Source organism: Enterobacter sp. BIDMC109 (genome assembly GCF_001037885.1).
In the GTDB taxonomy this organism is placed as follows: Bacteria; Pseudomonadota; Gammaproteobacteria; order Enterobacterales; family Enterobacteriaceae; genus Enterobacter; species Enterobacter hormaechei_C.
On record NZ_KQ090002.1, the window covers coordinates 2,852,092 to 2,967,434 of the forward strand.

General features: G+C 56.4%; 100 protein-coding genes and 1 pseudogene (1 of these 101 running past the window's edge). 43 read left to right on the forward strand and 58 right to left on the reverse strand.

The genetic code is table 11. The annotated features are described in order from the left end of the window. Window positions 1–551 precede the first annotated feature (551 nt). The 4 genes from poxB (at window position 552) to SK62_RS13530 (ending at window position 5,863) form a co-directional block, all read left to right on the forward strand. A complete protein-coding gene (gene poxB / locus SK62_RS13515; protein WP_017693711.1) occupies window positions 552–2,270 on the forward strand; it encodes a ubiquinone-dependent pyruvate dehydrogenase in 1,719 nt (572 codons plus the stop codon). A 38-nt stretch (window positions 2,271–2,308) separates the two neighbouring features. Then, window positions 2,309–3,310, forward strand: a complete 1,002-nt coding sequence (gene ltaE, locus SK62_RS13520) for a low-specificity L-threonine aldolase (RefSeq protein ID WP_023296208.1) — start codon at window positions 2,309–2,311, stop codon at window positions 3,308–3,310. Between the two features lie 10 nt (window positions 3,311–3,320). Continuing rightward, on the forward strand, window positions 3,321–4,757 hold the full coding sequence (locus SK62_RS13525) for an SDR family oxidoreductase (protein ID WP_023303382.1): 1,437 nt from the start codon (window positions 3,321–3,323) through the stop codon (window positions 4,755–4,757). Window positions 4,758–4,849: 92 nt separating this feature from the next. Beyond that, window positions 4,850–5,863 carry an NAD-dependent epimerase/dehydratase family protein gene (locus tag SK62_RS13530; RefSeq protein ID WP_047718780.1) on the forward strand — a complete coding sequence of 338 codons (1,014 nt, stop codon included), beginning with the start codon at window positions 4,850–4,852 and terminating at the stop codon, window positions 5,861–5,863. Window positions 5,864–6,009: 146 nt separating this feature from the next. Here the strand turns inward: SK62_RS13530 and SK62_RS13535 are convergent, their stop codons facing one another. The 15 genes from SK62_RS13535 to gspC all read right to left on the reverse strand — a co-directional run bounded on the left by SK62_RS13535 (window position 6,010) and on the right by gspC (window position 22,204). After that, entirely contained in the window at window positions 6,010–7,821 is a 1,812-nt protein-coding gene (locus SK62_RS13535; RefSeq protein WP_047718669.1) for a glycoside hydrolase family 19 protein, read from the reverse strand. A gap of 134 nt (window positions 7,822–7,955) precedes the next feature. Then, a complete protein-coding gene (iagB, locus tag SK62_RS13540; RefSeq protein ID WP_017384854.1) occupies window positions 7,956–8,396 on the reverse strand; it encodes a type III secretion system invasion protein IagB in 441 nt (146 codons plus the stop codon). A 102-nt stretch (window positions 8,397–8,498) separates the two neighbouring features. Then, the gene (locus tag SK62_RS13545) at window positions 8,499–11,201 is read right to left on the reverse strand and encodes a glycosyl hydrolase family 18 protein (protein WP_047718672.1); all 2,703 of its coding nucleotides are present in this window, start codon (window positions 11,199–11,201) and stop codon (window positions 8,499–8,501) included. Window positions 11,202–11,454: 253 nt separating this feature from the next. Continuing rightward, window positions 11,455–12,252, reverse strand: a complete 798-nt coding sequence (locus SK62_RS13550; RefSeq protein WP_047718675.1) for a prepilin peptidase — start codon at window positions 12,250–12,252, stop codon at window positions 11,455–11,457. After that, on the reverse strand, window positions 12,249–12,734 hold the full coding sequence (gspM, locus tag SK62_RS13555) for a type II secretion system protein GspM (RefSeq protein WP_047718677.1): 486 nt from the start codon (window positions 12,732–12,734) through the stop codon (window positions 12,249–12,251). The genes SK62_RS13550 and gspM overlap by 4 nt, the downstream gene beginning before the upstream one ends. Continuing rightward, window positions 12,731–13,864: a type II secretion system protein GspL gene (gspL, locus tag SK62_RS13560; protein ID WP_047051796.1), complete on the reverse strand. Its 1,134-nt coding sequence runs from the start codon at window positions 13,862–13,864 to the stop codon at window positions 12,731–12,733. The genes gspM and gspL overlap by 4 nt, the downstream gene beginning before the upstream one ends. A gap of 15 nt (window positions 13,865–13,879) precedes the next feature. Beyond that, window positions 13,880–14,890: a type II secretion system minor pseudopilin GspK gene (gene gspK, locus SK62_RS13565; RefSeq protein WP_047718679.1), complete on the reverse strand. Its 1,011-nt coding sequence runs from the start codon at window positions 14,888–14,890 to the stop codon at window positions 13,880–13,882. Continuing rightward, the gene (gene gspJ / locus SK62_RS13570; RefSeq protein ID WP_047718681.1) at window positions 14,887–15,534 is read right to left on the reverse strand and encodes a type II secretion system minor pseudopilin GspJ; all 648 of its coding nucleotides are present in this window, start codon (window positions 15,532–15,534) and stop codon (window positions 14,887–14,889) included. Before gspJ ends, gspK begins: the two co-directional genes overlap by 4 nt. Continuing rightward, on the reverse strand, window positions 15,531–15,911 hold the full coding sequence (gene gspI / locus SK62_RS13575) for a type II secretion system minor pseudopilin GspI (RefSeq protein WP_045348025.1): 381 nt from the start codon (window positions 15,909–15,911) through the stop codon (window positions 15,531–15,533). The genes gspJ and gspI overlap by 4 nt, the downstream gene beginning before the upstream one ends. Further along, window positions 15,904–16,389 (reverse strand): type II secretion system minor pseudopilin GspH, encoded by a 486-nt coding sequence (gene gspH, locus SK62_RS13580; protein ID WP_047718683.1) that lies wholly within the window; start codon window positions 16,387–16,389, stop codon window positions 15,904–15,906. Before gspH ends, gspI begins: the two co-directional genes overlap by 8 nt. Next, the gene (gspG, locus tag SK62_RS13585) at window positions 16,389–16,838 is read right to left on the reverse strand and encodes a type II secretion system major pseudopilin GspG (protein ID WP_045348023.1); all 450 of its coding nucleotides are present in this window, start codon (window positions 16,836–16,838) and stop codon (window positions 16,389–16,391) included. Before gspG ends, gspH begins: the two co-directional genes overlap by 1 nt. Before the next feature lie 3 nt (window positions 16,839–16,841). Further along, window positions 16,842–18,050: a type II secretion system inner membrane protein GspF gene (gspF, locus tag SK62_RS13590; RefSeq protein WP_047718684.1), complete on the reverse strand. Its 1,209-nt coding sequence runs from the start codon at window positions 18,048–18,050 to the stop codon at window positions 16,842–16,844. Next, entirely contained in the window at window positions 18,050–19,528 is a 1,479-nt protein-coding gene (gene gspE / locus SK62_RS13595) for a type II secretion system ATPase GspE (RefSeq protein WP_017693721.1), read from the reverse strand. Before gspE ends, gspF begins: the two co-directional genes overlap by 1 nt. A 14-nt stretch (window positions 19,529–19,542) precedes the next feature. Beyond that, a complete protein-coding gene (gene gspD / locus SK62_RS13600; RefSeq protein WP_047718686.1) occupies window positions 19,543–21,459 on the reverse strand; it encodes a type II secretion system secretin GspD in 1,917 nt (638 codons plus the stop codon). Between the two features lie 13 nt (window positions 21,460–21,472). Next, entirely contained in the window at window positions 21,473–22,204 is a 732-nt protein-coding gene (gspC, locus tag SK62_RS13605; RefSeq protein WP_017693723.1) for a type II secretion system protein GspC, read from the reverse strand. A gap of 300 nt (window positions 22,205–22,504) precedes the next feature. Here gspC and SK62_RS13610 point away from each other — a divergent pair, with 300 nt between their 5' ends. Beyond that, complete coding sequence (locus tag SK62_RS13610; RefSeq protein ID WP_047718690.1) at window positions 22,505–24,067, forward strand: ExeA family protein; 1,563 nt, start codon at window positions 22,505–22,507, stop codon at window positions 24,065–24,067. Beyond that, window positions 24,067–24,705 carry a hypothetical protein gene (locus tag SK62_RS13615; protein WP_047718692.1) on the forward strand — a complete coding sequence of 213 codons (639 nt, stop codon included), beginning with the start codon at window positions 24,067–24,069 and terminating at the stop codon, window positions 24,703–24,705. Before SK62_RS13610 ends, SK62_RS13615 begins: the two co-directional genes overlap by 1 nt. Here SK62_RS13615 and SK62_RS13620 read toward each other — a convergent pair. From SK62_RS13620 to SK62_RS13630, 3 genes are all read right to left on the reverse strand, one after another. Continuing rightward, window positions 24,702–25,325 carry a helix-turn-helix domain-containing protein gene (locus SK62_RS13620; RefSeq protein ID WP_017693726.1) on the reverse strand — a complete coding sequence of 208 codons (624 nt, stop codon included), beginning with the start codon at window positions 25,323–25,325 and terminating at the stop codon, window positions 24,702–24,704. The two genes, SK62_RS13615 and SK62_RS13620, sit on opposite strands and share 4 nt — an antisense overlap. Before the next feature lie 269 nt (window positions 25,326–25,594). Beyond that, a complete protein-coding gene (locus SK62_RS13625; protein WP_023296195.1) occupies window positions 25,595–26,425 on the reverse strand; it encodes an N-acetylmuramoyl-L-alanine amidase in 831 nt (276 codons plus the stop codon). After that, window positions 26,422–26,745: a heavy metal-binding domain-containing protein gene (locus tag SK62_RS13630; RefSeq protein ID WP_006174327.1), complete on the reverse strand. Its 324-nt coding sequence runs from the start codon at window positions 26,743–26,745 to the stop codon at window positions 26,422–26,424. Before SK62_RS13630 ends, SK62_RS13625 begins: the two co-directional genes overlap by 4 nt. 97 nt (window positions 26,746–26,842) lie before the next feature. On the opposite strand from SK62_RS13630, the gene SK62_RS13635 reads away from it, so the two are divergent. The 6 genes from SK62_RS13635 to artJ all read left to right on the forward strand — a co-directional run bounded on the left by SK62_RS13635 (window position 26,843) and on the right by artJ (window position 31,368). After that, window positions 26,843–27,361, forward strand: a complete 519-nt coding sequence (locus SK62_RS13635) for a lipoprotein (RefSeq protein ID WP_015571007.1) — start codon at window positions 26,843–26,845, stop codon at window positions 27,359–27,361. A gap of 226 nt (window positions 27,362–27,587) precedes the next feature. Further along, the gene (gene artP, locus SK62_RS13640) at window positions 27,588–28,316 is read left to right on the forward strand and encodes an arginine ABC transporter ATP-binding protein ArtP (RefSeq protein WP_006809439.1); all 729 of its coding nucleotides are present in this window, start codon (window positions 27,588–27,590) and stop codon (window positions 28,314–28,316) included. A gap of 18 nt (window positions 28,317–28,334) precedes the next feature. Beyond that, on the forward strand, window positions 28,335–29,066 hold the full coding sequence (gene artI, locus SK62_RS13645) for an arginine ABC transporter substrate-binding protein ArtI (protein ID WP_006174322.1): 732 nt from the start codon (window positions 28,335–28,337) through the stop codon (window positions 29,064–29,066). Window positions 29,067–29,072: 6 nt separating this feature from the next. Further along, the gene (gene artQ / locus SK62_RS13650; protein ID WP_003858367.1) at window positions 29,073–29,789 is read left to right on the forward strand and encodes an arginine ABC transporter permease ArtQ; all 717 of its coding nucleotides are present in this window, start codon (window positions 29,073–29,075) and stop codon (window positions 29,787–29,789) included. Beyond that, window positions 29,789–30,457 (forward strand): arginine ABC transporter permease ArtM, encoded by a 669-nt coding sequence (gene artM / locus SK62_RS13655; protein WP_048249618.1) that lies wholly within the window; start codon window positions 29,789–29,791, stop codon window positions 30,455–30,457. Before artQ ends, artM begins: the two co-directional genes overlap by 1 nt. 179 nt (window positions 30,458–30,636) lie before the next feature. Further along, window positions 30,637–31,368, forward strand: a complete 732-nt coding sequence (gene artJ, locus SK62_RS13660) for an arginine ABC transporter substrate-binding protein ArtJ (protein WP_015571008.1) — start codon at window positions 30,637–30,639, stop codon at window positions 31,366–31,368. Between the two features lie 76 nt (window positions 31,369–31,444). On the opposite strand, the gene SK62_RS13665 is transcribed toward artJ, so the two are convergent. The 11 genes from SK62_RS13665 to nfsA all read right to left on the reverse strand — a co-directional run bounded on the left by SK62_RS13665 (window position 31,445) and on the right by nfsA (window position 42,404). Next, complete coding sequence (locus tag SK62_RS13665; RefSeq protein WP_023296194.1) at window positions 31,445–32,914, reverse strand: sensor histidine kinase; 1,470 nt, start codon at window positions 32,912–32,914, stop codon at window positions 31,445–31,447. After that, entirely contained in the window at window positions 32,898–33,605 is a 708-nt protein-coding gene (locus SK62_RS13670; RefSeq protein WP_048249620.1) for a response regulator transcription factor, read from the reverse strand. The genes SK62_RS13665 and SK62_RS13670 overlap by 17 nt, the downstream gene beginning before the upstream one ends. A gap of 313 nt (window positions 33,606–33,918) precedes the next feature. Continuing rightward, window positions 33,919–35,049, reverse strand: coding sequence for a 23S rRNA (uracil(747)-C(5))-methyltransferase RlmC (gene rlmC, locus SK62_RS13680; protein ID WP_047718735.1), 1,131 nt, complete (start codon window positions 35,047–35,049; stop codon window positions 33,919–33,921). A 40-nt stretch (window positions 35,050–35,089) separates the two neighbouring features. Then, on the reverse strand, window positions 35,090–35,587 hold the full coding sequence (locus SK62_RS13685; RefSeq protein ID WP_085929694.1) for a YbjO family protein: 498 nt from the start codon (window positions 35,585–35,587) through the stop codon (window positions 35,090–35,092). Window positions 35,588–35,629: 42 nt separating this feature from the next. Beyond that, complete coding sequence (gene potI, locus SK62_RS13690; RefSeq protein WP_003858378.1) at window positions 35,630–36,475, reverse strand: putrescine ABC transporter permease PotI; 846 nt, start codon at window positions 36,473–36,475, stop codon at window positions 35,630–35,632. Next, the gene (gene potH / locus SK62_RS13695; protein WP_017693731.1) at window positions 36,472–37,425 is read right to left on the reverse strand and encodes a putrescine ABC transporter permease PotH; all 954 of its coding nucleotides are present in this window, start codon (window positions 37,423–37,425) and stop codon (window positions 36,472–36,474) included. Before potH ends, potI begins: the two co-directional genes overlap by 4 nt. 9 nt (window positions 37,426–37,434) lie before the next feature. Continuing rightward, window positions 37,435–38,568, reverse strand: a complete 1,134-nt coding sequence (gene potG / locus SK62_RS13700; protein WP_006809449.1) for a putrescine ABC transporter ATP-binding subunit PotG — start codon at window positions 38,566–38,568, stop codon at window positions 37,435–37,437. Between the two features lie 143 nt (window positions 38,569–38,711). Next, a complete protein-coding gene (potF, locus tag SK62_RS13705; RefSeq protein ID WP_045339540.1) occupies window positions 38,712–39,824 on the reverse strand; it encodes a spermidine/putrescine ABC transporter substrate-binding protein PotF in 1,113 nt (370 codons plus the stop codon). A gap of 350 nt (window positions 39,825–40,174) precedes the next feature. Then, entirely contained in the window at window positions 40,175–40,651 is a 477-nt protein-coding gene (locus SK62_RS13710; protein WP_003858385.1) for a YbjN domain-containing protein, read from the reverse strand. Between the two features lie 63 nt (window positions 40,652–40,714). Then, the gene (rimK, locus tag SK62_RS13715; protein WP_017693733.1) at window positions 40,715–41,617 is read right to left on the reverse strand and encodes a 30S ribosomal protein S6--L-glutamate ligase; all 903 of its coding nucleotides are present in this window, start codon (window positions 41,615–41,617) and stop codon (window positions 40,715–40,717) included. 64 nt (window positions 41,618–41,681) lie between these two features. After that, window positions 41,682–42,404 (reverse strand): nitroreductase NfsA, encoded by a 723-nt coding sequence (nfsA, locus tag SK62_RS13720; protein WP_048249621.1) that lies wholly within the window; start codon window positions 42,402–42,404, stop codon window positions 41,682–41,684. Window positions 42,405–42,589: 185 nt separating this feature from the next. Here nfsA and SK62_RS13725 point away from each other — a divergent pair, with 185 nt between their 5' ends. Further along, a complete protein-coding gene (locus tag SK62_RS13725) occupies window positions 42,590–42,859 on the forward strand; it encodes a GrxA family glutaredoxin (RefSeq protein ID WP_006809455.1) in 270 nt (89 codons plus the stop codon). A 30-nt stretch (window positions 42,860–42,889) separates the two neighbouring features. Here the strand turns inward: SK62_RS13725 and SK62_RS13730 are convergent, their stop codons facing one another. After that, window positions 42,890–43,264 carry an inner membrane protein YbjM gene (locus tag SK62_RS13730; RefSeq protein ID WP_017384878.1) on the reverse strand — a complete coding sequence of 125 codons (375 nt, stop codon included), beginning with the start codon at window positions 43,262–43,264 and terminating at the stop codon, window positions 42,890–42,892. 274 nt (window positions 43,265–43,538) lie between these two features. Between SK62_RS13730 and SK62_RS13735 the strand changes: the two genes are divergently transcribed. The 3 genes from SK62_RS13735 to SK62_RS13745 all read left to right on the forward strand — a co-directional run bounded on the left by SK62_RS13735 (window position 43,539) and on the right by SK62_RS13745 (window position 47,375). Next, window positions 43,539–45,224 (forward strand): aspartate:alanine antiporter, encoded by a 1,686-nt coding sequence (locus SK62_RS13735; protein ID WP_026080732.1) that lies wholly within the window; start codon window positions 43,539–43,541, stop codon window positions 45,222–45,224. 259 nt (window positions 45,225–45,483) lie between these two features. Next, the gene (locus tag SK62_RS13740; RefSeq protein WP_045308519.1) at window positions 45,484–46,302 is read left to right on the forward strand and encodes an abortive infection family protein; all 819 of its coding nucleotides are present in this window, start codon (window positions 45,484–45,486) and stop codon (window positions 46,300–46,302) included. 170 nt (window positions 46,303–46,472) lie between these two features. Then, window positions 46,473–47,375, forward strand: coding sequence for a hypothetical protein (locus tag SK62_RS13745; protein ID WP_047718738.1), 903 nt, complete (start codon window positions 46,473–46,475; stop codon window positions 47,373–47,375). A gap of 600 nt (window positions 47,376–47,975) precedes the next feature. Here the strand turns inward: SK62_RS13745 and SK62_RS13755 are convergent. Beyond that, a complete protein-coding gene (locus tag SK62_RS13755) occupies window positions 47,976–48,350 on the reverse strand; it encodes a hypothetical protein (protein ID WP_072250084.1) in 375 nt (124 codons plus the stop codon). A gap of 225 nt (window positions 48,351–48,575) precedes the next feature. Here SK62_RS13755 and SK62_RS22375 point away from each other — a divergent pair, with 225 nt between their 5' ends. The 5 genes from SK62_RS22375 to arsC all read left to right on the forward strand — a co-directional run bounded on the left by SK62_RS22375 (window position 48,576) and on the right by arsC (window position 52,047). Next, on the forward strand, window positions 48,576–49,097 hold the full coding sequence (locus SK62_RS22375) for a DUF2778 domain-containing protein (RefSeq protein ID WP_023303364.1): 522 nt from the start codon (window positions 48,576–48,578) through the stop codon (window positions 49,095–49,097). 254 nt (window positions 49,098–49,351) lie between these two features. Then, a complete protein-coding gene (locus SK62_RS13760; protein ID WP_017384881.1) occupies window positions 49,352–49,843 on the forward strand; it encodes an Hcp family type VI secretion system effector in 492 nt (163 codons plus the stop codon). Window positions 49,844–49,952: 109 nt separating this feature from the next. Beyond that, complete coding sequence (locus SK62_RS13765) at window positions 49,953–50,273, forward strand: metalloregulator ArsR/SmtB family transcription factor (protein WP_017693734.1); 321 nt, start codon at window positions 49,953–49,955, stop codon at window positions 50,271–50,273. A gap of 40 nt (window positions 50,274–50,313) precedes the next feature. Continuing rightward, window positions 50,314–51,603, forward strand: coding sequence for an arsenic transporter (locus SK62_RS13770; RefSeq protein ID WP_047718740.1), 1,290 nt, complete (start codon window positions 50,314–50,316; stop codon window positions 51,601–51,603). A gap of 12 nt (window positions 51,604–51,615) precedes the next feature. Next, window positions 51,616–52,047, forward strand: coding sequence for a glutaredoxin-dependent arsenate reductase (arsC, locus tag SK62_RS13775; protein ID WP_017693736.1), 432 nt, complete (start codon window positions 51,616–51,618; stop codon window positions 52,045–52,047). A gap of 21 nt (window positions 52,048–52,068) precedes the next feature. Here the strand turns inward: arsC and SK62_RS13780 are convergent, their stop codons facing one another. Beyond that, entirely contained in the window at window positions 52,069–52,620 is a 552-nt protein-coding gene (locus SK62_RS13780) for a TetR/AcrR family transcriptional regulator (protein WP_015571021.1), read from the reverse strand. A gap of 82 nt (window positions 52,621–52,702) precedes the next feature. Between SK62_RS13780 and SK62_RS13785 the strand changes: the two genes are divergently transcribed. Next, entirely contained in the window at window positions 52,703–53,917 is a 1,215-nt protein-coding gene (locus SK62_RS13785; protein WP_017693738.1) for an MFS transporter, read from the forward strand. Continuing rightward, window positions 53,907–54,719, forward strand: coding sequence for a Cof-type HAD-IIB family hydrolase (locus SK62_RS13790; protein WP_047718741.1), 813 nt, complete (start codon window positions 53,907–53,909; stop codon window positions 54,717–54,719). The genes SK62_RS13785 and SK62_RS13790 overlap by 11 nt, the downstream gene beginning before the upstream one ends. 524 nt (window positions 54,720–55,243) lie before the next feature. Here the strand turns inward: SK62_RS13790 and SK62_RS13795 are convergent. After that, window positions 55,244–56,476: an MFS transporter gene (locus SK62_RS13795; protein WP_017693739.1), complete on the reverse strand. Its 1,233-nt coding sequence runs from the start codon at window positions 56,474–56,476 to the stop codon at window positions 55,244–55,246. Window positions 56,477–56,643: 167 nt separating this feature from the next. Between SK62_RS13795 and SK62_RS13800 the strand changes: the two genes are divergently transcribed. The 3 genes from SK62_RS13800 to deoR all read left to right on the forward strand — a co-directional run bounded on the left by SK62_RS13800 (window position 56,644) and on the right by deoR (window position 58,814). Next, on the forward strand, window positions 56,644–57,372 hold the full coding sequence (locus tag SK62_RS13800) for a phosphatase PAP2 family protein (RefSeq protein ID WP_017693740.1): 729 nt from the start codon (window positions 56,644–56,646) through the stop codon (window positions 57,370–57,372). A 7-nt stretch (window positions 57,373–57,379) separates the two neighbouring features. Continuing rightward, a complete protein-coding gene (gene ybjG, locus SK62_RS13805) occupies window positions 57,380–57,988 on the forward strand; it encodes an undecaprenyl-diphosphate phosphatase (RefSeq protein WP_015571025.1) in 609 nt (202 codons plus the stop codon). Window positions 57,989–58,055: 67 nt separating this feature from the next. Beyond that, on the forward strand, window positions 58,056–58,814 hold the full coding sequence (deoR, locus tag SK62_RS13810; protein WP_017384886.1) for a DNA-binding transcriptional repressor DeoR: 759 nt from the start codon (window positions 58,056–58,058) through the stop codon (window positions 58,812–58,814). Between the two features lie 86 nt (window positions 58,815–58,900). On the opposite strand, the gene dacC is transcribed toward deoR, so the two are convergent. Then, window positions 58,901–60,106, reverse strand: coding sequence for a serine-type D-Ala-D-Ala carboxypeptidase (gene dacC, locus SK62_RS13815; protein ID WP_032667750.1), 1,206 nt, complete (start codon window positions 60,104–60,106; stop codon window positions 58,901–58,903). Between the two features lie 243 nt (window positions 60,107–60,349). Here dacC and SK62_RS13820 point away from each other — a divergent pair, with 243 nt between their 5' ends. Then, window positions 60,350–60,976: a glutathione S-transferase family protein gene (locus SK62_RS13820; RefSeq protein WP_045142268.1), complete on the forward strand. Its 627-nt coding sequence runs from the start codon at window positions 60,350–60,352 to the stop codon at window positions 60,974–60,976. On the opposite strand, the gene SK62_RS13825 is transcribed toward SK62_RS13820, so the two are convergent. After that, window positions 60,977–62,095: a PQQ-dependent sugar dehydrogenase gene (locus SK62_RS13825; protein WP_017384889.1), complete on the reverse strand. Its 1,119-nt coding sequence runs from the start codon at window positions 62,093–62,095 to the stop codon at window positions 60,977–60,979. Between the two features lie 106 nt (window positions 62,096–62,201). Next, window positions 62,202–62,585 carry a biofilm formation regulator BssR gene (gene bssR / locus SK62_RS13830; protein ID WP_032620009.1) on the reverse strand — a complete coding sequence of 128 codons (384 nt, stop codon included), beginning with the start codon at window positions 62,583–62,585 and terminating at the stop codon, window positions 62,202–62,204. Window positions 62,586–62,802: 217 nt separating this feature from the next. Between bssR and rimO the strand changes: the two genes are divergently transcribed. Then, window positions 62,803–64,128: a 30S ribosomal protein S12 methylthiotransferase RimO gene (gene rimO, locus SK62_RS13835; protein WP_047718743.1), complete on the forward strand. Its 1,326-nt coding sequence runs from the start codon at window positions 62,803–62,805 to the stop codon at window positions 64,126–64,128. Window positions 64,129–64,191: 63 nt separating this feature from the next. Here the strand turns inward: rimO and gsiD are convergent, their stop codons facing one another. The 5 genes from gsiD to iaaA are packed head-to-tail and all read right to left on the reverse strand — an operon-like array spanning window position 64,192 to window position 70,414. Continuing rightward, complete coding sequence (gene gsiD / locus SK62_RS13840; RefSeq protein WP_015571027.1) at window positions 64,192–65,103, reverse strand: glutathione ABC transporter permease GsiD; 912 nt, start codon at window positions 65,101–65,103, stop codon at window positions 64,192–64,194. Between the two features lies 1 nt (window position 65,104). Further along, window positions 65,105–66,025, reverse strand: a complete 921-nt coding sequence (gsiC, locus tag SK62_RS13845) for a glutathione ABC transporter permease GsiC (protein ID WP_006809475.1) — start codon at window positions 66,023–66,025, stop codon at window positions 65,105–65,107. 5 nt (window positions 66,026–66,030) lie between these two features. Continuing rightward, on the reverse strand, window positions 66,031–67,569 hold the full coding sequence (gsiB, locus tag SK62_RS13850) for a glutathione ABC transporter substrate-binding protein GsiB (RefSeq protein WP_032634035.1): 1,539 nt from the start codon (window positions 67,567–67,569) through the stop codon (window positions 66,031–66,033). A 23-nt stretch (window positions 67,570–67,592) separates the two neighbouring features. Continuing rightward, a complete protein-coding gene (gene gsiA / locus SK62_RS13855) occupies window positions 67,593–69,464 on the reverse strand; it encodes a glutathione ABC transporter ATP-binding protein GsiA (RefSeq protein ID WP_017693744.1) in 1,872 nt (623 codons plus the stop codon). Window positions 69,465–69,475: 11 nt separating this feature from the next. Then, window positions 69,476–70,414 carry a beta-aspartyl-peptidase gene (gene iaaA, locus SK62_RS13860; protein WP_015571030.1) on the reverse strand — a complete coding sequence of 313 codons (939 nt, stop codon included), beginning with the start codon at window positions 70,412–70,414 and terminating at the stop codon, window positions 69,476–69,478. Window positions 70,415–70,603: 189 nt separating this feature from the next. On the opposite strand from iaaA, the gene moeA reads away from it, so the two are divergent. Then, window positions 70,604–71,836, forward strand: coding sequence for a molybdopterin molybdotransferase MoeA (gene moeA, locus SK62_RS13865; RefSeq protein WP_022650670.1), 1,233 nt, complete (start codon window positions 70,604–70,606; stop codon window positions 71,834–71,836). Between the two features lies 1 nt (window position 71,837). Beyond that, complete coding sequence (moeB, locus tag SK62_RS13870) at window positions 71,838–72,590, forward strand: molybdopterin-synthase adenylyltransferase MoeB (RefSeq protein ID WP_047718746.1); 753 nt, start codon at window positions 71,838–71,840, stop codon at window positions 72,588–72,590. A gap of 206 nt (window positions 72,591–72,796) precedes the next feature. On the opposite strand, the gene fsa is transcribed toward moeB, so the two are convergent. Continuing rightward, window positions 72,797–73,459 (reverse strand): fructose-6-phosphate aldolase, encoded by a 663-nt coding sequence (fsa, locus tag SK62_RS13875; protein ID WP_023303353.1) that lies wholly within the window; start codon window positions 73,457–73,459, stop codon window positions 72,797–72,799. 127 nt (window positions 73,460–73,586) lie between these two features. Here fsa and SK62_RS13880 point away from each other — a divergent pair, with 127 nt between their 5' ends. The 4 genes from SK62_RS13880 to SK62_RS13895 all read left to right on the forward strand — a co-directional run bounded on the left by SK62_RS13880 (window position 73,587) and on the right by SK62_RS13895 (window position 79,313). Next, entirely contained in the window at window positions 73,587–74,486 is a 900-nt protein-coding gene (locus SK62_RS13880) for a glycyl-radical enzyme activating protein (RefSeq protein WP_047718747.1), read from the forward strand. A 4-nt stretch (window positions 74,487–74,490) separates the two neighbouring features. Then, the gene (locus SK62_RS13885) at window positions 74,491–76,923 is read left to right on the forward strand and encodes a formate C-acetyltransferase/glycerol dehydratase family glycyl radical enzyme (protein ID WP_047718748.1); all 2,433 of its coding nucleotides are present in this window, start codon (window positions 74,491–74,493) and stop codon (window positions 76,921–76,923) included. 166 nt (window positions 76,924–77,089) lie between these two features. After that, complete coding sequence (locus tag SK62_RS13890) at window positions 77,090–77,905, forward strand: Cof-type HAD-IIB family hydrolase (protein ID WP_039271253.1); 816 nt, start codon at window positions 77,090–77,092, stop codon at window positions 77,903–77,905. Between the two features lie 151 nt (window positions 77,906–78,056). Continuing rightward, the gene (locus SK62_RS13895; protein ID WP_017384899.1) at window positions 78,057–79,313 is read left to right on the forward strand and encodes a DUF1479 domain-containing protein; all 1,257 of its coding nucleotides are present in this window, start codon (window positions 78,057–78,059) and stop codon (window positions 79,311–79,313) included. On the opposite strand, the gene SK62_RS13900 is transcribed toward SK62_RS13895, so the two are convergent. After that, window positions 79,310–80,383: a LacI family DNA-binding transcriptional regulator gene (locus SK62_RS13900; protein WP_039271256.1), complete on the reverse strand. Its 1,074-nt coding sequence runs from the start codon at window positions 80,381–80,383 to the stop codon at window positions 79,310–79,312. The genes SK62_RS13895 and SK62_RS13900 overlap by 4 nt on opposite strands. Window positions 80,384–80,669: 286 nt before the next feature. On the opposite strand from SK62_RS13900, the gene SK62_RS13905 reads away from it, so the two are divergent. Together SK62_RS13905 and SK62_RS13910 are read left to right on the forward strand one after the other, a co-directional pair. Then, entirely contained in the window at window positions 80,670–81,971 is a 1,302-nt protein-coding gene (locus SK62_RS13905) for an MFS transporter (protein WP_047718749.1), read from the forward strand. A 17-nt stretch (window positions 81,972–81,988) separates the two neighbouring features. Then, window positions 81,989–84,352, forward strand: coding sequence for a glycoside hydrolase family 31 protein (locus SK62_RS13910; protein ID WP_047718751.1), 2,364 nt, complete (start codon window positions 81,989–81,991; stop codon window positions 84,350–84,352). A gap of 92 nt (window positions 84,353–84,444) precedes the next feature. Here SK62_RS13910 and SK62_RS13915 read toward each other — a convergent pair whose 3' ends face one another. Then, a complete protein-coding gene (locus tag SK62_RS13915) occupies window positions 84,445–86,040 on the reverse strand; it encodes an ABC-F family ATPase (RefSeq protein WP_047718752.1) in 1,596 nt (531 codons plus the stop codon). 222 nt (window positions 86,041–86,262) lie between these two features. On the opposite strand from SK62_RS13915, the gene ldtB reads away from it, so the two are divergent. Further along, window positions 86,263–87,183 (forward strand): L,D-transpeptidase, encoded by a 921-nt coding sequence (ldtB, locus tag SK62_RS13920; RefSeq protein ID WP_015571042.1) that lies wholly within the window; start codon window positions 86,263–86,265, stop codon window positions 87,181–87,183. Window positions 87,184–87,224: 41 nt separating this feature from the next. On the opposite strand, the gene SK62_RS13925 is transcribed toward ldtB, so the two are convergent. The 6 genes from SK62_RS13925 to SK62_RS13950 all read right to left on the reverse strand — a co-directional run bounded on the left by SK62_RS13925 (window position 87,225) and on the right by SK62_RS13950 (window position 95,389). Continuing rightward, window positions 87,225–87,941, reverse strand: coding sequence for a GntR family transcriptional regulator (locus SK62_RS13925; protein WP_015571043.1), 717 nt, complete (start codon window positions 87,939–87,941; stop codon window positions 87,225–87,227). Window positions 87,942–87,955: 14 nt separating this feature from the next. Beyond that, window positions 87,956–89,278, reverse strand: coding sequence for a PTS sugar transporter subunit IIC (locus SK62_RS13930; RefSeq protein WP_023296170.1), 1,323 nt, complete (start codon window positions 89,276–89,278; stop codon window positions 87,956–87,958). Between the two features lie 51 nt (window positions 89,279–89,329). Continuing rightward, window positions 89,330–90,706, reverse strand: coding sequence for a glycoside hydrolase family 1 protein (locus SK62_RS13935; protein WP_047718755.1), 1,377 nt, complete (start codon window positions 90,704–90,706; stop codon window positions 89,330–89,332). 184 nt (window positions 90,707–90,890) lie between these two features. Further along, on the reverse strand, window positions 90,891–92,261 hold the full coding sequence (locus SK62_RS13940) for a macrolide efflux RND transporter outer membrane subunit EtsC (protein ID WP_032620024.1): 1,371 nt from the start codon (window positions 92,259–92,261) through the stop codon (window positions 90,891–90,893). Between the two features lie 3 nt (window positions 92,262–92,264). Further along, complete coding sequence (locus SK62_RS13945) at window positions 92,265–94,205, reverse strand: MacB family efflux pump subunit (protein ID WP_023296167.1); 1,941 nt, start codon at window positions 94,203–94,205, stop codon at window positions 92,265–92,267. Next, the gene (locus tag SK62_RS13950) at window positions 94,202–95,389 is read right to left on the reverse strand and encodes a macrolide efflux RND transporter periplasmic adaptor subunit EtsA (RefSeq protein WP_047718756.1); all 1,188 of its coding nucleotides are present in this window, start codon (window positions 95,387–95,389) and stop codon (window positions 94,202–94,204) included. Before SK62_RS13950 ends, SK62_RS13945 begins: the two co-directional genes overlap by 4 nt. Window positions 95,390–96,059: 670 nt before the next feature. Here SK62_RS13950 and iroB point away from each other — a divergent pair. The 4 genes and pseudogenes from iroB (at window position 96,060) to SK62_RS13970 (ending at window position 103,347) form a co-directional block, all read left to right on the forward strand. Continuing rightward, window positions 96,060–97,175: pseudogene (gene iroB, locus SK62_RS13955) on the forward strand (salmochelin biosynthesis C-glycosyltransferase IroB). 141 nt (window positions 97,176–97,316) lie between these two features. Next, window positions 97,317–100,976 (forward strand): salmochelin/enterobactin export ABC transporter IroC, encoded by a 3,660-nt coding sequence (gene iroC / locus SK62_RS13960; protein WP_047718757.1) that lies wholly within the window; start codon window positions 97,317–97,319, stop codon window positions 100,974–100,976. 101 nt (window positions 100,977–101,077) lie between these two features. Next, a complete protein-coding gene (locus SK62_RS13965) occupies window positions 101,078–102,307 on the forward strand; it encodes an esterase family protein (protein ID WP_045615134.1) in 1,230 nt (409 codons plus the stop codon). A gap of 83 nt (window positions 102,308–102,390) precedes the next feature. Continuing rightward, the gene (locus SK62_RS13970; RefSeq protein ID WP_047718759.1) at window positions 102,391–103,347 is read left to right on the forward strand and encodes an alpha/beta hydrolase; all 957 of its coding nucleotides are present in this window, start codon (window positions 102,391–102,393) and stop codon (window positions 103,345–103,347) included. Window positions 103,348–103,391: 44 nt separating this feature from the next. On the opposite strand, the gene iroN is transcribed toward SK62_RS13970, so the two are convergent. The 7 genes from iroN to mntR all read right to left on the reverse strand — a co-directional run bounded on the left by iroN (window position 103,392) and on the right by mntR (window position 112,922). After that, window positions 103,392–105,566, reverse strand: coding sequence for a siderophore salmochelin receptor IroN (iroN, locus tag SK62_RS13975; RefSeq protein WP_139152744.1), 2,175 nt, complete (start codon window positions 105,564–105,566; stop codon window positions 103,392–103,394). Between the two features lie 346 nt (window positions 105,567–105,912). Further along, a complete protein-coding gene (locus SK62_RS13980; RefSeq protein ID WP_015571054.1) occupies window positions 105,913–106,953 on the reverse strand; it encodes an aldo/keto reductase in 1,041 nt (346 codons plus the stop codon). A 102-nt stretch (window positions 106,954–107,055) separates the two neighbouring features. Further along, the gene (locus SK62_RS13985) at window positions 107,056–108,579 is read right to left on the reverse strand and encodes an efflux transporter outer membrane subunit (RefSeq protein WP_048249637.1); all 1,524 of its coding nucleotides are present in this window, start codon (window positions 108,577–108,579) and stop codon (window positions 107,056–107,058) included. Beyond that, the gene (locus tag SK62_RS13990; protein ID WP_015571056.1) at window positions 108,579–110,150 is read right to left on the reverse strand and encodes a DHA2 family efflux MFS transporter permease subunit; all 1,572 of its coding nucleotides are present in this window, start codon (window positions 110,148–110,150) and stop codon (window positions 108,579–108,581) included. The genes SK62_RS13985 and SK62_RS13990 overlap by 1 nt, the downstream gene beginning before the upstream one ends. Continuing rightward, window positions 110,147–111,241, reverse strand: coding sequence for an HlyD family secretion protein (locus tag SK62_RS13995; protein ID WP_015571057.1), 1,095 nt, complete (start codon window positions 111,239–111,241; stop codon window positions 110,147–110,149). The genes SK62_RS13990 and SK62_RS13995 overlap by 4 nt, the downstream gene beginning before the upstream one ends. Window positions 111,242–111,342: 101 nt before the next feature. Further along, window positions 111,343–112,452, reverse strand: coding sequence for an anion transporter (locus SK62_RS14000; RefSeq protein ID WP_045142368.1), 1,110 nt, complete (start codon window positions 112,450–112,452; stop codon window positions 111,343–111,345). Next, window positions 112,449–112,922 (reverse strand): manganese-binding transcriptional regulator MntR, encoded by a 474-nt coding sequence (gene mntR, locus SK62_RS14005; protein WP_015571059.1) that lies wholly within the window; start codon window positions 112,920–112,922, stop codon window positions 112,449–112,451. Before mntR ends, SK62_RS14000 begins: the two co-directional genes overlap by 4 nt. 183 nt (window positions 112,923–113,105) lie before the next feature. Here mntR and mntS point away from each other — a divergent pair, with 183 nt between their 5' ends. Together mntS and SK62_RS14015 are read left to right on the forward strand one after the other, a co-directional pair. Beyond that, on the forward strand, window positions 113,106–113,234 hold the full coding sequence (mntS, locus tag SK62_RS14010) for a manganase accumulation protein MntS (RefSeq protein ID WP_017384915.1): 129 nt from the start codon (window positions 113,106–113,108) through the stop codon (window positions 113,232–113,234). Window positions 113,235–113,503: 269 nt separating this feature from the next. Beyond that, window positions 113,504–115,087: a phosphoethanolamine transferase gene (locus SK62_RS14015; RefSeq protein WP_047718763.1), complete on the forward strand. Its 1,584-nt coding sequence runs from the start codon at window positions 113,504–113,506 to the stop codon at window positions 115,085–115,087. 114 nt (window positions 115,088–115,201) lie between these two features. Here SK62_RS14015 and ompX read toward each other — a convergent pair whose 3' ends face one another. Continuing rightward, window positions 115,202–115,343, reverse strand: partial view of an outer membrane protein OmpX gene (ompX, locus tag SK62_RS14020; RefSeq protein ID WP_003858450.1) — the 3' portion only. 377 nt of this gene lie beyond the right edge of the window; the window shows 142 of its 519 coding nt (coding positions 378–519); the start codon falls outside the window, past its right edge; the stop codon is at window positions 115,202–115,204.

Here is a 115,343-nt window from a genome sequence, read left to right on the forward strand (position 1 = left end):
CAGCGCCACCGGGCTTTTTGCCCATGCAGGCCAGCGCATTTGCCTTTGGAACCTCTGTAGGCCCGGTAAGCGTCAGCGCCACCGGGCTTTTTGCCGGGTGGCACTACGTTTACCCGGCCTACATTGTGCCTACGGCCTGTACGGCAGTGAACCGTGGCTAAAGGCATGAGCAAATCAGGCAAGATTTCTAAGCTGCCTGCCCGGCAGTGAACAAAACACGCTGGCGCGTGTCGGTGTCGCCGTATTTCTAAGCTGCCTGCCCGGCAGTGAACTGAAGCAATCTACATCTATCCCTTTGTCTGATAAACCAATACCTCAAAAACTCCCTCCAACCCCTTTTTTATTCCCCTTCAGCCTAACCATATAAAATCAACAACTTATGCACCATCAGGAAAAAAGGGTCTGCAAACCCGCTTCCTCCCGCCCCAACCTCAGCCCGCTGGCGGCGCGTCGCGCAGAAAAACCACCTGTACTTAAGGAATACTGAGCAGGCAATACAGCGACTTTCTTCTAAGCTTGTAAGCGATATCACAAAAAGGAGACGGACAACCATGAAACAAACTGTGGCTGCATACATAGCGAAAACCCTTGAGCAGGCTGGCGTAAAGCGTATCTGGGGCGTCACTGGCGATTCTCTGAACGGACTCAGCGATAGCCTTAACAAGATGAAAACTATTGAGTGGATGCCCACCCGCCATGAAGAAGTCGCCGCCTTTGCCGCCGGTGCCGAAGCGCAGCTTACGGGTGAACTCGCCGTCTGTGCAGGTTCCTGCGGACCGGGAAACCTGCACCTCATCAACGGTCTGTTCGACTGTCACCGCAACCATGTTCCGGTGCTGGCGATTGCGGCTCACATTCCGTCATCTGAAATCGGTAGCGGCTATTTTCAGGAGACGCATCCGCAGGAGCTGTTCCGTGAATGCAGCCACTATTGCGAGCTGGTCTCATCGCCGGAGCAGATCCCACAGGTGCTGGCGATAGCCATGCGTAAGGCGATCCTGAATCGCGGGGTTTCGGTGGTTGTGCTGCCGGGGGACGTGGCGCTGAAGGCCGCACCTGAAACCGCCACCACCCACTGGTACTCTGCGCCCCAGCCAACCATTACCCCTGCCGAAGAAGAGCTGAAAAAGCTGGCACAGCTGCTGCGATACTCCAGCAATATCGCCCTGATGTGCGGCAGCGGCTGCGCCGGCGCGCATAAAGAGCTGGTGGAATTTGCCGGTAAGCTGAAGGCGCCAGTTGTGCACGCCCTGCGCGGGAAAGAGCACGTTGAATACGATAACCCGTACGATGTCGGCATGACCGGGCTGATCGGTTTTTCCAGCGGCTTCCACACCATGATGAACGCCGACACGCTGATCCTGCTCGGCACCCAGTTCCCGTACCGCGCGTTCTACCCGACGGATGCCAAAATTATCCAGATCGACATTAATCCCGGCAGCATCGGCGCGCACAGCAAGGTGGATATGGCGCTTATCGGCGATATCAAATCCACCCTCGCCGCCCTGCTGCCGCTGCTGGAAGAAAAAACGGACCGCAAATTCCTCGATAAAGCCCTGAGCGATTATCGCGATGCGCGCAAGGGGCTGGACGATCTCGCCAAACCGAGCGAAAAAGCGATCCACCCGCAGTATCTGGCGCAGCAGATCAGCCACTTCGCCGACGACGATGCCATCTTCACCTGCGACGTAGGAACGCCCACCGTCTGGGCCGCGCGCTATCTGAAAATGAACGGCAAACGTCGCCTGCTTGGGTCGTTCAACCATGGCTCAATGGCCAACGCCATGCCGCAGGCGCTGGGTGCAAAGGCGACGGCACCGGAACGTCAGGTGGTGGCGATGTGCGGCGACGGCGGGTTCAGTATGCTGATGGGGGATTTCCTGTCGGTGGCGCAGATGAAGCTTCCGCTCAAAATCGTGGTCTTTAACAACAGCGTTCTGGGCTTCGTGGCGATGGAGATGAAGGCCGGAGGCTACCTCACGGACGGCACCGAACTGCACGACACCAACTTCGCCCGCATCGCCGAAGCCTGCGGTATCACCGGTATTAGGGTGGAGAAAGCCTCAGAGGTGGACGACGCCCTGCAACGCGCCTTCGCCATCGACGGCCCGGTGCTGGTGGATGTGGTGGTCGCCAAAGAAGAGCTGGCGATCCCGCCTCAAATCAAGCTGGAACAGGCCAAAGGTTTTAGCCTCTACATGCTGCGCGCCATCATCAGCGGGCGCGGTGACGAAGTGATCGAACTAGCAAAAACCAACTGGCTCAGGTAAAACATTTCACAAGACCTCTTAAATTAAAGGGATGTGAAATGATTGATTTACGTAGTGATACCGTTACCCGTCCGGGCCGCGCCATGCTCGAAGAGATGATGGCCGCCCCGGTCGGGGACGACGTCTACGGCGATGACCCGACGGTCAACGAACTCCAGCGCTATGCGGCAGAGCTGAGCGGTAAAGAGGCTGCCCTGTTCCTGCCCACCGGCACGCAGGCTAACCTGGTGGCGCTGCTCAGCCACTGCGAGCGCGGCGAGGAGTATATCGTCGGCCAGGGGGCGCATAACTACCTGTACGAAGCCGGCGGTGCGGCGGTGCTTGGCAGCATCCAGCCGCAGCCGATCGATGCCGCACCCGACGGTACGCTGCCGCTGGACAAAGTCGCGGCGAAAATCAAAGCCGACGATATTCACTTCGCCCGCACTAAACTGCTGAGCCTCGAAAACACCCATAACGGTAAAGTCCTGCCGCGCGAATACCTGAAAGCGGCATGGGACTTTACCCGCGAGCGTAAGCTCGGCCTGCACGTTGACGGCGCACGTATCTTCAACGCCGTGGTGGAGTACGGCTGCGAGCTGAAAGCGATCACCCAATATTGCGACTCGTTCACCATTTGCCTCTCTAAAGGGCTGGGTACGCCGGTAGGTTCCCTGCTGGTTGGCAGCGCGGACTACATCAGGCGCGCCAACCGCTGGCGCAAAATGACCGGCGGCGGGATGCGTCAGGCGGGTATTCTGGCGGCTGCCGGACTGTACGCCCTGAAAAATAACGTGTCACGCCTGAAAGACGATCACGACAATGCGGCGTGGATGGCAGCGCAGCTGCGTGAAATCGGCGCTGATGTCATGCGTCACGACACTAACATGCTGTTTGTCCGCGTCGGCGATGAGCATGCTGCCGCGCTGGGCGACTTTATGAAAGCCCGAGGCGTGCTGATTAACGCCTCCCCGGTCGTACGGCTGGTGATGCACCTTGACGTTAACCGCGAGCAGCTGACCGAGGTGGTGGAACACTGGCAGGCATTTTTACAGCGTTAAGGAGCATACCGTGCCGCAACGTATTCTGGTGCTCGGCGCCAGCGGGTATATCGGTCAGCATCTGACCACTGCGTTAAGCCAGCAGGGGCACCAGGTGCTGGCAGCGGCACGTAACACGGAACGCCTGCAAAAGCTACATTTGCCTGGCGTGACGTGTCACAACGTTGACCTTAGCTGGCCGAAAGCGCTTCCTGCGCTGCTGGAAGGGGTCGATACGCTTTACTACCTTGTCCACAGCATGGGCGAAGGCGGCGATTTTATCGCCCACGAGCGTCAGGTGGCGATGAACGTTCGTGATGCGCTGCTGCAAACGCCGGTGAAGCAGGTGATTTTTTTAAGCTCGCTCCAGGCGCCTGAGCACGAGCAGTCAGACCATCTGCGCGCCCGACAGCTGACGGCAGAAACGCTGCGGAGCGCCCGTATCCCCGTTACCGAACTGCGGGCAGGGATCATCGTCGGCGCGGGGTCCGCCGCGTTCGAAGTGATGCGCGATATGGTCTACAACCTGCCCGTGCTGACGCCGCCGCGCTGGGTACGCTCGCGCACCACGCCCATTGCGCTGGAGAATTTACTCCACTATCTGGTGGCATTGCTGGATCACCCGGCGGAGCAGCATCGCGTGCTGGAGGCGGCAGGTCCGGAAGTGCTGAGCTATCAGGCGCAGTTCGAACATTTTATGCGGGTGAGTGGCCGCCACCGCTGGCTGATCCCCATCCCCTTCCCGACCCGCTGGATATCGGTGTGGTTTTTGAATGTGATCACCTCCGTGCCGCCGACGACCGCCAAAGCGCTTATCCAGGGGTTGAAGCACGATCTGCTGGCGGACGATCTCGCGCTGCGCGCCTTAATTCCCCAGGAACTCATCCGCTTTGACGACGCGGTGCGCAACACGCTGAAAGAGGAAGAGAAGCTGGTGAACTCCAGCGACTGGGGTTATGACGCGCAGGCGTTTGCCCGCTGGCGGCCCGAGTACGGCTATTATCCGAAACAGGCGGGCTGTACGGTAAAAACCACGGCCAGCCTGGCAGCGCTGTGGGAAGTTGTGAACCAGATCGGCGGCAAAGAGCGCTATTTCTTCGGCAATATTCTGTGGCAAACGCGCGGCGCGCTGGATCTGCTGGTCGGTCACCGGCTGGCAAAAGGCCGCCCTGCCCATCCCTGGCTGAAGGTGGGCGATACCGTCGACAGCTGGAAAGTGATTATTGTTGAGCCGGAAAAACAGCTGGCGCTGCTGTTTGGCATGAAGGCGCCGGGGCTGGGGCGGCTCTGCTTCACCCTCAAGGACAACGGCGACCATCGTGAACTGGACGTTCGGGCATGGTGGCATCCTCACGGAATGCCGGGTCTGTTTTACTGGTTGCTGATGATCCCGGCACACCTGTTTATCTTCCGCGGAATGGCGAAACGGATTGCGCAACTGGCAGAAGAAAAGCGGGAAAATAACTAAATAAAACTCTTAATCTTTCACCTTTCCCATTGCAACACATCGTAATTCACGAAAGAATGCGCACGAAATTCTTTTCAACACAGTGGATTGTTATGAAGGTACTGGTTACCGGGGCGACCAGCGGCTTAGGCCGAAATGCGGTCGAGTTTCTGCGCAACAAAGGCATCAGCGTGAGGGCCACCGGTCGCAATGAGGCGATGGGTAAGCTCCTGCAAAAAATGGGCGCTGAATTTGTCCATGCCGATCTGACGGAGCTGGTCTCCTCTCAGGCCAAGGTGATGCTCGCCGGTATCGATACGCTGTGGCACTGCTCCAGTTTTACCTCTCCGTGGGGTACCCAGGAAGCCTTTGATCTCGCCAACGTGCGCGCCACGCGTCGTCTGGGCGAATGGGCCGTCGCCTGGGGCGTGCGTAACTTTATTCATATCTCCTCCCCGTCGCTCTATTTCGACTATCACCACCATCGTGATATTCAGGAAGATTTCCGCCCGGCGCGCTTCGCCTGCGAGTTTGCCCGCAGTAAAGCGGCGGGCGAAGAGGTGATCGACCTGCTGGCCCAGTCAAACCCGCACACCCGCTTTACCGTGCTGCGTCCGCAGAGCCTGTTTGGGCCGCACGACAAAGTCTTTATCCCGCGACTGGCCCAGATGATGCACCACTACGGCAGCGTGCTGTTACCGCGCGGCGGCGATGCGCTGGTGGACATGACCTATTACGAAAATGCCGTTCACGCCATGTGGCTGGCGAGCCAGCCGGAATGCGATAAGCTGGTGTCGGGCCGCGCGTACAACATCACCAACGGCGAACCCTGTACCCTGCGCAGCATTGTGCAAAGGCTGATTGACGAGTTAAAAATCGACTGCCGGATCCGTTCTGTTCCTTACCCGATGCTGGACATGATTGCCCGCAGCATGGAGCGCTTTGGCAGTAAATCGGCGAAAGAGCCTGCGCTGACGCATTACGGTGTATCGAAGCTCAACTTTGATTTTACGCTGGATATTTCGCGGGCGGAGAACGAGCTGGGATATAAACCGATTGTATCGCTGGATAAAGGGATAGTGCGTACGGCGGCGTGGTTACGGGATCACGGGAAGTTGCACCGGTAAGCGTTCCAGCCTCATGTAGGCCGGGTAAGCGCAGCGCCACCCGGCAAAAAACAGAGAGTGCGGACTGATGCCTTCACCCCGGCCCTCTCCCACAGGGAGAGGGTGCAGACACTAAAACGGCAACCCTGGGGGTTGCCGTTTGCTGTTTATAATGCCGTCCAGGCTTCAGCCCATGCCAGACCTGCGCCAGGTTCATAGTACGTCGGCGCATTGTTACACCAGCCGCTGTACGGGAACGGTTTGCACTGGAATAGTTTACCGTGGTTGTTCACGATATCACCGGCGTTGTACTTGCTGTTCGCGCTCCATGCCGGGTAAGACGTATCTTCTCCGGATGGCGTTGCCGCTTTCGCTTTCACGTTCAGCAGGTAAGACGTGGTGCTGCTCAGTTCGCCATCGCTAACGGTCAGGCTCACTTCATACTGCTGCGCCGTCGCAGACTCTGGTGCTGTAAAGGTCACAACCGCTTTGTCCTGACCGGTAACAGTCTGACCATCCTGGGAACGCCAGGTATACGTCAGCGTGTTACCATCTGGATCGGTAGAGCCTTCGGCGCTCAGAGAAACCTGCGCACCCGCTTCCACTGCACCGATCGGACCGGCAATCTGCGCAACCGGCGCGTGGTTCACCACAACCGGCGTTTCATCCGGCGTTGGGGTTGGTGCCGGCGTTTCATCGTCGGATGGCGTCGGTGTTGGCGTGACCGGCGTTTCGTCCGGGGTCTCGGAAGAACCCTCGTCGTTAACAATTTTCACGTTAAAGAAGTGCTGCACGCACTTGCTGTAGTCACCGTCTTTAAATGCGCTGAACGGGGTCTGGTAACCCACCAGCTGGCAAGAGTAGGTTTTGCCGTCCGGAGTATCCGCGCTCCATCCCCAGTCCTGTTCCCAGTAAATCTTCAGGGCGCCTGCGCCACCTTCGTCGAACTGCTTCATGTTGGCGCAACCCAACACTTCGTTCGCCGGAACAGGCACTTTCAGGTAGTTCGCGAACTCTTTGTAGTACTTGATACGGTTTTGAGACTGCGCAATTTCAGTCGGGCCGTCGCACTCAACGCCGCCGTTGATGATCTGGGTGGTCACACCAAAGCCCGGAACCAGACCGTTGGCTTTATCGTGATCGTTCGGCTGCCATGTACCGTCGATCACCTGCAACATGCTTGGTTTTGGCGGCTGCGGATAGGCGAAGAAGAAGATCGCACTCGCCAGGTTCAGCCAGGTGTCCGCCACCAGCTCAGGTTTGTCGAGCAGCGTACGCACGTCGCCGTACATCGCTTCAGAGAATGGGCCGTAGTTGTAATTGTAGGACAACTGTTTCGCACCACGACCGAAGTAGCTCAGGAAATCGCCGTCTTTATCTTTACCGCAAGGCCAGGTCTGCCCCTGCCAGACGTCCGGGTTACATTCGCCGTTATAACCGCCCTTCTGCCCTTCGCTCCAGCCCATTTCACGTACGTGGACCAGCGCCTGACGCCATTCGGCTTCCGGACGCCAGCTTTCGTGGCCGCCGGTCTCCTGGGCAAAGTGGGCAAACATGGTGGCCAGTTCTTTGCGGCAGATGGCGTCGCTGTCACGACCGTCATTGTAGGTCTTACACAGCGCCGGGAATTTACCCACGGCTTTCAGGAAGTTGCTGTAGGTATAGGCCTGCGCGCGCAGCGGGAAGAGATATTCCCAGTCGCTGGCTTTCACAATCCCTTCAACGCGTTTAACGTTGTCCGGGTTCGCCGCCCGGCCTGGCTCAATCAATTCAACCTGCGCGTTATCCAGCGTCTGGATGGTCTCTTTAACCGAAGCCATCAGCGGGAAGTCCGTCAGTTCCTTCTCTTTCTTCGCCAGATCGCTGGCTTTGATGGTGTACGGCTCACTGCTGGTCTCCTTCAGGTTAGCAGCCTGAGCCATGAGTGGCGCCACGCAGGCTCCCGCAATGAGTACACTCAGTAACGTCCTTTTGTTCATTTCAGTTTTCCTGTTCGTTTAAAATTAAATGTTATAATCCCGGCTTAGGTATTACTCCGTTAATACATAAACCACATTCAGCTGTTTTCACTTTTCGAAGAACACCTTCAGGAATTCTTCAAAAATAAAAAACGTTAATAACGTGCTGCTAATTTGAGTTGCTGATATTTGGCCCAGACCTTATGGGCATATTTCATCCTCTGCGGATAATTTTCTTTTTTCAGTCCGGCGTTATATGCGCCAACGGCTTCCCAGTTATAGCCATACACCCTGATCATCCCGGCGAGGATAGAAGCCCCGACCATGATCGAAGTACATGGCTCCGTGATTAACCGGTATTCGTCGATTCCTCTGCTTTCCAGCGCGGTAAAATGCGAACTGTTGATTTGCATCAGCCCGACATCCCGCGTGCCATCGCGGTTTTGCCCAACCGCATACGGGTTCATTCCGGATTCCACATTCGCTATCGCGTACAGTAAATAAGGGTCGACATGATAATAATGCGCCGCTTTATTCCAACAGTTTGCCAGAGCGCTTTGGCTTATTATCAATAACAACAAAATCAACTTTTTCATTTTTACCTGCTGACAGTTTCGGTTATTTCTCCTTACCAACATCCTGTAAAATGAATTTTGAATCACTCCCCCTCTAAAAGGGGGAGTCATTAATGGGTTAGATTATTTGCAGTCTGTTGATGCGCCTTCTTTTACCCATACGTCGCTGTTGGCTGGATTATCACCACGGGTCCACCATTTCGCACGGTAAACGTTTCCTTCATAGGTGGTGGTGTCGCCGCCGTTGTAGACCAGGTCAGAACGCCAGTTCATCTTCACGTTGCTCACCAGCTCCCATGCATCCACACCGAAGCCAGGCTGATTGCCCTGAGTCCAGTACTTCGCTTTCCACACCAGATGGTCGAAGCTTACGGTATCGCCACCGTTGTAGATTTTGCTGGATTCCCATGCCGCATATTTGCTGGCGTTAGCATCCACAGGCGCATCGCAGCTCCCTTTGTCAGACGGTGGAGTCACATCATCAGCCGGCGGGGTAACGTCATCCGCCGGGTTAGTGTCTTCGTCATCTGGCACAGGTGCAGGCGCCGCTTTCGGATTCACGGTGACCTGGACGTTAGACTGCACGCTGGTCTTACCGTCGCTCACCACCACGCTCAGGGTGTAGGTAGACGTCGAGCTCACTTCCGGCGCAGTGATGTTCACGTTCGCGGAGTCAGTCCCGGTAGCGTGCATATCTGCTGGTACACTCCAGGCGTAGGTCAACGCATCTCCGTCTGGATCCGCGGCCTGGGCATGCAGCGCATAGGTTTCACCTGATTCAAGCGTGATCGCTTCCATTGGGTTTAAAACCGGTGCCTGGTTAGCTTTCGGCGCCTTGTTCACCACCTGGACATCAATCGCGTTGCTCAGGCCTTTTGCATCGGTCACCGTCAGGCGGAACACCATGGTCTGGTCGGACGTCGCGGCGGCAACGTTAAAGGTCGCTTTCGCTTTGGTGCTGTTGGTGATGGTGACCGACGGACCAGAGACCTGAGTCCATTTGTAGGTAATCGCATCGCCATCAGGATCGCTTGAAGCAGAGCCATCGAGCGTGACGGTTACCGGGCCAGACACGTTCTGATCGGCAGAGGACGCGATTGGCGCGTGGTTGGTGACCTCCGGATCAACCGGCGTAGCGTCGCCGCCCAGCAGGCTTTCGTTCATCGCGTTCAGGATGTCACCGGTGTCAGAGTCGATAGACCATGCGAACAGGCCACCCAGTTTATTCGCCAGAACATACTTACCTTTCGCCGTGGTTGAACGCGCATCTTCGTACGTGATCAGGTCGCCGGTAGTTTTGTTGAAGACGTAAGGGGCTTCCGCATCAGCGTCGTAGCCGTATTCCCAGCCTGGTTTGCCTTTGTATTCGTTAACGATCTGACGATAGTCAACCACACCGGGTTCCCAGGTCCCTTTCACCATACCTGTAGCGGTGCCGGTGAAAGGATTGTTACCGGTGTAGCCATGCACGCCGGTCCAGCCGCGGCCATACATTCCCGCACCCACCACGATCTTGCCTGGTTGTACGCCCTGGGAAAGCAGCGCGTTAACGCCATTTTCAGTGGTGTAGTCAGTGTCCGGACGCCATGCTGGCGCGCGCAGCGCCGCCTGGTGGCCGAGAACGGTGTTGCTCCAGCCGCCGTAGAAGTCATAGCTCATCAGGAAGATGTGGTCGAGGTACTGCTGAGCGGCAGTGTAATCCACGTCTTCGATCTTATCGCGACCTGCACCGATGGCGCTGGTCAGTTCATAGGTACGGCCCGTCTGTGCAGAGAGCTCGTTCAGCATGGTGCGCAGGTCATGCATCAGCGCGGTATAGGTCGCTTTATCCTGCTGCGGATTGCCCAGGTTTTCGCTCACACCGCCGCCGCCAGGGAATTCCCAGTCGATATCCACGCCGTCAAAGAATTTCCAGGTCTGGAGGAACTCTTTCACAGAAGAGACAAAGCGTGCGCGGATAGCCGGGTCACCCATGTGGAAGAAGGGATCGGAGAGCGTCCAGCCGCCGATAGATGGCAGCACTTTCAGGTCCGGATGCGCTTTTTTCAGCGCCATCAGCTGGCCAAAGTTACCTTTATACGGGTCGTCCCAGCCGGAGACGCCAGCCTGTGGTTTTTGCAGCGCAGCCCATGGGTCGTGGATCGCCACGGTATAGTCAGGTCGGCCCTTACAGTCGTTCTGGAGCACGCGGAAGCTGTTGCCGCCTTCAATGGTTTTCAGGCCGTCGTTGATGCCGTCACCGCCACAGATTGGAATGAAGCCGTAAAGAATGTGGTTGAGGTTTGCCGCAGGGATCTTATCAACCGGGAAGTTACGGTCATAAACGCCCCACTCCGGGAAGTAGGCCGCAACCACTTTATCGGTATGCTTCGCGAACGCTTTGTTGTTCTCCTGGAGAGACGTATTCAGCGGCAGCAGGTGGCTACCGTCGGTGTCAGCCACAATAATCAGCTTACTGGCGCTTTTCGCACAGCCGCTGGCGTTACAGACTTCAACCTGTTCCTGATAACGCCCGCCTTTTTTCACTTTAAACGTTGCAGAGCCCGTCGCACCGGCTGCGCCGGTCCATACGGTCTGTCCGTCCAGCAAAACTTTCGCAGAAGTTGGCGCATCACCACTCCAGACGTTCCACTCAACTTTTACATCCACGCCATCGTTATGCACTTTGACAAGATTGTTATAATCCTGAGCAGCCTGATCGACTTCCACCAGGGCAAATTTGTCATTGCCATAGCCGATCGTCGGTGCACCTGGCGCTGCTGCAAATGCGGAGCTGGTTGCCGCCGCAATAAAGAGCGCCAGATATTTTGGCTTCATAAATTTCATTTTTATTTCCTGATAAATTTATTTATAACGTAGTAACCCATGTCTTCCGTGAGATCATGGATGCGTTTCGCGTAATGCGTATTTAACCAACGTGAGTGCCGTGAACAAAAAATTGTTGCTGCGTTGTATTCCTCCATTAAAAGATACAAGCTAAATCCCGTGTAGCTTATATCTCTTACGATACACTGAGCGTAAAGGATCGTCCTTTCCTTTCTCCATCAAAAAGATTTATAAAAAATCTTGACCTGTATATTTAAAATGTGAAAGCAATTTGCTGACTAATAAACACCCCTATTCCAGCAAAGGCGAGATAAGGACCAAAAGAAATAGTGAGGTTATTTTTATTTAAATTATTTACGGCGAAATAACCGACAATACCGCTTAACGCTGCCGCCAGTTCAATAGAGGGCAACGCCTGCCAGCCGCACCAGGCGCCCAGCGCCGCCAGTAGCTTAAAATCCCCGTAACCGAGACCTTCTCGTCCGGCGATCAGTCGAAAAGCCCAGTAGAGCAGCCAGAGCGACAGATAGCCCGCCACCGCGCCGAACAGCGCATCGCATAGCGGCAACGTGTGGTCAAACGCATGGAGCACTAACCCCGCCCACAGCAGCGGCTGGGTCAGGCAGTCCGGAAGCAGCTGGTGCTGCCAGTCGATCATGGCCAGCGGCAGTAAAAAAGCCGCCAGTAACCACAAAGAGAACAGCGCCTGAACGTCCGGCATGCACCAGGCGGTGATGCCAAAAAACAAGGCGGAGATCAGTTCGACCAGAAAGAGTCGCAGCGGGATCGCGCTGCCGCACTGGTGGCAGCGCCCCCGTAATAAAAGCCAGCTGAGCAGCGGGATGTTTTCCCACGCCGCAAGCGTGTGCTGGCACACCGGACAGTGCGAGGCCGGAAAGAGCAGATTGCCGCTCCCCTCTTCATCCATCACCATCCCCGGTACGCGCTCGGCGACAACGCCAAGAAAACTGCCCACAATGCCACCCAGGATCGCACTCATTATCGGGAACCCTACCGGGCAGGCGTCCCGTATCAGCGCGAAGGTATTCATGCGTTTTTTGACCAGGTGAGCTGCACCTGCGCTTTCACGTCGCTGAGGTGGTCAACCGGCGTGAGGTTTATTTTTTGCAGTCTCACGCCGGAGGTCTGATTAATTTCGCGCAGCCAGCTTTTTAATTCATACACATTCACCCGATTCACCACGAACGATAAAGTTTGCCCCTCCTGGCGCACATCCGTCAGTGAAAGGTTAATTTCATGGGCGCTGTTCTCGACCACCGTACGCGGATTATCCGTTTTGACTAACTGGACCTGAAGATGATTTTTATCAATTTCACTGCGCATCCAGTTAAGCGTCTCTTTTTGTCTTTTAAGCGTCGATTTACTATTTTGAATCATATTATCCAAGGGGATCACTCCTGTGTAATACACCGCTGCCCCCACAATGGCAACGGCACATATTTTTAAAATAATTTTTTCCCGGGCGCTGTAATTCTGATAGCGCGCTTTCAGCTGCGCGATTCGCTCTTTCATTTATGTTTCCCTGCGATCATGGCGGTATACGGTTCGGTTGTTGAAACAGGCTGTAAGGTAAAATCAAAATTCTCACGGGTCTGGTTAACAAACGCCTGCAACGCGGGCTGGTTTTGCGCGCTGACGCTGAGCGTCAGGGTGTTTTGCTGCGCATCGTATTCCAGCAGATCGATCTCCATCGCAGGGACTGCCTGCCGGGCTTTCTCCAGCTCATCAAGCTGAAGAAAGAATCCCTTGCTCTGTTTTTTCAGGCTTTGACCAAAGTGATATTTGATATTGGTCTGCTGGCGCATGCTGGGGAAATGGTGCTGATAAACCTGGACTATCTCCTCCTGCACCCGATTTTCCTGCTGCACCAGCATCCAGGCCATCGCAATGCGTGGCCCCAGCAGCAGACCAACAGACAGCACGCCCGCCGCCACCATCGCCGCTTTCATACTTTTCGCCGCCCGCCCATGACCGGCCTTAAGGCTGAATTCACCGTGAAGCAGGTTAACGCGGCAGGTTTGCCACTGCGGCTGGATCAGCGCCAGCGGATGCTGCCAGGCATGCTGCACGTCAACGTGTACCTTCGCAGGCGCATCGCCGTAGCACCACACTTCCCCGACCCCGGCTTTCTGCATTAACAGCGGCAGCAGGGTTGCCTCCATTTCACCCGCCACATGGGGCGATAAACGCAGCCAGTAGCCATCATCCTGCGCGACCAGCGTGCTGCCCCCTGCCGTCACAGGCAGCAGCCAGGCATCAGGCAGGGCCTGAATCACGTTTAATCCGGCCTCCTGACAGCGGGTTAATGCCGCGCGCAGGCGGTCGGCGTCAATGGCCACGGCGTCGACGTCGGCGCCTTTTTTGTGGAGTACCGTCCAGTGGAGGTTGTCCACGTCGCCAATCAGCGTCTCTTCCGCCATCCACGAGAAAGCCATCGCCTGAGAAGCCACCTTTTTCGGCAGCGTAAAATGGCGGAAAATCATGTCGCTGGCGGGCAACAGGAGACAAACGCGCGTAGCCAGGGGGTGTTCGGCCAGCATCTCCAGGCTGTCGACCACCTCGACGCGCTCGCTGCCGGACTCACACCACATTATTTTCCCGCCCTCGCGGCTGTCGGGACGAACAAAAAGTACCTGTTTCATAACGTTCTACTTTTCTTATTCAATCATTCGGTAACGACGCTGCCACGTCACGATCTCACCGGCTTCGTTATTCACCTGAAGCTGGCTGACCACGCGAAGCGTTAATTCATCGGTATTGCCGGTGTAATTCACGCGGAAGTACCGGCTGTTTATAGAAAATTGATCCGCCACCTGCGGGAGATCGTCTTTTAACTGCGGGAAGGCCTGCTCCAGCGCTTTGCTGAACGCTTCCATATTTTCCCAGCCCGATTCCGGACGCGCATCCAGCAGGCGAACGGCGTCATCCCGCGTGAGTTTTCCCGGGAACATGGCCGCCAGCACGGCGGCCTGTTCCGGTTGCAGGGTGTTGACATCGATCTTGCTGGCAGCGTCCGGCAGCGCGCATAACAGCTTGCTCACCTTCGGATACGCCGTAACAGGGAACGCCGGCAGCAGTTTGATTTCCGCGATGCTGCGCATCATCTGATTTGCTGGTTGCCGCGCGGGCACGACGCCAGCCCACGCATCGCTTTCGGCCCCCTCTTTCGCCGTGGTGCTGTCGCCATCGAGATAATCCACCAGCTGGAAATAGACCGCCTCCGCCGTGCCCGGGCTGAGGCCGCTTTCCGTCAGGAGTTGTTCAACAATCCGCTCTTTACGCGGTTTTTCCGCCACCGCGGGAGCGCTTTGCCCCTGGGGTGCGACGTCGGCGGTCAACAGGTTGTTGACGTTAAAGCAGTCCTGCGCATCTTCCACCTGGCTCACGACCGTATAATCTTCACCCTGCGTCTCCAGCGGCTGATGCCAGTCGCCGTCCAGGGCCAGCGGCTTGCTCTCGCCGCTGGCGTCGGTCTGTAACCGGTCCTTCACCACTTTTTCCTGGGCCTGCATCGCCCAGCGCAGCTGCTGCTGGCTTACCTGATAATGCGTTTTCTGCAAATTACGGCAGAACTGCTGGCTGATTTTGGCGGCCAGCGCCGACATCATCACCAGCAAAATCAGCACCACCAGCAGGGCGACGCCCTGTTGTTGACGGATCCGCTTCATGGTCTGGTCTCCGGCGAAGGCGCTGCATCCGGGGTCGGCGCAGGCGCGTCGGCGGCTTTCTCTGGCGCCGCGGCAGCGGCCACCTCCGGCATATCACCCGGCGTGGTGAACACCCAGCGCCAGGTATCCCCGTTTTCCATCGTCAACGTAATCTCCACGCCGTCCGGCAGATGGGCGGCGTCGTGCCAGGCTGTCAGCCAGCCCTGACGATAAAACCGCCACTGCAATGATTTTACGCCGCTGACAATCGGCACTTCGTCAGGCTTAACGTCCGCCGGGCCGTCAATGACCGGCCAGACGTCGCGATACAAACGCCCCTCTTCCAGCCGCCAGCGCACGCGCTCCAGCTGGACCGTTCCGCTCACGCCATTCAGGGTGGTCAGTTCAAGGGTATCGCCCTCCTGACGAAACAGCTCCGGCTCATTACGCGGGGCGCGCGCCTGAAGCTGGAAAAAATCACGCTCCATCAGACTCCAGGCACGCTGAAGCTGGTTGAGCTTTGCGGCGCTGGCATCCGTCGCCGAGCTGGTACGCATCGCGCCGTCCAGAATTTGCCAGGCCAGGGTGCTGATCACCGCGAAGATAGTCAGCGCAATCATGATTTCCAGCAGGGTAAAACCGCGCTGGCGTCGCGTTTTCTTCACTTGCTCTCTCCCGGCGGAATGATGCGCAGGGAAATAACCGGCTGGCTCTCATCGCCTTCCGCATACACGCGTAGGGTATTCGCCCAGACGTTGTCGGCGGTTTTCACCCGCTGCTTACGCCAGTTCCAGCTGCGCCCGCCCATGATTTCCGTCCCCTGCTGTTCAGCATCCGGGAAGTCGGTTTTCGTGAGCTGTGCTTCCGCCAGCTGGTTTTCCGCCACCCAACTGGCCTGCAAGGTATCGGCCAGGCCATGGGTAAAACGCACGTTCAGGGAGACCGAGTTCATCAGCGCCAGCGCGGCGGTGGAGAAAATCACCAGGGCGACCATCACCTCCAGCAGCGTCATCCCCTTTTGCTTTTTGTTGCCGTTAGCCATCGTTTTCTACCGATACCGGCGCCGCACCGTGCGACACCACGCGGAAATGGTGCTGTTTGTCGTAACTTTGCAGCGTCAGCGTAAAGCGGCTGATTTCACCGTCCGGTAAAAAGATCACCTGCGGCTCGGACGTCACCGTCGCGGCCAGGCGCTGCGGCGAGAGCGACACGTGCATCTCTTCCGGAAAATCACCTTTGGTGTTAATGCGTCCGGCAGATAATGGCACCCAGTGACGCTCGCCATTTTTATCGGCGATCGTCACCAGCTGATATTTATCGGTGGTGATCACCAGCCCGACAATATTTCCGTCCATCACCGCACGGTCTGAACCATAATCAACGAGCGCTTTTAATTGCTGGCCAAATATATCCGCGCCGCTGCGCGAAGGAATGGTGGATACCACCATCATGGCGCAACTGGCAAATATCACCAGCGCCAGAATAATTTCCAGCAACGTAAAGCCGCGTTGATTTTTCATTATTTCTCTTTCTTATCCAGAGACCAGTTGGTAATGTCATCGGCGGTATTGGCTTCGCCGTCCGGACCGGCTGAGAAGACGTCCACCGCGCCGTGTTTACCCGGGCTTACCAGAATATAATCATTGCCCCAGGGGTCCTGCGGCAGGCGACGGATATAGCCGTCCGTGCGGTAGCCGTTCGGGATTGGCGCGATTTCAGGTTTGGTCACCAGCGCCTGCAAACCCTGCTCTGTGGTCGGGTAGCGGTGGTTATCCAGCTTGTACATATCCAGCGAGCCTTCGAGCGCGACAATATCGCTGGTTGCTTTTTGCGTATCAGCTTTTTCCTTATTGCCCATTAAATTTGGCACCACCATACTCGCCAGTACGCCGAGAATAACAATAACCACCATTAATTCGAGCAATGTAAAGCCCGCCTGGCGAGCCAGGTTTTTACGTTTTAAAGCCATGATTTAACCTACCATATTATTAAGTTGCAGAAGCGGTTGTAATATTGACAGAACGATGAATAAAACAATCGTCGCCATGGATACCACCAGCGCCGGTTCAAAGACCGACAGCGTTAATGTAATTCGATGTTGTAAGGCCGATTCCTGGTTTTCCGCCGCGCGGTCCATTAAATTACCTAATTCCCCGCTCTCTTCGCCGGAGGCAATCATATACAGCATGGTGGGCGGGAATAATTTCGCCTGTTCCAGCGCCGCATACAGCGACGCCCCCTGGCGCACGGTGTCGGCGGCCTGCTCCAGCACCTGCCGGGCATAGCGGTTTTCGATACCGTCCATCGCGATATACATCCCCTCCAGCAGCGGCACGCTACTGGCCTGCAAAATGCTCAGGGTACGGATATAGCGGGCGCTGTTGATGGCGCAGACCAGCTTTTTAATCGGCGAGCCGTTCACCAGCCAGCTGTGCCAGCGAAAACGGTTTTTGGCATTCCTCAGCCAGGTTTTGAAGCCGATAAAGCCGCCCCCCAGAATGCCCACAATATAAATGCCCCAGGCTTGCAGGAAATCACTGACCGCAATCAGCGTCCGGGTGGTGATCGGCAGCTGCTGCTTCATGTGGGTAAACTGCTCGATCACCTGCGGCACCACCGCCACCAGCAGGATGCTGTTGACCGCGATGGCGACCACGGTGAGGGTTATCGGGTAGACCATTGCCTGCGTCAGCTTGCTTTTCATCTTCTGGCGCTGCTCGTTGTACTCCGCCAGCTTTTCCAGCACGTCGCCCAGGTGACCGGTTTTCTCCCCGGCCATCACCAGCGTGCAGTAAAGCTTGTCGAAGGTGCGCGGAAACTGGCTGAAGGCATCGAACAGGGTGTGGCCTTCCACCACCTTTTCGCGGATCTCCACCACCATCGCCGCCAGCTTTTTGTCTTCCGTCTGCTTCGAGATCGCTTTCAACGCGCTCTCCAGCGGCAGCGCGGCGTTGACCAGCGTCGAAAGCTGACGGGTAAACATCGACAGCACCGGAGTGGAGAGCTTCACTCCGGTTTTCGCTTTCCCGCCAGCCGCCGTTTCGCGGGTTTCGGTGATGCTGACGGGCATCAGCTTTTGCTCGCGAAGCCACTGGCGAACCTGCTTCTGCCCCTCGGCCTGTAACGTCCCGCGCTGTGTTTTCCCCGCGGCATCCGTCGCTGTCCAGGCGTAGAAAGCCATTACGCATCCCCCCCACGCTCGGCGGTGACGCGCATGACTTCTTCCAGAGACGTCACGCCGCTAATCACCTTCAGCAGCCCGTTTTCACGCAGGCTGTAGGCCTGCTTAAAGAGCTGCGTTTCGAGGGTCATTTCATCCTTATCTTCATGGATGGCGCGGCGCATGGCGCTGTCCACCACCAGAAATTCATGGATACCGGCGCGGCCCTGATAGCCGCTCTGACGGCAGTGTTCGCACCCCACCGCGCGGTAAATCGCTTCTGGCGGCGCGTCCATAAAGCTGAACAGCGCTTTTTCATTGGCGTCCAGCGGACTGGTGGTGCGGCAGTGCGTACACAGCCGACGCACCAGACGCTGGGCAATGACACCGAGCAGCGATGAACCGATTAAAAACGACTCCAGCCCCATATCCCGCAGACGGGTTATCGCCCCTGCGGCACTGTTGGTGTGCAGCGTCGACATCACCAGGTGACCGGTCAGCGACGCCTGCACCGCGATCTGGGCGGTCTCACCGTCGCGAATTTCCCCGATCATCACCACGTCCGGGTCCTGACGCAGAATGGCGCGCAGCCCGCGGGCAAAGGTCATGTCCACGCGCGGGTTAACCTGCGTCTGCCCCACCCCTTCCAGCTCGTACTCAATCGGGTCTTCCACGGTCAGAATGTTGCGTTCGTGGCCGTTCAGCGCCGAAAGAATGGCGTACAGAGTGGTACTTTTACCGGAACCCGTCGGGCCGGTAACGAGGATGATCCCGTGCGGGCGGTCGATCAGCCCTTTCAGCTTCTCCAGCTCTTCATCAATCAGCCCCAGCTTGTTGATGTCGGGCTTGAGATTGCTTTTATCGAGCAGGCGCATCACCACGCGCTCGCCGTACTGGGACGGAATGGTCGAGACGCGCACGTCGATGGCCTTGCGACCGATGCGCAGGGAGATACGGCCATCCTGCGGGAGGCGTTTCTCGGCGATGTCCAGTTTCGACATCACCTTGATACGCGACACCAGCAGCGGGGCGAGCTTACGCGCCGGTTGCAGCACCGGGCGCAGCACGCCGTCAACGCGAAAGCGAATACTCAGGGTGCGCTCGAAGGTTTCGATATGAATATCCGACGCGCCGTCCTTCACCGCCTCGCCGAGAATGGCGTTGATCAGGCGGATCACCGGCGAGTTTTCATCGTTATCGAGCAAATCTTCGTTATCCGGGATCTCCTCGGTTAACGCCATCAGATCGATATCCGCGTCCATGTCGTCCACCAGCTGCTGCGACACGCCGCTGCTCTGCTGCCAGATTTTGGCCAGCATCTCGTCAAACGCTTCCGGCGCCAGGGTGAGCGGGACGAACGCGCGTCCCAGCACCCGGCGCACCTCCAGCAGTGCTAATGCCGGGGTGTCCTCACGGATATAGACGTCATTGTTGTAAAGCAGAACGCCGTTTTCTTTTGCGTAGTTGCTGCTACACAGGGTTTTAGTCAGTTCGTCCACGTTTCCCCTCCGCCTTACTCTTTAAACGGATTGCGTGCCGCGTGGGTTTTCACGGGTGCAGTGCTGGCGGCAGGAAACGCTGGCAGTACGGCGTTGTCGCTCGGCTCGACAATACCGAGCTTTTTCTCTTCCACGCGCTGCATCTGGCGCACCCGGATCTGGTCGTATTTCTCTTTCGAGGCTGCGCTGTAGTTGTCGTCGTCACGCAGGACGGTGGTATGAATAAACACCATCAGGTTGCGTTTAGAGGTATCCTGCGAGGTGTAGCGGAACAGCTGCCCGACCAGCGGGATATCGCCGAGCAGCGGCACTTTGGAGACCGACTGTTTGGTCACATTTTCCATCAGGCCGCCGAGCACCACCGTCTGGCCACTGTGGACCATCACTTCGTTATTAATCGTGCGCGTGTTGAAGGTTGGGCCGAGGCTGGAATCTTCCGTTGCGCTGTTGTCGACGCTGGATACTTCCTGCTCAATCTTCAGGTGGATCATGTCGCCATCGTTGATTTGCGGCACAATCTTCAGCTTGGTCCCCACGGTTTTACGCTCAACCGAGTTAAAGACGTTGTCGCCGCTGGTGGTTTGCGAACCGGAAAGCACCGGCACATCCTGACCGACGTTGAACGACGCTTCTTTATTATCCAGCGTGACCACGCTTGGCGTGGAGAGGATGTCGTTTTTACCGTCGGTGGAGAGCGCGGTCACCAGCGCACCGAAATCACCGTTAAAGAAGCCGGTCGCAAGGCCCGTGAAGCTCGCCCCTTTCATGGTGCCATTTTTAATCTGGCTGATTGGCAGGCCGGTAGCGCCAAACTGCACGCCGCCGTGCTTGCTGGTCCACTGCACGCCAAGATCCAGGCCGTTGCCGTCCTGCACTTCGGCAATGATCGCTTCCACCAGCACCTGCGGACGGCGAATATCCAGCTTGTCGATCACCTTCTCCAGGGAGTTCATCACGTTAGGCTGCGCGGTGATCACCAGAGAGTTGGTCGACTCGTCGGCGGTAATGTTCAGGTCGGTTGAGGCGCTCGCGGTTTTCGCTTTGGCCGCGCCCGGCTTGTCTTTCAGCTGCTCGCCAATCCCCGTCAGCACCGGTACCACTTTGGTGGCGCTGGCATATTTGAGATAGAAGACGCGGGTGTTTCCTTCGTTATTCTGCTCGCGATCCAGCTGATGGATAAGGGAACGGGTACGCGCGCGCGCATCTTCCGAGCCGCTGATCACCAGGCTATTGGTTTCGTCATCCGCCACCACCTTGGTCGCCAGCTGCGGCGCATTCTGCCCCTTCTGCTCTTCGTTGTTGAGGTTATTCAACATATCCGAAAGCTCTTTGGCAGAGGCAAAGCGCAGCGGGATGATTTCGCGGCGCTTAATACCCTCTTTATCGACGCGCTGAACCAGATCCACCAGGCGGTTCACCACCGAGGCTTTACCGGTTAACAGCAGGACGTTGGACGGCTCAAAGTGGACCACATTCCCGATGCCGGTGGCATCCTTGAGCTGACGCAGCAGCGGGGCCAGCTCGCGAACGGGTACGTTTTCCATACGCACCACGCGGGTGATAATCTCGTCACCTTTGCCCGGGTTCTTGCTGTCTGCCAGCGGCGCACCGGCGGTACGCGCTACGCTTGAGCGCACCACTTTGACCATGCCGTTGTCCATCGGGATCACCGACAGGCCGTAGAGATCCAGCACGCTCAGGAAGAACTGGTAATACTCATCCTCCGTCAGCACGTTGTAGGTTCTGACCGAGACGGTTCCCTGGACGGACGGATCGACCAGAATAGTTTTGTTGAGATTGCGACCTACCGTATCGATAAACTCGCGAATATCAGTATTTTTAAAACTTGCGCTAAAGTTAGCTGCAAGCAGCGAACTAGAATATAACGACAATGCGGTCAGCGCCACGCACGCCCAGGGAAATTTTTTCATGTCTGCACACTTATTAATTGTTTAGAACATTAACCCGAATATTTTCAAGGTGAGCGTGACGTCGTACGATGACCTCCGCTTCTTTCATTTTCGACCAGTTGGCAATAATGCTTTTCGCTTTTGCTTCATCGGTCATATCGACAGAGTTAACCTGAATCGCCACATCGCCTTTTTCCAGACCTGACTGACTGTAAAAGGCGGAGGCATTCCTTGGGTTTATCCTGTAGCCTTCCAGTCGGCCTTTTTCAATGATGGGTTTTAACACCAGATAATCATCAAGATGCACACTCTCTGCGCCAGCATCTTTCGTCGATTTTGTAACCGGGCCGCTCTCCACGCCCCCCTTAAAATAGTCCGGTTTATTTAACGCCAGTACCTGCGTAGCACCTTCATAATTAACCACCACATTATCTTTGTTTATTTCCTGAATAAATGCGTCGTTAAACCCGGCGAGCGGTTCACCCTCGCGGTAGCTTCGCTGGCCGCCCGGGGTTTTGATGACAGCGAAGGAGAGCCAGGCGTCATCACTGCGCACAATGCCTTCAATCTCCGCCGCCAGCGGGGGTTTTGCCGCAGCCGATAAGTTCTCCTGACGGACGGCAGCCGTAAAAAGCGTGAAGGGTTTGTCTTCGCGCGTTTTTTTCAGCGGCTGTAGGTCAGAATTAGCAAACTTATTCATAACTTTTTTATAATCTTTAAAGGTGAGATAGCCTTGCTGGCCACAAAAAATGAGCAGCAAAAACATAATACAAGGCGTTATCCACCGTGACAGAAATGAGAACCTCATTTTTTATCCGGCCTATAGCAAAGCAAAAATAAGCAGCGTCATACTGCGCCAATATGGAGGAAAATAGTAATAAGCTGTTGCAAACGCGACCACTGACTTCGCCACCAACTTTCATAAAGAAAAATATTGACCGTATAAATTCCAGATGTTAGGCGCAGCCGGCTGGATATTTTTACTCTGTCTGCAAATTGACCGCTCAGGGGCATTACCTTACTTTCAGCTGCTGTTGCTATTCCTAATCAGAGACGGTAAGTCGTTATGTATCAGAGCCACTTTAATTTTAAAAATCCGCCATTCAGGACAATCACCCGTTTATCCGGTGATTTTCTGGTGCCTTATCATCAGGACGTGTTCAACCTGCTGAAAGAGAAAACCCAGCTGGCGGGAATTATCGGGCTTTTTTGCGACGACGCTCCGCTTCTGGGTCAGTTCATCGACGCGCTGAAAGCCAGCAACCATACCGTTCTTGCCATCAACGCGTTTCCCAAACTGAGTGCCAGTAGCCTGCTGTACAAACTCAACCCGGGAACGAAAGTGATTAAAGATCGCATGCAGGCAGTGGATGCCGTCCTGCGCCAGTGGCAGGAGGGGAAAGCAAAATCCAGAGTGCTGACGATCGCCCATGCCGAAGCCATGAAGGAGAGCTGCCGTGAAGTCCTGGGAACGCTGCTCACGCGCGCCCAGGAGCTGAACTTCCGGCTCGCCGTGGTACTGACGGGCACTGCGGATCAGGAGATCCTGCTAAAGCAACCTGAACTGCGCGAATATACGCACACGCATCATGCCCTGCGCCCCCTGACCTGCCGCGAATACCTGAGCTATGTACAGGCCCAGTGCGAAGAACACGGCTGCGAAAACTCGCCGTTGCCGCCTGCCCGCGTGCGTAAAATGCACACGCTAACCAAAGGCAACATCAGCAAACTGAACGCGCTGGCGCACCTGTCAATGCTCGCCGCCTGGACGGAACGCGCGGCGCAGGTCAGCCCACGTCATTTACGTCTGGCGGCGGGAGAGATCCTGCCCGCCCAAAAACATGGTAAGCGCCTGGCGACCGTGGGGCTGTTTGCGTCCGTGCTGTTTGCCGCCTGTGGCTGGTATTTGACCTCATCGATCGGCGCACGCCTGCCGATCCAGCTCCCGGTGCCCGTCAGCTGGAAACAGCAATCGCTAAAAGTCGAAGCGCCCGTAGTGCCGGTTATCGACAACGAAATAGTTAATCAGCCGGATGCGATGCATCAGCTGTATCTCATGTGGGGGTATGACGCCTCGGCCGAAGATGCGTTGTGCCAGAACGCCGCCAAAGTGAACCTGATGTGTAAACAGGGGAACGCGTCGCCGGAGGCGCTGGCGCAGGAAGGGTATCCGTGGGTCAGTGAACTGAAAACCAGCGGCCATCTTAACTATGCGGTGGTCGCCAGGGTCGGGGACACGTCCATTGACCTGTTAATGAATAACCGGACCTGGCAGGTGAGCCGCAGCTGGTTTAACCGGCACGCGACCGGCAACTTCACCCAGCTGCACCGCCTGACACCGGAAGGTAAAGACGCGATCGGCGCGGCCAGCGACAGCAAAGATATGGCCTGGCTGGATCAGCAATTAAGCCTGGCGCTGAGCCAGCCCGAAACGCATGCCCGGATCTGGACCACAGAGATGATGAAACGCACCCGCGAGTTCCAGCAAAAAATGCATCTGCACGTGGATGGTATCCCCGGTGAAGATACGCTGATGCAGCTGATGCGTGTGACCAACAGCACGCCGGGCGTACTGATTCAGGCCACCCGCACCACCCCGGACGCGAAAATGCAGGAGAAGAAAGCCTAATGTCGACCATCTGTCTTGCGGCCCAGCGCAGCTATACAACCGGGGAAGCGGTCTGGTTTTCGTACCGTCTCCCCAGCCTGAAAAACGTATTCGGCAAAACAGCGTTATGGCTGGTCGGGCTTTGCGTCATGCTGGTTGTCGGCCAGTATATGCACGTCTACTGGAACCTGCACCACCCGGCGCCTGAACCGGTCAACGCCAGCGTTGCGAAACCGGAAACGCAGCTTTCGGATATGCATTACGTGTACGTGAGTAAACCGTTCCCGCATCCGCAGCCTAAAGCTGCGCCAGTGCCAGTTGATGTTCCATCGATGCAGGATCTGCCGATCAACAGTGATGATGGCGACTGGCAGCAGGCGCCCGACGGCGCGGTGCCACACGACGCCTCGCGGGATACCTTACCCGGGACCGAAGCGCATGAGCACGATAACGCTCCCGCCAGCACGGGCAGTGAAGAGTCATCATTAACAGAATTATTTAAGCAGGCGCTAAAAGAGCAGGAGCAGGATTATTCTCAAGGAAAAATTCCCGCGCCGCCGGTTGACGAAACGCAGGATAATTCACAAGCCAGTGTAAAAAACAGTGGAAATAGCCGTTCTCCTTTCAGTGAAAAAGGAGACGGCGGGAGCAGGTATTAATATTTTTCAGGCAGTGCGGTAAGGTTAAGCAGTCGACCTTTTTCCACCACAATATATTGACCCTTTTTCAGATCGGAGAGGATTTTAATAATAGTGCTACGTGCCAGGTTAGTGTATTCCTGAATGTAATCATAAACGTTAATATCACGCTGTTGTTGAACAATCAGGTCGTTAATCTCATATAAAAATTCGCGGACAACGGAATACGCACTGCGGGCAACCAGAACATCATCACGTTTGCTCAGCATGCAGATGTACCAGGAAAGGACTTTGGTCAGTTCTGGCCACAGATTTTTTTCGGTCATCAGCTGGGCGAAGACCTCTTTCTTGATCGAGCGAACAACCGTATTCGTCCGAACAAGGCCGTACATATGGGTGGCGTTGTAATACATTGACGACAGGCCGAAAATGCATTGCCCGGTGACGGTGAACATGCACAGTTCGTCAGATTCACGTCGAAATTCGACTTCACCGCTAACGATAATATGAATATAGCCGGAATCAGAAGTGGAAATTTTCTGCCATTTTTTTAACGTTCTTTCTTCAACGCCTGAGGTTGCAGAAATGATCTTTTCCATTTCATGTTGCGGACGTAATTTTTTTCCATAGATGCTTAACATTGTTATACCCGATTTAAGATGTGATTTTTAAAAAGCATGGCCACGGTGTTGTTACCGAGCCATAAATATTTTTCCTGATGAAAACGTCAAGAATAAACAAAAATAGAGTGAAGCTTTTTATTAATTCGCCAAATTACTTAGCGCGCTATGTGTCCATCTTAAATCGGGATAATTTTAAGTCAATTAACTAAAAATGAAATGAGTTTGTACTTAGGATTAATCTGATAGGAACTTACGAAAATATACTCATTCGGGGGTAGTCCGAAGGTTTACCCCTGCCCGTATTTCTCTAAAAGTGCTTCGGCAATCGCCATGGTTTCCACATCCGCTACGCCATTCCATAACTGCGGACGGAAATGCATCTGGAAAACCATGATGATGCGTTTTTGCTGTTCGGGCGTACTGTTTTCTGGCACCTCGTAACCGTAGCGCGCCAGCAAATCGAGCAGTGCTGCGGTATCAACCTGCTGATAATGCGGTCGCCCGTTGATATAAAAATTCACGCGCCCCGGATCGGGCCAGGCTCCGATACCCTGCTGCGCCAGTTCGCGCCACGGAAACAGCGGGCCAGGATCGTCTTTACGCTGCGGGGCGATATCCGAGTGTGCCACCACGTTCTGCGGTTTAATGTCGTAGCGGGCGATGATATCTCTGGCAAGCGGGATCAGCGCCGCAATTTGCCCCGGTTCGAAGGGGGTAAAGGTTTTCACGTCACCGGTTTTCCGCCAGCCGCGGTTTTCCAGCTCAATGCCGACGGAGGTATCATTTATGCGGTTGGTGCCACGCCAGAAGCTGATGCCCGCATGCCAGGCCAGTTCGCTCTCCGGGACCAGCTGCCAGATACGCGGTTTGCCCTGCGGAGCTGGCGGCTTTGCGGGGATGAGATAGTGAGAGCTGACGTTTTTATCGGTCAGGGTCGCAAGCGAGGTGTCGAAATCATCGGCGGTGTAGTGAATAACCAGCACCTTTATACGCGGGTAGGCCGCCTGCGCCTGATGGCGCGTATCCAGCTCGTACGCGCCTTTATCAACAATGCCCTCTTCCGAGGCGCATCCTGCCAGCAACATCGCCAGCAGGAGGGTTGAGAGCGAACGCTTCATCGACGGGTCTTCACCGCCGTGCCGCTTACGCTCACCATCAGCATGCTGGCATCTTTCCCGACCGTTTCGTAGTCGATATCAATGCCCACCACCGCATCCGCGCCCAGCGCTTTGGCCTGCTCGCCCAGCTCCTTAAACGCAATCTCGCGCGCCTTACGCAGCTCTTTCTCGTACGCGCCGGAACGACCCCCGACGATATCCCGAATGCCGGCAAAGAAATCGCGGAAAATGTTGGCGCCCAGAATCGCCTCACCGGTGACCACGCCGCAGTACTCGGTAATCGGTTGACCTTCCAGGGTTGGCGTTGTTGAAAATTGCATACTTTCTCTCCTTCTTTAGCGTTCAATGCGTTAGCGACAGCATTATCGGTTCGTTACGCTATGATTGAAAGGATAGTTAATAAATAAGGAAATCAACATGCGCTACTCTGCTTTAACGCTTTTAGTGCCATGCGCGCTGGTGCTCAGCGCCTGCACAACGCCGGTCACGCCAGCCTTTAAGGATATCGGAACCCGCAGCGGCCCTTGTATTGAGGGTGGCCCGGATGCCGTGGCGCAACAATTTTATGATTACCGTATTCAGCATCGCGGTAATGACCTGACCGCCCTGCGCCCGTACCTGAGCGATAATCTGGCGAAACTGCTCACCGACGCTTCGCGCGATCCGCAGCACAACGCCCTGCTGTCATCCGATCCGTTCTCCAGCCGCGCCACGCTGCCGGACAGCGCCGACGTTGCCAGCGCGTCCACCATACCGAATACCGACGCACGCAATATTCCCCTGCGCGTGAAGCTCACCCAGGGGACGCAAACATGGCAGGATGAGGTTCTGATGATCCGTGAAGGCCAGTGCTGGGCAATAGACGATGTGCGCTACATTGGCGGCAGCGTTCATGCCCCGGCGGGCACCCTTCGCCAGTCGATTGAGAACCGCTAACGCCTCCGTTAAATAAACGTTAACCCCGTAAAATGTCCGGCATTTCCTGCGGAATGCCGACATTTATACTCGCCCCCCATTCCCGTCGCTATTTTGTGCTATGTTTAAGAGTAAATACGGGTTATATTTAACTTTTAACGCAGAAATATTGCATAACTATTCTGTCAACGGTACTATCTGCGGCCTCAATTGCTATAGATTGCCTGGATGAGTAAAGACTGCCCCGATGAGTATTAAACTAAACGGCATTAACTGCTTCTACGGCGCACACCAGGCGCTGTTCGACATTACGCTGAGTTGCCCGGAGGGCGAAACGCTGGTTTTGCTCGGCCCAAGCGGCGCGGGAAAAAGCTCCCTTCTGCGTGTTCTTAATCTGCTTGAAATGCCCCGTTCGGGGACGCTGGCCATCGCCGGTAACCATTTTGACTTCGCGAAAACCCCGTCTGATAAAGCGATTCGTGAACTGCGTCAAAACGTGGGCATGGTTTTCCAGCAATACAATCTCTGGCCGCATCTGACGGTGGTGCAAAACCTGATTGAAGCCCCGTGCCGCGTGCTTGGCTTAAGCAAAGACCAGGCGATGGCGCGTGCGGAAAAGCTGCTGGAACGTCTGCGTCTGAAACCGTACAGCGACCGGTATCCTTTACATCTTTCTGGTGGTCAGCAACAGCGTGTGGCGATCGCCCGTGCGCTGATGATGGAGCCTGCGGTGCTGCTGTTTGACGAGCCGACCGCGGCGCTGGACCCGGAAATTACCGCCCAGATCGTGAGCATCATTCGTGAGCTGGCGGAAACTAACATTACCCAGGTCATCGTGACCCACGAGGTGGAAGTGGCGCGCAAAACCGCCAGCCGCGTGGTCTATATGGAAAACGGGTATATCGTTGAGCAGGGTGACGCGAGCTGCTTCACTAACCCGCAAACCGATGCCTTCAAAAACTACTTATCACACTAATGTGTTAGGGAAATTATAATGAAAAAAGTATTGATTGCCGCGCTGCTTGCTAGCGTCAGCCTTTCCGCTACCGCAGCCCAGACCATCCGTTTCGCCACTGAAGCGTCCTACCCTCCGTTTGAATCCATTGATGCGAACAACAAGATTGTTGGCTTCGACGTGGACCTGGCAAACGCCCTGTGTAAAGAAATCGACGCGACCTGTACCTTCAGCAACCAGGCGTTCGACAGCCTGATCCCAAGCCTGAAGTTCCGCCGTATCGACGCCGTAATGGCCGGAATGGACATCACTCCGGAGCGTGAAAAGCAGGTTCTGTTCACCACCCCTTATTATGACAACTCGGCCCTGTTCATCGGTCAGAAAGGTAAATACGCCTCCGTTGACCTGCTGAAAGGCAAGAAAGTCGGCGTGCAGAACGGCACCACGCACCAGAAATTCATCATGGATAAGCATCCGGAAATCACCACCGTGCCGTATGACAGCTACCAGAATGCGAAGCTGGACCTGCAAAACGGTCGTATCGATGCGGTGTTCGGGGACACGGCTGTTGTGACTGAATGGCTGAAAGCGAACGACAAGCTGGCCGCCGTGGGTGACAAGGTGACCGATAAAGACTACTTCGGTACAGGTCTGGGTATTGCCGTACGTCAGGGCAATACCGAGTTGCAGCAGAAATTCAACGCTGCGCTGGAAAAAGTGAAGAAAGACGGCACCTACGAAACCATCTACAAAAAATGGTTCCAGAAGTAATTCCTGATGAATGAAATTTTTCCTTTAGCAAGCGCCGCCGGGATGACCGTCGGCCTTGCCGTTTGTGCACTGATTATCGGCCTCGTACTGGCGATGTTCTTTGCGGTGTGGGAGTCCGTTAAGTGGCGCCCTGTCGCATGGCTCGGTTCAGCGCTGGTGACTGTGCTGCGTGGACTGCCGGAAATTCTGGTGGTCCTGTTTATCTATTTCGGCTCCTCACAGCTGCTGTTAACGCTGTCGGACGGCTTCACGATTAATCTCGGCTTTGCGCAGATCCCGGTGCAGATGCAGATTGAGAACTTCGACGTCAGCCCGTTCCTGTGCGGCGTGATTGCGCTCTCCCTGCTCTATTCGGCCTATGCGTCACAAACGCTGCGCGGCGCGCTGAAAGCGGTACCGCAGGGTCAATGGGAATCCGGCCAGGCGCTGGGTCTGTCGAAAGCGGCGATCTTCTTCCGCCTGGTGATGCCGCAGATGTGGCGTCATGCCCTGCCAGGGCTGGGTAACCAGTGGCTGGTACTGCTGAAAGATACCGCGCTGGTGAGCCTGATCAGCGTGAACGATTTGATGTTGCAAACCAAAAGTATCGCCACCCGTACGCAGGAGCCGTTTACCTGGTACATCGTCGCGGCGGCTATCTACCTGGTGATCACGTTGCTGAGCCAGTACGTTCTGAAGCGTATTGATCTGCGCGCAACGCGTTTTGAACGGAGACCAGGCTGATGCTGGATTATTTACCCGAACTGATGAAAGGGCTGCACACCAGCCTGACGCTGACCGTCGCGTCTATCATCGTGGCGCTGATCCTGGCGCTGATCTTCACCATCGTCCTGACGCTGAAAACGCCGGTGCTGGTGTGGATTGTACGTGGCTACATTACGCTCTTCACCGGAACGCCGCTGCTGGTGCAGATCTTCCTGATTTACTACGGCCCGGGCCAGTTCCCGTCGTTACAGGAATATCCGGTTATCTGGCATCTGCTCTCTGAGCCATGGCTCTGCGCCCTGATTGCCCTCTCCCTGAACAGCGCGGCCTATACCACGCAGCTGTTCTACGGCGCCATTCGCGCGATCCCGGAAGGCCAGTGGCAGTCCTGCGGGGCGCTGGGCATGAGCAAGAAGGATACGCTGGCGATCCTGCTGCCTTATGCCTTTAAGCGCGCCCTCTCTTCCTATTCCAACGAAGTCGTGCTGGTGTTCAAAAGCACCTCTCTGGCCTACACCATCACCCTGATGGAAGTGATGGGCCACGGACAGCTGCTGTACGGACGCACCTACGACGTGATGGTGTTCGGTGCGGCGGGTCTGGTCTATCTGGTGGTCAACGGTCTGCTGACCCTGATGATGCGTCTTATCGAGCGTAAGGCGCTGGCGTTTGAGCGCAGAAAATAAACGACTTAATGCATAAAGCTGTTTTCGTAGTGCGGGTAACCTGATGGGTTACCCGCATTTTTTTATGCATTAAATAATATTTAATCATATTTATTGCATATAAATTCATTGAGTGGCATTGTACATCCATGCCGCAGACACGGCGCATAATGACAAGATTGACAGACGGGAGCATTACAATGAAAAAGTTAGTTCTGGCCGCATTACTCGCAACCTTCGCCGCTGGCGCATCCGCCGCCGATAAAATCAATTTCGGCGTTTCTGCCACCTATCCGCCGTTTGAATCGCTGGATGCCAGCAACCAGATCGTCGGCTTCGACATCGACCTGGCGAAAGCGCTGTGCAAGCAGATGCAGGCCGACTGCACCTTTACTAACCACGCATTTGACAGCCTGATCCCGTCCCTGAAATTTAAAAAGTACGACGCGGTGATCTCCGGCATGGACATCACGCCAGAGCGCAGCAAGCAGGTCGCGTTCACCGACCCGTACTACGCGAACTCTGCGGTGGTGATTGCGAAGAAAGGGGCTTATAAATCTTTCGACGAGCTGAAAGGCAAGCGCATCGGCATGGAGAACGGCACCACGCACCAGAAATACCTCCAGGACAAGCATCCTGAAGTCAAAACCGTGGCCTACGACAGCTACCAGAACGCCATTATCGACCTGAAAAATGGCCGTATTGATGGCGTATTTGGCGACACCGCGGTCGTGAATGAGTGGCTGAAAACCAACCCGCAGCTGGGTACAGCGACGGAGAAAGTGACCGATCCGCAGTATTTCGGCACTGGCCTCGGTATTGCCGTGCGTCCGGATAACAAGGCTCTGCTTGAGAAACTGAACGGCGCGCTGAAAGCGATCAAAGCTGACGGCACATACCAGAAAATCAGCGAGCAGTGGTTCCCGCAATAACCTTTTTTGCCGGGTGACCTGGCCTACGGGGGTGGTCTGTAGGCCGGGTAAGGCGAAGCCGCCACCCGGCAATTTCTTAAAGCGGCACAAAGAACCTGAACCGTGCCCCGCTCACGGACTCCATCAGCCTGATCCCCCCGCCGTGCAGCTCCAGCATTCTTTTCACGATTAACAGCCCTAACCCGCCCCGGTGCTCCCGCGAGGCCTGTGGATTTAACGCTGACGGACGCTGGAACAGATCGTCCCGTAATGCGGCATCAACACCCGTTCCGCTGTCGGCCACTTCAACCTGTAACCGGTCGTTCTCCTGCCACACCGCCAGACGAATGTCTCCACCTGCTGGGGTATGGCGTATCGCATTATCCAGCAGATTCGTCACCACCCGTTCAATCATGGAAACATCGGCCAACACCTGCGGCAGCGGACCCGGGACGTCAATGTGCAGATTTAACTCACGCGTGCGGGCAGCGAGTTCAAACTTTTGCGCCACGTCGGAAATCAGTTCAGCCATGGCAAAACGCTCGCGCTGGGGCTTGATGCCGCCGTGCTCAAGACGCGCCAGCTCGAACAGCTGCTGCGACAGATGGCGTACCTTTTGCCCCTGACGCAGCGCGGTAGCGAGGTACTGCTGATGCTCCTGCGGCGACAGCGTTGCGGATTTCAGCGACAGCGTTTCCAGATAACCCAGCAGCGACGTCAGCGGGGTGCGTAAGTCGTGCGAAATGTTGGCGATAAACTCCCGGCGCTGGCGGTCGCTGTCGGCCAGCCGATCCCACTGAGAGGTGATTTTGCGCGCCAGCTCGATAAAGGTATTGCGCAGGATCGCCACTTCATCCTGGCCGGCAGGCTCAAGCGGCTGGGCCGCCAGCTGCTTAATCGCGCTGATGCTGTCCTGCTCCAGCCCGGCCACGTCCAGCGTGAGCTCTTTAACCGGGCGCGTCACCCAGTACCAGAGCAGCAACCCCGCCAGCAGACCAAACAGCGCCACCAGCAGCATCGACCACAGCGCCGTACTCCAGAGCGCTTTGTGCCAGGCCATCTCCGCCAGCGCGTTGGACTCCTCCCCCTGCAAAATAATGTACAGATACCCCTTCAGCTCACCGTCCTGCCGCAGCGGGGTGGCGCTGAAGACTTTCTTATTCTGGCTTCGGGGATCGTCGCCAAACACCGGCATCACCGTCCCGCTGAGGAAATTCTGTATCGGCGCGAGGTCAATTTTTTGCCGCTGAATGTGCCCCGGCGGGGCGGCATCGGCCAGGATATCGCCATCTGGCGAGACAACATACAGCTCGACGCTCGGATTAAAGGTCATCAGCCGGTCGAACAGCGGTTTTAAGGCGCTGCGATCCACCCTGCCCTGCGCATCCAGAATCGCTTCCCGCTGCACAATCTGCTGCGCCAGCCCACCGGAGAGCCGCTGCACCATCGCATTGCCGTACTGCATGCTACTGTAGAGCTGCACCGCACAGGCGACGGTGGCGCAGAGCAGCAGTAACGCCGTAAACAGCAGCGTCAGGCGCTGGCTCAGGCTAAAGCGACGCATCATGATTCTGCTCCGCAAATTTGTAGCCTTTGCCCCAGACGGTGCGAACGATCTCCGGCTCGGCGGCATCTTTCTCTATTTTAATGCGCAGGCGGTTAATGTGGGTATTGACGGTGTGTTCGTAGCCTTCGTGCTGATACCCCCATACCTGCTCCAGCAGTGCCAGCCGCGAAAAGACCTCTCCGGGATGGCGGGCAAAGAAATAGAGCAGTTCAAATTCGCGCGGGGTGAGATCGACGTGTTGGCCGTTAAGGCGCACGGTGCGCGCCAGCGGATCGATAGTCAGTCCGTGCGCCTGAATAATGCCGTCCGTCTGCGCCTGGCCCATCGCCTGCTGACGGCGAAACAGCGCCTTAATGCGGGCAATCAGCTCCTGCACCGAGAAAGGTTTTGCCAGATAATCATCCGCCCCGGTTTCCAGGCCGGTAATACGGTCAGTTTCACTGCTGCGGGCGCTAATGATGATAATGGGCAGATAGCGGGTCATCTGGCGGATACGGCGGCAAATCTCCAGACCATCAACATTCGGCAGCATCAGATCGAGGATCACCGCGTCCCACAGCTGTGTTTCAAGACGCTGTAAGGCGTTGCCCCCGTCGGGCTCGTGGGTAATGGCATAGCCTTCATCTTCCAGGTTAAGACGCAGGAGTGCCGCGATATCGTGGTCATCTTCTACCAGCAGGATCTGCTTCATGGGTAAGCCTTCAATCATTTGTTATGACGTAAGCTTACCTGATTTCGAGCGGGGGAAGAGTTCACATTTTGTTGAACATTGTGCGGGGTTTATGCCGGGTGACGGCTTCGCCTTACCCGGCCTGCGCTTTGGTTAACAACGTGAGCTGACAGGCTATTTTGCCGACCAGTTGAAAGCGCCACGCTGGCTTAAAACAGAGACGGGAGTCGCATTACTGGGTTGAGCAAACAAAGCCGGGTGGCGGCTACGCCTTACCCGGCCTACTCCGGATCGTAGGCCCGGTAAGCGCAGCGCCACCGGGCGATGTTGAGGATTAGCGCGTTTTCACCAACAACGTCAACACTTCATAATGGGCGGTATGGGGGAACATATCGAAAAGCTGAACGCGCGCAATGCGGTAGCCCGGCAGGCTGGCGATATCCTTCGCCATGGTCTGCGCGTTACAGCTGGAGTAGACAATGTACTCCGGCGCCATCTGGCTCAGGTAGTCGCAGAGCGCCTGGCCGATACCCCGGCGCGGCGGGTTCACCAGCACCAGCTCCGGCACGTTGCCCTGTCCGGTGGCGAACCGGGTCGAGTCCAGCGCCTGGAAGTGCAGATTCGTCAGCCCCAGCTCTGCGGCGGACTGCTTCGCGCAGGCAATCGCTTCGGCGGAGATCTCAATTCCGGTGAGCTGCATGTCTGGCGTGGCACAGTGCAGGCCAAAGCCGCCGACGCCGCAGAACAGATCCCACATGTGATGAACCTGTAACGCACGCACCCAGTCGCGCGCGGTGGCGTACAGCGCGCTGGCGACGGTGGGGTTAGTCTGGAAGAAGCTTTGCGGACGGATCCACAGCGGCACGCCGTTGAAGTTTTCAGCCAGCGCATGCTGTTCGGTGAAGAAAATCTCTTTCTCCCCTTCCATGATCGCAATATGCACCGGCTGAATATTCGCGGTGATAACCTTGAGCTGCGGAAGCTGTTCCTGCAACCCCGGAAGCGCCGCGCGCAGCTGCTCCAGCTTGTTTTCCGAACGCAGCACAAAGCGCAGCATCATTCCGCCGTCGATCTGGCTTTCGGTCAGCAAAAGGTATTTCAGCTCGCCGCGCCTGCGGGCAACGTTATAGGGCGTTAACCCCGCCCGGGCGATAAACGGTTTCAGCGCGCTAAACACCGGCTCAAACGAGGCGGGATATAGCGGGCAGTCGGTTAAATCTTCCGGGGTGCCGTCGCGGTGCAGCATCCCCAGCAGCGGCTTTTCAACGCTGCCGCTGACCACCATTTTGGCTTTATTGCGAAAGCCCTGTTCCGGGCCACTGACGGGTGCGCACCACTCGCCCACCGCATGTGCTGTCAGCAGCTGTTGCAGGTCGGCCATTTTGGCGGTGAGTTGTTGAGAGACCGGCTGTTCTATCCACTGACAGGAGCGGCAGCGTCCGGCGTCATAGAGTGCGCACTGCATATGAAAACCTTAAGAAACACGAGGGCTGCGATTATACACATTATTGCAGGCGGAAGAACCGCCGACTGGAAGCCGGGAGATAAAGCAGGCAGAGCACCAGCATATCCGGCAGTTTTTGCATCACCAGTGAATGGAAAATCTCGCGTCGCGACTCACCGGGTATGCTGAACAGCTCCGGATAGCCATAGCCCAGCGAGGCGGCCCACAGGTAGCCTGCGGCGGTGATCTGCGTAAGCAGATACACCCAGCGCGCCCAGTTACGTCCTTTCACCAGCGAGAACGCACAGTAGATCTCAATAAACACCAGCATCAGGCTGCTGAGAAACACCAGCGTCAGATTCCACGTCTGCGCGCTGCGGTGAATAAATTCCCCCATTCCGCGCGGACCCAGCGTGTTCATTATCATCAGCACATCCAGGCAGCGGATCATAATAATGGCGAGCGCCGCCACCTGCACCAGTGCAGGGACGTTCGGACGAGCGTGCGAATGACGTGTTTTTTGTAAGAATCCCAATGTTTTTACTTCCCTGAAAAACAGTGCCGCGTCATACGCAGCACATCATTGGAAATAGTAATTCCTTCAGCCGCGTCTTGCACGCTGGATATCGCGCACACGCTGTTTTTCCGCGCGCGCCATCAAATACCAGGCGATAAATCCGACAATTCCGACCACGCCAAGGATGATGGACGCCAGGGCGTTGATCTCCGGATTCACCCCCATCCGCACGCTGGAGAAGACCAGCATCGGCAGCGTCGTCGCGCCCGGCCCCGACACAAAGCTGGCGATAACCAGATCGTCGAGCGAGAGCGTGAACGCCAGCAGCCAGCCGGAGATCACCGCCGGCATAATCATCGGCAGCGTGATGATGAAAAAGACCTTCAGCGGCGTTGCGCCGAGATCCATCGCCGCCTCTTCAATGGAGCGATCCAGCTCGCGCAGTCGCGAGGAGATCACCACCGCCACATACGCCGTACAGAAGGTGACATGTGCCAGCCAGATGGTGAGCATCCCGCGATCCGCTGGCCAGCCGATGGCGTGCGCCAGCGCGACAAACAGCAGCAGTAGCGACAGGCCGGTGATGACGTCCGGCATAACCAGCGGGGCGGTGATCATAAACGCGAAACCATTCGCCCCGCGGAAACGGCCAAAGCGCACCATCACCAGCGCGGCGATAGTGCCCAGCACGCAGGCCATCGTCGCCGCCAGCGCCGCAATGGTCAGGCTCAGCCCCACCGCGCTCATCATCGCATCATCATGGAACAGCTCGCTGTACCAGCGCGTGGACCAGCCCGCCCAGACGGTGACCAGCTTAGAGCTGTTGAACGAGTAGATCACCAGCATCAGCATTGGCGCATACAGGAAGGTAAAGCCGATAATCAGGATCGCAATTCGCCACGGGGAGCGTACTACCGGTAAGTTGTTCATCCGTGGTCTCCCATCTGTTTCTGCTGATGTTTGTGGAACCACATGATCGGCACGATCAGCAGCAGTAACATGACGATCGCCACCGCCGAGGCCACCGGCCAGTCGCGGTTATTGAAGAACTCCTGCCACAGCACGCGGCCAATCATGATACTGTCCGGGCCGCCGAGCAGTTCCGGGATCACAAACTCCCCGACCGCCGGGATAAATACCAGCATCGATCCGGCGATGATCCCGCCTTTGGTGAGCGGCACAATGACGCTGAAGAAAGTCTTCAACGGGCGTGCGCCGAGGTCCAGCGAGGCTTCCACCAGCGAGTAATCGATTCGCGTCAGCGCCGTATAGATTGGCAGCACCATAAACGGCAGATAGGCATAGACAATCCCGATATACACCGCAAGGTTGGTGTGCAGGATCGTCAGCGGCTGGTCGATGACCCCAAGCCACAGCAGGAAGTTATTCAGTATGCCGTTATTCTTCAGGATCCCCATCCACGCGTACACGCGGATCAGGAACGACGTCCACGACGGTAAAATGACCAACAGCAGTAAAATATTTCGCGTCGACGGCTTGCTGTGCGCCACTGCCCACGCCAGCGGGTAGCCCATCAACAAGCAGCAAATCGTAGAAATAGCCGCAACCTGTAACGACTGCAAATAGGCTTCGAAATAGAGCGGATCGTCGGTCAGTTGCAGGAAATTACCGAGGTTTAAGGTCAGCGTCAGCTGCCCGTCGGCCCACTCCCACAGATCGGTATACGGTGGGATCGCCCGCGCCATCTCCGCCAGGCTGATCTTAAAGACGATCAGGAACGGCAGCAGAAACAGCAGGATCAGCCAGATATAGGGCATGGCGATGACCAGCTTGCGGCCATGCGCCATCTGCATGCGCGCCAGCCAGAGCGCGAAACCGCCCGGTTTTTTGACGCGGGCTGGAGGTTCAAGTGTGCTCATGACCGCTCCTTATACCGTCAGGACTACGCAACTGTCCGCATCCCAGCAGAGGCTCACTTCGTCGCCCCAGGTTGGCTGTCCCTTGCGATACCGGTGTTCGTTCTGTAACTGGGCGCTGAGCATCTGGCCGCTTTTCAGGCGCACATGGTAAATCGACAGATCGCCGAGATAGGCAATGTGCACCACTTCGCCCACGGCAAAGTTATAGCCATCGGCGGGCGGCTCATCGCAAAGCATGATTTTTTCCGGGCGCAGGGCAACGTAAACCGGCACGTTGTCCACCACGGAGTTATCAGAATCAACCTTCAGCGGGTGCACCAGCCCCGGCGATTCAATCACCAGACCGTCTTCCTGGCGTTCCTTCAGTAGCCCTTCGAAGACGTTTACCGAGCCGATGAACTCCGCGCTGTAGCGGGTTGTCGGGTGTTCATAGATCTCTTCCGGCTCGCCGATCTGCACGAACTTACCGCGATTCATGATCGCAATGCGCCCGGCCATGGTCATCGCCTCTTCCTGATCGTGGGTCACCATCACGCAGGTCACCCCCACGCGCTCGAGGATATCCACCACTTCCAGCTGCATCCGGTCGCGCAGCTTTTTATCCAGCGCGCCCATCGGCTCGTCGAGCAGTAATAATTTTGGACGCTTCGCCAGACTTCTTGCCAGCGCCACGCGCTGACGCTGGCCGCCGGAAAGCTGATGCGGCTTACGCTTCGCAAACTCCTGCATATGCACCAGGCTCAGCATCTCTGCCACGCGCGCGGTGATTTCGGCTTTCGGCAGTTTGTCCTGCTTCAGGCCGAAGGCGATGTTCTGCTCAACGGTCATGTGCGGGAACAGGGCATAGGACTGGAACATCATGTTTATGGGCCGCTGGTACGGCGGCACGCTGGAGAGGTCTACCCCATCCAGCACGATCTGCCCGGCGGTAGGCTGTTCAAAGCCTGCCAGCATACGCAGCAGTGTGGATTTGCCGCAGCCCGATGCGCCGAGCAAAGCAAAAATTTCACCTTTGTAGATCGTCAGGCTGACATCGTCCACGGCATGCTGGCCGTCGAAGGATTTGGTGAGGTTACGAATTTCAAGAAGCGGGGTCAGCGCTTTACGGACTTTCGCCTGCGGGCGGGGGATCGCGTCATTCACGGGGTGTTCTCCGGCATAGATCAACACTGGTGCAAACGCACCGTCAGGGTGCGCATCGCCGGGCGGCGCTAACGCTTGCCCGGCCTACGGGATCTGTCGGCCCGGTAAGCAACAGCGCCACCGGGCAACGATATCAAACGCCGTTACTTACCGCTTTTCACCTTGGTCCACGCGCGGGTACGCACACGGTCAATTTTTGGTTCCTGCACTTTCAGGGTGAACAGCTTGGCAAACACATCGGCTGGCGGGTAGATCGCCGGATTATTGCGGATATCTTCGCTCACCAGCGGCACGGAGGCCTTGTTACCGTTGGCGTAGTAGACATGGTCGCTGATGTGGGCAATCACGTCCGGACGCATCAGGTAGTTGAGGAACTGATACGCTTCCTCTTTATTTTTCGCATCAGCCGGCATCGCGAAGACGTCGAAGAACGCCAGCGCCCCCTCCTTCGGAATGAAGTAGGAAACATTCACGCCGTTTTTCGCCTCTTTCGCGCGGTTCGCCGCCTGCCAGACGTCGCCCGCCCAGCCGATGGCCACGCAGATATCCCCGTTAGCCAGGTCATTGATGTACTGAGAGGAGTGGAAGTAGCGAATATTCGGACGCAGCTTCAGGAGCAGGTCAGTCGCCGGACCGGTGTAGTCGTCAGCCTTGCTGCTGTTTGGATCTTTGCCGAGATAGTTAAGCACGGTGGCGAAAATCTCTTCCGGCGCATCAAGGAAAGAGACGCCGCAGCTTTTCAGCTTCTCGAGGTTTTCCGGCTTCAGCACCACGTCCCAGCTGTCCAGCTTGACGTCCGGGCCCAGCGCCGCTTTGACTTTATCCACGTTATAGCCAATACCGGTGGTCGCCCACAGGTAAGGCATCGCGTATTTATTCTCCGGATCGTGCTTCGCCACCAGCTTCAGCACGTCCGGATCGAGGTTTTTCCAGTTTGGTAATTTGCTCTTGTCCAGCGGCTGGAAGACACCGGCGGTCAGCTGACGCTCCAGGAAGCTTGCCGACGGCACCACCAGATCGAAACCGGTGCTGCCCGCCATCAGTTTGCCTTCCAGCACTTCGTTGGAATCGAATACGTCGTAGACAACCTTAATGCCGGTCTCTTTTTCAAAATTCGCGACGGTGTCCGGCGCAATATAGTCAGACCAGTTATAGACGTGCAGCGTTTTTTGTTCCGCAGCGAGCGTGCCGGCAGAGACGGCCATCAGAGCACCCGCAACCAGACCCGATAACCATTTTTTATTCAAGGCGATCATATTGTTATTCCTTCTGAAAGTTCGTTAACAAACGAACCAAATCTGTGCAGCCTGAAGATATGCAATAATCATGCATAGTTTGTCGCTCTGCCCGAAATAAAATACCCCCCTCATTCCGGCAGGTTCCGCTCGCTTTTTTAAGCACCGCAAGAATAACTGTAGCCCGTGTCTCCGGCTATAGCCCAGACGAAAAAACGCCTTTTATCAATTTTTTATGCAGATTATGTCTACGTGATAAGCCGAAACGGCCGCAGAGGAGGTGAAAAACTCTTTAAAGAAAGGTTAAAAGCAGCAGAAAAAACGGTGTTATGCAGCCGCTCTGGCAGCGACTGCGCAAAAGTCAGACAGGCTTAGTGGAGAAAATTGGGAGATGCATCATTATTCTCGGCGTCATCTTCCGCGCTATACAGCAGGTGATGTGCGTTGGCTTCCATCATTACCATGGAAATTTGCTCTTCGCTCAGGCGCATAAACCAGGCGAACTGCTTGAAGGAGAGCCCCGCGCCGGAGAATAAAGACTGGCAAACCACCAGCTTTGGCAGATTATCATCCTGTATGTCGAGAAACGCTTTCACCGTCAAAGAACTGGCGTTGATCGCTGACAGATCAGAGGCCAGCGCCAGCAGCGCTGAAGGCTTTACTTCGGCCAGCGCGGAGAAAAGGATCACGTCGTTGATCAGATCGATTTTGGCATCGAAAATGCCGTCGAAATTTTGCATGTGAGGCAGATGCAGCGCCTGGCAGGAGTCGCATTCGAAGAAAGTAATACCGGCATCATCGAGCCATTGACGTAACGTATCCAGTGTAGGTACGACCTGTAAATCCATCGCTGTGCAGCCTCTTAAATAAAAACGTTGTCCAGATTACGCAAAAAGTGCGCGCCGATCCATTTAACCGCCCGTTTTCAGGCAAAATCCCGGCGTCGCATGGCGTTCAATCCATGCGATCATTTTACCTGCAATATCGACGCCTGTGGTTTTTTCCACCCCTTCCAGCCCCGGCGAGGCGTTGACTTCCATCACCAGCGGCCCGCGCCCGGCACGCAGCAGATCGACCCCCGCCACGTCCAGGCCCAGCGTCTGCGCTGCTTTCACCGCAATCTCGCGCTCGCGCTCGCTAATAAGGGCCACCCGCGCGATACCGCCGCGGTGCAGGTTAGAGCGGAAGTCGCCCTCTTTTGCCTGCCGCTCTATGGCGGCCACCACCTCATCGCCCACCACAAAGCAGCGGATGTCGCACCCGTTGGCCTCTTTAATATACTCCTGCACCAGAATATGGGCATTCAGACCGCGAAACGCGTCGATCACGCTTTCCGCCGCCTGACGCGTCTCCGCCAGTACCACCCCAATACCCTGCGTACCTTCCACCAGCTTAATAACCAGCGGCGCACCGCCCACCATGTCGATTAAATCGCTGGTGTCGTCCGGGGAGTGGGCAATCCCGGTGACGGGCAGATCGATTCCCTGGCGCGCCAGCAGTTGCAGCGAGCGCAGCTTATCGCGGGCGCGGGAGATCGCCACGGACTCGTTGAGCGGATAGCTTCCCAGCATTTCAAACTGGCGCAGCGCAGCCGTACCGTAATAGGTGATCTGGGAGCCAATGCGGGGGATAACCGCATCAAAATGCGGGAGTTTGCGGCCTTTGTAATGAATCGACGATGCCGCAGGGTCGATGTTCATATAGCAGGACATCGGATCGAGGATCTCAATCTGATGTCCGCGTTTCGCCGCCGCTTCTCGCAGGCGTTTACATGAATAGAGCGTTCCATCCCGGGACAATATGGCAATTTTCACCCTGCACCTCTCTAAAGACATGGTAAAAGCCTGCCTATCATACACGAGGCGCAGGAGGAATGGACTACCGCGTTGCCCAGCCCTGTTTGTGCAGGTAATCAAGAATGAACGGGCGGTTCTCCTTGATGATGGTGCGACGAATATGGTCGCTCCAGGTGTCGCGGCGGTTGTTGCTGTCGCGCGTCAGATAGTAGTTCGCTAGCTCTTCATCGTATTGATGCAGAACGTCCTGGTCGACCGGCTGGCAGTGGTTTTCATGCACCAGCATCGCAGCAGGAATGCGCGGCTTCAGATCCGGGTTATCCGCCGGCCAGCCGAGGCACAGACCAAACAGCGGCAGAACGTGTTTCGGCAGCTTCAGCAGTTCCGTCACGCTTTCGATGTTGTTACGCAGCCCGCCAATATAGACGCCGCCAAGCCCCAGCGATTCCGCCGCCGTGAACGCGTTTTGCGCCATCAGCGCCGTATCCACCACGCCCAGCAGCAGCTGTTCCGCCAGCCCCAGCTCGGCCTCGGGGCAGATTTGCAGATGACGGTTAAAATCGGCGCAGAACACCCAGAACTCAGCCGCCTGGGCAACGTGCTTTTGTCCGCCCGTCAGCGTTACCAGCTGCTCACGCATCGCCGGATCGGTGATGCGGATAATGGAGCTGCACTGCAAAAAGCTGGAGCTGGAGGTGCCTCTTGCGCTGTCGATGATCGCTTCCCGCTGCGCCTGGGTAATCGGCTCATCGGTGAAATGGCGAATGGAACGGTGGGAACGAAGCAGGTCAATGGTTGGCGTCATTTTGTCTCTCTTTGTGTTGCGTAAAACGTATGGCAGCCAGTATAGGCAATGATCCACCTGATGTAATTGGCGAAACATAGCCTGACTGTATCAAAGTGACAGGTGAAACCTTCTTTCCATGACGGCAGGTTATCGTGCACTATAGGCGCTATTCGCCGTCAGGCTTGTTTTTTGAGGAGAGAGAAATGTTTGCAGTAATTTTTGGTCGTCCAGGATGCCCTTACTGTGTACGCGCGAAAGAGCTGGCAGAGAAACTGACTGAAGAACGTGATGATTTCAACTTCCGTTACGTGGATATCCACGCGGAAGGCATCACTAAAGCCGATCTGGAAAAAACCGTGGGTAAACCGGTTGAAACCGTGCCGCAGATCTTCCTCGATCAGAAACACATCGGCGGCTGCACCGATTTTGAGGCCTACGCCAAAGAACACCTGGGCCTGTTTGCGGCTCAGTAATGCGAAGACGCCCTCACCCTGAGGGCGTTTTTATTTACGGTGCTTCCGCTGTTGCAGCAGGCTGCGCGTAAATAAGAAACAGAGCGCGCCCAGCGCACACCAGAAAACGCCACTCAGTAGCCACGCCACTTCCTGCCAGACGCTTCTCGACGAGAGAAACAGCACGCGCATCAGAAGCAGGCAGAGCGGGGCCGCAAGCATTGCCCCAATAAGCGGCATCACCACCTCGCCTTTACGCGAGAGAAAACCAGCGACTACCCCCGGCAGGATGAAGAACAACAGGCCCAGCTCGGGATGACCGGACGCTCTGAAGGCGCCTTTCACGTTAAAAGCGAGCGACATGCAAACGACCGTAAACAGCAAAAAACAGCTGATTACGCCAGCCCAGTTTCGTTTAAAGTTCAAACTATCCTCCTGACTTATCTCTATCAAATACAAAAATCGTCCGGTGGACGCCCAGTCAGATAAAGCAATGCGGCAATCCTTGCCAAAGCACGCACAGAAGTCGTGCGATAATAGGTGGCTGTCGGTAGCTATTACGATTAAACTAACCGACTGCTAGTGTTTAGGGTATTTATCAGGAAGCAGGGAGATGCAAAGTGATTCCCTGACTCTGAAAACAGTAGCCCAAATAGTCCTTTCATTCAACAACTTACTGGTAAACAAGAAGTTAGCCTCCGTGAATATAAACGTCGCAGACTTGTTAAATGGGAATTACATCCTGTTATTATTTGTGGTACTGGCGCTGGGCCTTTGTCTGGGTAAATTACGCCTGGGTTCAGTTCAACTTGGTAATTCCATTGGCGTTTTAGTCGTCTCCCTGTTATTAGGTCAACAACATTTCAGTATTAACACGGACGCGCTTAACTTAGGTTTCATGCTGTTTATTTTTTGCGTAGGCGTGGAAGCCGGTCCGAACTTTTTTTCCATTTTCTTCCGAGACGGCAAAAATTACCTGATGCTGGCGCTGGTGATGGTCGGCAGCGCCCTGCTGATTGCGTTAGGGCTGGGCAAACTGTTTGGCTGGGACATCGGCTTAACGGCCGGTATGCTGGCAGGCTCGATGACCTCCACGCCGGTGCTTGTTGGCGCGGGGGATACGCTTCGTCATTCTGGCATGGCAGGCACGCAGCTTTCCTCCGCGCTGGACAACCTGAGTCTGGGCTATGCCCTGACCTATCTGATTGGTCTGGTGAGCCTGATTGTTGGCGCGCGCTATCTGCCAAAACTTCAGCATCAGGATCTTCAGACCAGCGCCCAGACCATCGCCCGCGAGCGCGGCCTGGACACGGACTCCAAACGTAAAGTTTACCTGCCGGTGATCCGCGCCTACCGCGTCGGGCCGGAGCTGGTTGCCTGGACCGACGGGAAAAACCTGCGCGAGCTGGGGATCTACCGTCAGACCGGCTGCTACATCGAACGTATCCGTCGTAACGGCATTCTGGCAAACCCGGACGGTGACGCGGTGCTCCAGATGGGCGATGACATCGCCCTTGTTGGCTACCCGGACGCCCACGCGCGTCTCGATCCGAGCTTCCGCAACGGGAAAGAGGTGTTTGACCGCGACCTGCTGGACATGCGTATCGTCACCGAAGAGATTGTGGTGAAAAACCACAACGCCGTGGGCCGCCGTCTGGCACAGCTGAAGCTGACCGACCACGGTTGTTTCCTCAACCGCGTGATCCGCAGCCAGATTGAAATGCCTATCGACGATAACGTGGTGCTCAATAAAGGCGATGTGTTGCAGGTCAGCGGCGATGCCCGACGGGTTAAAACCGTTGCCGACCGTATCGGCTTTATCTCGATCCACAGCCAGGTGACGGACCTGTTAGCCTTCTGCGCCTTCTTCATTGTCGGCCTGATGATCGGGATGATCACTTTCCAGTTCAGCAACTTTAGCTTCGGCATTGGTAACGCAGCCGGTCTGCTGTTCGCCGGGATCATGCTGGGCTTCCTGCGAGCGAACCATCCCACCTTCGGCTATATCCCTCAGGGGGCGCTGAATATGGTGAAAGAGTTCGGTCTGATGGTCTTTATGGCGGGTGTCGGCTTAAGCGCCGGGAGCGGCATTGGCAACGGCCTGGGCGCGGTCGGCTGGCAAATGTTGGTTTCCGGACTTATCGTCAGCCTGGTACCGGTGGTGATCTGTTTCCTGTTCGGCGCCTACGTGCTGCGCATGAACCGCGCCCTGCTCTTCGGCGCGATGATGGGCGCGCGCACCTGCGCACCGGCGATGGAGATCATCAGCGACACCGCGCGCAGCAATATCCCGGCGCTGGGCTATGCAGGCACGTACGCAATCGCCAACGTGCTGCTGACGCTGGCGGGTACGCTGATCATCATTATCTGGCCAGGACTCGGATAAATCTCAAGTTTGCGTGTGGCTGAAAAAATTTTCGTTACGCGCAGAACTTTTTACGCAGGGTGCAGTCATAACTAGTGCCACTGCTTTTCTTTGATGTCCCCAATTTGTGGAGCCCATCAACCCCGCCGTTTTGGTTCAAGGTTGATGGGTTTTTTGTTGCCTGCTATATTATCCCCTGAAAACCAACCACTTATAACCTTTCACTAAAGCCATTGGCGACAAAATGGCGGCAGCGCTTAATCACGTTGATGGAGTCTATATGGGACGACAAATTCCACAGCCAGTTATTTCGGTTTTATCTGACCATATGGGCTCAGTCGAAACTCACGCAACCATGAACAGTTTGTTCATGTACGCTGATGCACCTGGCGATGCTCCTGATTTAGCGAAAGCGGCGAAAGCACAGGACTGGCTGAGAAGAATCAACAAAGAATGTGACGACCCATTAGCAATCCTTGGCAGATTGATAGAAGGCTACATGGAAGCTGATCAGCCTAAAGGCAGCATATTCGGTTGGGAGCAACCCAAGGTTGATTTTGCCGAAAAAATGACTGATTTGCTTGGTCGATATGGATTGCGATATCTAACTGGCGGACATATTTCTGATGGAGCTTCGATAACTTCTGTCACCCTAAAAGAGGCAATTGGTAAACGCAACATTCCCGCAGTAGAGATGGAGTTTTCCAGGGCACTTGAGAATATCCACACTGATCCGAGAGAAGCAGTATCCGCAGCCTGTAACATTATGGAATCTACCTTCAAAGTGTTTATTGCCGATGAAAAACTTCAGGTTCCAGCTAAGCAAGATCTCCAGGGACTATGGAAAGTTGTTCGCGAGTCTTTAGGGCTTGATACTAAAGCAGTTGAAGATGAAGACCTCAAACGCATTCTTAGTGGCCTTTATTCGTTGACTGATGGGATTGGTGCCCTACGAACTCACGCAAGTTCAGCTCACGGAGCCGGGAGAAAAATCTATAACTTAAAGCCTCGCCACGCTAGATTAGCTATAAATGCCGCACATACCTTGACTATGTTCATTCTCGAATCTTGGGATGAACAGAAACAAAAAAGCCCGTGATACTTTGAATAAACCTAAGCATTCAAGTAAGTATTTGTTGGCCGAGAAATGAGTGACACAAAAGTGTCGCACACGATTTATCTGTTTGTGATGTATGACACTCTATGCGCCTTAGTCCTGATGCTTAATAATTCTTATATGATAACTCGTTACAAACTGAGGAGGACTCAATGGCTGACCCTTTAGCAACGGTTCTATCGCACTTAACAAATCTTGTTTCATTTAGATCGTCACTCAGGCTGCTGATAATCGCTGGTTCGATCATTTTCTGCTGGGTTTTTATTGCACCAATGCTGCCCCCATTTAAGCTACCCAGCGAATTATCATTAGGATTAATTACAGTAATTGGTTTTTCATTTGGTGCTTTGACATCTTCCATTCTATTCAACTCAGTAGACTTCATTTACAGTTTCACCAAAAACAGAATACAACTCAGAAAGAATAAATTGGACCTTCAAAAACAAGCAGCAGAAAAAGAGATAAGCGAGCGCAAGAAATTAGACTTATTTAAAAGTAGCTTCAATGACTATTCATTTCAAGCCAAAAATATAATGTTAAAGCTCAATAAAAGTGATTGCACAATTGCTCTGGAATCATATAGTGAATCTGAGCACAATAAGGCATTCATGGGGCTTCTTGAAAGTAAGATTATATTGCCGCTACACCGACTAGATAAAAAAACCACTTTCTGCACTATTAATCCTCTATATAAAAACGTAATCAACCAATTATTTGAATTCAAACATCGAAAAGAAGTTGATGAATTATTTGATTTCAACCCTGATGGACTTAAAATGTTGATGAAATTTTTTCAAGATAACACCTTTGATGAAGAACATATATTCAACATTCCTTTTGTTAGTTATCAAAACAGGTACAACTATCAACCTGTTATTAAAAATGAAATATACGAACTAGGTGAATTCATTGATAACTGCAATATACAGTTTTATATCGACGAGCATCATTACCCGTACGTTCATGAGAAATTTGGCGCAGAGATTAGAAGTTACATACTCTGTAATTTTAATGAAGAGAGGGCTTTGAAACGACTTGGCCAGTTACATTCCTAACGTGCCCCCATAAAATCATGTGTATCCTAACACTGATAATCTTTTCAGTTTTTCATAGGTTCTTGCCTAATGGAAAACCCGCACCAGTTCTCACCCTGCGGGTTTTCCCTGAGCTTCTCGCCTCATAAAATTTGATATTCTTTTTTTCACTTAAAATTCAAAAATGTCATTTGTTTTCCGATGGTTACATGTTTCATTAGATCGTCCACAGATCCATAAAAGTGAAAAATACTGAAATTATTTTCAATCTTTTCAGTTCCGGTTTTCCTCAAAGCCGCCAGCACTGGCGCGGTCTGGCGGTCTGGTTTGTAGAAAAATAAAACTGAAAAATTTTTATGATCCAAAAACCGCAGGCGGGTGCGGTGTAGTGCGATTTTGGTCTGCGAAAGATTTTTTTGGCCGTGCTGTGACGCGCCAGCGCCCCGCTGTAGGCATGATCTGTTTTAAGGGTGGCTCTGAGTGTGCGAAAAGGCTGAACGCGCCAGAGCGCCGCTGACAGCGCGTAGCGTTAGCTGCTTAAGAGGTAAGAAATGAGATATCCCCGCCTGGGGATGAAGGGCATAAAAAAACCCGCTTTCGCGGGTTATGTTCTGGACAGGTTTACTTGCCAATCACCGGGGAATATTTGCCGTTCAGCGTGTCCGCTTTCGTTCCGGTGTTCCGGATGGCCCCCGCGTTGGTCGGTGCTCCCGTATTGCTGTGCGTGTGGCTTGCCGTTTGCTCTGCCAGCTCTTTAACCACGTCGAGCGTGTCGAGCATCAGCTGTGCCACGTTGATAGTGCCTGAGCCAATCCACACCACCGGGGCAATAATCTGCTGTTGCACGGCCGCCACGCTTTTACGTATCTGGCCAATTTTCTCGACCAGGACTTTACCCGTTGTGACTGTCTGGCTCCCGGCTATGTCCGTTTTATCATTGCTGCCGATAATGGCGAATAAAATCGTCCTGGCAGTGTGGGAACTTTCGTAAGTCATTTCTATTACTTGGTTAAAATTTACCTGGTCAATTTCCTAAAAACAGATTCATTGGGTTTAACATGATCAGGTTTGAATTTTCATCTCATCTGCGGGCATATGCTGCGGCGAATAAATGTAAATAATGGAATTAACAGAGATGGACTTTACAGCAGTAGTATTTGGATTAAAGATGGCGACCATGCCGAAGATAACATCCAACGGTGACAAGAAGGGTTGGTATGTATGGCTATAAATGGAACAATGACGCTAAATGGTGCTGACTACGCCCCATTTAATTTATATGGGGTTGGCATCTTTATGGCGCATTCCGGACAGGGAACTTACCGTAATCAAGGAACTTGTGGCGCAATACAAGGTGCAGGCCCAATTCCCCCAGGTAAATATTGGATTGTTGATCGAGGCTCAGGAGGTTTCTTATCCTCATTAAAAGCTCATGTTCAGGACCAATGGAACAAAATAAGATCCGGTGCGGAATTTGGCCGTGATGAGTGGTTTGCTTTATATAAGGATGATTGGGGTATCGACGATGGAACATGGGTTGATCACGTCTATCGCGGGCTGTTCAGACTCCATCCCGGTACAGTGTCAGAAGGGTGTATAACAATCGCTCATAACTCCGATTATGCATTAATCCGTAACGCTCTTATGAACACAGAGCTTATTCAGGTTCCATGTATGCGTTCACTTATGGCTCGCGGCTGTATTGAGGTTGTTGACGGTGGATATAGCTACACTTGCCCGTAAATGGGGATCAAGACTGCTTAAGGCCGTCTGGTTTGTGTTAATTAGCTTTCCGCTAGGACGCACGCTGGGTCCTTCAACAGATTATATTAATCATAATGTTGCAACTGCTATTTGCGGCTTCATCTATGGTGATGTGAATGCGGAAACAATGTACGAAACATATATAAACACCGATATTTTAATCCTGTTTACTCTCACAACGGTTTTCTATCTCTTAACAATGAAGTTATTCAATAAAATAAGGAAAAAATAATATGCCAATCCCTCCCTATATGTGGCTCAAAGACGACGGCGGCGCAGATATCAAAGGCTCAGTAGATGTTCAGGACCGCGAAGGAAGCATTGAGATAATCGGTTTAAGTCACGGTATCAATCTTCCGGTTAACAGCGCAAATGGAGCGATTACCGGTACACGACAGCACTCTTCTATGAGGATCGAAAAGGAGGTGGATAGTTCTACCCCATATCTTTATAAAGCTGCCGCCACTGGCCAGGCGCTAAAAAGCGCAGAAATTAAGTTCTATCATATTAACGATGCCGGTCAGGAAGTGTGCTATTACACAGTCTTCATGGAGAACGTGAAGGTGACTGGGGTTAACTGTAGCGTACCTAATGTGAAAATCGCGGCCAACGATAAAATTAACCACGTCGAAAGCGTCAGCTTGCAGTATGAGAAGATCACCTGGCGCATTGTTGATGGGAACATCCAGCACAGTGACGCCTGGAACGAACGCACTACGGCGTAAAATAAAAGTACTTCTTTAAGGGCATTTATTTGCCCTTATTGCCCTTCCCTCACCCGCCACAAACATATATGATTTAATGCATATGACAAAAACCACGCAGGATCGCCAGATGCTTCACCCCGTTCAGCTCTTCAAAACCCTCTCCGACGAAACGCGCCTCTCCATCGTCATGCTTCTGCGTGAAGCGAGCGAGCTGTGCGTCTGCGATCTCTGCTCCGCTACCAACGAGCCGCAGCCGAAAGTCTCCCGCCACATGGCCTTACTGCGCGAGGCCGGGCTGGCCATCGACCGTCGCGAGGGTAAGTGGATCTACTACCGTCTCTCTCCCAACATGCCTGCATGGGCGGCAACCGTTATCGACACCAGCTGGAACTGCCTGCGGGAAGAGACGCGTATGAAGCTGAAAAATCGACTTCCGGGCTCGTGCTGACCAAAACATATTCACAATAACAGATATAATGGAGTAAAAGATGTTTCTGGCAGGAGCGATTTTTTTATTCACACTGGTGCTGGTCATCTGGCAACCCGGAGGGCTCAGCATCGGCTGGAGCGCGACCATTGGCGCCGCGCTGGCGCTGATGAGCGGCGTAATCCACATTAGCGATATCCCTGTGGTGTGGAATATCGTCTGGAATGCGACGGCAACGTTCATCGCCGTCATCATTATCAGCCTGCTGCTGGATGAGTCCGGCTTTTTCGAGTGGGCCGCGCTGCACGTTGCCCGCTGGGGAAACGGTCGTGGGCGATTGCTGTTTACCTGGATCGTGCTGCTGGGCGCAGCCGTGGCGGCGCTGTTTGCCAATGACGGCGCGGCGCTGATCCTCACCCCTATCGTCATCGCTATGCTGCTGGCGCTGGGGTTCAGCAAGCAGGCTACGCTGGCGTTCGTGATGGCGGCGGGATTTATCGCCGATACCGCCAGCCTGCCGCTGATTGTCTCCAACCTGGTCAACATTGTGTCGGCGGACTTCTTTAAGCTGGGCTTCAGCGAATACGCCTCGGTGATGATCCCGGTTGATATCGCTGCGATTGCCGCAACGCTGGTGATGCTGCATCTGTTCTTCCGAAAAGAAATTCCCCACGAATATGACCAGGCAAAACTCCGCGAGCCCGCACGGGCCATTCACGACCTTCCAACGTTCAGAACGGGCTGGATCGTGCTGCTATTACTGCTTGTCGGTTTCTTTGTGCTTGAACCTCTGGGTATCCCGGTCAGCGCTATCGCAACAACTGGCGCGCTGATTTTGTTTGCCGTTGCAAAGCGCGGGCACGCCATTAACACCGGAAAAGTGCTGCGCGGCGCACCGTGGCAAATCGTAATCTTCTCGCTGGGGATGTATCTGGTGGTGTATGGCCTGCGCAACGCCGGGCTGACGGAGTCTCTTTCAGGCGTTCTTGATCACTTAGCCGGATACGGACTCTGGGTTACCACGCTGGGAACCGGATTTATCACCGCCTTCCTGTCATCCATAATGAACAATATGCCAACGGTGCTGATTGGCGCGCTCTCCATTGAGGGTAGTGCTGCAACAGGGTTGATCAAAGAGGCGATGATTTACGCCAACGTGATTGGCTGCGATTTGGGGCCGAAAATCACCCCCATCGGGAGCCTGGCTACCCTGCTCTGGCTCCATGTGCTGGCACAGAAAAACATGACTGTTACCTGGGGCTACTACTTCAGGACGGGCATCATAATGACCCTGCCGGTTCTCTTTGTGACGCTCGCCGCACTCGCGCTACGTCTCTCCTTCACACCATAATGAGTCACTGATATGAGCCACATCACTATTTATCACAACCCCGCCTGCGGCACGTCGCGCAATACGCTGGCGATGATCCGCAACAGCGGTACGGAACCAGAGATTGTCCTCTATCTGGAAAACCCGCCGTCACGCGATCAACTGACCAGGCTGATTGCAGACATGGAGATTTCCGTATGCGATCTGCTGCGTAAAAACGTCGAACCTTATGAGCAACTGGGCCTTGCGGGGGGAAATTTCACCGACGACCAGCTTATCGATTTCATGCTGCAATACCCCATCCTGATTAACCGTCCGATTGTGGTGACACCGCTGGGCACCCGTCTGTGCCGTCCTTCTGAAGTCGTTCTCGACATCCTTCCGGACGCGCAAAAAGGGGCATTTACGAAGGAAGATGGCGAAGTCGCCGTTGACGCCAGCGGGAAAAAAATCTCCCGACAGTAAGCGTAGCCGGGGCGAGTGCTATCAGACGGTATCCTCGCCTGCAATTCGCCCCACCATCACCCGGATCTCCTCCCGGGTTAACGGCGACCGATCGGTCACAAAATGCAGCGTCATCCCCTCGATAAACGCATCCAGCGCGCGGGCGGTGGCCGGATCAAACCACTGCTCCAGCGTAGCCTGGCTCATCTTCATCCAGTCCTGCATCACCGTTTTCAGCGCGGCGCTGCGGTGCATAAACGCGTATAACTGATACATCAGCGCCATATTGTGTGGCGTGGTCACGGCTGAACTGTGGATCAGCGTGGTAATGGCCTCGCACGCCCTCTCGCGCCCCGTAACCCCCGCGAAGAAATCCCGGTACTGCTGAGACATCTGCTGCGTAAACCACGTGAATGCCTCCTCCAGAAGCGACTCCATCCCGTCGAAATAGTAGGTCATCGACCCCAGCGGCACGCCTGCGCAGGTAGCAATTTTGCGGTGCGTGACGGCATGAATACCGTGCTCAGCAATGGTGTCCAGCGTCGCCTGGAGTATCTTCTCGCGGCGGTTAGGGTCGTTCGGTGGTCTGCTCATAAAATCCTCATCCGGTTTATGTACAAATGTACACAAAGTTGCTAGTGTTGTCGCTATTGTTGTACTTCTGGTGCTGATCCCAATGACGCTAACTTCTCCTCGCAAAGCCCTGCATCTGCGCATGTGGGCGCTATTTATGTTCTTCTTCATCCCCGGGCTGCTGATGGCTTCCTGGGCAACGCGCACCCCGGCAATCCGCGATACGCTATCCGTTTCGACTGCGGAGATGGGGATCGTGCTGTTTGGCCTGTCGATTGGCTCGATGAGCGGCATTCTCTGCTCGGCCTGGCTGGTGAAACGCTTTGGCACGCGCGCGGTGATCCGCACCACCATGTGCTGCGCCGTGGTAGGTATGCTCGGTCTGAGCGTGGCGCTGTGGTTCGCCTCGCCGCTGATGTTTGCCCTTGGGCTGATGGTATTTGGCGGCAGCTTTGGTGCGGCGGAAGTGGCCATTAACGTCGAGGGGGCCGCCGTTGAACAGGCGATGAACAAAACGGTGCTGCCGATGATGCATGGCTTTTACAGCCTCGGCACGCTGGCGGGCGCGGGCGTGGGGATGGCGCTGACGGCGCTGGGCATTGCGGCCAATGTGCACATTTTACTCGCGGCGCTGGTCTGTATTATCCCGATCCTCACCGGCATCAGGGCTATTCCCGCTGGCACAGGACAAAATGCCTCGGACGAACAGAAGTCTGCGGCAAAAGGGTTGCCCTTCTATCGCGATTTCCAGCTGATGCTGATTGGCGTGGTGGTACTGGCGATGGCGTTTGCTGAAGGCTCCGCCAACGACTGGCTACCGTTGCTGATGGTGGACGGGCACGGATTTAGCCCCACCTCCGGCTCGCTGATTTACGCCGGGTTTACGCTCGGCATGACCGTCGGACGCTTTACCGGGGGCTGGTTTATCGACCGTTACAGCCGCGTGGCTGTCGTCCGTGCCAGCGCCCTGCTGGGTGGGCTGGGCATCGCGATGATTATCTTTGTGGATGTGGACTGGATTGCCGGCGTGTCGGTGATCCTGTGGGGACTGGGCGCCTCCCTTGGCTTCCCGCTGACCATTTCCGCTGCCAGCGATACCGGCCCCGACGCGCCGACACGCGTGAGCGTCGTGGCGACCACGGGCTACCTCGCTTTCCTGGTGGGCCCGCCGCTGCTTGGATTCCTCGGTGAGCACTACGGGTTACGCAGCGCGATGCTGGTGGTATTAGGGTTAGTCATTATTGCCGCCCTGGTGGCGCGAGCGGTGGCAAAACCGGAAGCAGAAACAACGTCAATGGAGAAGGGATATGAGCGTTAAACTGATTGCAGTCGACATGGATGGCTCCTTCCTGAGCGATGCGAAAACCTATAACCGCGCGCGTTTTCTGGCGCAGTACGCGCGCATAAAAGCGCAAGGCATCCGTTTTGTGGTCGCCAGCGGAAACCAGTACTACCAGCTGATCTCATTTTTCCCGGAGATCGCCCATGAAATTGCCTTCGTTGCCGAAAACGGCGGCTGGGTGGTGGATGCGGGCGAAGACGTGTTTAACGGCGAACTGTCGAAAGAGCATTTTCTGACCGTCGCCACCCTGTTAAACGACGTGCCCGGCATTGAGATAATTGCCTGCGGAAAAAACAGCGCCTACACGCTGAAAACGTATAACGACCTCTTCAAAGAGATTGCTGCGAAATACTATCACCGCCTTGAAAGCGTCAGCAGCTTTGACAACCTCAACGATATTTTCTTCAAATTCGGGCTAAACGTCTCTGACGACGAAATTCCGCGCATTCAGGCGCTGCTGCATGAGAAGCTTGGCGACATCATGGTGCCGGTGACCACAGGACACGGCAGTATCGACCTGATTATCCCCGGTGTGCACAAAGCTAACGGCCTGCGGATCCTGCAAGCGCGCTGGGGCATAGAGGACAGTGAAGTGGTAGCCTTTGGCGACAGCGGTAACGACGTGGAGATGTTGCGCCAGGCTGGGTTTGGCTTCGCGATGGCCAATGCCAGACCGCACATTAAGGCGGTGGCCCGCTATGAAGCGCCGAACAATAATGACGAAGGGGTGCTGGACGTAATTGATAGGGTGCTGGATGGGAGGGCGCCGTTTAATTGATTCCGTGCGCTCTGGTGCCCTCATCCTAACCCTCTCCCACAGGGCTAAGGGTTCCCCACAAAATAATGCCTGCACAGACGGCCCCCTCTCCCTTGAGGGAGAGGGCTGGGGTGAGGGGGAACATACGGCTCTGGTGGTCATTCCGTTCACTTTATGTTCCTTGCTACTCTGTCACGACATGAGCGGTGAACGTGCCAGGGTGGCTCAGTCGCCACCACCCTGGCGACCCGGGCTTCCGGCGGAAAATCGCCGCTTCGCGGTGCCTTCGGCTTATTCCTTCCGGCTTATCGGGGACGGGCGGAGGTAACATCCCTGTAAAGCCCGCCCTCTCGGCGCATCCCTGCGCCTCGCCCCGGCCTACAGGAAACGCCTCAGCGATTTACAGCCGGACCGAGGCATCGCTGAAAGCCCTCAGTTATTCTGAGGCAACGTTATAGCTTTTGCTTTCAAATTACTGGGGATCCCTCGGCCCACAGGGAGAGGGGACTGTCCCGAGCTCGCCCACGGGGGAGAGGGAATAAGAATTACGGTTGCAGGGCGTTTCCGACGCGTTTGTCTTTCAGGAATACCACCATCAGGGCAATCCACAGCACGCCGTTGGCGAGGTTAAACAGGCTGAACAGTCCGTTACCGCCGAAAGCATAGGCATGCTTGCTCACCTCAATACCGACGGTGAAAATCAGCATTTGCAGCATCCCCATCGCGGCAGACACCGTGCCTTTACTCATTTCACTGGCGAACAGCGTCAGGCGCACCAGGCCGGCATTCGCCACGCCAATACCAAACGCATAAACGCTCAGCCCCGCCGTCATCCACAGGTACGCATGGGACGAGACTACGGTCGCCACCGCCGCGATAATCAGCCCTGCCGCTATGGGCCAGCCGCCCATAATAATCAGCGAACGTACGGTACGGCGGGACGTCAGACGCGCCAGCACCAGGTTACCGATAATCAGCGCGCCAAAAATCGGCACCTGTAACAGGCCATACTCATAGCTGCTAAGCTGTTCGCCGCTGATGATAATGACCGGCGACTGGGCAATCCACGCCAGCAGCGGCAGGCTGACAAAGCCCGTCGCCAGCGCGCCCGCGACAAAACGACCGTTTTTCAGCACCGCCTTATAGTCACGCCCCAGCTCTTTAAGCGAGAGCTTTTCGCCCAGGCGGGTGGCGGTCTCCGGCATCGCACGGTGCAGCCCAAAGAAAGAGATGGCCGCAAGCGCGGCAAAGAGGACGAACATCCCTTCCCACGGCGCAACGTGGACCCATGCGGCTCCCACCAGCGGCCCCAGAAGCGGCGCAATCAGCGCCACGTTCGCCATCAGCGCGGTTATTTTGATACATACCGCCTCCTCAAACGACTCCTGAATAGCGGCGTAGCCCACGGCGCCAATAAAGCACAGGCTCACGCCCTGAAGGAAACGCAGCAGCGTGAATTGCTCAATGTTCTGCGCCAGCAGCGTGGCGAGACAGGTGACGATAAACCACACCACGCCCGTCAGCATCACCGGGCGGCGGCCAATACGATCCGACAGCGGCCCTAAAAGCCACTGTAAAAACATGCCGCCCGCCAGATAGGCGGTCATGGATGTAGGTACCCACTCAATACCTGCGTTGTACTGCTCAACCACAGCCAGCATGCCTGGCTGGATCATGTCGTTGCCGATGTAGGTAGAGAATTCGTAAAGCACCAGACACAGAGGAAAAAGTAACGCCTGCCGACCCAGACGATTACCGGAAGAAGAACGGTTTATCATGCAATCTCTTTAGTATGAAAAAATCGCGATGAGTGTAATGAATTGCCGCTGTCTGAGATAGCATAATCACGTGAAAACACAGAAATAAAGCACTTATCGTTGTTGTTTAAGGTTTCCTTAAGTTGCCCTCCCTATGATAGTGCTATTTCACGTTATTGACCGAAACTATGACACACGCCGTCAGCCCTTCAGAATTATCTAAGTTACCGACAAATAAGACAAAACGCCTTTACCGTTTGCCTGCCCGCTTTTATGGTTATCAGCTTTTCGGGCTGATCGTCCTTGCGCTGCTTTTTACCTGGCTTTCGCGCGATGAATCGCTTGACCGATGGATCACCGGCTTCTGGTATGACGCGGCGACGCACCATTTCCCGCTACAGCAAAACCCGCTGCTGGATCTGCTGAACCATCGGCTGGCGAAATATGTGACCATTGCGCTGGCTGCCGCATCGCTGATTTACGGCGCTTACAAACGCAATGCCCGGCTGGTGACGGCCGCGCTTCTGATGGGGCTGGGGGCGCTGGTAGTTGGGGTGCTGAAAAGCATAAGCCACCACAGCTGTCCGTGGGATCTGGTGGAGTATGGCGGCAAAGCCGTCTCGTATCCCCTGTTCAGCGCCGTTCCGGCAGACAGCGGACCAGGACGCTGCTTTCCCGGCGGCCACGCCTCAAGCGGGTTTATGGTGATGGGGTTGTTTTTTGCCTTCTGGCGTGAACGTCCGCGCCTGGCATGGTCCTTTGTCGCGTTAGGCGTTGTTATGGGGCTGCTGATGGGATTCGGGCAGGTCATGCGCGGCGCGCATTTTTTCTCTCACAACCTGTGGGCCGGGTGGTGGGTCTGGTTTTCCCAGGTGCTGGTTTACGGGCTGGTTTCCACCTGGTTTGCTAAAGAGTAACGAGATTATGTTAGAAAATCTGAACTACGAACTGTTTTACCTGCTCAACGCCACGCCAGCATCACCGGAATGGATGATCGATCTCGCCACCTTCATTGCGAAAGATGTGATCAGCATTGTACCGGCGCTGGCGGTGATCCTCTGGTTATGGGGACCTCGTACACAGGTCACCGCCCAGCGCCATCTGGTGATCAAAATGGCGATGGCGATCGGCGTGAGCGTGCTGGCAAGCTACGTGCTGGGCCACGCCTTTCCGCACGATCGTCCGTTTGTCGATCGCGTCGGCTACAACTTCCTGCACCATGCGCCGGATGACTCGTTCCCGAGCGATCACGGCACGGTGATCTTCACCTTTGCGCTGGCCTTCCTGTTCTGGCATCGCCTGTGGTCTGGCATGGTGCTGATGGGGGTGGCGGTCGCCATCGCCTGGTCCCGCGTCTACCTGGGCGTGCACTGGCCGCTGGATATGGTCGGCGGTTTCCTGGTGGGGCTGATGGGCTGCGTCAGCGCAGCCATCCTGTGGAGCCTCTTTGGTCCGGCGCTTTATCGTGGATTATCACAGGCCTATCGCGTTCTGTTTGCCCTTCCGATCCGCAAAGGCTGGATACGTGACTAACCCCGGTCCGTCAGGTTACACTTGAGCCCCCGCCCTGCGGGGGCTCACTTTTTTAGCCCGAGGATCTATGGAAACACGTCGCGATGACCGCATTGCTCAGCTACTTCAGGCGCTGAAGCGCAGCGATAAGCTGCATCTTAAGGAAGCCGCTACCCTGCTTGGCGTGTCTGAAATGACCATTCGTCGCGATCTGAACAGCGACAGCGCCCCCGTTGTGCTGCTTGGCGGGTATATTGTTCTGGAGCCGCGTAGCGCCAGCCATTATCTGTTAAGCGATCAAAAAACACGCCTGGTGGAAGAGAAGCGCAAAGCCGCGCGGCTCGCCGCCTCGCTGGTGCAGCCGCATCAAACGCTGTTTTTTGACTGCGGTACGACAACCCCGTGGATCATCGAGGCCATCGACAGCACCGTTCCCTTTACCGCCGTCTGTTATTCGCTAAACACCTTCCTGGCCTTGCAGGAGAAACCGGCGTGCCGGGTGATTTTGTGCGGCGGCGAGTTTCATGCCAGCAACGCCATCTTCAAACCGCTGAATATTCAGGACACGCTGAGCAATGTATGTCCGGATATCGCCTTTTACTCTGCGGCGGGTGTGAATGTGAAACAGGGGGCAACCTGTTTTAATCTTGAAGAGTTACCGGTGAAACAGTGGGCGCTCAACGCCGCACAGCAGCATGTGCTGGTGGTTGATCACAGTAAATTTGGCAAGGTTCGTCCGGCAAGGATGGGGGAACTGTCGCGCTTTGACGCCATCGTCAGTGATTGCCGCCCGGATGACGAGCTGGTGTCGTATGCAAAGGCGCAGCAGGTGAAGTTGATGTATTGAGGTTGTGCCGGGTGGCGGCTTCGCCTTACCCGGCCTACAACGGCTCAAACGAAGGCCGGGTAAGCGCAGCGCCACCCGGCAAAAACCTAGCTGAACCAGCTGCCAAACCAGCCGTGGAACTTCATTAACACAAAGTCCCACATCCGGCTGAAGAAGCCGCCCTCTTCCACCGCTTCCATCACCACCAGCGGACGCTGCTCAATGGATTTGCCGTTAAGCTGGAAATCTATCGTCCCGACCACCTGGCCTTTTTTCAACGGCGCGGTCAGCTGTGGCTCGGTCAGGGTATAGCTGGCTTTCAGGTTTTTCAGCTGACCGCGTGGAATGGTGACAGAACCCGCTTCACCTGCCCCCAGGTTCACTTCGCTTTTATCCCCAAACCAGACGCGCTGGCTGACGAAGGTGGCGTCCGGCTTAATCGGCGTGACGGTTTCAAAGAAGCGGAAACCCCAGGTCAGCAGTTTTTCGGATTCATTAAAACGAATGCGGTCGGTTTTCGTCCCCAGCACCACCGAGATCAGGCGCATGTCGCCCTGCGTCGCAGAAGCCACCAGGTTGTATCCGGCCCCGGCGGTCGTCCCCGTTTTCATGCCGTCCACGTTAACGTTACTGCTCCAGAGCAGACGATTACGGTTAGGCTGGCGGATATTGTTGAAGGTAAACTCTTTCTCTTTATGGATGGCGTACTCATCCGGCACGTCATGGATCAGCGCTTTGCCCAGCAGCGCCATATCGCGCGCGGTACTGAACTGACCGGGCGCATCCAGGCCGTGAACGGTTTTAAAGGTGGTGTTGGTCAGACCCAGTTTTTGCGCGTAGCCATTCATCAACCCAATGAATGAGTCCTGACTGCCTGCGACGTAATCGGCCAGCGCAATACAGGCATCATTTCCCGACTGAATAATGACCCCTTTATTCAGATCGGAAACGGAAACCTGATCGCCGGGCTTCAGGAACATGACGGACGAGCCGCGCAGCGCCGGGTTACCCGTCGCCCAGGCATCTTTGCCGACGGTGACCATGTCATTCAGCTTGATTTTGCCCGCTTTCAACGCCTGGCCGACCACATAGCTGGTCATAATTTTCGTCAGGCTCGCCGGGTCGAGTTTTTCGTCGGCGTTACCTTCCGCCAGCACTTTCCCGCTGGCGTAATCCATCAGGATCCAGGCGCGCGCATCGACAGGCGGCGCTTCGGGCGCCGTCTGTTCCGCCGCATGGAGCGTTGGGGCAAAAAGGAAAAGCAGCGCCGAGCCTGCCGCCAGGCTGCGCAGAGAAGAAGTTTTTTGCGTCATAAATGCCACCCGAGTGTCCATTCTAAAAATCACGTCACAATCACCGTGTCGCAAGAAGCGATGAGTAATAGCGCACTACAGCGTTCAAAGAAACCTGTTCCAGGTAAAGTTTTTAAAGTTTATGCAATAACATTCAGATACGCTTTGATTGCGGCGTTTTTTTTAGCATCTGTTGCGTAATTGTTAGGTTTATCTCACCATGGCGAAAAGCTGACTCGGATTCACATCTCATCGGGAGTAAATATGATTACGCTGTGGGGCAGGAACAATTCGACTAACGTGAAGAAAGTGCTCTGGACGCTGGAGGAGCTGGATTTACCGTTCAACCAAATCATGGCTGGCATGGCGTTCGGGGTGAATAAAGACGCCGACTATCTGGCGATGAACCCAAACGGACTGGTGCCGTTGCTGCGCGATGACGAGACAGACGCCACGCTGTGGGAGTCCAACACCATCGTGCGTTATCTCGCCGCGCAGTACGGCCAGGGTCGGCTGTGGGTTGAAAATCCAGCCCGCCGCGCGCAGGGCGAAAAATGGATGGACTGGGCAAACCAGACGCTTTCCCCCACGCACCGGGTGATCCTGATGGGGCTTATCCGCACGCCGGAAGCCGAACGTGATTATCCCGCCATTCATGCCGCCCAGGACGCCTGCGAATCCCTGTTCGCGATGATGGACGACGAACTGGCGAAGCACACCTGGTTCTCCGGCGACACCTTCGGCGTGGGCGATATCGCCGTCGCCCCCTTCGTCTGGAACCTCACTAACATGGGTCTTAGCTGGAGCCCGCGCCCTCACCTGGAGCGCTGGATCCAACAGCTTAGCGAGCGCCCGGCGTATCGCAACGTGGTGATGATCCCGGTGACCTGATTACGACCTGGACGGGCTGACTTTCAGCAGTTGCCCGTCCGTCTCGTCAGTCAGCACGTACAGATAGCCATCCGGCCCGACGCGCACATCGCGAATACGCTGATCTTTATCGCCCAGAATGCGTCCGTCCTCCGTCACGCTATTGCCCTTCACGCTCAGCACGATGACGTCTTTCTCCTTCAGCGCGCCGATAAACAGCTTGTTTTTCCACTGCGGGAAGACGTCGCTGTTGTAGAACGCCATGCCGCTGACGGCGGGCGATACTTTCCAGACAAACAGCGGCTTTTCGGTGCCCTCAACGTGCTCGCCTTTCGCTTCCGGGATTTTCAGGCCGCTGTAATTAATCCCGTGCGTCGCCAGGGGCCAGCCGTAGTTTTTGCCCTTCTCAGGAATGTTAATCTCATCCCCACCGCGTGGTCCGTGTTCGTTGAGCCACAGCGTATCACTCCACGGATTCATCGCCATCCCCTGCGGGTTGCGAATGCCATAGGACCAGATTTCCGGGCGCGCACCGGCGGTGTTCACAAACGGATTATCCGGCGGCACTTTTCCGTCCTCCGTCAGGCGCACCACCTTGCCCTGAAGCTTGTCCAGCTCCTGCGCCGTCGGGCGCTGGTTGTTTTCACCCAGGCCAATAAAGAGATAGCCTTTGCCGTCGAACACCAGCCGTCCGCCAAAGTGGTTGCCGGTAGAGAGCTTCGGCATCTGTCGGAACACCACCTGGAAGCCCTCAATGCGCGAAAGGTCATCGCTCAACCGCCCGTAGCCCACGGCGGTACCCGCTTTGCCATCATTACCTGCCTCGGCGAAGCTGAGCCAGACCCGCCGTGACTGTGCAAAATCCGGGGCCAGCGCGACGTCCAGCAGTCCGCCCTGGCCGCTCGCCCACACTTTCGGCACGCCGACAATCGGATCGGAGAGCCCTTTTCCAGCCTGCCAGTGCTTAAGCTGCCCGTCTTTGAGCGTGATGAGCAGCCCCTTGTTATCTGGCAGAAACGCCAGCGACCAGGGGTGATCCAGTTTTGTCTGTAGCACGTCGACCTTAACCGTCTCAGGTGCTGCAAGCAGTGAAAGCGGGAATAACAAGACTGGAAGGAAAATCAGCGAGGATCGAGGCATAACGCACTCCTTTATCGACATATGGCTTAAAGATTAGCCACTGTTCCCGGGTGCGTTACCACTTTTACAAAAGCTTAATCAGAAGGGGGAGTTGCCTCCCCCGGGTTCAGTGCCGGGCAAGCGTTTCCGGCTTGTTCAGACACATGATGCAAAGCGCGAGCGTGGTCAGGCAGTTTTCAAGCTTCTCCGCGTTAACGGCAATAAAATTCGGGCAGTCGTGACGTCCGTTCATCAAACAGACTCCGGCGATGGAGAGCACCTCGGCGGCGCGGCGCAGCGCCACTAATTCGCTTTCAGCGCAGTGCGCTTTCAGGATGGGTGCTTTTTCACGCATGAAATTGCAAAGTTCAAAGAAGTTATCACGCAGATTTTCGCTTTCGCTGACTGACATATACCCTTTCGCCTTGCGGAGTTGCAGATATGCGGCCAGGTCGATTCGGGCGTTGATCAGCTTGTTAAGCAGATCGCGTTTCAGTCTGTCAACGGACATGCTACTTCCTCCCCTGTCAGCCATGTTACCTTATTAAGGATAAGGTCATTTTTTGTACAATGTAATGCCTGAGATCAATAAACGATAACTGATTAACATTCTTTACAATGTTACAACGATTGCCCGCCTCAACTGCGCCATCAAGAGTGTATAAATCCCCCGCGATACGCTGTAAAATCCCGCCCTGATAACTCCATAATTGATGAATTTTTAACCTATGAGCAATGTTACGCACCCGCCGAAAATCGGCTTTGTCTCCCTCGGCTGCCCGAAGAACCTGGTGGACTCCGAACGCATCCTGACTGAACTTCGCACTGAAGGCTATGACGTGGTGCCAAGCTACGACAACGCCGACATGGTGATCGTCAACACCTGCGGGTTCATCGACAGCGCGGTCCAGGAGTCACTGGAAGCCATTGGTGAAGCCCTGACGGAAAACGGCAAAGTGATTGTCACCGGCTGCCTGGGCGCGAAGGTGGATCAGATCCGCGAAGTGCACCCGAAAGTGCTTGAGATCACAGGCCCGCACAGCTACGAGCAGGTGCTGGAACATGTTCAACACTACGTCCCCAAACCAAAGCACAACCCGTTCCTGAGCCTGGTGCCGGAACAGGGCGTGAAGCTGACGCCGCGCCACTACGCCTACCTGAAAATTTCCGAAGGCTGCAACCACCGCTGTACCTTCTGCATCATCCCGTCGATGCGTGGCGATCTGGTGAGCCGTCCGATTGGCGAGGTGCTGGCAGAAGCCAAACGCCTGGCCGACGCGGGCGTGAAGGAGCTGCTGGTCATCTCCCAGGACACCTCCGCCTACGGTGTGGACGTCAAACACCGCTCCGGTTTCCACAACGGCGAGCCGGTGAAAACCAGCATGGTCGGCCTGTGCGAGCAGCTGGCTAAGCTCGGGATCTGGACGCGCCTGCACTACGTCTATCCTTACCCGCACGTTGACGATGTGATCCCGCTGATGGCGGAAGGCAAAATCCTGCCGTATCTGGATATCCCGCTACAGCACGCCAGCCCGCGTATTCTGAAGCTGATGAAACGTCCTGGCTCCGTGGATCGCCAACTGGCGCGCATCAAGCAGTGGCGTGAGATCTGCCCGGATCTGACCCTGCGCTCCACCTTTATTGTCGGCTTCCCGGGTGAAACCGAAGAAGATTTCCAGATGCTGCTCGACTTCCTGAAAGAGGCGCGTCTGGATCGCGTCGGCTGCTTCAAGTACAGCCCGGTTGAAGGCGCAACCGCCAACGAGCTGGCGGACCAGGTGCCGGAAGAGGTAAAAGAGGAGCGCTGGAACCGCTTTATGCAGCTGCAACAGCAGATCTCGGCTGAACGCTTGCAGGAGAAAGTGGGCCGCGAAATTCTGGTGATTATCGACGAAGTGGACGAAGAAGGCGCGATTGGCCGCAGCATGGCGGATGCGCCTGAAATCGACGGCGCGGTGTACCTGAACGGCGAAACACAGGTTAAGCCGGGTGATATTATTCGCGTGAAGGTTGAAAACGCGGATGAGTATGACCTGTGGGGTAGCCGGGTTTAAACACCCTGCTTCCCTTTTGTAGGCCGGGTAAGGCGTAGCCGCCACCCGGCACATTTCACTGCACTACCCCTTAATCCTCGGATCCAGCGCGTCGCGCAGCCCATCCCCCAGCAGGTTAAACGCCAGCACGGTCAGGAAAATCGCCAGGCTCGGGAAGATCGCCACGTGTGGCGCAATCACCATATCCGCCCGCGCCTCGTTCAGCATCGCCCCCCACTCCGGCGTCGGCGGCTGTGCCCCTAACCCCAGAAACGACAGGCTGGCCGCCGAGATAATCGACACGCCTATGCGCATGGTGAAATAGACCACGATAGACGAGACCGTTCCCGGCAGAATATGGCTGAACAGGATGGTGGCATCGCTGGCTCCCATGCTGCGCGCCGACTCGATAAAGGTCTGCTGCTTCAGCACCAGCGTGTTGCCACGTACCAGACGCGCGAAAGCGGGAATCGAGAATACCGCCACGGCGATAATGACGTTCGCCATGCCGCTGCCCATCACCGCCACCACGGCAATCGCCAGCAGAATACCGGGAAAGGCAAACAGCACGTCGCAGATACGCATGATGATGCGGTCCCACCAGCCTTCGTAGTACCCGGCCACCAGCCCCAGCACGGTGCCAATTGCTGCGCCCATCAGCACCGCGAAGACCCCGGCCGCCAGTGAGATCTGCGCCCCTACCAGCACGCGGCTAAAAATATCGCGCCCGAGCGAGTCCACGCCAAACCAGTGCATCATCGACGGACCATCGTTCAGCCGGTCGTAGTCGAAGTAGTTTTCCGCATCAAACGGGGCTATCCAGGGGGCGATAATCGCCACCAGGATCAGCAGTAACACAAACAACCCGGCGACCATAGCGACGGGCTGACGACGGAATCGACGCCAGAACTCAACCCACGGGGTGCGAATATGGTCCGGCCTGATCCCCGGCATAGCGTTTAAAATGGCCTGGCGACGCCAGTTCAGTAATCGCATCTTACTTATACCTGATGGCCGGGTTAATGGCGGCGTACAGCACATCCACCACTAAGTTGATAAGAATAAACTCCAGCGAGAAAAGCAGGACTTCAGCCTGAATAACCGGATAGTCACGCATATCGACCGAGTCGACCAGCAGGCGCCCCAGCCCCGGCCAGTTAAAGACCTTCTCAACCACGATAGAGCCCCCCAGCAGGAAGCCGAACTGTAGCCCCATCATCGTGACCACCGGGATCATCGCATTACGAAAACCATGCTTCAGAATGACCCATTTCTCACTCACCCCTTTTGCCCGCGCGGTGCGAATGTAATCTTCGCTCAGCACGTCGACAAACGAGGCGCGGGTAAATCGGGCCATAACCGCCGCAACGGCCGCGCCTAGCGTCATAGAGGGCAGAATGTAGTGCTTCCAGGTGTCGGCCCCGACGGTCGGCAACCAGCCCAGCTCGACGGAGAAAATCTGCATCAGCAGCATGCCCAGCGCAAACGCCGGGAAAGAGATGCCGGTGACCGCCAGCGCCATACCGAGCTTATCCGGCCAGCGGTTGCGCCAGACGGCGGCGACAATCCCCGCGCCCAGGCCAAAGACAACCGCCCAGCTCATACTGGCAATCGTTAACCAGAAGGTAGGCATAAAGCGGCTGGCAATCTCCTCCGACACCGGACGACGCGACACCATTGAGATGCCGAAATCGCCCTGAAGGACATTGCCAATGTAACGCAGAAATTGCCTGTACAGCGGCTGGTCAAGACCGAGCTGTTTACGCACCAGTTCAATAACCGTCGCATCCGCTTCCGGTCCGGCAATCAAACGCGCCGGATCGCCGGGCAGCATATGGACAAACAAAAACACCAGCACGGCCACAATCAGCAGCGTCGGGATAAGCCCCAGCAGGCGTTTACACACATAATTCAGCATGAGTTTTATTTCAAATCCGCGTCATCAAAGCTAAAGCCCGTATCCGGCATGATGTAAAAACCGGTCAGCGCTTTGTTGTGGGCTGAGACCAGTTTTTCCACCACCAGCGGCACCCACGGCGACTCTTTCCAGATAATGTCCTGCGCCTCTTTGTACAGGCGTGCTTTCTCTTCCGGTTTGGTGGTTTTCAGGGCATCGGCCAGATCTTTATCCACCTGCGGATTACTGTAGAACGCGGTATTGAACAGCGTTGGCGGCCAGTTCTGGGAAGCAAACAGCGGCGACAGGGACCAGTCCGCTTCTCCGGTTGAAGCCGTCCAGCCGGTGTAGAACATCCGCACGCCGCTCTCTTTCTGTCCTTTGCCTTCCACTTCCGCCGCTCGCTGTCCGGCATCCATCGCCGTAACCCTGGCTTTAATGCCCACCTGCGCCAACTGCTGCTGGGTAAATTGCAGCACCTTCTGCGCGGTACTGTGGTTATGCGACGACCACAGCGTAGTGCTAAAGCCGTTCGTATAGCCCGCCTCTTTCAGCAGTTCCCGCGCTTTCGCCGGATCGTAAGGCCACGGCTGATAGCTTTGCGCGTACTCAATGGTTGGCGGCATCACGCCCGTCGCCGGGGTGGCGTAGCCGGCAAAGGCCACCTTCACCAGCGCCTGGCGGTTAATGGCGTAGTTGATGGCTTCACGCACCTTCGGGTTATCAAACGGTTTCTGCGTAACGTTCATGCTGATGTAGCGCTGCATAATCGACGGGCTGGCCACCAGTTCCAGCTTGCTGTTTTTCGCCAGCAGCGCCGCCTGTTCGTACGGGATCGGGAAGGCAAACTGCGCTTCGCCGGTTTGCAGCATTGCGGCGCGGGTGTTGTTGTCTACTACCGGCCGCCAGGTGATGGTATCCAGCTTCGGCAGCCCCTGCTGCCAGTATCCGGCGAATTTTTTTACCTTCACAAAATCGGTCTGATTCCAGGTAAGCAGTTCGTACGGTCCGGTCCCCACCGGGTGGAAGCCAATCTCTTTGCCGTATTTTTTCAGGGCGGCGGGCGAAATCATCGCCGTCGCGGGATGCGCCAGGATATTGATAAACGCCGAGAACGGCTCTTTGAGGGTGATCTTCACCGTCGCCGGATCAACCACCTCGGTTTGGGCGATATTTTTATACAGGTTGTAGCGTTTAAGACCGTTTTCCGGATTGCTGGCACGATCCAGGTTGACCTTAACCGCCTCGGCGTTGAAGTCGGTGCCATCCTGGAACTTCACGCCGGTACGGAGCTTAACGGTATAGACCAGCCCGTCGTCCGACACGGTATAGCCTTCCGCCAGCACGTTTTTCAGCTTCATTTCGCGGTCCAGGCCGAACAGCCCCTGGTAGAAGGATTTTGCCACCGCCTGAGAAAGAGTGTCGTTGGCATCATACGGATCCAGGGTCGTGAAGTTAGACCCCACAGCCACCACCACATCTTTCGCCGCGAACGCGGGGGCGGCGGCCAGCGCAGCCGTCACGCTCGCGGCCAGCAGCCATTTACGAGCAACAAAAGGAACCATTGTGTTCTCCTGCCTGTTGTAAGTTATAACCGCGAGAATGCATTGCCCTGACGCGGTGGTGCGACAAAATGACCGGGTCCCACCTCACGCAGCGCCACGCGCTCCAGGGTTTCGCCCCGTTTACGAATATTGCTCGGCATTTCGTCCTGCAACAGCACGCGCTGGGCGTGACGATGCTCAGGATCGGCAACCGGTACGGCAGCCATCAGCTTGCGGGTGTACGGGTGCTGCGGGTTTTCAAACACCGCCCGACGGGGGCCGATTTCAACAATTTGCCCCATGTACATCACCGCCACGCGATGGCTGATCCGCTCCACCACCGCCATATCGTGGGAGATAAACAGAAACGCAATGCCCAAATCCCGCTGTAAATCGAGCAGAAGATTGATAATTTGCGCGCGGATAGAGACATCCAGCGCTGACACGGACTCATCCGCAATCACCACTTTCGGATTGAGGGCCAATGCCCTCGCAATGCAGATACGCTGACGCTGACCGCCAGAAAATTCGTGCGGATAACGCCAGGCATGCTCCGACTTCAGGCCCACGCGCTCCAGCAGCCATGCGACGCGGCGCTGCGCGGCTTCACCGTCGAGCAGGTTATGCACCCGCAGCGGCTCCATAATCGAGTACCCCACCGTATGGCGCGGATCGAGCGACGCATAAGGATCCTGGAATATAAACTGAATATCCCGGCGCACCGCCTGCAATTTACTGTTAGGGAGCGTGTCGATGCGCTCACCGTTGAAGGTGATGCTCCCCTCCTGCGACGCCACCAGCCTGAGCAGCGCCCGCCCGGTGGTGGATTTACCGCAGCCGGACTCCCCCACCAGCGCCAACGTTTCGCCCGGCCAGAGATCAAAACTGACGTTTTCAACCGCATGCACTTCGCGCTTCACGCGATTGAGGATCCCGCTACGCAGCGGGAAACGGGTCACCAGGTCACGCACTTCGAGGATTGGCCTGCCGGGAACCACCGTATCCTGCTCGGTTTCGTCTTCCTGCTGGCCCTGTTCGGTCTGTGAGAACAGCGGAAAACGGCGCGGAAAATCACTGCCATTCATGGCCCCCAGACGCGGGACCGCCGCCAGCAGCGCTTTGGTATAAGGATGCACCGGCGCATGAAAGACCTGCTCCACCGTGCCGGTTTCCACGGCATTGCCCTGATGCATAACCAGCACCCGATCGGCAATATCCGCCACCACCCCCATATCGTGGGTGATGAAAATCACCCCCATCTCCATCTCCTGCTGCAACACCTTAATCAGTTGCAGGATCTGGGCCTGAATGGTGACATCCAGCGCCGTGGTGGGTTCGTCCGCAATGAGCACCGCCGGACGGCACGACAGCGCCATCGCAATCATCACCCGCTGGCGCATGCCGCCGGAAAGCTGATGCGGATAGCGGGACAAAATCGCGTGCGCCTCAGGGATACGCACCAGCTCCAGCATCCGTTTTGCTTCGTTGAGCGCCTCATCACCGCTCAGTCCCTGATGCAGGCGGATAGATTCGGCAATCTGCTCGCCCACCGGAAAAACCGGGTTCAGGGAGGTCATCGGCTCCTGAAAAATCATCGCAATATCTGCCCCGCGCACCCCCTGCATCTGGGACGCACTCAGCTCGTTGAGATCGATAACCTGACGGTTGCGACGGCGCAACAGCATCCGCTCGCTGGTGACCTGCCCGCCCGTCTGCTCAAGCAGACGCATCAGCGCCAGCGCGGTAACGGATTTACCGGAACCTGATTCGCCAACAATCGCCAGCGTCTCGCCGCGCCTGAGCGAAAACGATAAATTCTGTACTGCGGGGATGAACTGCCGCTCTTCCTGAAACGCAATATTCAGTTGGTGGACAGCCAGCACTTCGCAGTTGTCCAGCTCTTCACGGTGCGGCACGCAATGCCCCCTTATTCACGATAAATGCCTGTGCTGGGCGCATCGCCGGCATACCCCCACGCCCGGTACATCCCTTCACTGTTGAACGGCAGAGCCACGTTGCCCTCCCGATCCACCGCAATTAAGCCGCCAATCCCGCCCAGCGCCGGCAGTTTCTCCATCACTACCCGCTCGCAGGCCTCACTCAGGCTTAATCCGCCGTAATCCATTAGCGCGGTAATGTCGTAGGCCGCCAGCGCGCGGATAAACACTTCGCCGGTGCCGGTGCATGACACCGCCGCGGTGGCGTTATTGGCGTAACACCCGGCCCCCGGCAGCGGGCTGTCGCCGACGCGACCGGGAAGTTTGTTGGTCATACCGCCTGTCGACGTCGCGGCGGCGAGATTACCGGCTTTATCCAGCGCCACCGCGCCTACCGTGCCCATTTTGCTGCGTTCATCGAGCGGCGCGGCATGGTCCAGCTGCGTCATCCCCGCTGTACGGGCCTCCAGCAGTTGCCGGTAACGCTCCTCGGTGGAAAAAAGATCGGGCGAGACCGTGTCCATCCCGTGCTCGACGGCAAATTTTTCCGCCCCCGCCCCGGCCAGCAGCACATGCGGGCTTTGTTCCATCACCAGACGCGCGGCCAGCACCGGATTACGCAGACGGCTGACGCCCGCTACCGCGCCCGCCTTCAGGGTGACGCCGTCCATCACGCAGGCATCCAGCTCGTGCGTTTCATCGCGCGTAAAGACCGAGCCAATACCGGCATTAAACAGCGGGCACTCCTCCAGCAGACGTACTGCTTCGGTCACCACGTCCAGCGCGCTGTCGCCCGCTTCCAGCATCCGCTGGCCTGTTTCCACAATGGCGTTCAGCGCATCAATATAACGCTTCTCCTGCTCGGGACTGAGCTGTGCACGGGTGATTGCCCCGGCACCGCCATGAATTGCGATAACCGCTTTACTCATTTCGCATCACCCATCAGCCTGGCTGGCTGCTTTTTCTATAAATATCATTATCGTCGACGAATCTTCAGATGATTTTTGAATATAGAAAGACGCAACTGTGATGTAAAGCGTACACCCATCGGGTCATACAGTTAGCCGCACTTTTCTGCCATAATGAGCGCTTTCGTTGTTACTCCGCAGGAGCCCACCATGGATTTTACCGCCGGACTGATGCCGCTTGAGACGGCACTCTCGCAGATGCTTGACCGCATTACTCCACTGCACGACGTTGAGACACTGCCGCTTGTGCGCTGTTTTGGCCGTATTGCCGCGCGCGATATCGTCTCGCCGCTGAACGTGCCGGGGTTCGATAACGCGGCGATGGACGGCTATGCCGTACGTCTGGCGGATCTGCAAACGGGTCAGCCGCTGCCGGTGGCAGGTAAAGCGTTTGCCGGGCAGCCGTTTAACGGTGAGTGGCCAGCGGGCACCTGCGTGCGCATTATGACCGGGGCACCGGTGCCAAAGGGCTGTGAAGCCGTGGTGATGCAGGAAGAGACCGAACAAACGGACGACGGCGTGCGCTTCACCGCCAGCGTCAAAGCGGGACAGAATATCCGCCACATCGGGGAAGACATTACCCTGGGCGCAACGGTCTTTGCCGCCGGGCAAAAGCTGACGGTCGCCGAACTGCCGGTGCTGGCATCGCTTGGCATCGCGGAGATTGACGTGGTCCGCAAAGTGCGCGTGGCGGTGTTCTCCACGGGAGATGAGCTACAGCTTCCGGGTCAGCCGCTGAACGAGGGGCAGATTTACGACACCAACCGTCTGGCGGTGCACCTGATGCTTGAGCAGCTGGGCTGTGAGGTGATTAACCTCGGTATCATTCCTGACGATCCGCAAAAACTGCGCGCGGCGTTTATCGACGCTGACGCCTCTGCCGACGTGGTGATCAGCTCCGGCGGCGTATCGGTTGGCGAAGCGGATTACACCAAAACCCTGCTTGAAGAGCTGGGCGAAATCGCCTTCTGGAAGCTGGCGATTAAACCGGGCAAACCGTTCGCGTTTGGCAAACTTCCGCACAGCTGGTTCTGTGGCCTGCCGGGTAACCCGGTCTCTGCCGCGCTGACCTTCTACCAGCTGGTGATCCCGCTGCTGGCGAAGCTTTCAGGCAACAATGCCAGCCCGCTGCCGGAGCGTGTGCGCGTGCGGGCGGCAACGCGCCTCAAAAAATCACCGGGCCGTCTCGATTTCCAGCGCGGCATTCTGGCGCGCAACGCCGACGGCGAGCTGGAGGTGAGCACCACCGGGCATCAGGGTTCGCACATCTTTAGCTCCTTCAGTCAGGGTAACTGCTTTATCGTGCTGGAGCGCGATCGCGGCCACGTTGAGGCGGGCGAATGGGTTGAAGTGGAACGCTTTAACCACCTGTTCGGAGGCTGACATGACGGTGGAACTGAGCGACCCGGAGATGATGCGCTATAACCGCCAGATCGTGCTGCGCGGGTTTGATTTCGAGGGCCAGGAAGCGCTCAAGGCGGCCAGCGTGCTGGTTGTGGGTCTTGGCGGGCTGGGCTGCGCGGCGGCGCAATATCTGGCTGCGGCGGGCATCGGCAGCATGACGCTGCTGGATTTCGACACCGTGTCGGTGTCCAACCTGCAACGCCAGACGCTGCACAGTGACGCGACGGTCGGTCAGCCTAAAGTGGAATCAGCACGCACGGCGCTGGCGCGCATTAACCCCAACGTTCAGTTCACCCTGATTGACGCGATGCTGGATGACGACGCGCTGTTTGCCCAGATTGCACGGCATGACCTGGTGCTGGACTGCACCGATAACGTCGCCATTCGCAACCAGCTCAATGCGGGCTGCTTTGCCCGTAAAACGCCGCTGGTTTCCGGCGCGGCCATCCGCATGGAGGGGCAAATCACCGTCTTCACCTACGCTGAAGGAGAGCCCTGCTACCGCTGCCTGAGCCGTCTGTTTGGCGAGAATGCGCTGACCTGCGTCGAGGCGGGCGTGATGGCGCCGCTGGTTGGCGTTATCGGTTCCTTGCAGGCGATGGAGGCGATCAAAGTGCTGGCGCACTACGGCACGCCCGCAGCGGGTAAAATCGTGATGTATGACGCGATGACCTGCCAGTTCCGCGAGATGAAGCTGATGCGTAATCCCGGGTGTGAGGTGTGTAGCCAGTAAAAAAGTCGGGTGGCGGCTTCGCCTTACCCGACCTACAACGGCTCGAACGGCGCCACCCGGCAACAGCAATGCGAATGTAGGCCGGGTAAGCGTTAGCGCCACCCGGCAACAGCGATGCAAATGTAGGCCGGGTAAGCGTCAGCGCCACCCGGCAACAGCGATGCAAATGTAGGCCGGGTAAGCGTCAGCGCCACCCGGCAACAGCGTCAAATAGACGTCCGCCCAAACGCCCCCTGCCAGTCCTGCTCAAACTTCACAATTGCCGCATCCACGGCCGGAGAGGTAATAAACTGCTGCGCCACGTCCAGCGGCAGCGTGATGGATTCGCACCCTGCCAGCAGGCAGTCCAGCGCCTGGCGCGGGGTTTTAAAGCTCGCCGCCAGCACTTTTGACTGCGGGGCATGCAGGGTCAGCAACTGTTGCAGTTCGACCACCGTCTGGATCCCATCCCCACCCTGCGCGTCCACGCGGTTCACGTAAGGAGCCACATACTCAGCCCCCGCCAGTGCGGAGAGCATCCCCTGCGCTGCGCCATACACCGCCGTACCCAGCGTCGGGATCCCTTCTGCTTTCAGCATTTTGATCGCCGCCAGTCCTTCAGCGGTCACGGGCACTTTCACCACCAGGTCATTGATTATCGCGCGCAGTTTACGTGCGTCTTCCACCATTCCCTCGGCGGTCGTCGCCATCACCTGAGCGAACAGCCGGCCCTTGCCGCCCAGCGCGTCGTGCAGCGCGGGCAGCAGCTCTTCCAGAGGCGTTTTACCCGCCGCCACAATGCTTGGGTTAGTGGTCACGCCCGCCAGCGGGAAGATACGCGCCAGCTTTTTGACTGCCGCAACGTCAGATGTGTCGAGATAAAGTTCCATGATGTCACCCTCAAAATTAGCCTGCACTTACCCTATCACAGCAAAACCTGCTCAGGAATTGACCCACATCAAGATAACTTTCATACGAAAGTAATTTAATCTTCATATGTAATTCGAGGGCAAGAAAATGATCTTCAATATACAGCGTTACTCCACCCACGACGGTCCCGGTATTCGAACCGTGGTATTCCTGAAAGGCTGCTCGCTGGGCTGTCGCTGGTGTCAGAACCCGGAAAGCCGCTCCCGCACGCGGGACGTCCTGTTTGATGCCCGCCTGTGCCTGGACGGCTGTGACCTGTGTCAGCAGGCCGCGCCGGGGTGTGTTGAACGCGCGCTGAACGGGCTGGTCATTCATCGTGAGACGCTTAACGACGAGACGCTCACTGCCCTTACCGACTGTTGCCCGACCCAGGCGCTTACCGTCTGCGGTGAAGAGAAGCAGGTGGAGGAGATTATGGCCACCGTGCTGCGCGACAAGCCCTTCTACGACCGCAGCGGCGGCGGGATCACCCTCTCCGGCGGCGAGCCGTTCATGAACCCGGCGCTGGCACACGCCCTGTTTAAAGCCAGCCATGAACAAGGTATTCATACCGCCGTTGAAACCTGCCTTCACGTACCCTGGCATTATATCGAGCCGTCACTGCCGTATGTCGATCTGTTCCTGGCAGATCTGAAACATGTGGACAGTGACGTATTCAAACAGTGGACCGATGGCTCAGCCAGACGGATCCTGGACAACCTGAAACGCCTCGCCGCTGCCGGGAAAAAAATCACCATCCGCGTGCCGCTGATCCAGGGCTTCAACGCCGATGAAGCGTCGGTTACCGCCATTACCAATTTCGCCGCCGATGAACTCGGCGTCGAGGATATTCATTTTCTGCCGTATCACACGCTGGGCATGAACAAATACACCCTGCTCGGCCAACCCTACTCTGCCCCTGACAAACCGCTGGATAACCCTGCCCTGCTGGACTTCGCGCAGCAGTATGCCTGCCAGAAAGGGTTAACCGCGACCTTACGAGGATGAACTTATGACCACCCTGAATATCAACACCCTCAGCGAGCGCATCAAGGCGCACAAAACGGCGCTGGTGCATATCGTTAAGCCGCCGGTCTGTACCGAGCGCGCGCAGCACTATACCGAAATGTATCAGCAGCATCTGGACAAGCCGATCCCGGTACGTCGCGCGCTGGCCCTCGCCCACCACCTGGCAAAACGTACCATCTGGATCAAGCACGACGAGCTGATTATCGGCAACCAGGCAAGCGAAGTGCGTGCCGCGCCGATCTTCCCGGAATATACCGTCTCCTGGATTGAGAAAGAGATTGACGATCTGGCGGACCGTCCGGGCGCGGGCTTTGCGGTCAGCGAAGAGAACAAGCGCGTCCTGCATGCGATCTGCCCGTGGTGGCGCGGCCAGACGGTGCAGGATCGCTGCTACGGTATGTTTACCGACGAGCAGAAAGGCCTGCTGGAAACCGGCATCATCAAAGCGGAAGGCAACATGACCTCCGGTGACGCACACCTGGCGGTGAATTTCCCGCTGGTGCTGGAGAAAGGGCTTGACGGCCTGCGCGCGAAAGTGGCCGAGCGCCGGTCGCGCATCAACCTGACGGTGCTGGACGATCTGCACGGCGACCAGTTCCTGAAAGCCATTGATATCGTGCTGGAAGCCGTAAGCCTGCACATAAAACGCTTTGCCGACCTGGCGCGTGAAATGGCCGCGACAGAAACCCGCGACAGCTGCCGCGACGAGCTGCTGGCCATGGCGGAAAACTGCGACATCATCGCCCACCAACCGCCAAAAACCTTCTGGCAGGCGCTACAGCTGTGCTACTTCATTCAGCTGATCCTGCAAATTGAGTCCAACGGTCACTCCGTCTCCTTTGCCCGTATGGACCAGTACCTTTACCCGTACTACCGCCGCGACGTGGAGCTGGACCAGAGTCTGGATCGCGAGCACGCCATTGAGCTGCTGCACAGCTGCTGGCTGAAGCTGCTGGAGGTGAACAAAATCCGCTCCGGCTCACACTCCAAAGCCTCTGCGGGCAGCCCGCTGTATCAGAACGTCACCATCGGCGGCCAGAAGCTGGTCAACGGTGAACCGATGGACGCGGTCAACCCGCTCTCTTACGCCATTCTCGAATCCTGCGGTCGCCTGCGCTCCACCCAGCCAAACCTGAGCGTGCGCTACCACGCGGGCATGAGCAACGACTTCCTCGACGCCTGCGTGCAGGTGATCCGCTGCGGCTTCGGGATGCCGGCGTTTAACAACGATGAAATCGTGATCCCGGAATTTATCAAGCTCGGCGTGGAACGAGAGGACGCGTATGACTATGCGGCGATTGGCTGCATCGAAACCGCCGTTGGCGGCAAGTGGGGCTATCGCTGCACCGGCATGAGCTTTATCAACTTCGCCCGCGTGATGCTGGCGGCGCTGGAAGGCGGTCGCGACGCCACCAGCGGCCAGGTGTTCCTGCCGCAGGAAAAAGCGCTTTCTGCCGGTAACTTCGGGAATTTTGATGAGGTCATGGCGGCGTGGGATAACCAGATCCGCTACTACACCCGCAAATCCATTGAGATCGAGTACGTGGTGGACACCATGCTGGAAGAGAACGTCCACGATATTCTCTGCTCGGCGCTGGTGGACGACTGTATCGAACGCGCGAAAAGCATTAAGCAGGGCGGCGCGAAGTATGACTGGGTTTCCGGCCTACAGGTGGGGATCGCCAACCTCGGCAACAGCCTGGCAGCGGTGAAGAAGCTGGTGTTTGACCAGGGTGTTATCGGTCAGCAACAGCTGGCGGCGGCGCTGGCGGATGACTTCGAGGGGCTGACCCACGAGCAGCTGCGCCAGCGCCTGATCAACGGCGCGCCGAAGTACGGCAACGACGACGACAGCGTGGACCTGCTGCTGACCCGTGCTTATCAGACCTACATTGAAGAGCTGAAGCAGTATCACAACCCACGCTACGGCCGCGGCCCGATTGGGGGTAACTACTACGCGGGCACGTCGTCTATCTCCGCAAACGTGCCGTTTGGCGCAGCAACCATGGCGACGCCGGACGGCCGTAAAGCCCACACCCCGCTGGCGGAAGGGGCAAGCCCGGCCTCCGGTACCGACCACCTCGGCCCGACGGCGGTGATTGGCTCCGTGGGTAAACTGCCGACGGAAGCGATTCTCGGCGGCGTGCTGCTAAACCAGAAGCTGAACCCGTCGACGCTGGAAAACGACAGCGACCGTCAGAAGCTGATGGTGCTGCTGCGCACCTTCTTCGAGGTGCATAAGGGATGGCATATTCAGTACAACATTGTGTCTCGTGAAACGCTGCTGGAAGCGAAGAAACACCCGGATCAGTATCGTGACCTGGTGGTGCGCGTGGCGGGCTACTCGGCGTTCTTCACTGCCCTGTCGCCGGATGCGCAGGACGATATTATCGCCCGTACTGAGCATACGCTGTAAAAAAACGCCCGGTGGCGCTGCGCTTACCGGGCCTACATTGTTCCCCCGTAGGCCGGGTAAGGCGAAGCCGCCACCCGGCTTTCTAACTTTCATTCGAAATTAAATTTGTGCTCCCCGTCACCTTGTTATTAGAATGTTTCAAAACGCAGTGACCCAGGAGCACAGTATGACCGTAAAAGTTATCGTCACCGATATGGACGGAACTTTCCTTGATGATGCCAAGCAGTACGATCGTGACCGCTTCCAGGCACAGTTTGAGCAGCTTAAAGCCCGCAACATTGAATTTGTTGTCGCCAGCGGCAACCAGTATTACCAGCTCATCTCCTTTTTCCCGGAGCTGAAAGATCAGATCTCCTTCGTCGCGGAAAACGGCGCGCTGGTCTTCGATCACGGCGAACAGATTTTCCACGGCGAGCTGACGCGTCATGAGTCGCAGATCGTCATTGGCGAGTTGCTGAAAGACAAAGGGCTGAATTTTGTGGCCTGCGGGCTGGAGAGCGCGTACGTCAGCGATAAGGCGCCAGAAGCGTTCGTGAAGCTGATGTCGAAACACTACCATCGCTTAAAACCCATCAGCGATTACCGCGACATTGACGACGTGCTGTTTAAATTCTCCCTGAACCTGCCGGACAGCGATATCCCGAATCTGGTCGATAAACTGCATGTCTCCCTGGACGGCATCATGAAGCCGGTCACCAGCGGCTTCGGTTTTGTCGATTTGATCATCCCCGGCCTGCACAAGGCCAACGGCATCAGCCGCCTGCTGAAACGCTGGAAAACCTCCCCGCAGGAGTGCGTCGGCATTGGCGACAGCGGCAACGATGCGGAAATGCTGAAGCTGGTGAAATACTCCTTTGCGATGGGCAACGCGGCGGACAGCATTAAAGCGGTCAGCCGTTACACTACCGACGATAACAACCATCAGGGCGCGCTGAATGTGATTCAGGCCGTGCTCGACGCGCACTCCCCGTTCGACGCCTGATCCCCCTACCTGCCGGAGCCTCGCTCCGGCCCCCTCACTCTTTTCCCATCCTGTGGCGCCCGTCAAGGTTTTAAACTTGCATTAACTTTTTTTTAACTTAAAGTATCACTTGTAGACACTTTTACTTTCGAATGAAAGATGCGAGGCAGTTATGACCTTTACCAGCGAAACGTTGCCAGCGGACCATAAAGCGGCAATCCGTCAGATGAAACGTGAACTACGCGCGCAGATCGGCGACGTGCAGGCGGTGTTCGACCGGCTCAGCGATAAAATCGCCACCCGCGTGGCGGAAATCAACGCTCTCAAAAACAAAGGCGAAACCGTCTGGCCAGTGATCCCCTTTGCCGACGTGAAAAACGGCACGATTACCGCCGAACAGCGCGAAGCGGTTAAACGTCGCGGCTGCGCGGTGATCAAAGGCCATTTCCCGCGCGAGCAGGCGCTGGCGTGGGATCAGTCGATGCTCGACTACCTCGATCTGAATAAGTTTGACGAGGTGTACAAAGGACCCGGCGATAACTTCTTCGGCACCTTAACGGCCTCTCGTCCGGAGATTTACCCGATCTACTGGTCGCAGGCGCAAATGCAGGCGCGCCAGAGTGAAGAGATGGCGCAGGTACAGTCGTTCCTGAACCGTTTATGGACATTTGAGAGCAACGGCAAGCAGTGGTTCGACCCGGACGTGAGCGTGATTTACCCGGACCGCATCCGCCGTCGCCCGCCGGGAACCACCTCGAAGGGACTTGGCGCACACACTGATTCTGGCGCGCTGGAGCGCTGGCTGCTGCCCGCTTATCAGCAGGTCTTTGCCCGCGTGTTTGACGGCAACGTTGAAAAATACGATCCGTGGAATGCCGCGCACCGTACCGAAGTGGAAGAGTACACCGTGGATAACACCACCAAATGCTCGGTGTTCCGTACCTTCCAGGGCTGGACGGCGCTGTCGGACATGATCCCCGGCCAGGGCTTGCTGCACGTGGTGCCGATCCCGGAGGCAATGGCTTATATTCTGCTGCGTCCGCTGCTGGACGACGTGCCGGAGGACGAGCTGTGCGGCGTGGCGCCGGGACGCGTGCTGCCGATTTCTGAGAAGTGGCATCCGCTGCTGATCGAAGCGTTAACCAGCATTCCGGCGCTGGAAGCCGGTGACTCCGTGTGGTGGCACTGCGATGTGATCCACTCCGTCGCGCCGGTGGAAAATCAGCAGGGCTGGGGCAACGTGATGTATATTCCTGCCGCGCCAATGTGCGAGAAGAATCTCGCCTATGCGAAAAAGGTCAAGGAAGCGCTGGAAACCGGCGCGTCACCGGGCGATTTCCCGCGCGAGGATTATGAGAAAAGCTGGCAGGGCCGCTTTACCGTGGCCGATCTCAACATCCACGGCAGGCGCGCGCTGGGCATGGCTTAACCGTCATACAGCCCTTCCCGCTCCACGGCGGTGCGTCGTTTCCCCTGACGTATCCGCCGTACCGACTCCCGTACGGTCAGCGTACCGTTTAGCAGCAATGTTCCTACCGGCGCGTCCGGGCGCATCAGCCGCTGCTGGAGCATATGCACCGCTTCCGTTCCCAGCTCATCGCGCGGAACATGTACCGCGGTTAAGGGCACATCCTGAATCGCCGCGAGATTAAAGCCGTCGATGCTCATCACCGAGACATCCTGCGGCACGCGCAGACCGTGTTTTTGCAGCGCGCTGATGGTCCCCGCCGCCATAAAATCGCCACCAACCAGGAACGCCGTTGGCAGGTCTTTCCCTTTCTGCTGGTGAAGCCACTCGATTACCAGCTGCTCCGTCTCTCTGGCGCTGAAGCTGGACACCATCAGCAGGTCGCGCCTGTCGCTGAACCTGAGGTTATGACCGTGCCACGCGTCGCGGATCCCGGACAGGCGCAGCTCCATGGTGTAGCGACGCAGGCACAGCACGTTCATCACCTCCCGGTGCCCCATCTCGAACAGGTACTCCGCCGCCCGCTCGCCAATCGCGCGATGATCCGGCGCGACGGCGGGCAGGCGCATGTGGCGGTCCCGGCAGTTAATCAGCATGCAGGGTTTCCCCACGTCCACCGCCAGATCGTGGATATGCGGATCGTCGATACCGAGGAGGATTGCCGCCTGGGTGTCCACTTCGTTCATGCGGGCCAGAAACAGCTGGGCATCGCTGTCGTTCTCCTCCAGCGCACAGTAACGCAGGCGAACTTCGTGCGAGGCCAGCCCTTTGCTCACGCTCTGGATGACGCGGTAGTAAAAGATGTCGGACCGCTCGTCAAACGCCCGCTGCGGGGCAAACACCACCAGGCTGTTAAGCAGCAGACGCCCCGCCGCCATGCCGTCCATTACCCCCAGCTCCCGCGCGCACGCCAGCACCTTTGCCCGTGCTTTTTCGCTGGTGTTTGCCTTCCCCGCCAGCACGCGAGAAACGGTGCTGATGGAGAGCTGCGTCCGGGCGGCGATTTCGGTGATTTTAAGCCTTTTGTCCATTTTGTGATCTGGCTCCGGATGTGAAATGAAAAAATTTTCACAACTTGTTTATCAGGTAATAACTTGCAAGAAGGCCATAATGCCGAAAATTAAACCTCGGTTATGAGAAAGTTTGCACAAAATACACTATTCCCTGCCCAATTTCTTTCTTAAGGTGAACCTGTCACACAACTTCCATACTAGTTGTATAGCAGCTTAGCGCTCTAAAACAGATAACTTTCAAACGCCTGACGCTGTGTGACACCTGAACCTTTGTCCCCTTACCGTCCGTCTTGTGGAGAAGAAAATGAGTCAGGACATCAATAACACCGTAGCGACAAGCAAAACACGTCGCGTCATCAGGAACCTGCGCTGGTACGTACTGGTGCTGTTTCTTCTCGGCGTGACCGTTAACTACATCACCCGTAACTCGTTAGGTATTCTCGCCCCTGAACTGAAAGAGAGCCTCGGGATCACCACCGAGCAGTACTCCTGGATCGTCGGCGCGTTCCAGATCGCCTACACCATTTGCCAGCCCCTGTGCGGCTGGCTGATTGACGTTATCGGCCTGAAAATCGGCTTTATGGTCTGCGCCGGGATCTGGGCGCTGATGTGTATCTTCCACGCGGGTGCCGGAAGCTGGCTGCACCTGGCAATTCTGCGCTTCTTTATGGGTGCGTCCGAAGCCGCCGCCACGCCAGCGAACGCCAAAACCATCGGTGAATGGTTCCCGAAATCAGAGCGCCCTGTTGCCGCAGGCTGGGCGGGGGTAGGCTTCTCCATTGGGGCCATGCTGGCCCCGCCTATCATCTACTTTGCCCACGCGTCGTTCGGCTGGCAGGGTGCGTTTATGTTTACCGGCGTGCTGGCGCTGCTGTGGGTGATCCTATGGTGGGCGTTTTATCACAACCCGGAACAGCACCCGAACCTGAGCCGCGATGAACTGGCGTTTATCAAGCAGGATAACGAACCTGCGCCGGTCAAACTGCCCTTCCTGACCGCGCTGAAAACCGTCTCGAAGAACAAACGTTTCTACGGTATCGCCATCCCGGCCTTTATGGCGGAACCGGCCTGGGCCGTGCTGAGCTTCTGGGTGCCGCTGTACCTCGCCAAAGAGCACGGTATGGATTTGAAGCAGATCGCGATGTTCGCCTGGCTGCCGTTCCTGGCCGCCGACCTCGGCAGCGTGGCGAGCGGCTACCTCACCCGGCTCTACACCCGCTGGTTTGGCTGCACCCGCGTCAACTCGGTGGTAGCCAGCTCCGTCACCGGCGCGTTTCTGATGATTTCTCTGGCCGTCGTGGCCGTGACCCGCGACCCGTATATCACCATCGTGCTGATCTCCATCGGCGGCTTCGGGCACCAGATCATCTCCTGCATGCTTAGCGCGCTGGTCGTGGAGTCGTTCGACAAAGGCCAGATGGCGACGGTCAACGGCATGCGCGGCTCGGCGGCGTGGATCGCCAGCTTCCTGTTCTCCCTTTTGATTGGGGTGACCGCCGACAAAATCGGCTTCAACCCGCTCTTTATCGCCATGGGCTTCTTTGACCTGCTTGGCGCTGTCTTCCTGGTGGCATTTATTGCTGAACGTCGCGCCAAGCGCGCCTGATTGTGGATGTATTGCATATGAAAACCCTGAAAAACTGGACCGTCGATACGCAGTCGGCGAATCATCTGGAACTGCTGATCGATAACCAGCACCGCCTGTGCCTGTATGTGCTGGAAGAGAATCTGTTCCGCGTGCTGATCAAACGTAAAGGCGAGCTGGCGCTGAACCGCACCTGGAGCATCGCGCCGGAACAAGATGTGCCGTGGGAAGGCCGCCGTCGTGACGATGTCAGCGGCTTCACCTGCCCTGCCTGGACGCTGACGCAGCAGGACGACACGTTAACCGTAGCGACTGAACAGCTGCGCGTCACCGTCCACCAGCCGCTGTGGCTGGAGTGGCACTACCGCAATGAGGCGGGCGAGTGGCAGCCGCTGGTCAATGACCGCCCGACCAGCGCCTACCTGCTGAACGCCCACGGTGACGGCGCGGCGCACTATCTTAGCCGTCGTAAGGATGAACGTTTTTACGGTCTGGGTGAGAAAGCGGGTGATTTACAGCGCAACGGCAAACGCTATGAGATGCGTAACCTGGACGCGATGGGCTATAACGCGGCCAGCACCGACCCGCTTTACAAGCACATCCCGTTCACCCTCACCCGCCGCGATGACGTGAGCTACGGTCTGTTCTACGATAACCTGAGCAGTTGCTGGCTGGATCTGGGTAACGAGATCGACAACTATCACACTGCCTACCGCCGCTGGCAGGCGGAAGCGGGCGATATTGACTACTACCTCTTCACCGGCAAGCGCGTGCTGGACGTGACCAAAGCCTTCGTGCGCCTGACGGGGAAAACGCTGTTCGGACCGAAATGGAGCCTGGGCTACAGCGGCTCGACCATGCACTACACCGACGCGCCGGACGCGCAAAACCAGCTGATGAACTTCATCCGCCTGTGCGATGAGCATGCCATTCCGTGCGACTCGTTCCAGCTCTCCTCCGGCTATACCTCGATTAACGGCAAGCGCTACGTCTTTAACTGGAACTACGACAAAGTGCCGCAGCCGAAGGTGATGAGCCAGGCGTTCCACGACGCGGGGCTGCGGCTTGCGGCCAACATCAAGCCGTGTCTGTTGCAGGATCATCCCCGCTACAGCGAAGTGGCGGAACGCGGCCTGTTCATTCGTGATTCAGAAACCGATGCGCCTGAACGTTCCAGCTTCTGGGATGACGAAGGATCGCATCTCGACTTCACCAACCCGCAGACGGTGCAGTGGTGGCAGAACGGCGTGACCACGCAGCTGCTGGAGATGGGCATCGACTCCACCTGGAACGACAACAACGAGTATGAAGTGTGGGACGGGGAAGCGCGCTGCTATGGCTTCGGTCAGGAGATCGCCATCAAGCACATTCGCCCGGTGATGCCGCTGCTGATGATGCGCGCCTCGCTGGAAGCGCAGCAGCGCTTTGCGCCGGAGAAACGTCCGTATCTGATCTCCCGCTCCGGCTGCGCCGGGATGCAGCGCTACGTTCAGACCTGGAGCGGCGACAACCGCACCAACTGGGACACCCTGCGTTATAACATCCGCATGGGGCTGGGCATGAGCCTGTCCGGACTGTTCAACGTCGGTCACGACGTCGGCGGTTTCTCCGGCGACAAGCCGGATGCCGATCTGTTCGTGCGCTGGGTACAGAACGGCGTGATGCACCCGCGCTTTACCATCCATTCGTGGAACGATGATCACACGGTGAACGAGCCGTGGATGTACCCGGGCGTCACGCCTGCGATTCGCAGCGCCATTGAACTGCGCTACCGCCTGCTGCCGTATCTCTACACCCTGCTCTGGCAGGCGCACGCCGACGACGAGCCGATGCTGCGCCCGACCTTCCTCGATCATGAGCACGATGCGCAGACGTTTGAAGAGTGCGACGACTTCCTGCTGGGCCGTGACCTGCTGGTGGCCAGCGTCGTCGAAGCCGGGCAGCGCGAGCGCCGCGTCTGGTTGCCGGATAACGAAACCGGCTGGTACGATTTTTACACCCACGCGTGGTATGCGGGCGGGCAAGCGATCGTCCTTGATGCGCCGCTGGAAAAGCTGCCGCTGCTGGTACGCGCCGGGGCCGGTTTGCCACTCAGCGAACGCATCCGTCACGTGAGCGCAGATAAAGACGATACCCGTGAGCTGAAACTGTTCCCGGTGAAAGGCGTCGGCACCACCGCCGGGCTGCTGTTTGAGGATGACGGCGAAAGCTGGGGCTACCAGAACGGCAATGCGCTGTGGGTGGAATGGGAGATGGTGTGCGACGGCGCAAGTATCAACCTGAAGGTGAATGCGCGCGGCGACTATCGTCCGGCATGGAAGGCGCTGAAGGTGTCATTACCGGCGGGGGAAAAACGTACGCTGCGGGTGAACGGAGTTGAAGGGGGCGAGTGGGTGGTGTAGCGCGGCCTGTTGCCCTCACCCTAACCCTCTCCCACAGGGAGAGGGGATAGAACGTAGGCCGGGTAAGGCGAAGCCGCCACCCGGCTATTTTTTTAACTCTCGATACCTTTACTGCGCAGGTAATCTTCGTAGTTACCGGTGAAGTCCACCACGCGCTCTGGCGTAATTTCGATCACGCGGGTCACCAGCGAGCTGACGAACTCCCGGTCGTGAGAGACGAAGATCAGGGTGCCCTGATACATCTCCAGCGCCATGTTCAGCGACTCAATAGATTCCATATCCAGGTGGTTAGTCGGTTCGTCCATCACCAGAATATTCGGTTTTTCCATCATCAGCTTGCCGAACAGCATACGGCCCTTTTCACCACCGGAGAGCACTTTGGCGGGCTTTTTGATGTCGTCCTGGCTGAACAGCAGACGCCCCAGAATGCTGCGTACCGCTTGTTCGTCGTCGCCTTCCTGCTTCCACTGGCTCATCCAGTCGAAGACGGTCAGATCGTTTTCAAACTCATATTCATGGTCCTGCGCGTAGTAACCAATCTGCGCGTTTTCAGACCATTTCACGGTACCGTTATCCGGTTGCAGTTCACCGACCAGGGTTTTCAGCATAGTGGATTTACCCACGCCGTTGGCGCCGAGGATGGCAATCTTCTCGCCCACTTCCAGCAGCAGGTTGAAGTTTTTGAACAGCGGGCCTTCATCGAAGCCTTTGGTGAGGGCTTCCACTTCCAGCGCGTTACGGAACAGCTTCTTGTCCTGCTCGAAGCGGATGAACGGGTTCTGACGGCTGGAGGCTTTAACCTCTTCCAGCTTGATTTTGTCGATCTGACGGGCACGCGACGTTGCCTGGCGCGATTTAGAGGCGTTGGCGCTGAAGCGGCTGACGAAGGATTGCAGGTCAGCAATCTGCGCTTTCTTCTTGGCGTTGTCGGCCAGCAGACGCTCGCGCGCCTGGGTTGCCGCCGTCATGTACTCATCGTAGTTGCCCGGATAAACGCGCAGCTCGCCGTAGTCCAGATCCGCCATGTGAGTACACACCATGTTCAGGAAGTGACGGTCGTGCGAGATGATGATCATGGTGCTGTCGCGATCGTTCAGCGTCTGCTCCAGCCAGCGGATGGTGTCGATGTCCAGGTTGTTCGTTGGTTCGTCGAGCAGCAGGATGTCCGGGTTAGAGAACAGCGCCTGCGCCAGCAGCACACGCAGCTTCCAGCCTGGCGCGACTTCGCTCATCGGGCCGTAATGCTGTTCAACCGGAATACCCACGCCCAGCAGCAGTTCGCCCGCACGCGCTTCCGCAGAGTAGCCGTCCATTTCGCCGTATTGCGTTTCCAGGTCGGCCACTTTGTAACCGTCTTCTTCGCTCATCTCAGCGAGACCGTAGATACGATCGCGCTCCTGCTTCACTTCCCACAGCTCCGCGTGCCCCATGATCACGGTGTCGAGCACGGTGAACTCTTCGAAGGCGAACTGATCCTGACGCAGCTTACCGATGCGCTCGTTAGGGTCGAGCGACACGTTACCGAGCGTTGGCTCCAGGTCACCGCCGAGGATCTTCATAAAGGTGGATTTTCCGCTACCGTTGGCACCAATCAGGCCGTAACGGTTGCCGCCGCCAAATTTGACGGAAATGTTTTCGAACAGCGGCTTACTGCCAAACTGCATAGTGACGTTGCTGGTAACTAACACGGAGAGATTCCTGCGAAAAGTGTGATAAACGCGGCATTATGCCACAATTCCGAATTGAGATCCCCTGTTGCGGTAATCCACTAAACTTTAACAAAATCGAAAAAAATGTGATTTCGTACACATCTGAATTCCCAGTTAACGGGAATGCACATATAATGCGCTCCCATTACCGATTCAGACTTATCAACTCATCGCCAGAATGGCTTAGATACCTCGCATAACATGAACATGAAATTAACAACGCTTTTTGCGGCGGCGTTAGCCGTAGTAGGTTTTTGTAAGACCGCGTCTGCGGTGACGTATCCCCTGCCGACAGACGGAAGCCGTCTGGTGGGTGAAAACCAGGTGGTGACGGTGCCGGAAGGGAACTCTCAGCCGCTGGAATACTTCGCGGCGCAGTATCAGCTCGGTCTGTCGAACATGCTGGAGGCGAACCCGGGCGTTGACCCGTATCTGCCGAAAGCGGGTACCGTACTCAACATTCCACAGCAGCTGATCCTGCCGGATACCGTGCACGAAGGTATCGTGATTAACAGCGCCGAAATGCGTCTGTATTACTACCCGAAAGGCACCAACACCGTGATCGTGCTGCCTATCGGTATCGGTCAGCTGGGTAAAGACACTCCGCTGAACTGGACCACCAAAGTGGAGCGTAAGAAAGCGGGCCCAACCTGGACGCCGACCGCCAAAATGCACGCTGAGTACATTGCTGCCGGCGAACCGCTGCCAGCCGTTGTGCCTGCCGGCCCGGATAACCCGATGGGTCTGTACGCGCTGTACATTGGACGTCTGTATGCCATTCACGGTACTAACGCCAACTTCGGTATCGGCCTGCGCGTAAGCCACGGCTGCGTGCGTCTGCGTAATGAAGACATCAAATTCCTGTTCGATAACGTGCCGGTCGGTACGCGCGTGCAGTTCATTAACGAACCGGTGAAAGCGACGTCAGAGCCGGACGGCAGCCGTTACATTGAAGTGCATAACCCGCTGTCCACCAGCGAAGATCAGATCAACAACAACGAAATCGTACCGATTAAGCTGACCAGCGCGGTGCAGTCCGTCACCTCTCAGGCGGATGTTGACACGACCATTGTTGACCAGGCGATTCAGAACCGTTCCGGTATGCCGGTGCGTCTGAACTAATCGTGAGAATTAAAAAAGCGGGCCGCGGGGCCCGCTTTTTTTTATCCGTTATTCACGATAACGATGCCGCCATGGTCATAGCGATAGTGACAATGGGCGTACTCCAGCGGCGTACCATCTTCAAGATAGATCACCTGCTCTACCTCCAGCACCGGGTCGGTTGGCTCGCAGACAAGGTGTTGCATATCCAGCGCACTGGGCTTCAGCGCCCGCACCACCCGATACGATCCCATGATCTTCAGCCCCAGCGTCTCCTGTACATACCGGAATACCGAACTTTCAAGATGGGTTTTGTTCAGACCGGGCACCAGATTGAGCGGCATTACCGTAGCGTCCAGAGACATCGGCTCACCGTTCAGTAAACGCAGACGGATAAAGTCATAGATCGGCGTATCCGGATTTATCATCAGCGATGCCTGCTCTTTCTCGTTCGGGAAGCGCAGTTCGAAGTGCACCACCTGACTCGTCACCGTGCCTAAATGTTCCCAGGTTTTGGTCGCCCCGAAGTAGTCGCTGCCGGAGAGATCCCACTGGGAAAGCTGGAGGAAATTTTTGCGGATGAACGTGCCCTGCCCCTGTCGGGTATAGACCAGCCCTTCTACGATCAGCTGACGCATCGCCTGCTGAATGGTCATCCGGCTGGTGCTGAACTCCGCCGCCAGCGCAAACTGGTCCGGCAGAGGTTCATTGGCGGCGTACTGCTGGGTGATAATGCGTTTCTTAATTTCCCGCGCTATGGTGATGTACTTCGCCGCCATCGTCCTTCCTTAAATTAGTGTTCTGTCCCGCTGTTTTTCAACGCCACTCGCTCGGCAACTTTGAGGAAAGGCAGGTAGAAGAATACACCAAATACGATGATTGCCAACTGCACCACCACCGCCCGCCAGTCCCCCGCCGTCGCCAGCCAGGCGCTGAGGATCGGCGGGGTCGTCCACGGGATCATCACCACGCAGCGCGACATGAGCCCCAGCGTGGTACAGAGCCACGCAAAGTAAATCCCGATAGCGGGCAGCAGCACAAACGGGATCATCAGCGGCAGGTTAAAGACTATCGGCAGGCCGAAAATCACCGGCTCGTTGATGTTAAACAGACCCGGCGCCAGCGACAGACGCGCCACCTGCTTCGCTGATTTCTGTCTTGAGAAGATGAAGATAGCAATCAGCAATGAGATTGTGCTGCCCGTCCCGCCCACCATGCCAAAGGTCGGCACAAAGATGTTGTTGATGATGTGCGGGATCGGCTGGCCGTTGGCAAAGGCCAGCATATTCTCATTGGTATTGATCAGCAGGAATGGCTCCAGCACCACGCTGTTGACCACCGACTGATGAATACCGAGCGTGAACAGGAAGTTACCGAAGCTGTAAATGAAGATCGTCCCGGGCAGGCTGGTGTTGATCAGCCGCAGCGGCTGCTGAATAAATGTCGTAATGAGATGGATCAGATCCGTGTGCAGCACGTTCGCCAGTATAGCCGCCAGCACCGCAAACAGGGAGAGCGTGAGGATCGTCGGGATCAGCGCGGTAAAGGATTTGCTCACCGCTGGCGGTACGTTCTCCCCCAGAGAAATGTGCAGCGCCTTCAGCCGTGAAATGGCGATAAACAGCTCGGTTGAGAGCAGCCCAATCAGCACCCCGGCGAAAATCCCGGTGGAGCCGATATTGGCGAACGTCAGCACCTGGGTAACGTTTACCGTGGCGTCGCTGCCGACGGGAGTAATCTGTAAGCGCATCGGCATCATGATGATGAAACTGCTGACGGCGATAACCACTGCCGAGACCGGATTGTCGAAATCTTTGTTGCGCGCCAGCGACCAGGCGATCATCGGCGCCAGCAGCAGCGCGGCGATGTTCAGCGTGCCGTTGATGATCGCCTCGCCCCACACCTTAAACTGCGTGAGCGTGTCGCCCTCTAAGATCCAGGGAAACACCACGTTGTTCACCAGCACCGCCAGACCGGCAAGGATGAAAATCGGCATTACCGTGGCGAAGGCATCGCGCAGGGATCGCAGGTGCACCTGATTTGCCAGGCGCGCCGAGAACTCAACAAATTTATCGACAAAAGACTGCATGTGCGGTGTTATTTTTGTTTCAGACATAGCGGATAGTTCCCATCAATCAGTCACAAAAACGGCCCGGCAGCGTACGGCTTACATCTCGCGTCCGTTGGTATGGATAACATGTTTTAACCACGCATAGCTCTTCTTCGGCACGCGCTTCAGGTCTTTCAGGTCGTGGTTTTCACGGTTGACGTAGACCACGCCGTAGCGCTTGCGCATGTCACCCTGCGAGCTGAGAATGTCAATCAACCCCCAGCCGAGATAGCCCAATACCTCTGCCCCGTCCTCGAACATCGCCTCTTTCATGGCCTCGATATGCGCCCGGTGGTAGTCAATGCGGTAGGTATCCTCTATGGGGTTTACGCCATCCCAGGACTCAATCACCCCAATGCCGTTCTCAATCGGGAATACTGGCATCCGCCAGTCGTTGGCATAGCGGGTGATGATGGTGCGAAAGCCCAGCGGATCGATCTGCCAGTTCCACTCGGTGGCCTTCAGGTACGGATTGTTTTTCTCGCCGTGCAGCAGGTAATAGTTCACCGGCGTGCCTTCCGGGATGGCATCGCTGTCCAGCGTTTTGCTGGCGTAGTAGCTGAAGGCCATAAAGTCGTTCTTCGTGCGCGCAAACAGCGCGAGATCGTCTGCGCGGTAGATATCGCCGAAGCCTTCCTGCTCCACCACCGCCATCACCGCCGGGCTGTAGCCCTGGCCCGCGAAGACGCGCAGCAGGTTCTGGTTGAGGAATTCGTCGTACTGCTGGGCGCAGAAGATGTCATGCGGTTTGCAGGTGGCCGGATAAATCAACTGGTGCGCCAGCATGCCGCCCATCAGCTTGCCCGGCTTAGTCTGGTGCAGGTACTCGGTCAGCGCCATGTGCGCCACCATGGTGTGATGCTGCACTTCGTACAGCTCGCGCAGGGTTTCCTCCCCCTTCATATAGCCGGAGATGCGAAAGGCTATCGGCATGTGGAAAATATTCTGCTCGTTAAAGGTCAGCCAGTACTTCACCCGGTCACCAAAGCAGTCGATCATCTTTTTGCCGTAGCGGATAAACGCCTCCACGACGCGACGATCGTTAAATCCGTTGTACTCCTGTGCCAGCGCCAGCGGCATATCGAAGTGGTAGAGGCAGACCATCGGCTCGATACCGCGGGCGATCAGATCGTCGATAAAACGGTCATAAAACGCGATGCCTTCGGCGTTGAACTCGCCGTCACCCTGCGGGCAGACGCGGCTCCAGGAGATCTGGAAGCGGTAGCAGTTCATGCCCAGATCCTGCATCAGGTCGAAATCTTCCCGGTAGCGGTGGTAGGAGTCGGTGGCCACTTTCCAGTCAGAGATATTTTCACCGGCTTCGCGAATGTCATACACCGATATCCCCTTTCCGCCCTCATTCCAGGCCCCTTCCGTCTGCATGCTCGACACCGAGTTGCCCCATAAGAAGTTGGCTGGCAGTGATTGATTCATGGTTGCCTCCTATATGACTAGTCATTTAAATGATATGACTAGTCATATAGCCGGAGATGAAATTTCGATCAAAGGGGAGGAACGATTTTTGTGAGATGGGTTTGAATAATGACGAGGGATGTCTTGCGAACTGCGCCCTGGCAGCAAGTCCTATTGCTGCCAGACGTAAATGAGTCTGCGCAATTCAGGGGAAAGATACCGAACCGCCGAACTCCATATAGATTTTTGCCAGATTATTTAACTGGTTAAAGCGATTTTCATACAGTGCCAGTTCGGCCTGACGGCGTTTCTCCTGAGCATCAAGCCAGAAAGAAATTCGCACCGCGCCCTGGCGATAGCGAACTTCGTTTAGCCTCTCTGATTTTTTCGCCAGTTCCAGGCCTTCACGTAGAAGCGTCTCCTGTTCCAGGAGTTGATGACGCAAAGCAAGCGCATCTTCTATGCTACTCATCGCCTTGTAAAGTTCCTGTTTAAACTCCAGAACCCGTTGCTCGTAGTCGTTGCGGGCAATCTTCACGTCCATGCCCCTTTCTCTCCATTCCAGGAACGGCAGGGTCAGGTTTGCTCCAACAGAGCCTACAGGATTTTCCAGGAAGGCCATAAGGCTGCTGCTGCTGGTGCCAAGCGAGCCGGTCAGACTAAACGCTGGATAAAATGCAGTACGCTGGACATCAACGGTGGCCAATGCTTCCCGTACCCGCCACTCTTTAGCGCTGATATCGGGTCGATGCCGCAGCACGTTGACCGGGATCTTTCCACTGACCTGCGGCAGTGGTCCCATTGGTAACGCTTTCGGTTCGACTATCGCGCTGCCCGGCGCGGTTCCAAGCAAAACGGCTTGCTGATTGAGCGCCTGTAAACGTTCGTTCTTCAACGCCGCCAGCCTGTTTTCCTGCGAAAGCACGCCCTGCTGAGCATCCACAACATCCAGAGAGGAGGCACCGCCCGCGGCATAACGCGCGTTAGCCAGGCGCAGCGTCTCTTTTGCATAGTCGATGCTTTGTTGCAGGACAGACAGCTGCTGGTTAATAAAGCCTAAGCGCCAGTAATTATTACTGGCATTTGAAAGCAGCGTCAGGCGTGCAGAACGCAGATCCTCTTCCGAGGCAAAACGTGCCCACGCCTTCGCATCGCGCTGCCGCGCTATTTTGCCCCACAGATCCAGCTCATAGCTGGTATTAATACTGGCAACGCTGCCCCTGCTCCAGTGGGCTGAGCTGTTCAGCTGTTTTTTACCGTCAAGCGCGAGCGAACCTTTTAGTCCCGGATCGTTTGTGATGCCAATCCGCTCTTCTTCCAGGCGGGCGCGATAAACACGCAATACTGCTCCAGCGACATCGTTATTGCGCACCATCACCTGCCGCAGCCAGCCGTCGAGGTCTGGATCGTTAAAGGCCTGCCAGTCGAACGGCATCCTCTCCTCCGCAGCATCCGCCTGATACCAGTTGGCAGGGTATTTCACCTCAGGAGGCTGATAGTCGCTTTTCAGAGAGTCGGCGCAGCCAGCACTAAGCAGGACAGCAAGGCATACCGTTAAAGGGGATAATATTTTCATGGGTTACTCGCTGGCCAGTGAAACGACCGGATCCATCCTTGCTGCCTTGCGGGCAGGGAGATAACCAAAGATCATGCCGATTAAAGTTGAGCAGAAGAATGCGGCAGCAGCGGCCTGCCACGAATAAATGGCGGTGAAAATGCCCCCTGCCAGCGCGGTGAACAGCGCTCCGGCGGCATACGACAGTGCAATACCTAACACTCCGCCTATTAGACATACCAGCACAGCCTCAATCATAAACTGCTGCATGATATCGCCCTGACGCGCACCGACCGCCATTCGTACGCCAATCTCATGGGTCCGTTCCGTGACCGACACCAGCATGATATTCATCACCCCAATGCTGCCGATCATCAGCGAGATGCAGGCCACCATCAGAATCAGGATGCTAAAGGTCATTGAGGTCCGTTCGATTGATTGTCGAATCTGCTCGAAATTATAAAGCTGGAAGTCTTTCACGCCGTGGCGTTGAGTGAGAAGCTGAGAAATAGCGCTGACCGCTGCCTCGTTGGCAACATCATCCTTAAGCCTTACGCTGATGCTGGTCAACACCGGTTTTCCTGTCATTCGATACATCACCGTGCTGTAAGGCATCCAGACGTTAATGCGATTAGGCGCATAGCTTCGGCTGTTCCCTTTGGCGATGCCGACAACCCGTGCAGGCACGGAACCCAGAAAAACGATTTGCCCAAGTGCCTTGAGTCCCGCATCGTCAAATAACGCCTTGCGGGCGTTTTCATCAATGATGACTTCCTGCGAGGCATTTCGATCGTCCTGGAAAGTTGATCCCTGCAACAGTTCAATACCGTTTACGCGAAAATGATCGCGCCCAACGCCATTGATCGTGGCGGTAGCGGATTTACCCAGAAAGCGAATGTTGTCGGAAGCGTTAACTTCGGGGCTGACGCTGTCAACAAACCCCTGCTTTGCTAATGCTTCGGCGTCTGCCGGGACCAGTGTACGAATGGCTTCAGTGCTGTCGTCAAAGAAATCCCTTCCCGGGTAGATGCTCACCACGTTGGTTCCAAGCTCCTTGATATTATCAAGGGTTCGCTGTTTCGCGCCTTCTCCCAGTGCCACCACCGTAACAACCGCGGCGATACCAAAAATAATGCCCGTCATGGTTAACGTCGTGCGCAGGCGATGCGCATTCATCGCTTTTAACGCCATGTGCAGGGATTCACGGGTACGGTCAACAATACTTTGCCACCAGCTTTGCTGAACGCTGTCAGGTCGTTTAAGGGCAACCCCGGAGGTAACACGACTGCCGGTATCAGAAATAATTTCACCGTCACGCAGCTCAATAATACGGTTAGCATGCTGCGCTACCTTCATATCATGTGTCACCATAACCACGGTATGGCCACGCTGATTCAGTTCACTGAGTATTGACAGTACCTCCTGACCGGACTGCGTATCCAGCGCGCCGGTGGGTTCATCCGCCAGAATGATTTCACCGCCGTTAATCAGCGAGCGGGCAATACTCACACGCTGCTGCTGGCCGCCTGAAAGCTCTCCCGGTTTATGATGTTCACGACCTTCCAGCCCGAGTCTTCCAAGCAATGTCGCCGCGCGCAGACGGCGCTTTTCGCGCTCACTATTGGCATAAATCGCCGGAATTTCAACGTTACTTAACGCGCTCAGGTCGGGCATTAAATGATAACGCTGGAAGATAAAACCGATGTGCTCACGGCGGATCCTTGCCAGATCGTCAGGTGAAAGCTGGGCGGCATTTTGACCGCTGATAAAGTAATCGCCACAATCAGGGACATCGAGACAGCCCATAATATTCATCAGGGTTGACTTACCGGAACCGGAGGCGCCGATGATCGCGACCATCTCCCCAGCAGCGATAGTCAAATCAATCCCTTTAAGCACGGTGAGATCCTGTCCACCGTTCCTGTAGGTGCGGCTGATGCCCTTGAGTTCTATGATATTACTCAAGATACAAACCCTTCCCCGGGCGCTTTTTCACCCGGCTGCGATAACACAACATGTTCCCCGACTTTTACACCGTCCAGGATCTGGATATCCACACTGTTAGTAATGCCGGTTTTGACCTCACGGGTTTCCAGCCGGTTATCACTGGTCAATATCTGCACCTGCTGTTTGTTGCCATTCACCTTGTGCACAGCCTGAATCGGCACCAGTAACGTATTTTTAGCTTCTCCAGCCAGCAAGGTCACCTGTGCTGTCATGGCAATTCGCAGCCGATTTTCTGGATTGGGGACATCCAGCAGCGCGTTGTAGTACACCGAAGCATTTGACGTGCCTGACCCTGAGGCTGAGCTACTGCTGGCAAGGCTATCATCTTTCATAACCGACTCAGGTGCCAGTTCAACGGTACGTAACGTGGCGTCATAATGCTTATCCGGCTCAGAGAAAATGGTGAATCTGGCTTTCTGTCCCGGTGAAATTCGCGTGATATCCGCCTCAGAGATCTGGGCTTTAATTGTCATCACGTCCAGACGTGCGAGTTTGATAATGGTCGGCGCACTTTGGCTGGAGTTAACCGTTTGGCCCTGTTGGGTGACAACGGCAATAACAATGCCGTCCATGGGAGCAACAACTTTTGTATAACCCAAATCGACCTTTTTCTTGTCGACATCAATTTGCGCCTGGACGAGTTTGGCATTCAGTGCCGATAGCTCAGCGCGGGTACTGGCCAGCGTGGTTTCAGCCGTTTCGAAATCTTCTCTCGAGCTGGCATCCTCATTTAACATCTGGCGCTGGCGCTTAAAACGCAATGAGGCTTGCTTCAACTGCGCCTGCTTAGCCTGAAGGTCCGCTTTTACCACGTTGAGAGCAGCTTCTGCGTTGCGTAAATCATTCCGCTGCGGCACGTCATCAATTTCAGCGATGAGCTGCCCTTTAGTGACACGATCGCCTAACTTCACCTTCAGCGACTTAACCTGGCCAGAAACCTGTGCCCCAACGTTGACCCGCTCAATCGCATCAATTCGACCGGTAGCAAGTACGGCGTTTTCAATATCGCCGATGCGTACTGGAGCGGTAACATACTCGGGAACCTCGGGGCTTCTCAGGAAGAAGAACAAGGCGATGCTAAAAATAATTAGCAGAGCCGCAGCACAGGTCATTACGCGTCGGGGAGGGAATTTTGTTAACATTACGCAGGTTTTCCATAACGATAAACAGCAGTGAATCAGGCATCATAGTAACATCGCCAGTATTTACGGGAGGTAAACCCGCGCTATTTGGTGAAGTAGCGTCATCGTAGACCCCCGCCATCAATTACACAGAATCACCAGGTCCGCCTGTAAACCGCCGCAAGCGTGGGATTTTGTGCCTAAATCCACAAAGTCCCCTTTTGCTGAGCCCCACCTGCGATTTTTCCCATAATCGATTCATTGTGCATTAAGTGCTTAATTATAGTTGCAACTCACATATGATAATAGTAATTATTATCATTAGCATTTGCACTGATGGTTTATCTGGCAAGGTATACAGAGGTCTCAGGAAACAAGCCTCTCCAGGTTTGTTGAACGGTCTCACACTCAACAAATGCATCTGAACACCGCGGCGTGGCAGCACGACGCCGCCTGGGCTGTTCAAAAGGACAACGGCGCGTAAGCGTTAATGGAAGCCGGGACAAGGAATTCCCGATTCACCAGCCTACGTCACGGAATAGTCAGCGACAGGACCGTTCGTAAGGCTGATGAAACTCAAAAAGGACGCAGCGTCTGTCAAAGCAGGCTTAACGAAAATTAACGTCCTGCTGCTGGCATATGACTGCGTCGACTTCCTGATTTAGTTCGTCAAGCGGAGAGGGATTTTCTCATGCGTATTTTGTTTGTAGGCCCGCCTCTCTATGGGCTGCTGTATCCTGTGCTGTCTCTGGCACAGGCGTTTCGCGTTAACGGCCATGAAGTGCTGATCGCCAGCGGAGGAAAATTCGCCCAAAAAGCGGCAGAAGCAGGGCTGGTGGTATTTGACGCCGCACCCGGTTTTGATTCTGAAGCTGACTATCGCCGCCGCGAGGCACAGCGAAAAGAAAGCAACATCGGCACAAAAATGGGCAACTTCTCATTCTTCAGCGAAGAGATGGCCGACCACCTGGTGGAGTTTGCCGGACACTGGCGGCCCGATCTCATCATCTACCCGCCGCTCGGCGTCATCGGGCCTCTGATTGCCGCCAAATACGATATACCGGTCGTAATGCAAACCGTCGGCTTCGGGCATACGCCCTGGCATATCAAAGGCGTAACGCGTTCGCTCGCGGACGCCTATCATCGCCACGGCGTTGGGGCCGCACCGCGCGATATGGCCTGGATCGACGTAACACCACCGAGCATGAGCATTCTTGAAAACGACGGAGAACCCATTATTCCCATGCAGTACGTCCCGTACAACGGCGGCGCGGTGTGGGAACCGTGATGGGAGAGGACGCCCGACCGTAAACGTCTGCTGGTGAGTCTCGGTACCGTCAAACCGATGGTCGACGGCCTTGACCTGATCGCCTGGGTGATGGATTCCGCCAGTGAAGTCGATGCCGAGATCATCCTGCATCTTTCGGCCAATGCGCGGTCGGATCTGCGCTCACTGCCCTCAAATGTTCGCCTGGTCGACTGGATACCCATGGGAGCCTTCCTGAACGGCGCAGATGGCTTCATTCATCATGGTGGCGCGGGCAATACCCTGACGGCGCTGCACGCCGGTATTCCACAGATCGTCTTCGGCCAGGGTGCCGATCGCCCGGTAAATGCCCGCGCTGTTGTCGAACGCGGCTGCGGGATCATCCCCGGCGACGACGGCCTGTCGAGCAGCATGATCAATGCTTTCCTCGACAATCGCGCGCTTCGCGACGCCTCTGAAGAGGTAGCGGCGGAAATGGCAGCGCAACCCTGTCCGAGCGAGGTGGCGAAAAGCCTGATCGCGAGGGTACAGAAAGGGTAGCCACTACGCCGTCATGACGATCATACGCCAGCACGCATCCAGGAGATACGCCCGTAACAATGCGGGACCGGATCGGGCTGGCGCTTTTTTTTGCACAGCGATCCGACTTGGATCCTATTGTTTACAGACGGAGGAGGCTTAATGCCTGCGACTCACTCTCCCACTCCTGCGCGGTCCTGGATAGTTCGCCTGGCACGCGTGTGCTGGGAACGTAAGAAACTTAGCATCATCGTAGTGGTAGCGTCGGTCTCGACCATTCTGCTGGCCGCGCTGACGCCGTTGCTGACAAGGCAAGCGGTGAACGACGCGCTGGCGGGCAATCCGACTCGTCTGCCGTGGCTGGCCTGCGGGCTATTGCTGATTGCCTTTTTTGATTTCATCGGTAACTACGTGCGCCGCGGTTATGCCGGGGAGCTCTCGCTCTGGGTGCAGCACACCCTGCGAGGACGGGCATTCGACAGTATTCAAAAACTTGACGGCGCAGGCCAGGACGCACTGCGCACCGGGCAGGTGATTTCACGGACCAACAGCGATCTGCAGCAGGTGCATACCCTGCTACAGATGTGCCCGGTGCCGCTGGCGGTGTTCACTTATTACATTGCCGGCATTGCCGTGATGCTGTGGATGTCACCCGCCATGACGCTCATCGTCGTGTGCGTACTGGCATGCCTGGCTATCACTGCGCTGCGCGCGCGTCGCCGGGTCTTTGCGCAAACCGGGCTGGCCTCGGACCGACTGGCAAATCTCACCGAACATATGCGCGAGGTGCTGGCGCAGATCTCAGTGGTAAAATCCTGCGTGGCGGAGCTGCGTGAAACGCGCTGGCTGGATCGCCAGTCGCGGCAGATGGTGCGGGTACGCATCGGCGCGGCCATCTCGCAGGCGATGCCAGGTGCCACCATGCTGGCGCTACCGGTGCTCGGGCAAATCGTCCTGCTGTGCTACGGCGGCTGGTCGGTTATGCACGGGCGCATCGATCTCGGCACCTTCGTGGCGTTTGCCAGCTTCCTCGCGATGCTGACCGGGCCAACCCGTGTACTGGCATCGTTTCTGGTTATCGCCCAGCGCACCCAGGCGTCCGTGGAGCGCGTGTTTGCTCTGATCGACACCCGTTCGCAGATGGAAGACGGGACGGAGGCGATTAACGGTCAGGTTATCGGGCTGCAACTGGAGAATATGAGCTTCGAGTACCGTGGCGGCAGACGCATCCTCAGCGATGTCTCCTTTTCCCTGCACGCCGGTGAAACCGTGGCGGTAGTGGGCGCATCGGGTTCAGGGAAATCCACGCTGCTGATGCTTCTGGCGCGTTTTTACGATCCCAGCGCCGGAGAGATATGGCTCAACACCAGCGCAGGCCGACAGAACCTCCGCGATCTCAGGCTGGAGGCGCTTCGTCGTCGGGTAGGCGTTGTGTTTGAGGATGCTTTTCTGTTTGCCGGTACGGTGGCGGAAAATATCGCCTACGGGCACCCTCAGGCAACGGCGGACGACATTCGCCTCGCGGCGAGGGCAGCAGGAGCCATCGATTTTATCAACGCCCTGCCGAAAGGCTTCGATACCCAATTAACCGAACGCGGTACGAATCTTTCCGGCGGACAGAGGCAGCGAATCGCGCTGGCACGGGCGCTCATTACCGCGCCGGAAGTGTTGATCCTCGATGACACCACCTCGGCGGTCGATGCCGGTACTGAAGCGGAGATCAACACCGCGCTGAGTCGCTATGCTGACGAAAAGCATATGCTGCTGGTGATTGCCCGACGCCGTTCGACGCTTCAGTTAGCCAGCCGGATTGTGGTGCTGGATAAGGGCCGGGTGGTGGACACCGGAACCCAGGCAGAACTTGAAGCGCGCTGTCCGGCGTTCCGCGCGCTGATGACCGGCGACGGCGATTTCCTCGCGCCTACCCACCGTGGGCCTAACGGATTGTGGCCGACCGTACCAGCGGCACAAGACGATGCGGCGCAGACGGGGGATAAAGGCTTTGTCGCCCGTATGACGCGCGTGCCGGAAAATGCAGTACAGCAGGCGCTGGCCGGTAAAGGCCGCAAAGTCACGTCGCTGCTGAAGCCCGTGGCGTGGATGTTCGTCATCGCCGCCCTGCTGATCGCCCTCGATTCGGCGGCAGGCGTCGGGGTACTTATACTGCTGCAGCGCGGCATTGACTCCGGCGTTGCCACAGGCGATATGTCGACTATTGGCCTCTGTGCCCTATTCGCCCTGTGCCTGGTGGCCGTGAGCTGGTGTTGTTATTCACTACAGACAGTCTTCGCCGCCAGAGCGGCAGAGTCAGTCCAGCATACGGTGCGCTTGCGCAGCTTCGGCCATATGCTGCGGCTTGGTCTCCCCTGGCATGAAAAGCATGTCGATTCGCGTCTGACCCGCATGACCGTAGATGTGGACTCTCTCGCCCGCTTTCTGCAAAACGGCCTTGCCGGTGCAGCCACCAGCCTGGTGACAATGTTCGCCATCGCCGCCGCCATGTTCTGGCTCGACCCGCTCCTGGCGCTGACGGCATTAAGCGCGGTGCCAGTGGTCGCACTGGCAACCTGGATTTATCGCCGCCTCAGCTCCCCTGCTTATGCGCAGGCGCGGCTGGAAATAGGCAAAGTCAACAGCACCCTGCAGGAGAAAGTCTCCGGCTTGCGCGTTGTGCAATCGCATGGCCAGCAGGAACAGGAAGCCGCCCGGCTGCGCGCGTTATCGGATCGGTTCCGTGCGACCCGCGTACGTGCGCAAAAATACCTTGCCGTCTATTTCCCGTTCCTGACCTTCTGCACCGAGGCCTCCTATGCCGCCGTTCTTCTGGTGGGTGCATCGCGGGTCGCCGAAGGCGAAATGACCGCCGGGGTGCTGGCGGCTTTCTTCCTGCTGCTGGGGCAATTCTATGGGCCAGTGCAGCAGTTATCAGGAATTGTCGACGCCTGGCAGCAGGCGACGGCCAGCGGCAAACATATCAATGAACTGCTGGCGACCGAAGGCACAGAGAACATCGAGCCCTCTTCCGCACCGCCCGCCACCGGCGCGCTGCATCTTAATGAGCTCACGTTCAGTTATCCCGACAGTCCTCAACCCGCGCTGAACAAACTTACCCTGACAATCCCTGAGGGAAGGGTCGTCGCGGTCGTTGGTCGCAGCGGTGCGGGTAAGTCAACGCTGATTAAGCTGATCGCCGGATTGTATTCCCCCACCCACGGCAGGATCAGCATTGGCGATCGGATAATTGATGATGCCTCGCTTGCCGATTACCGTCGCCAGATTGGGCTGGTCGATCAGGATGTGGCGTTGTTTAGTGGTGATATCGCGGAAAACATTCGTTATTCACGGCCATCCAGTACCAATGACGACGTTGAGATTGCCTCTCAACGGGCAGGGCTGTATGAGACGGTGCGCAATCTGCCGCAGGGATTCCGGACACCGGTGAATAACGGCGGTGCCGATCTGTCCGCAGGTCAGCGCCAGCTGATTGCGCTGGCCCGCGCACAACTGGCGAATGCTCACATCCTGCTGCTCGATGAAGCCACGTCACGCCTGGATCGCACATCCGAAGAGCGATTGATGTCATCGTTAACAGACGTCGCGCACACCGGGAAGCACCTGGCGCTGATTGTGGCGCACCGTCTGACCACCGCGCAGCGCTGCGATCTGATTGCCGTTATCGATAAGGGGCAGCTTGCGGAATACGGCACCCACGAACAGCTGTTAGCGGCCGGCGGCCTCTACACCCGCTTGTGGCATGACAGCGTCGGCAGCTCTGTTCCCCATCGCCAGCACGACATCACGGGGGAAATCGTGGAAGAGTAATTGCGCACGTAAGACATTACAAAACACGCGCTAAAGCGGCTGTTCCCGGAATAGCCGCTTTAGCTATTTATACTGACACCCTTCATATTCAAAGAGAGTGAATGCTGAACATGCAACAACATCCCTCTGCTATCGCCAGGCTGCGCAGCCAGCTGGCAGCAGGCCACATTGCTAACCTTTCTGACTTCTGGCGAGACGCTGAGTCGCTAAATGTACCGCTGGTGACGCCAGTCGACGGAGCGAAAGACGAGCGTGATGTGACATTTCTGTGGCGCGCCAGGCACCCTCTACAGGGCGTTTATCTGCGTCTGAATCGGGTGACGGATAAAGAGCACGTGGCGAAAGGGATGATGACCGCCCTTCCCGCGACGGATATCTGGACTCTGACACTGCGTTTACCCGCAAGCTACTGCGGCTCCTATTCGCTGGTGGAAATCCCCCCCGGCACCCCGGCCGAGACGATTGCACAGTCCGGAGGCCGCTTTGCTACCCTCGTCGGGCACGCCGATCCGCTAAACAAAACGCCGGGGATCAACGTTCGGGGAAGCACACAGGAGTCGGTGCTGGCGCTTGATAAAGCCCCCGCTCAGTCCGAATGGCGCGGCGGGTCACCCAGCGGACAATTGCTTACCTCGGCGCGCACTCTCGCCGGGGAATCGCGCCGGGTTCGGCTCTATCTGCCGGACGTTGATGTTTCGCAGCCCCTCGGCCTGGTGGTACTGCCCGATGGTGAAACCTGGTTCGATCACCTTGGCGTATGCGCGGCAATTGACGCCGCCATAAACAACGGACGCATCGTGCCCGTGGCTGTACTTGGCATCGACAATATCGATGAACACGAGCGAACTGCGATACTCGGCGGGCGCAGCGAGCTGATAAAGGATATCGCCGGCCAGTTGTTGCCGACGATCCGCGCCGAACACCCACAGCGGCGGTGGGCAGACCGTTCGCGCACCGTGCTGGCCGGACAGAGCCTCGGCGGGGTCAGCGCGCTCATGGCCGCTCGTTACGCACCGGAAACGTTCGGGCTGGCGCTCAGCCACTCCCCTTCGATGTGGTGGACGCCAGAGGGTGCCAGCCGGCCAAACGTGTTCAGCGAAACCGATACGTCATGGGTGAGTGAACATCTGCTTTCTGCCCCGCCGCAGGGCGTGCGCATCCGCCTGTGCGTGGGATCGCTGGAAGGTTCGACGGTACCCCACGTTCAGCGGCTGCATCAGCAGTTGCTTACCGCTGGCGTCGACAGCCATTGCGCAATGTATACCGGGGGTCACGATTACGCATGGTGGCGCGGCGCACTGATTGACGGGCTTGGTTTACTCCAGGGTTGACTTGACCCGCGAACACTTTCAGGCAACTGTACAGGCTTCCTGAATAAAGAAAATGTCACCTGCGGAAAAGGAATAAACATCAGATGTATGCCCGCGAGTATCGCCCAACACGCTCACGCAAGGCGCTTGTCACTCTTCTTTCTGGTCTCACCCTTATCTGGAATGCGCACGCTTTCGCAAAGCCGGATATGCAGCCACTGGGGCCGAATATCGCCGATAAAGGCTCTGCGTTTTACCATTTCAGCGTCAACTCGTTCGACTCCGCCGATGGCAGCCGCCATTATCGGGTATGGACGGCCGTGCCAAATAAAGCCGCACCGGCGTCGGGCTACCCGATTTTATATATGCTCGACGGCAACGCAGTTATGGACCGCCTGAACGACGACCTGCTCAAACAGCTGGCAGAAAAATCACCGCCGGTGATTGTGGCTGTCGGGTATCAGACCAACCTCCCCTTCGATCTCAACGGCAGGGCCTACGACTATACGCCAGCAGCAGAAAGCGGCAAAACGGATACCCGCAACGGGCGTTTTAACCGTAAGAGTGGGGGTAGCAACGACTTCCGCCAGTTACTGGAAACGCGTATAGCGCCAAAGGTGGAACAGGGATTGAATATCGATCGGCAGCGTCGCGGCCTGTGGGGGCACTCCTACGGCGGCCTGTTCGTGCTGGATGCATGGCTGTCTTCCCCTTATTTCCGGACGTATTACAGCGCCAGCCCGTCGTTGGGCAGAGGCCATGATGCGCTACTGAGCCGCATCACGGCGGTTGAGCCGTCGCAATACTGCGCCAGGCGCCTGATGATAATGGAAGGTTCGGCGACACCGGGCGATAACCGGGAAACGCATGCTGCCGGAGTGCTGACGAAAATTCATGCCATCCTCGCCACGCTGGAAGATAAAGGCGTCAATGCCGCCTTTTGGGATTTCCCAAACCTGGGACACGGGCCGATGTTCAACGCCTCCTTCCGCGGAGCGCTGTTAGATATCAGTGGTGAAAACGCAGGTAACACAGCAGGCTGTCATTCATTAAGCCGCTAAACACTGCCCGCCTTGACGCGGGCAGTACACCTGTAACACTACGATCAAAATGACGCGGTAACACCGGCATAATAAGCCCGGCCAGGCTCGTTATAGGTATTCGCCCCTTCGGAAGATCGGTAGATCTGTTTAGCTAAGATATTGCTGACACCAACGTTAAGACGCAGATTTTTATTAATATCGTAATTGAAGTTCGTCCCCACCAGCGAATAAGCGCCCAGCTCTTTACCTGACAGACCGCCAGTATCTTCACTACGAGTTTCCGAATGAGAACGCGGTTTTTGTCTGCCGTATAACGTCCAGTTGACGCTGGCAGAGAACGCCTGGGTGATGGTCCAGTCAAGCGAGTTATTAATGGTGTATTTCGGGATGATCGACAGCGGATTACCGGTGTCTTTTTGCTCCGAGGTGATCATCCAGGTGGCATTGGTATTCCAGTTCAGACGATCTTTCACCAGCGGGAACGCCATGCTGGCTTCGATACCGTCCACCAGTGCTTTCCCGCCGTTCTGCCACTGGAGAATATATGCGCCGGAAGCGGTTTGCCCGATAACATTATCGCCGGCCACGATCTTATTCTGGTAGTCATTGCGGAAGTAGGTCACGCTGGCATGGTAATCTTCCCAGGCGAACTCCAGCCCAATTTCTTTATTGATGCTGATTTCCGGATCGAGATCTTTATTACCGATCAGGTAGCAGCCGCCCGATGTAATATCTTTTGGACAACCGTTGCCTTTCGAGTAGAGCAGATAACCTTCGCTGGATTGATACAGGTTTGGTGCTTTAAAGGTTCGGGCAATCCCCGCTTTGACTTTGAAGTAATCCCCCAATTCCTGCGAGAGGTTCAGGCTGGGGCTGAAGTTACCGCCGGACTCGTTGAGATAATCAAAGCGCAGGCCGGGAATGATATTCGTGCCGGGAACTGGCTCAATATTATCTTCAATATACAGCGCACTGATTTGGGAATGGTTTTTACTGCTGCGATCCGCAGCCGAGCCAGAAATGCCGCCGATATCACTGTCATCCACGGTCAGGCTGGTAGAGGAAGGATCGTCGAGCTCATCGCGGCTCCACTCCGCACCCACGGTCAGCGTTTGATCGATCAGCGCATTCAGCGGAATATTAAGCTCGCCGCTGGTTCGCCAGGAGCTCAGGCGATTGGTCGTGAACTTTTCATCCGCCGAAATACGCCCTTCACCGCCACCGGATAATCCTTCATTCATGCGGGTGTTATTGGTTTTCTCGTAATAGACACCAAAACGGCTTTGACCCCAGTCCCAGATACCATTATGTGTAATGCCATAATTCTGCCGGTACAGGCGGTTCGTCTCTTCGCCGGATTTCGCCAGGCTTTCAGTGACGGCACTGGAAGAACTGTTTTGCGTATCGCCTGCATAGATATTCCCCTGGCGGCTATATCCGGCTTCGAAATCGATAATTTGCTGCGGATTTAATTTCCACGAGACAACGCCGTTAATATCTTTGTTGCGCACCCCTTCATGCCCGGCCGCGTTTTTCGTACCGGCCGAGGAGTTAATATCCCAGCTGTCGGCATCGGTTTTATTCAGGTTTCCGTACAGGCGCATGGTCAGCGCATCGCCAGCCAGCGGCCCGCTAAGGCTGAAGTTGGCGCGACGCGTAGCGCCTTCGTCGCTGCTTTCCGGCTGGTTGGTGTATAACGACAGCGAACCGTGCCAGTCGTTGGTAGGGCGTTTGGTAATGATGTTCACCACCCCGCCCGCTGCGCCCGAACCGTAGCGTGCCGCCGCAGGGCCGCGGATCACTTCAATACGCTCAACCTGTTCCGGTGGCACCCAGTTGGTGTCGCCGCGGGTATCACGCTCTCCACGCCAGCTATAACGCACGGCGTTGCGCGACGTCACCGGCACACCATCAATTAAAATTAAGGTGTTCTCCGGCCCCATGCCGCGAATGTCGATCTGGCGGTTATTACCACGTGTACCCGAGGCGCTGTTGCCGGTCAGATTGACACCGGGCATTTTGCGAATAATATCGGAGAGATCGTTGACCGGAGGGTTCTTTTTAATATCTTCGCTGGTAATAATCGACACGCCCGGCTGCTGTTTGAGTACCTGCTCAGCGGTGGCTTCCACCACCAGGGTCTCGTCGTTATCATCGGAGGATTTTGCCAGTGATACCTGACTGTTCAACCCTGCCAGGAGCGCAGTGAGCGGCCAGAAGATCTTGATAATTCTCATACCCATTCCCTAATACATGCCTAACGTAAAAGTGATCGATCGTTAAGCTCACATCCTTGCCAGATATTTTAAACTGCCATTATTTTTATAATAAGAATGATAATTAATATCATTTGAAGAGGATTAAGGCAATCCTTAATACACGGATGCGCGCATTAATGAAACGCACGCATTGGCCCGGAGTGATTCTTCCCGGGTACCACCCTTTGCGTTCGTAAAGCTGGCATACTGAAACAGCAGAAGAAGAGAACAGCCCATTGGTATTTCGTGTAGTGACATAACGTTAATATGTCATTACAAGGGAACGCAGCCCCGGTAAGCGCAAGCGCCACCGGGGAAAGAAAGGTTATTGTTGCGCTAACTGATTGCGACGGTACTCACCCTGGCGCTCCAGCATCCAGCCAGGATACTCGCGCGGCAGCGCGCTGACCGCATCCAGCTGTTTCAGCTCATCATCGCTCAGCTGAATGCCGGTTGCGGCAATGTTGTCATCCAACTGATCGACCCGTTTCGCCCCGATGATGACGCTGGTCACCGCCTTCTGGTGCAGCAGCCACGCCAGCGCGATTTGCGCCACGGAAACGCCTTTACTTTCGGCGATGGTACGCATCACGTCCACGCAGTCGAAGGCGCGATCTTTATTCACCGGCGGGAAGTCGAACGCCAGGCGACGACTACCGGCCGCGCTCTGCCCGTCGCGATCGTATTTTCCGCTCAGCAGACCACCCGCCAGCGGGCTCCATACCATCAACCCGACGCCTTCGCTCTGCATCATCGGCACCAGTTCGCGCTCAAGGTCGCGCCCGGCGATGGTGTAGTACGCCTGCAATGAGGCAAAACGCGCCAGCCCCAGACGCTCAGAGATGCCGAGCGCTTTGGCAATCTGCCATGCCGCCCAGTTCGAGACGCCGATATAGCGTACGTGACCGTGCTGCACAAGATTATCCAGCGCGTAAAGCGTCTCCTCGATGGGGGTCGCGGGGTCGAAACCGTGCAGCTGATAGAGATCGATATGATCCAGCTGCAAGCGACGCAGGCTCTCCTTCACGCCGCTGATGATGTGATAGCGCGAGCTACCGCGCGAGTTCACCCCCGCTGTGCCGGTTTCACCGAACACCTTGGTGGCAACGACCACGTTTTCGCGCGGAATTTTCAGGTTCTTCAGCGCCTGCCCGGTGATCTCCTCTGAACGCCCTTCCGAGTAGACATCTGCCGTGTCGATAAAATTGATCCCGGCGTCCAGCGCGCGGCCCACCAGCTGCTCGGCGTCGCTTTGCTGAAGCTGACCAATTTTGCCCCACATGCCGCCTTCACCGCCGAAGGTCATGGTGCCGAGGCAGAGTTCAGAAACGAACAGTCCGGTATTGCCCAGTTTTTGATAACGCATAACGCTTTCCTCGCATGTCGATTGGGTGTCTGTTAGTTATACCCGCCCCCCAGCCATCGCGAATGTGGCGTTCCTGTCCGTTTCTTGCCCAATCCTCTGAATCTATCCGCGCGGGGCGTCGCCAAAGACGCTGTAGTCTGGCAGCCGCACCTGCTGATACGGCTCCCAGCCGCCGCCGAGGGCTTTGTAGAGCGCCACCAGGTCAAGCGCGCTCTGCACCTGCGCCTGCGCCCGCTGCTGTTCGGCCTGAGCGAGCTGACGCTGGGCGTCCAGCACGTCAATAAAGCTGGCGATCCCCTGCCGGTAGCTGTCGCTGGCGAGATCAAAGGCGTTTTGCAGCGCGTCGATGGTTTTCGCCAGGCCCGCTTCACGCTGCTGGTCGGTGCGATAGCTCACCAGCGCGTTTTCAACGTCGTCGAGCGCCGTCAGTACCGTCTGGCGATAGTCCAGCACTGCCGCCCCCTGCTGCGCGCGCGCCACCTTGACGCTGGAGACCAGCCGACCGCCCTGGAAAATCGGTATGGAAACCTGCGGGCCAAAGCTGTAGAAGTGGCTGCTCCAGTCGGTCAGCCAGTTAGATTCACTGTTGCGCAGGCCAAACTGTCCGGAGAGGGTAAAGCTCGGGAACAGTTCTGCCACCGAGACGCCAATCTGCGCCGTGGCGGCATGGAGATTCGCCTCGGCTTCGCGCACGTCCGGGCGACGGCGGGCCAGCGTCGACGGAATACCGGTCTGCACAATATCTGGCAGGGCAGGCATCGGCTGCACGGATTGCAGTTCGGCATCCAGCGCGCCCGGAGGTTTGCCGAGCAGGATCGCCAGCCCGTTCATCGCCTGGCGTTCCTGCGCCTGATACTGCGGCAGCTGCGCTTCAAGATTGCCCAGCTGCGCCCGGGCGTTCTCCACGTCCATCTGCGGCGACAGCCCGCCCCGCTGGCGGCTTTCGGTCAGATCCAGCGTCTGCTGTGCGCTTTCAATTTGCGTATTAAGCGTGGCAATGATGCTCTGCGCCCCACGCAGCTGTAGCCACGCCCGCGCCACTTCGGCTTCCAGCGAGACCAGCGCATCGTTACGCTGCTCGATCGCCGCCCGCTGCTGCGCCTCGGCCACTTCTACCTGACGGCGCACCTTGCCCCACAGGTCGATTTCCCACTGGGCGTCGAAGCTGCCCTGATAGAGGTTAATCGGCTGCGTCAGCGGGCCTAACGCGCCCCGCAGTTCAGGATCGACATTATTCAACTGGTCGTACACGCCGTGGGATTTCAGCTCCCCTTCCAGCCCAAGCTGCTGGCGCGTCGCCTGCACATTGCCATTCACCGACGGGAAAAACGCCCCGCCGGCCTGGTTAATCTGTTCGCGCGCGCCGGCGATGCGTAATACCGTTTGCTGTAGCGTCAGATTCCCGGCGATGGCGCGTTCAATCAGGCTGTCGAGCTGCGGCGAGCCGAAGGTTTTCCACCAGCGCGGGTTGGTGGCGGCGGAGGAAGTTTGTGATTTCACCGCGCTGTCGCCCTTATCGTTCCAGTGCGTGGTAGCGGGCGGTGCTGGCTGTTGGTAGTCCGGCCCGACGGCGCAGCCCACCAGCAGCATCATTATCATCAGAGGGTGTAAACGTCTGTGTATCATCAGTGTGCTCCTGCACTCCCCTCGCTCTTAACCGGCGAGAGCAACAAACAAAACGGAATCAGTAATAGGGCCACCGCGCTCAGAATGGTGAAGACGTCGATGTAGGCCAGAAAGCGCGACTGCTCGATCATCGTCTGGTACATCCGCCCGGTGGCAATGCCGGTCGGATCGCCCACCTGAGTGGTGAAGTTCTGGATCGCCTGGGCGCTTTCGCGAATCGCCAGCTGGAACTGCTCGTTAAACGGCGAAGCGTGGTAAGCCAGATGCGCGCTGTGCGCCTGCGAGCGCTCGGTGATCGCCGCCGTCGAGAGCGAAATCCCAATCGAGCCGGCCACGTTGCGGAACATGGTAAACAGCGCCGCTGCGTCGGCATTGAGCCGCCTCGGGATCGAGATAAAGGCGATGGTGGTGAGGGGCACAAACAGGAACCCCAGTCCAATCGACTGGGCGCTGCGGAACAGCACCAGCGTTTCGAAGTCGATATCCGGCGTCAGCGTGCGGGACCAGAAGAACGACACCGCCAGGCAGGTAAAGCCGAAGGCGATGATCCAGCGCGTCTGCACCACCGGCATCAGCTTCAGCACCAGCGGAATGGTCAGCACAATCAGCACCGCGCCGGGCGAGAGCACCAGCCCGGACCAGGTGGCGGTATAGCCCAAATCCTGCTGCGCCAGCTGCGGAATAACCACCGAACTGCCGTACAGGATCATCGCCATCCCCGCCATCAGCAGGCTGGAGATCGCAAAGTTGCGGTCCTTCATACAGTGCAGATCCACCACCGGCTTTCTGGCATACATCAGCCAGTAGATCGCGCCGATAATGCCGACCAGCGTCAGTACTGCGAAGGTGCGGATAAAGTTCGAATAGAACCAGTCATCATCTTCGCCCCGGTCGAGCATCACCTGCAAACAGCCAAGACCGAGGGCGATCAGGCCGATCCCCGTCCAGTCGACGGTGAGCTTCTCTTCCGACTTTTTCTCCCACGGCGGATCTTCCAGCAGCTGATAGATGGCCAGCACCGTCACAATCCCTACCGGGATATTGATAAAGAACACCCAGCGCCAGGAGTAGTTATCGGTGATCCAGCCCCCCAGCGTGGGACCGAGTACCGGCGCGACGATAATGGCAATGGATGAAAGGCCAAAGGCTTTGCCCCTGTCCTCCGGCTTGAAGTAGTCGAGTAGCACCGACTGCTGGGTAGGCTGCAATCCGCCGCCAAAGAACCCCTGCATCACGCGGAACAGGATGATTTGCCATAGCTCGGTGGCGATGCCGCACAGGAACGAGCAGATGGTGAACATCACAATGCAGATCAGGAAGAACTGCTTGCGACCAAACAGGCGGCTCAGAAAGGCCGAAATCGGCAGCACGATGCCGTTCGCCACCAGGTAGCTGGTGAGCACCCAGGTGGATTCGTCATAGCTGGCCGAGAGCGACCCCGCGACGTGGGGCAACGCCACGTTGACGATGGTGGTGTCCAGAATTTCCATAAACACCGCCAGGGTGACCACAATCGCCACCGCCCACGGGTTACTGGCGGGCTTCCAGTTATCGTGGCTGTGATCCGTCATTCCACGGTGACCTTCGGTTCAACCGACAGCCCCAGCGGCAGCGGCTTGTTCGGATCCAGCCCTTTATCAATGACGATTTTCACCGGCACGCGCTGAACGATCTTCACAAAGTTACCGGTGGCGTTTTCCGACGGGAAGGCGGAGAAGCGCGAGCCGCTGCCCTGCTGGATGCTGTCGATATGGCCTTCCAGCTCCATATCCGGCCAGGCATCGACGGACACGGTCACTTTGTCGCCCGGCTTCATGCGCTCAAGCTGCGACTCCTTGAAGTTCGCCACCACCCACACGTTCGGGGAAACCAGCGAGAACAGCGCCGTACCTGCCTGCACCAGCGTACCGGGCTGGACGTTGCGTTTGGTGACAAAACCGTCGAACGGGGCGCGGACTTCGGTATAAGAGAGGTTCAGGTTGGCGGTTTCCAGCTGCGCTCTGGCCTGATCGACCTGCCGTTCGCGGGCTTCGACGTTGGTCTCCTGCTGGCGGATTTGCAGCTGAACCTGCTCCGCCACTTCCAGCTGCGCCTGCGCGCTGGCCAGACCCGCCTGGGCACTCCTCAGTTGAGCGTTCGCGGCATCGATACTTTGTTGCGTGGTCGCGCGCGGGTCAACGCCGCGCTGACGGCGGTACTCCGCCTGCGCGTTGGCCATATCCGCCTGGGCTTTCAGTACCTGGGCTTTGGCTTCATCGCGCTGAGCGGGATATTGCACCTTCGAGAGCGCCAGCTGCGCCTGCGCCTGATGCAACTGCGCAACCGCCAGCCCAAGCTGAGCCTGGGCCTGATCGCGCTGGGCGGTGGTATCACGCGGATCGATCACCACCAGCACATCCCCTTTCTTCACGCGCTGGTTATCCCGCACGCGAAGTTCGGTGACGTAGCCTGCCGTTTTTGGGGCAATGGTCACTACGTCGCCGTCGGTGAAGGCGTCGTCGGTGGTCTCTTCGTTACGGGTTAAAAACCACCAGACCAGCGCCACAATCACCATCACGATGACCACGATGCCAAGGATAATTAACGGTTTTTTCCCCGGGCGCTTGCGCTCGTTATTGTTTTGATCCTGCTCGTCAGCAGGTGGGTTTTGATCTTCTGCCATAGTTCAGCAACGGTCCTGTCAGTGAGCGGCATCACACTATGCCGTTCACTAAAGCTAGGACGTTGCTATACATTTGCCAGGAAAAACTGACAAATTGCGCACTATATGAGAAGGAATAGTCCGAAACCGACCGCCGCTGACCAGAGCAGCATCGGGATTGACCATAAATGGAAGCGCCACCAGATGCGGCGATCGTTGGCCATCCGCAGGGCGATGAGGTTAGCCAGCGAGCCAGGCAGCAGCCCAAAGCCGCCGACGTTGACCGCCCACGCCAGCAGTACCGTTGGGGGAACATAGTTAAGCAGCAAAATGGTGGACGGCACGTTACTGATCACCTGCGAGAGACCAATCGCCGTCAGCCATAATCCCGGCTGCGACAGACCGCTGACGCTATGGAGAACGTTCTGCAATACCGGAAGCTGGATCAGGAGATGGACGTCAATAAACATCGCCATAAACACCAGCAGCAGCGTCCAGTCAACGCTCACCAGCACCCGCCGGGCGAGGAACAGGAAGCCGCACGCCACCAGCAGCGCGCCCGCCAGCGCCTGGTTTAACTCCAGCGCGATAAGGAAAACGATATACAGCCCCAGGCAGCTCCAGACGAGACGCGGCTGCCAATGGGGGCCGGTTGTACCGCTGTGGTACTGCAACGATTTATTCGGGAAAGCAAACCAGCCCACCGCCAGCAGCGACGCCACGATCGCCAGCGCCAGCGGCGCCATCTGCCCGGTAAACGCGGTAAACGACAGGCCGGAGCGTCCCCACAGCAGAATGTTCTGCGGGTTACCGATCGGCGTGAGCAGCGAGCCCGCATTGACGGCCAGCGCTTCAAAGATAATCAGACGGGTAACCGGTATTTCGCACAGCTTACGCAGCGTGAGCGTAAGCGGCACCACGATAAAAAGCGCCACGTCATTAGTGAGAAACGTCGACAACAGCGCCGCCGAAAAGACCATGAACAGGGCCAGTTTGCGCTCGGTGGCGAAGCGGCGCACCATTTTGCGCCCCAGCACGTCAAAATAGCCGCTCAGCTCCACGCCTTTGGTGAGCATCATCAAACCGCTCAGAGTAATAATGGTGCGCCAGTCTATGGCCGCCGGCCAGGTGTGCGGCGTGAAGGGCACAAAGACGCTGAGCCCAACGCCAGTGATCAGTAAAAGATGGAAAAAGCGATCGCGTTTCAGGGCCTGCAAGCCGGGGATGTTCATTCAGCGGAGGGACCGTATTTGAGCGTAAACTCGCGGAACTTCAACAGCGTCTCTTCACTGACGTGGTGTTCCATACCTTCGGCATCCCGACGGGCAATTTCCGGGCTGACGCCCAGCACCAGTAAAAAATTCTCGACGATCTGGTGTCGCTCGCGGCTCTCCTGCGCCAGCTTCTCGCCCTCAGCGGTGAGAAACACCCCGCGCCAGGGGATCATTTCGATCAGCCCGACCGACGCCAGACGTTTTAACATTTTGGCAACGGTTGGCTGCGACACCCCCAGGCGTGCGGCCATATCCACCTGGCGCGCTTCTCCAACCTCACGGATCAGATCAGAGATCAGTTCGACATAATCATCAATCAGCTCCCGGCGGTGCGCCTCACGCACCTGGCGGAAGCCTTCCACATGCTCTTCAACGTTCACCAGTTGCGTCGTTTTTTTTGTTGTTGGCTTACCTGCGCGACGGTTCATTGTGCTTCCTCAATGGGGTTGACGCTTCCAGCGCCCTGTAACGGAGCGCACATTGTAAACCATAGCTCTACAAGCACAAAAAATTAACGAATTAGCCATAGCTATACAATATAGCCTGTGCTATATCTGTATGTAATGCAGTCACCCTTCACGGATCGAAGGGATCATGAATCAGGAGGTCTTATGAATGAATTCAAGAGGTGTATGAACGTGTTTACCCACTCTCCTTTTAAAGTGCGCCTGATGCTGTTGAACATGCTGTGCGATATGTTTAACGCCAAACCGCAGCAGGACGACAATTCTTCCCACTAAGCGGCGTCGCGGTACGCCGCTTCATTTTCCCGTCACACTTACGTTGTAAACTGGCCTGTTCCCGATTATTTTTGCGGATTTGCAGCCCCCTTCGCAAAACATCTGTTTAGCAACTGTTGACCTTAATTCACGCTCGCACTATCTTCTTGCAGCCCTGCACAATTTGCGGCTCGCTGAAGCGGACCTCTCATTCCCTTTCCACGCACTGTCCGGCAGGCTTTGACCCTTGACGCCAGGGTGAGCACATGGCGTTTTCGTGATAGTGATCTATGAACGTAACCCTGATTGATACACTTGTTACCCGCAGCCGGGCCTTAAGCCCGTGGACGGGATTCTATTTTTTGCAATCGCTGTTGATTAACTTTGCTCTTGGCTACCCCTTTAGCCTGCTTTATGCCGTCGGATTCACCTGTATTCTTCACCTGCTCTGGCGAAGCGCACCGCGCGTGCAGAAAGTGCTTATCGGGATCTGTTCTCTGATTGCTGCCGCCTATTTCCCGTTTGGCCAGGCCTATGGCGCGCCGAACTTTAATACTCTGCTGGCGCTCCACTCCACCAATATGGAAGAGTCCACAGAGATCCTGACGATCTTTCCTTGGTACAACTACGTGGTTGGCCTTTTCATTTTTGCCCTCGGCGTGATTGCGGTTCGTCGTAAGCCCGTCGGGAAAAAGGCATGGGGTAAAATTGAAAGCCTGTGCCTGGCCTTTAGCGTGGTGACGTTTTTTGTTGCACCGGTACAAAATCTGGCCTGGGGCGGCGTGTTTAAGCTTAAAGATACCGGGTATCCGGTGTTTCGCTTCGTCAAAGACGTGGTGGTGAATAACGAGGAAGTGCTCGACGAGCAGGCGCGTATGGCCGAGCTTTCCACCATGAAAGATACCTGGAACGTGCTGGCGGTGAAACCGAAGTATCACACTTACGTGGTGGTGATCGGGGAAAGCGCGCGTCGCGATGCGCTCGGCGCGTTTGGCGGTCACTGGGATAACACGCCGTTTGCCAGCGCCGTTAACGGTACGCTGTTTACCGACTACGTGGCGGCCAGCGGCTCGACGCAGAAATCACTCGGTCTGACGCTCAACCGCGTGTTGGATGGAAAACCGCAGTTTCAGGATAATTTTGTCACCCTGGCCAACCGGGCAGGTTTTCAGACATGGTGGTTCTCTAACCAGGGACAGATCGGCGAGTATGATACCGCCATCGCCAGCATCGCGAAGCGTGCCGACGAGGTACAGTTCCTGAAAAGCGGTGATTTCGAAGCCGATAAAAACACAAAAGATGAAGCGTTGCTAAAAATGACGGCGCAGGTCTTTGCTACTCAGCGCACCCAGCCGCAGCTGATTGTCCTGCACCTGATGGGGTCACACCCGCAGGCATGCGATCGTACCGGGGGAAAATATGCGGAGTTTGTGCAATCCAAAGAGACCTCGTGTTATCTCTACACCATGACGCAAACCGACGATCTGCTCAGCAAGCTGTACGCACAGCTGCGCAACAGCGGCGACAGCTTCTCGATGGTCTATTTCTCTGACCACGGTCTGGCATTTAAGGAGCGCGGTAAACAGGTGCAGTATCTGGCACACGATGACAAGTTCCAGCAAAACTTCCAGGTACCGTTTATGGTGCTGTCGAGTGATGACAAAACGCATCGCATCATCAAAGCGCGCCGTTCCGCGAACGATTTCCTGAAATTCTTCTCACAATGGACGGGAATTAAGGCGAAAGAGATAAAAAATGATTACCCGTTTATCTCCGGGAAGAAGGGCCCGCCAGTTTACATTACCAACTTTAAGTTACAGAAAGTCGACTATAACCATCTTGGGACGGATATTTTCGATATTAAGAGTAAGTAATTTCTGCCGTTTCGTGCGGGCTGATGCCCTCACCGGCCCTCTCCCACGGGGAGAGGGTACAAACAAAAAAAATCCGCCACATTGGGCGGATTTTTTACTGGCTCACCGAAGTGATTAGAAGCGGTAACCTACGCCCGCGATCCAGGTGCCAACGTCAACGTTGCGGATACGGCTCTGCTCATAGGAGAAGTCCAGAGCAACGTTTTCGATTGGGTTGAACTGCATACCTGCGCCATAGGAGAAACCATAGTCGCTG

What these genes read in the sequence shown, in the direction of transcription:
- poxB (WP_017693711.1), top strand. Translation starts at nt 552, where the DNA reads ATGAAACAAACTGTGGCTGCATACATAGCGAAAACCCTTGAGCAGGCT.
- ltaE (WP_023296208.1), top strand. Translation starts at nt 2,309, where the DNA reads ATGATTGATTTACGTAGTGATACCGTTACCCGTCCGGGCCGCGCCATG.
- SK62_RS13530 (WP_047718780.1), top strand. Translation starts at nt 4,850, where the DNA reads ATGAAGGTACTGGTTACCGGGGCGACCAGCGGCTTAGGCCGAAATGCG.
- SK62_RS13535 (WP_047718669.1), bottom strand. Translation starts at nt 7,821, where the DNA reads ATGAACAAAAGGACGTTACTGAGTGTACTCATTGCGGGAGCCTGCGTG.
- iagB (WP_017384854.1), bottom strand. Translation starts at nt 8,396, where the DNA reads ATGAAAAAGTTGATTTTGTTGTTATTGATAATAAGCCAAAGCGCTCTG.
- SK62_RS13545 (WP_047718672.1), bottom strand. Translation starts at nt 11,201, where the DNA reads ATGAAATTTATGAAGCCAAAATATCTGGCGCTCTTTATTGCGGCGGCA.
- SK62_RS13550 (WP_047718675.1), bottom strand. Translation starts at nt 12,252, where the DNA reads ATGAATACCTTCGCGCTGATACGGGACGCCTGCCCGGTAGGGTTCCCG.
- gspM (WP_047718677.1), bottom strand. Translation starts at nt 12,734, where the DNA reads ATGAAAGAGCGAATCGCGCAGCTGAAAGCGCGCTATCAGAATTACAGC.
- gspL (WP_047051796.1), bottom strand. Translation starts at nt 13,864, where the DNA reads ATGAAACAGGTACTTTTTGTTCGTCCCGACAGCCGCGAGGGCGGGAAA.
- gspK (WP_047718679.1), bottom strand. Translation starts at nt 14,890, where the DNA reads ATGAAGCGGATCCGTCAACAACAGGGCGTCGCCCTGCTGGTGGTGCTG.
- gspI (WP_045348025.1), bottom strand. Translation starts at nt 15,911, where the DNA reads ATGGCTAACGGCAACAAAAAGCAAAAGGGGATGACGCTGCTGGAGGTG.
- gspH (WP_047718683.1), bottom strand. Translation starts at nt 16,389, where the DNA reads ATGAAAAATCAACGCGGCTTTACGTTGCTGGAAATTATTCTGGCGCTG.
- gspG (WP_045348023.1), bottom strand. Translation starts at nt 16,838, where the DNA reads ATGGCTTTAAAACGTAAAAACCTGGCTCGCCAGGCGGGCTTTACATTG.
- gspF (WP_047718684.1), bottom strand. Translation starts at nt 18,050, where the DNA reads ATGGCTTTCTACGCCTGGACAGCGACGGATGCCGCGGGGAAAACACAG.
- gspD (WP_047718686.1), bottom strand. Translation starts at nt 21,459, where the DNA reads ATGAAAAAATTTCCCTGGGCGTGCGTGGCGCTGACCGCATTGTCGTTA.
- gspC (WP_017693723.1), bottom strand. Translation starts at nt 22,204, where the DNA reads ATGTTTTTGCTGCTCATTTTTTGTGGCCAGCAAGGCTATCTCACCTTT.
- SK62_RS13610 (WP_047718690.1), top strand. Translation starts at nt 22,505, where the DNA reads ATGTATCAGAGCCACTTTAATTTTAAAAATCCGCCATTCAGGACAATC.
- SK62_RS13615 (WP_047718692.1), top strand. Translation starts at nt 24,067, where the DNA reads ATGTCGACCATCTGTCTTGCGGCCCAGCGCAGCTATACAACCGGGGAA.
- SK62_RS13620 (WP_017693726.1), bottom strand. Translation starts at nt 25,325, where the DNA reads ATGTTAAGCATCTATGGAAAAAAATTACGTCCGCAACATGAAATGGAA.
- SK62_RS13625 (WP_023296195.1), bottom strand. Translation starts at nt 26,425, where the DNA reads ATGAAGCGTTCGCTCTCAACCCTCCTGCTGGCGATGTTGCTGGCAGGA.
- SK62_RS13630 (WP_006174327.1), bottom strand. Translation starts at nt 26,745, where the DNA reads ATGCAATTTTCAACAACGCCAACCCTGGAAGGTCAACCGATTACCGAG.
- SK62_RS13635 (WP_015571007.1), top strand. Translation starts at nt 26,843, where the DNA reads ATGCGCTACTCTGCTTTAACGCTTTTAGTGCCATGCGCGCTGGTGCTC.
- artP (WP_006809439.1), top strand. Translation starts at nt 27,588, where the DNA reads ATGAGTATTAAACTAAACGGCATTAACTGCTTCTACGGCGCACACCAG.
- artI (WP_006174322.1), top strand. Translation starts at nt 28,335, where the DNA reads ATGAAAAAAGTATTGATTGCCGCGCTGCTTGCTAGCGTCAGCCTTTCC.
- artQ (WP_003858367.1), top strand. Translation starts at nt 29,073, where the DNA reads ATGAATGAAATTTTTCCTTTAGCAAGCGCCGCCGGGATGACCGTCGGC.
- artM (WP_048249618.1), top strand. Translation starts at nt 29,789, where the DNA reads ATGCTGGATTATTTACCCGAACTGATGAAAGGGCTGCACACCAGCCTG.
- artJ (WP_015571008.1), top strand. Translation starts at nt 30,637, where the DNA reads ATGAAAAAGTTAGTTCTGGCCGCATTACTCGCAACCTTCGCCGCTGGC.
- SK62_RS13665 (WP_023296194.1), bottom strand. Translation starts at nt 32,914, where the DNA reads ATGATGCGTCGCTTTAGCCTGAGCCAGCGCCTGACGCTGCTGTTTACG.
- SK62_RS13670 (WP_048249620.1), bottom strand. Translation starts at nt 33,605, where the DNA reads ATGAAGCAGATCCTGCTGGTAGAAGATGACCACGATATCGCGGCACTC.
- rlmC (WP_047718735.1), bottom strand. Translation starts at nt 35,049, where the DNA reads ATGCAGTGCGCACTCTATGACGCCGGACGCTGCCGCTCCTGTCAGTGG.
- potI (WP_003858378.1), bottom strand. Translation starts at nt 36,475, where the DNA reads ATGAACAACTTACCGGTAGTACGCTCCCCGTGGCGAATTGCGATCCTG.
- potH (WP_017693731.1), bottom strand. Translation starts at nt 37,425, where the DNA reads ATGAGCACACTTGAACCTCCAGCCCGCGTCAAAAAACCGGGCGGTTTC.
- potF (WP_045339540.1), bottom strand. Translation starts at nt 39,824, where the DNA reads ATGATCGCCTTGAATAAAAAATGGTTATCGGGTCTGGTTGCGGGTGCT.
- SK62_RS13710 (WP_003858385.1), bottom strand. Translation starts at nt 40,651, where the DNA reads ATGGATTTACAGGTCGTACCTACACTGGATACGTTACGTCAATGGCTC.
- nfsA (WP_048249621.1), bottom strand. Translation starts at nt 42,404, where the DNA reads ATGACGCCAACCATTGACCTGCTTCGTTCCCACCGTTCCATTCGCCAT.
- SK62_RS13725 (WP_006809455.1), top strand. Translation starts at nt 42,590, where the DNA reads ATGTTTGCAGTAATTTTTGGTCGTCCAGGATGCCCTTACTGTGTACGC.
- SK62_RS13740 (WP_045308519.1), top strand. Translation starts at nt 45,484, where the DNA reads ATGGGACGACAAATTCCACAGCCAGTTATTTCGGTTTTATCTGACCAT.
- SK62_RS13745 (WP_047718738.1), top strand. Translation starts at nt 46,473, where the DNA reads ATGGCTGACCCTTTAGCAACGGTTCTATCGCACTTAACAAATCTTGTT.
- SK62_RS13755 (WP_072250084.1), bottom strand. Translation starts at nt 48,350, where the DNA reads ATGACTTACGAAAGTTCCCACACTGCCAGGACGATTTTATTCGCCATT.
- SK62_RS22375 (WP_023303364.1), top strand. Translation starts at nt 48,576, where the DNA reads ATGGCTATAAATGGAACAATGACGCTAAATGGTGCTGACTACGCCCCA.
- SK62_RS13760 (WP_017384881.1), top strand. Translation starts at nt 49,352, where the DNA reads ATGCCAATCCCTCCCTATATGTGGCTCAAAGACGACGGCGGCGCAGAT.
- SK62_RS13765 (WP_017693734.1), top strand. Translation starts at nt 49,953, where the DNA reads ATGCTTCACCCCGTTCAGCTCTTCAAAACCCTCTCCGACGAAACGCGC.
- SK62_RS13770 (WP_047718740.1), top strand. Translation starts at nt 50,314, where the DNA reads ATGTTTCTGGCAGGAGCGATTTTTTTATTCACACTGGTGCTGGTCATC.
- arsC (WP_017693736.1), top strand. Translation starts at nt 51,616, where the DNA reads ATGAGCCACATCACTATTTATCACAACCCCGCCTGCGGCACGTCGCGC.
- SK62_RS13780 (WP_015571021.1), bottom strand. Translation starts at nt 52,620, where the DNA reads ATGAGCAGACCACCGAACGACCCTAACCGCCGCGAGAAGATACTCCAG.
- SK62_RS13785 (WP_017693738.1), top strand. Translation starts at nt 52,703, where the DNA reads ATGACGCTAACTTCTCCTCGCAAAGCCCTGCATCTGCGCATGTGGGCG.
- SK62_RS13790 (WP_047718741.1), top strand. Translation starts at nt 53,907, where the DNA reads ATGAGCGTTAAACTGATTGCAGTCGACATGGATGGCTCCTTCCTGAGC.
- SK62_RS13795 (WP_017693739.1), bottom strand. Translation starts at nt 56,476, where the DNA reads ATGATAAACCGTTCTTCTTCCGGTAATCGTCTGGGTCGGCAGGCGTTA.
- SK62_RS13800 (WP_017693740.1), top strand. Translation starts at nt 56,644, where the DNA reads ATGACACACGCCGTCAGCCCTTCAGAATTATCTAAGTTACCGACAAAT.
- ybjG (WP_015571025.1), top strand. Translation starts at nt 57,380, where the DNA reads ATGTTAGAAAATCTGAACTACGAACTGTTTTACCTGCTCAACGCCACG.
- deoR (WP_017384886.1), top strand. Translation starts at nt 58,056, where the DNA reads ATGGAAACACGTCGCGATGACCGCATTGCTCAGCTACTTCAGGCGCTG.
- dacC (WP_032667750.1), bottom strand. Translation starts at nt 60,106, where the DNA reads ATGACGCAAAAAACTTCTTCTCTGCGCAGCCTGGCGGCAGGCTCGGCG.
- SK62_RS13820 (WP_045142268.1), top strand. Translation starts at nt 60,350, where the DNA reads ATGATTACGCTGTGGGGCAGGAACAATTCGACTAACGTGAAGAAAGTG.
- SK62_RS13825 (WP_017384889.1), bottom strand. Translation starts at nt 62,095, where the DNA reads ATGCCTCGATCCTCGCTGATTTTCCTTCCAGTCTTGTTATTCCCGCTT.
- bssR (WP_032620009.1), bottom strand. Translation starts at nt 62,585, where the DNA reads ATGTCCGTTGACAGACTGAAACGCGATCTGCTTAACAAGCTGATCAAC.
- rimO (WP_047718743.1), top strand. Translation starts at nt 62,803, where the DNA reads ATGAGCAATGTTACGCACCCGCCGAAAATCGGCTTTGTCTCCCTCGGC.
- gsiD (WP_015571027.1), bottom strand. Translation starts at nt 65,103, where the DNA reads ATGCGATTACTGAACTGGCGTCGCCAGGCCATTTTAAACGCTATGCCG.
- gsiC (WP_006809475.1), bottom strand. Translation starts at nt 66,025, where the DNA reads ATGCTGAATTATGTGTGTAAACGCCTGCTGGGGCTTATCCCGACGCTG.
- gsiB (WP_032634035.1), bottom strand. Translation starts at nt 67,569, where the DNA reads ATGGTTCCTTTTGTTGCTCGTAAATGGCTGCTGGCCGCGAGCGTGACG.
- iaaA (WP_015571030.1), bottom strand. Translation starts at nt 70,414, where the DNA reads ATGAGTAAAGCGGTTATCGCAATTCATGGCGGTGCCGGGGCAATCACC.
- moeA (WP_022650670.1), top strand. Translation starts at nt 70,604, where the DNA reads ATGGATTTTACCGCCGGACTGATGCCGCTTGAGACGGCACTCTCGCAG.
- moeB (WP_047718746.1), top strand. Translation starts at nt 71,838, where the DNA reads ATGACGGTGGAACTGAGCGACCCGGAGATGATGCGCTATAACCGCCAG.
- fsa (WP_023303353.1), bottom strand. Translation starts at nt 73,459, where the DNA reads ATGGAACTTTATCTCGACACATCTGACGTTGCGGCAGTCAAAAAGCTG.
- SK62_RS13880 (WP_047718747.1), top strand. Translation starts at nt 73,587, where the DNA reads ATGATCTTCAATATACAGCGTTACTCCACCCACGACGGTCCCGGTATT.
- SK62_RS13885 (WP_047718748.1), top strand. Translation starts at nt 74,491, where the DNA reads ATGACCACCCTGAATATCAACACCCTCAGCGAGCGCATCAAGGCGCAC.
- SK62_RS13890 (WP_039271253.1), top strand. Translation starts at nt 77,090, where the DNA reads ATGACCGTAAAAGTTATCGTCACCGATATGGACGGAACTTTCCTTGAT.
- SK62_RS13895 (WP_017384899.1), top strand. Translation starts at nt 78,057, where the DNA reads ATGACCTTTACCAGCGAAACGTTGCCAGCGGACCATAAAGCGGCAATC.
- SK62_RS13900 (WP_039271256.1), bottom strand. Translation starts at nt 80,383, where the DNA reads ATGGACAAAAGGCTTAAAATCACCGAAATCGCCGCCCGGACGCAGCTC.
- SK62_RS13905 (WP_047718749.1), top strand. Translation starts at nt 80,670, where the DNA reads ATGAGTCAGGACATCAATAACACCGTAGCGACAAGCAAAACACGTCGC.
- SK62_RS13910 (WP_047718751.1), top strand. Translation starts at nt 81,989, where the DNA reads ATGAAAACCCTGAAAAACTGGACCGTCGATACGCAGTCGGCGAATCAT.
- ldtB (WP_015571042.1), top strand. Translation starts at nt 86,263, where the DNA reads ATGAACATGAAATTAACAACGCTTTTTGCGGCGGCGTTAGCCGTAGTA.
- SK62_RS13925 (WP_015571043.1), bottom strand. Translation starts at nt 87,941, where the DNA reads ATGGCGGCGAAGTACATCACCATAGCGCGGGAAATTAAGAAACGCATT.
- SK62_RS13930 (WP_023296170.1), bottom strand. Translation starts at nt 89,278, where the DNA reads ATGTCTGAAACAAAAATAACACCGCACATGCAGTCTTTTGTCGATAAA.
- SK62_RS13935 (WP_047718755.1), bottom strand. Translation starts at nt 90,706, where the DNA reads ATGAATCAATCACTGCCAGCCAACTTCTTATGGGGCAACTCGGTGTCG.
- SK62_RS13940 (WP_032620024.1), bottom strand. Translation starts at nt 92,261, where the DNA reads ATGAAAATATTATCCCCTTTAACGGTATGCCTTGCTGTCCTGCTTAGT.
- SK62_RS13950 (WP_047718756.1), bottom strand. Translation starts at nt 95,389, where the DNA reads ATGTTAACAAAATTCCCTCCCCGACGCGTAATGACCTGTGCTGCGGCT.
- iroC (WP_047718757.1), top strand. Translation starts at nt 97,317, where the DNA reads ATGCCTGCGACTCACTCTCCCACTCCTGCGCGGTCCTGGATAGTTCGC.
- SK62_RS13965 (WP_045615134.1), top strand. Translation starts at nt 101,078, where the DNA reads ATGCTGAACATGCAACAACATCCCTCTGCTATCGCCAGGCTGCGCAGC.
- SK62_RS13970 (WP_047718759.1), top strand. Translation starts at nt 102,391, where the DNA reads ATGTATGCCCGCGAGTATCGCCCAACACGCTCACGCAAGGCGCTTGTC.
- iroN (WP_139152744.1), bottom strand. Translation starts at nt 105,566, where the DNA reads ATGAGAATTATCAAGATCTTCTGGCCGCTCACTGCGCTCCTGGCAGGG.
- SK62_RS13980 (WP_015571054.1), bottom strand. Translation starts at nt 106,953, where the DNA reads ATGCGTTATCAAAAACTGGGCAATACCGGACTGTTCGTTTCTGAACTC.
- SK62_RS13985 (WP_048249637.1), bottom strand. Translation starts at nt 108,579, where the DNA reads ATGATACACAGACGTTTACACCCTCTGATGATAATGATGCTGCTGGTG.
- SK62_RS13990 (WP_015571056.1), bottom strand. Translation starts at nt 110,150, where the DNA reads ATGACGGATCACAGCCACGATAACTGGAAGCCCGCCAGTAACCCGTGG.
- SK62_RS13995 (WP_015571057.1), bottom strand. Translation starts at nt 111,241, where the DNA reads ATGGCAGAAGATCAAAACCCACCTGCTGACGAGCAGGATCAAAACAAT.
- SK62_RS14000 (WP_045142368.1), bottom strand. Translation starts at nt 112,452, where the DNA reads ATGAACATCCCCGGCTTGCAGGCCCTGAAACGCGATCGCTTTTTCCAT.
- mntR (WP_015571059.1), bottom strand. Translation starts at nt 112,922, where the DNA reads ATGAACCGTCGCGCAGGTAAGCCAACAACAAAAAAAACGACGCAACTG.
- mntS (WP_017384915.1), top strand. Translation starts at nt 113,106, where the DNA reads ATGAATGAATTCAAGAGGTGTATGAACGTGTTTACCCACTCTCCTTTT.
- SK62_RS14015 (WP_047718763.1), top strand. Translation starts at nt 113,504, where the DNA reads ATGAACGTAACCCTGATTGATACACTTGTTACCCGCAGCCGGGCCTTA.